Source organism: Ensifer sp. EB106-05-01-XG146, assembly GCF_058791875.1.
Genome location: NZ_JBYTDX010000003.1, coordinates 966,417 through 1,078,190, shown reverse-complemented (window position 1 = coordinate 1,078,190; position 111,774 = coordinate 966,417). Strand labels below are relative to the sequence as shown.

Sequence of the window (111,774 nt, the reverse complement as noted above, 5' to 3'; positions counted from 1 at the left end):
TCGAAATGCCGGTTGCATAGCCCTTGATAAAGCGTACGCCTGCATTGGCGAATATCTCTGACAGGGGCGCCTTCATTTGGGCCGCGTTCTTTTCGTAAAGGCGAGGGCGAACGTGGAGCTCGGGCTGCGGTGCAATCACGGCAACTTCGACGGATCCGTCCGCCTTTCCTTGCTGGTCCAGTAGCCGCATGGCGCCGAGTGCCGACCACATTCCGGCAAAGCCAGCGCCGATAATCAGAATTCGTTCACGCATTTCATTTCCTCAGACAAGGCTTCGCCGTCGACTGGAAAGGCCCAGTCCCAAGACGATTGCCATTTTGATGGTGTCTCCGATCAAGACGGTTTCCGCGACAATCGCAAATGTCATCGAATAACTACGACTAACTTAGTCGGAGTAAATGGGCAACGATAATTGCAGCCTCTTTCGTTGACGCAGTGTCAACAGGGCGAACACGCATCAATCCTTGCTGAAACGCGTGTTCGATGTTATCTCCGACTATATTTGTCGCTGTTTTGGTGTTCCATGGCTCACGTAAGCGCAGGCGTCGAATACGCTCTACACAGTCTCCTCCTGCTTATTGACGCGGAGGAGTTGGGCCAGCCGGCGAGTGCGCGCGATCTTGCCGAACTCCAGAAAATACCCGCCGAATACGTTGCGAAGCTTTTCACGAAACTCCAGAAGGCGGGCATAGTCATTGCACGCGAGGGAATTGGTGGCGGCTTTGCCCTTGCACGCCCCGCGTCCGACATCACTGCACTCGACGTCATTGAGGCAGTCGACGGGCGCAAAGCGCTGTTTGAATGCAAGGAAATCCGAGGACAATGTGCGCTTTTCGCAGACAGCACCCCAGCCTGGGCAAAGGACGGCGTCTGTTCCATTCATGCTGTGATGATCGAAGCGGAGAAGCGGGCACGAGAGGTCATGGCAAGCCACACACTAGCAGCGATTGCCGGACGTGCTGCCTCTAAAGCGCCCAAGGAGCATGCGGGCCAGGTAAAGGATTGGCTTGCGGCGCGCACGCCACAACGCCGGCGCCGCGGCGCCTCGGCAGGAGCCAAGTGACAGAGCGCCGCAAAAAGATACTCTCTCTTGTTGTCCGCGCGTTCTGAGCGCTTTGTCTCGCGGCGGAGGCCAAGAGACGCCGTAGCGCGCAATCAGCGTCAAGAGAGTTGGCGGGGGTATCATGGATCGCTTCGAAGCAATGAAAATGCTGCTCGCAGTCGTTGATGCCGGCAGCATCTCCGCAGGAAGCAGGAAATTGAATGCTCCGCTGCCAAGCGTCAGTCGCAAGGTTGCCGAACTCGAACGGTACCTGGGGGCGAGCCTCATCGTGCGCACCAGCCGCAACCTTCAACTCACCGATGCGGGCCGGGAATATGTCGAGGCGGCCCGAAAGATCATGGGCGATCTGGAGGAGGCGGAGCGGCGAGCCTCGGGCGAATACCAGACACCGCGCGGTACGCTGACGATTACCGTACCGGTCGAGTTCGGCGCCCGCTACATCATGCCGATCGCCCTTGGTTATTTGGAGAGGCACCCGGAGGTATCTCTGAACCTCATTTCGCTCGACAGAACGGTCCATCTTGTCGAAGAGCAGGTCGATATCGCCATTCGTCTCGGCGACCTCGCGGACAGTTCGCTCTATGCGGTCAAGGCCGGAGAGTTTCGCCTGCTGACCTGCGCCAGCCCGGCATATCTTGAGCGCCGGGGTGTGCCGACGCATCCGGGCGATCTTGAAGGCCATGACGGAATACTCTTTAACAAGCGGACGTTCTTCTGGACGTTCGATGTCGACGGCCGCCCGATGGAGGCCGTTCCCCGCAATCGTCTTGAGGTGAATACCGCGGGCAATTGCGTGGCCGCGGCGGTCGGCGGAGCCGGCATCGCCCGCTTGTTCGATTACCAGATCCCGGACGAGTTGGCGTCAGGCGCCCTCGTGCCGGTTCTGGAGGGTTTCGACGGCGCGTCGAGACCGATCCACATCGTCTATTCCGGTCAGGGCATGCTCACGTTGAAGGTGCGCTCCTTCATTGACTGGGCCCTGCCTCGCCTTCGCACTGTCTTCGGGCGGAGTGAGGCCTTGAAGGCCTAGTCGGCGAAGGCGCGGCGAACTTCGTCGACTGTTCGTGACGGATCCTGAAGGTGGGGGAAGTGGCCAACACCCTTTAGAACGGCGAATTTCGAACCGGTTCGATCGGCGAACTCCTTGCCCATCTCCGGTTTGATGTAGATGTCCTTTTCGCCCCAGATCACCTTGATCGGGGTCTTGAGCCTAGACAGATTGGCCTCAAGATAATCTTCATCCCGCGTGAAGTGGGCGTAATAGAATGCGAAGGCGTCGGCTGTCGTCACACCGTCGCGCATCCAGGATTCCTTCATGTCCGATTGCACCTCGGACGGCAAGTCGAACTGGTTTTCCGGTGCAAGGCCACGCCGATGTACGTTCTCCAAGATCTCGTCGCTTGTCTTGTTCATATAGGCGCGTGTCGGTGTTGCCGTCGGTTCGGCCTTCAGATTTTGAAGGCTCTCGTACATCCAATGCGGCCTGTTGAACGGCGCAAAGTCGCCGACGATGATCTTCTTCGCGACCGTCGGTTCTTCCAGCGCAAGAAGCAGAGCGGGAAGGCTGCCGATGTCCGAGGCGTAGATCACCAGATTCGATCGGTCGATGCCCGATCTGTCGATATAGGCTTTGAGAACCTTGGCGTAGTCTCTTGGTGAATAGGAGAACCGCTCCGGGGAAGGACGCGACGACTGGCCATAGCCAGGCCAATCGAACGCATGCACTTCGTACTGTGCGCCCATAGTTTCCGTGATCTTCGTCCAGACGCCCAGCGTCTCGGGAAAGCCGTGCAGGAAGAGAACCGTGCCGTTCGGATTGCCCTGACGGGAAACCATTCGTCGGAGCGTTATGTTCTCGTCGATCGTGATGAAGTCGATTTTCAGGGGCGTTGCGGAGCCGATTGGGCCCGCGTGTCCTGGTGCGGTCGATGCCATGATCGCAGAAGCTGTTGCGACGACGGTCTTGAGCGATGCCATGTCTTTAAGTCCTTCCGGTCTCTGAATGGTGAGTGTGACCAGAGCATCGGGCATCGAGCAGTCCGTCGGCAGATGCAGTTTTTGAGAGGCACCCTCTTGAACTCGGGCAAATTCGCTCTCGAGTGGACGCCAGTGCATTCAAGCGAGAGGATGGCTCTCAGATTTGCTCAGTACCGGGCAGCAGGTGCGATCCGTAGATTCCCGTCATTCATGGATCGCCGGGTTTAGCGACGATCCCGAACGAAGCAGCGAGACGAGACCGTCACTCGCGACGAAAGGACTGAGGAAAATGAACGACATCACGGCCTCCCCGCACAAGGAGATCGCGGAAAAGACAAGAGCGCTCGCCGGCCACTCTACCGTCGGCACGAACGACCTCGATGCCGCAGCGGCTTATTATGACAAGCTCCTTGCCGTCTTCGGCATCGGCCGCGTGCTCGTCCAGCCCGGACGCGCTGTCTATTACGGCCACCGTACCCTCGAATTCGGTGTGACGAAGCCCTTCAACGGAGAGACAGCGGTTGCCGGCAATGGCACCATGGTCGCCTTTGAAGCGCGCTCTCGAGCCCAGGTCGATCAGGCTCATGCCACGGCACTGGAAGCAGGAGGTTCCGACGAGGGTGCTCCCGGCCCGAGAGGCCCGGACGGCGGTGACCCCTATTGTGCCTATTTCCGAGATCCCGAAGGCAACAAGTTTCTCGTCTACCGCAAAGGCCCCGACGAGGTTTGATGATCAATGGAGTGCGGGGGCCGTCGCGCGGAGCGAGCCCCCCGCTCGACCTGTTTCTGCGTATCTTTTGAACAAGAGCTCTGCGCGGATCTCTCCAATGTGCCTTCTGGATTAGCGGACAGGAGTTTTTTGAAATGAACCTGGAAAACAAGGCTGGCGACGGGCCGCTCACGCGGCGCTCGTTTCTGTTTCGGGGCGCCGCGATCGGTGTAGCCGCCGCCGTGCTGCCCGGAACCGGCATCGCAGCCGACATCGTGAAAGCGACGGCGACGGGCGATGCCATCCAACCATTCAAGTCCGACATTCCCGAAAATGCCCTCATTGACCTCAGAAGGCGCCTGGTCGCAACCCGTTGGCCAGACAGCGCGACCGTCTCGGATCGGTCCCAGGGCGTCCAGCAGCGCAAGCTTCGTGAACTCGCGCAGTATTGGCAGTCCTCCTATGATTGGCGCCGGGCAGAGCGCAAGCTGAACGCGTTTCCCCAATTCCTGACGAAGATCGACGGGCTCGACATCCATTTCATCCACGTACGCTCCCGCCATGAGAATGCTCTTCCGCTGATTATGACCCACGGGTGGCCGGGTTCGATCTTTGAACTGCTTGACGTCATTGATCCGCTGACGGATCCGACTGCACATGGCGGCAAGGCCGAAGACGCCTTCCATCTCGTCATCCCTTCAATACCAGGCTTCGGCTTTTCGCAAAAACCAGACACGACCGGTTGGGAGGCGCAACGGATCGCACGTGCCTGGGACGCCCTCATGAAGCGACTCGGCTATAACAGCTATGTCTCGCAAGGCGGTGATTGGGGCGCAATCATCAGCGATGCCCTGGCGCGTCAGGCGCCAGCCGGACTGCTTGGCATCCACGTCAACAGGGTGGAGCGTTCGACGACGCTTCCAGCGGACGCTGCCAAGGCGTTGAAGAACGGCGGGCCGGCTCCCGAGACCATGTCTGCCGATGAAAAGAAGGTTTTCGACGAGGCTCGTGACTTCCTGAACAACGGTTTTGGTTACGCCTCGATCCTCAGTACGCGCCCGGAAACGATCGGCTACGGCCTTGCCGATTCACCGGTGGGGCTTGCAGCCTGGCTCTTGGACAAGATCGCCGACTGGGTGTTCACGCGTGGCGATGCGGAACAGGCGCTCGGCAAGGACGCCATCCTCGACAATATCACCTTGTATTGGCTGACCAACTCAGGGCCCTCGAGCGGACGTATCTATTGGGAGAACGTCAAGGCAGGCGCGAAGCTCACGCCAGCCAGGGTTCCTGTGGCCGTCACCGTCTTTCCGGGCGAGGTCTATCGGCCACCGAAGCAATGGCTGTCAAAGGCTTATCCAAAGCTCGTCTACTACAACCGCGCCTTAAAGGGTGGGCACTTCGCCGCCTGGGAGGAACCCGAAATCTTCGTCGAGGAGATCAGAGCAGGCTTCAAGTCTATGCGCTCTTAGACGATGGATCGCCATCCCAAGAGGCCAAGCAAGCTCCGCGCGGATTGCCGCGCGGTCAGCAAGGGAGCCGGTCTCAGCCGGCATCGGTATCGGCTTTGCGGCAGAATACTTAAGTCGAATAGTCAGTAGCCGACGTGCTTGATCCGATGCGATACCGGGATGTCGATGATGGCGAGGAATTTGACGACCGCGCCGAAAGCTTGCGTTAGCGCAACGAGGCCTGACGCCAAACATCTAGCAAGGAGCAGCCGGGTTTCGCGGATCGAGCACATTGGAGGGTTCAAATCATGGTCGAGATGGAACAGAGGGATCCAACGTTATGCGATTGCACGATTGAGGTTGCTGAACTGTTTGCCAGCATCCCGGCTGCTGGCATTGACGACTGCTTTTTGCTCGATCTTCTTAGCGTTCGCCTTGAGGCATCACGGGACCGTCTGGCGCGGCCTCATCCGCGCGCGAGGGACGACACGTCATCCAAAAGAAAAGCTCTATGCTGACACTGACAAACCGACGAGTTTTGCGCGTCGAGCGCGACGCCAGTGGCGATTTCTCCGTGCCGGCGGCGACCATGTCGTCGGCGCTGCGTCTGCCCCCGACTGAGCTTAGAAATCGCCTCGACCGGGGAGAAGTCAAGAGCCAGGTTGAGATCGGTCAAGGGGAGCACCTGGGCACATTCCGGTTGACGCTTCGATGCGGCGGGCGTCTCTGGAATGCAACCGTATCTTCCGATGGTACGGTGATCGATGAAGTCTTCACGTTCGAGCGCGAGCGCCTGGCGAACTGGCGCCGTCGCCACGGCACCAGCGGCAAGCGCCCTTAACGGTCATTCAGATCTTCAACGATTGCGATCCTTCCGGAATAAAGTTGCGTTTCGACAAAGAACGATCGGAAGAACTGCCCCAGCTTCTCCCTTGAACAACGATCATGGATCGCCCCGCTTTGAAATCGATTGCGGATCATGACCTTTTAGGCGCCAAGGAGAGCACATTGACCGAATACACATTGGACACAGCCGTCGGAGTGATTGCGTGCGAGCTTCCCGGTGCCGCGGAACTCTTCAGACAGCACGGGATCGGATTTTGCTGTGGTGGCGATGTACCGCTTGCGCAAGCGGCCGCGGATGCCGGCATAGAGGCCGCTGATCTGCTCGATCGGCTTCAGGCGTTGGAGCTTGCCGCAAGACGCGAGGCTCCGGATGCTACAGGCGAGCTTATCGCTCATATTCTGGAGCGTTATCACCAGACCCACCGCACCGATCTGGAATGGTTGATCCCGCTTGCCCAAAAGGTGGAGCACGTCCACGGTGCTCATCGCTCCGCGCCACTTGGTCTTGCCGACGCGCTGGCCGAGCTCAAGGACCACCTTCTTCCCCATATGGCGCGGGAAGAGCTTGCGCTCTTTCCGATGATGCGCCATGAGCCCGATCCAGACATCCGACATCTGATTGCCGGCATGCGGGACGATCATGCATGCGAGAGCCGGAGCCTCGCCGTGATCGAGCATTTGACGCATGGTTTTACGCTTCCGGACGGGGCCTGCAGGTCCTGGACGGCGCTCTATGTCGGAGTTCAAAAATTCTGCGACGATCTCGTTACACATATGCATCTGGAAAACAGCGTTCTGTTTCCGCGGTTCGCTGGCATTGATGCATTTGAGGGTTCCGCTCTCTCGCCAGCAGCGCGTTCCGCGGGGTGAAGCCCTGACAGGTCTTTCCGGCATCGCTTTGCCCAACGGGAGGAGGCGGAGCTTCACACATCTCTTTGCACGCAACCCTACCCGGCGCTTAGCGCCGGGCACACTTTCACTGTTTTGAGCTGGCGCCGACGTGCCCCCACGAGGCACCGCGGCCATCAATTTGCTCTTCGCGAGCCGAGCTCACAGGGCGGAATTTATTCGCACGACGCGCAGTAGTTGTGGGTGGCGGGCTGCCTGCCGTCCCCTGGCAGATATCGCGGGGAGGGCAGGCCACGGGCCGGGCGATCCGACTTCAAAGGTATTGTTCTTGCGCTGGTCGGCCGCCGGCTTGGCGCGAAGTCCTTTCCCCAGCTCCACCTGAGCATCAATCCGTGCACGACATGCGACAATCAAGGATTGCAATCAACGAAGCTGTCTTTGTTTGAGCTAGATCAAAGAATGTCCCGCGCCAAAGTTTCAATGCTCCGGCAACGATTTGCGGGAAAACACCCTGGAATGAAACTCTTCCGTCTTGTCCTTCTTCTCTGCCTCAGCCTGTGGGGCGCTGTATCCGCCAGCGCAGCATCGGTGCTTCAGGAGTTTTTGCCGACCACCAAAGCCTCCGATCTTGTGCCAGGAGCGGACGGTTTTGGCGCTGTGCGTGATGATGTGGCGGCGGCCCCGGTGCTGAAGGGCGGCCAGACGGTGGCGTGGGTTTTCGTGACCTCGGATTTCGTCGGAACGACCGGCTATTCCGGCAAACCCATCCATACGCTCGTGGCGGTGGACAAGGATGCGAAGATCGTCGGCGTCCGGCTGGTGAAACATTCGGAACCCATCGTCCTCATCGGCATTCCCGACGCCAAGGTGAAGGCGCTTGTTGCCGGCTACGCAGGCCTTGATCTCGTCGCCGAGGCGAAATCCGGCGGCACGACCCACGAAGTCGATATCATCTCGGGCGCGACGGTGACCGTCATGGTCATCGACGATTCGATCGTCCGGTCCGGGCTAAAGGTTGCGCGCGCGCTCGGGCTTGGCGGATTGACACCGGAAGCGGACAATGCCGGCCCGCGCTTCGAAATCGATCCCGCGGCTACCGCGCCGGCCGACTGGGTCGAGGCAGAAGGTGACGGCACGCTGCGCCGCCTGTCGCTCGACGTTGCGCAGGTCAATGCTGCTTTCGCCGCCCATCCCGATGAGCGCGCCCGCGAGCGCGCGATTGCGCAAGCGCCGGAAACGACATTCATCGAAATGCAGGCGGCACTGGTCTCGGTCCCTTCCATCGGCAAGGCCTTTCTCGGGGCAGCCGAAGAGAAAAACCTTCAGGCTTGGCTTGGCGAAGGCGAACACGCGATCGCCGTGGTCGGACGCGGGCTCTATTCCTTCAAGGGATCAGGCTATGTGCGCGGCGGCATCTTTGATCGCATCGTGCTGATCCAGGACGATGTTTCCGTTCGCTTTCGTGATCGCGACCACCGTCGCCTGGGCGCAATCTCGCTTGCCGGTGCGCCGGAATACAACGAGATGGACCTGTTCCGCATTAAAGCAGGCCTCGGCTTCGACCCGACAAAACCTTTCCGCATACAGCTCCTGGCCCAACGTGAGGTTGGACCGGTCGAAAAAGTCTTTCATACGTTCGATCTGGGTTACCAGCTTCCGCAGAAGTATCTGCGTGCTGTCGCGCCACCACCGGTGAAGGACGTTGCAGCCGTTGCTGATCGTGACGAGGGGACTGCACAGTCCGACCTGTGGAAACGCATCTGGGACGACTCGAAGCTGAAGATTGTCGTGCTCGGCGCCATGTTGGTCGTGCTGACGGGCGTGTTCTTCTTCCAGACCTATGCGGTCAGGAACGCGCGAGCGTTCTACATCTTTCGCATCATCTTCCTGACGGTAACGCTGGTCTTTCTTGGCTGGTATGCCAACGCGCAGCTTTCTGTCGTCAATCTGATGGCGCTCTTCGGCAGTCTCGTCAACGGGTTCAGCTGGCAGGCTTTCCTGCTCGATCCGCTCACCTTCATCCTGTGGTTTGCCGTTGCCGCGGCACTCCTGTTCTGGGGACGAGGAGCCTATTGCGGCTGGCTCTGCCCCTTCGGCGCACTGCAGGAGCTGACCAACCAGATAGCACGCAAGCTGCGTATCCCGCAATGGACATTGCCATGGGGCCTGCACGAGCGGCTCTGGCCGATCAAATACATGATCTTCCTCGGCCTTTTCGGGGTCTCCCTGATGAGCGTCGAGCAGGCAGAGCATCTGGCCGAGATCGAGCCATTCAAGACAGCGATCATCCTGAAGTTCATCCGCGCCTGGCCATTCGTGGCCTATGCAGTCGCACTTCTCGTCGCCGGGCTCTTCGTCGAGAGGTTCTATTGCCGCTACCTCTGCCCGCTCGGTGCGGCGCTTGCGATCCCTGCGCGCATACGCATGTTCGACTGGCTCAAGCGCTACCATGAATGCGGCAACCCCTGCCAGACCTGCGCCCACCAATGTCCGGTGCAGGCGATCCACCGGACCGGCGAGATCAATCCGAACGAGTGCATCAACTGCCTGCACTGCCAGGTGCTCTACCAGTCCGAAACCGTCTGCCCCGTCGTGATCAAGAAGATGAAGTCGCGGGCGAAGCTTGCGGCAAGCCCGGGCGGCGTGCCGACCCATCAACCCGCAGCCAAAGTTTAATCGAAGCCAAGGTTCAAGCAAAAAGGAACCAGATCATGGAATCAAAGGAACACAAGGGACTAAGCCGGCGAGCACTTTTCAGCGCGACTGCAGGCAGCGCCATTCTGGCGGGCACTGTAGGGCCGGCCGCACTCAGCCTCGGCGCTGCAGGATTGGCGACACCGGCGCGTGCGGCCACGGGCGCCGACGGCTCGGTCGCACCGGGCAAGCTCGACGATTACTACGGCTTCTGGTCCTCTGGTCAGACCGGCGAGATGCGCATTCTCGGCATTCCCTCGATGCGCGAACTGATGCGCGTGCCGGTGTTCAACCGTTGCTCGGCCACCGGTTGGGGGCAGACCAATGAATCGATCCAGATCCATCAGCGCACGATGACGGAAAAGACGAAGAAGCAGCTTGCCGCCAACGGCAAGAAAATCCACGACAACGGCGACCTGCATCACGTCCATATGTCCTTCACCGACGGTAAATATGACGGCCGCTACCTGTTCATGAACGACAAGGCTAATACGCGCGTGGCGCGCGTGCGCTGCGACGTGATGAAGACCGACGCCATCCTGGAGATCCCCAACGCCAAGGGCATCCACGGCATGCGTCCGCAGAAATGGCCGCGTTCAAACTATGTGTTCTGCAACGGCGAGGACGAGGCACCGCTCGTCAACGACGGCTCGACGATGACGGACGTGGCGACCTACGTGAACATCTTCACCGCCGTCGATGCCGACAAGTGGGAAGTGGCATGGCAGGTGAAGGTCTCGGGCAACCTCGACAATTGCGATGCCGACTACGAGGGCAAGTGGGCGTTCTCCACCAGCTACAACTCGGAAATGGGCATGACGCTGGAGGAGATGACCAAGTCCGAGATGGACCATATCGTCGTCTTCAACATCGCCGAAATCGAGAAGGCCATTAAGGCCGGCCAATATGAGGAGATCAACGGCGTCAAGGTGGTGGACGGGCGCAAGGAGGCCAAGTCGCTCTTCACGCGCTACATCCCGATCGCCAACAACCCGCACGGCTGCAACATGGCGCCGGACAGGAAGCATCTGTGCGTTGCCGGCAAGCTTTCGCCAACCGTCACCGTGCTGGACGTGACGAAGTTCGATGCCCTGTTCTACGACAATGCCGAGCCGCGCAGCGCGGTGGTTGCGGAACCGGAACTGGGCCTTGGCCCATTGCACACCGCCTTCGACGGGCGCGGCAACGCCTATACCTCGCTGTTCCTCGACAGCCAGGTGGTAAAGTGGAACATCGATGAGGCCATCCGCGCCTACGCCGGTGAGAAGATCAATCCGATCAAGGACAAGCTCGACGTTCAGTATCAACCCGGCCACTTGAAGACGGTGATGGGCGAAACGCTCGATGCCGCCAACGACTGGCTCGTTTGCTTGTGCAAATTCTCCAAGGACCGGTTCCTGAATGTCGGCCCGCTGAAGCCGGAAAACGATCAGTTGATCGACATTTCCGGTGACAAGATGGTGCTGGTCCATGACGGCCCGACCTTCGCCGAGCCGCATGACGCCATCGCCGTCTCCCCCTCGATCCTGCCGAACATCCGCTCGGTCTGGGATCGCAAGGATCCGCTGTGGGCCGAAACCCGCAAGCAGGCCGAGGCCGATGAGGTCGACATCGACGAATGGACCGAGGCCGTGATCCGCGACGGCAACAAGGTTCGCGTCTACATGACCTCGGTCGCACCCAGCTTCAGCCAGCCGAGCTTTACGGTGAAGGAGGGCGACGAAGTCACGGTCATCGTCACCAATCTCGATGAGATCGATGACCTTACCCATGGCTTCACCATGGGCAATCACGGCGTGGCGATGGAGGTCGGCCCACAACAGACGAGCTCCGTTACCTTCGTTGCGGCCAATCCTGGCGTCTACTGGTACTATTGCCAATGGTTCTGCCATGCCCTGCACATGGAAATGCGCGGCCGCATGTTCGTGGAACCGAAGGGCGCCTGATCGATGCGGCTGTCCGTTCTCCTGATCGGCTTTCTTCTCGCCTCTCCGCTCTTAGCGGCGGAGCGCGCAGTCGTGCCGGGTGCGGGCAGTCTTGCCGCTGCCATCGCCGGGGCTCAACCCGGCGATGTGCTGGTGTTGACCGACGGGGCCTATGACGGCCCCGTCACCATCGACCGACCACTGACCATCACCGGTCCGCGTGGAGCGGTGGTGAATGGGCTTAAGCAGGGTAGCGTGGTGACGATTGCCGCGTCGGACGTCACCTTGACGGGGTTCACCGTCACCGGTTCGGGTCGCATCAACCAGGATCTCGACGCCGGGGTCAAAATCGTTCAAGGCGCCGATCGCGCCCGTGTCGAAAAGCTGCTCGTCACCGACAACATGCACGGCATCGACGTCCATGGCGGCCGCGACACGATTGTCTCCGGAAACGAGATCACCGGCACGCGCAGCGCCCGCATGAACGAGCGCGGTAACGGCATCTATGTCTGGAACAGCCCCGGTACGCTGCTTCAAGACAACATTATCCGCTACGGTCGCGACGGCATCTTTTCGAACGCCAGCGCCGACAGCATCTATCGCCGCAACATCATGCGCGACCTGCGCTTTGCCGTGCACTTCATGTACACCCGCAACACCGAGGTTTCCGACAACATCTCGATCGGAAACCATCTGGGCTTTGCGATCATGTTCTCCAACCGCGCGAAGATCCTGAACAATCTCAGCCTCGGCGACCGCGAGCATGGGCTGATGCTGAACTATGCCAACAATGCCGACGTGTCAGGCAATCTGGTGCGCGGGGGCACGAAGAAATGCCTGTTCATCTACAACGCCCACAAGAACCTGGTCTGGGGAAATCGCTTCGAGAGCTGTGGCATTGGCATACATTTCACCGCCGGTTCGGAAAAGAATGTGCTGACAGGCAACGCCTTCATCGCCAACCGCGAGCAGGTCAAATACGTCGGCACCCGCAATATGGAATGGAGCCATGAAGGCCGGGGCAATTTCTGGTCCGATCATCCGGCCTTCGACCTCAACGGCGACGGCGTTGCCGACAGTTTCTACCGCCCCAACGACCTGATGGACCAGATCCTCTGGTCGCAGCCCGCGGCAAGCCTGCTCACCGGCTCGCCGGCCGTGCAGATCGTTCGCTGGAGCCAACGGGATTTTCCCGCCACGCTGCCTGGAGGCGTGCGCGACAGCGCGCCGCTGATGCGCCCCCTGACCATCCCTGTCCCGCTCGAAATCCTTGCCTATGAGGCGGAGGCCGCAGGGCGCTGGACTGAAGGAAATTACGATGACACCGACGTTGACAATCTCCAGGCTCACTAAGCGCTTCCAATCGGTGGAAGCGCTCAAGTCCGTTTCCCTTGCGCTGGAGCCGGGACGGCGCGCGGCACTGCTCGGCCATAACGGTGCGGGCAAGTCGACGATGATGAAGATCGTGCTTGGCCTCATCCCCTTCGACAGCGGCGAGGTTTCTGTTTGCGGCTCGGCGCCCGGTTCGCCCGCCGCGCGGACCCAGGTGGCGTATCTGCCGGAAAATGTCGCCTTTCACCCGGCTTTGACGGGAGAAGAACAGCTTCGCCACTATCTCGCACTGCGTGGCGAAAACCCGAAGCAGGCCACGGAGCTTCTTGCGAGGGTCGGACTTGGCCACGCGGCGCGGCGTCGGATCGGTACCTATTCCAAGGGCATGCGCCAGCGGGTGGGTCTGGCCCAGACGCTGATCGGCCGCCCCCGTCTCCTGGTGCTGGACGAACCGACCTCGGGCCTCGACCCGGTGTCGCGACGGGACTTCTATGACCTGCTCGACGGGTTGGCCGCAGAAGGAACCGCCATCCTGCTCTCCTCCCACGTGTTGACCGAGGTGGAGGCCCGCACCGACAGCATCCTCATCCTTTCCGGTGGGGAACTGGTGGCAGAAGGTACGCTTGCCGATCTTCGCACCCGTGCGGCACTTCCGGTCGCCTTTTCCGTTCGCCCCGCACCGGGCCATGCGCCGGCGCTGGCAGCGACCTTTCCCGAGGGGGTGGAAGGGGAGGACGGTCTCTTGCGCCTTCGCGGGTCGCAGTCGGAAAAACTGCCGCTCCTTGCCCGCATTGCGGCGCTTGGGAGCGCCATTGCCGATCTTGATGTCATCCCTCCCAGCCTCGAGGACATCTACAGCCACTTCAGCCGGAGGGACGGGCAATGAACCGCATCCTTGCCACCGCCGTCAGCGAATTCCGTATCGCTTTGCGCAATCGTTGGGTCTCTATCGCCACCGGCATGATGGTGCTGTTCGCCCTGGTGCTGGCCGCCGCCGGCTCTGCCCCGACGGGCGATGTCGGCGTCGACCGGCTCTCCGTAACGGTCGCCTCGCTCACTTCGCTTGCGGTCTATCTGGTTCCGCTTTTGGCATTGCTGATGAGTTTCGATGCGGTGGCTGGCGAAGTGGAACGCGGCACGCTGCCACTGCTTCTCACCTATCCCGTCTCACGCCTGCAGATTCTGCTCGGCAAACTGCTGGCGCATCTCGCAATCCTCGGTCTTGCCGTGACGCTTGGCTACGGCGCGGCGGCGCTTGCAGCCGTCTGGTTCGATCCTGGAGCAACCGCGGGGCTTGGCGCCCTATGGCGACTGATCTGGTCTTCGGTGCTGCTGGGTGCGACCTTTCTTGGCACCGGCTATGCGCTTTCGGCTTTGGCGCGACGGCCGTCGGGGGCGGCGGGCTTGGCCATCGCGCTCTGGCTGGTGGCGGTGGTGCTCTACGACCTCGCCCTGTTGGCGTTAATCGTGACGGATGGAGGCGGTGCCTTCACCACACACGCATTGCCCGTTGCGCTGCTTGCCAACCCTGCCGACGCCTTTCGCGTCTTTAACCTCTCGGCCGCACAGGCCGCTTCTGCCGCAGGCGGACTGGGTGGCGCCGCCGGCACGATCCCGCTCTGGCAATCGGCAACCTCCCTTCTCGCCTGGCCACTCGCCGCCATAGCCCTTGCCGCCGCAGCCTTCCGAAAGGTGACCCCATGAGGACCCGACTTCGCTTCGTGCTCGTTGCGGCCGCTCTGGCGCTGCTTTCCGCCTGCAAGGAGGACGTCGCCCAAAGCATCGTGCCGCAGGACATGACGCCCGAGACCCTCGGTCATTACTGCCAGATGAACCTTCTGGAGCACCCCGGCCCGAAGGCCCAGATCTTTCTGGAAGGAAGCCCCGCGCCGCTCTTCTTCAGTCAGGTGCGCGATGCGATCGCCTATGCGCGTGGGCCGGAGCAAATTGCGCCGATCCTCGTCATCTATGTCAACGACATGGGGGCTGCGGGAGCAACGTGGGACCAGCCCGGTGACGGCAACTGGATCGCCGCCGACAAGGCGTTCTACGTGGTCGGCTCTGCCCGGCGAGGCGGCATGGGTGCGCCCGAAGCCGTGCCGTTTTCAAGCCGCGACGAGGCTGCGGCCTTCGTTCTTGCCGAGGGCGGCCAGGTGCTTGCGCTCGCCGATATTACCGATGCCATGGTTTTGACGCCGGTGGAGACCGGCTCGGAACCGCGAGCGGACGACGAAGACTATCTCGGCCGTCTGCGCGCATTGCCCCATCCAGCCGGAGGTTGACCCCATGCTGCTGACCCGACGCCGCTTGATTGCAATTTCTGCAGTTCTCGCAACGGCGCCCGCCATCGCCCACGCCAACGCGGCAACCCGCTTCTGGACAGGTCAGGCTCTTGGCGCGCGTGCCTCGATCCGGATTGCGCACCCCGAGGCCGAGACGATCGTCTCCAGGGTCATGGCGGAGATCGACCGTCTGGAAAACATCCTTAGCCTCTACCGTGCCAACAGCGCGCTTTGCCGGCTGAACCGCGACGGTCATCTTCAAGACCCGCCATTCGAGCTTTTGGAATGTCTGTCACTGGCCAACGCAGTCCACCTGGCAAGCGGCGGGCGCTTCGATCCGACGGTACAGCCGCTCTGGACGCTCTGGGCTCAATCGGCTGCAAACGGCACGCGACCCGGCCCGGCGGACGTTGATCGCGTGCGTGGCAACGTCGGCTGGGGCAAGGTCAAGCTCGATGCAGCAGCGATCACGTTGCATCCGGGCATGGCGCTGACGTTGAACGGCATCGGCCAGGGGTATGTCGCCGACCGCGTAGCAGCAATGCTTGAAGCTGAGGGACTGACGGACATTCTGATCGATACCGGCGAGTTCCGTGCGCTCGGGGGACGACCGGGCGGCGGCGGATGGCCCGTCCGACTGGAATCAGGCCAGCGCCTGCCGCTGCGCCAGCGGGCGGTCGCCACCTCCGCCCCTCTCGGCACGACTTTCGATCAAGCAGCCAGAGACGGACATATTCTCGACCCCCTGACCGGAATGCCCGCGCCAGCAAACTGGCGCTCTGTCTCGGTGTCGGCACCATCCGCTGCCATCGCCGACGCGCTGGCGACGGCCGCATGCCTGATGCCGGATGCCGGATCGATCGTTGCGATGAACGCGCGTTTTGACGGCGTCCGCCTGGAAGCTGTCTCCGTTTAAGGTGGGCGACCAAGGAACGTCATCGGGGCTTGAGAAGGGTCGGATCCGTCTCGGCCCCGATCGGCGAAAGGTAGGCGGCTGCGACCGCAGCGACGATCGCCTGTGATGGTGTTGGTGATCTTCCTGAGCGCGCCGAACGGGCAGTCCTTGCGGACTACCTCGCCTCCACTGGTCCTGTTCCGCGCCCATCGAGAAGCCAGGCGATGTTGACCTGCAGGATGCCGGCCATCATGTCGAGGCGGTTGGCCCTCGGTTCTGCGCGGTCATTTTCCCAGCTGATCCAGGTCTCTTCGGTAACACCCGCGATTGCCGATATCTCTTCGATCGAAAGCTTGATGGCATCGCGGGCAAGCGAAATGCGGCCACCGATCGTGTCGTCAGTGGCGTCGGCCGTGGCGCGGGGTGCAAGCATGTCGTTCATGATGTCGATGATCCTTCTGTCGGGAGGTACGCCCGCAACGAGATCGCGGGCGTCGGTTGTGGACGCGAGCGGCAGAGCTTAGCCACCGTCCTTGGCGAGCCAGGCTTTGATCTGGTCGGGATGATCCGCGATGTACTGGTCGACAGCCTTTTCGTAGGAGGTCTGCTGGGCGTTAAACATCGCGGCTTCGAGATCGGCGATCGGCAGCTTCATGCGAGATAGCAGGCCTGAGACTTCGGGGTTGTCCTTTTCGATGTCCTTGCGTGCCAGCACGTCCACACGTTCGGCCTTGCCGAGCGCGTTCTTCGGATCCGCTACATAGCGAAGCTCGTACTTGCCGAACATCCAATGCGGGCTCCAGGCCGTGGCGACAAACCAATCCTTCTTGCGCATCGCCCGGTCAATGGTCGTCAGCATGCCGGCCTCACTGGAGATCTGCAGCTTGTATCCGTCGAGCGCGTAGTTCTTGACTGCCTGCTCGGACAGACGCGTAAGGCCCGCGCCGGGATCGATGCCCTCGATCCTGCCCTTGAGCTTCTCCTTCACATCGTCCTTCTTGAGGTCGTCGATCGAGGCGATGGCGTCTTCGGGAATGTATTTCGGCACCACCCAGCCGAGTCTGGCGCCGTCGTAAACGGTCCCGAGGGTCGTTACCTTGTCCTTCACCTTGGCGAAGTAGTCGGCGTGGGTTTCCGGCAGCCAAGCCATCATCATGGCATCGAGGTCGCCGCGGCTGACACCCTGGTAAAGCGGAGCGATATCCGTTTGGACCAGTTCGACCTCCTGGCCGAGCTCGTCCTTGATCAGTTTTGCGGCGAGCTTGGTGACGAACTCGGCGTCCGACCAGGCGGCCCAGCCGATCCTGACGGGTGGCTTTTCCTCTGCGGCAGCCGCGCCAAACGTACCGGCGGCAATGCTGGCCGCAAGGCTGATGGTCGCAAGGGTCTTGAACATGGATGTTCCTTTCTTGAACGTTTGCAAGCGGCAGCGCGAACGCTGCCAGATGGATGGGAAAGTCCGCAGCGTCAGGCAGTGACGGGAGAGGTCCGGGGTTGTTCCTGTCGCCGGCGGAACAGGACGCGCCACGGGCTGGCGCGCTCCTTGCCGAAGCTCTGGGTGATCCGGTCGAGAATGACGGCGAGAATGACGACGGCGAGACCGCCTTCGAAACCGGTTCCGACGTCGAGACGCTGGATGCCGGTCAGGACCGTGTTGCCGATGCCGCCCGCACCGATCATCGAGGCGATCACCACCATGGAGAGAGAAAGCATGATCGTCTGGTTGATGCCGGCCATGATCGAAGGCATGGCGTTCGGCAGTTGCACCTTCACGAGCAGCTGCCAGGCGGTGCAGCCGAAGGCGTTGCCGGCCTCGATGAACTCGACATGCACCTGACGGATGCCGAGATTGGTGAGCCGCACGACCGGCGGCATCGAGAAGATCACCGTTGCGATCGTCCCGGGCACGGCGCCAAGGCCGAAGAACATCGCCGCCGGGATGAGGTAGACGAAGGCCGGCATGGTTTGCATGAGGTCCAGCATGGGCCGCACGGATGCCGCGACGCGATCGCTGCGCGCCATGGCGATGCCAAGCGGCAGGCCGATGAGCATGGCAACGAGCGTCGATGCGATGACGAGCGACAGGGTTTCCATCATCGCGGACCAAAGGCCCATGTGTTCGACCAGCATCAGTGAAAGGGCGGTAAAGACCGCAAAGCCGAAGCCGACGCGCCATAGCGACAAAAGCACGAAGATCGCGAGCCCGAGGGCCAAGGGGGCGGCGAGAAGTGCCGCCTGGATGCTGTTGGTCACGGTGCCGATGGCGGCAGCGATCAGATCGAGCAGCGGTGCGAAATTGTCGAGGATGTAGTTGACGGCGCTGTCGACGCCGTCACCGATATCGAAAGTCATGAATTGTCTCCGAAGGACTGGATCAGGCGGTGCGATCGAGCGTTTCGAGTAGCGCGGATTTGCTGATCGAGCCGAGGTAGCGGTTGGCTTCGTCGATGACAGGCATTGGGAACGCGCTTGCAGCCACCTTCCCAAGCACGTTGGACAAGCTTTCCGACGCCGGGATCGGCTCGATATCCGGCAGGAAGGCGCGCCGATAGGGGTCGGCGGCGCCGTCGCGGGCGGTTGCGATCAACGAAGACCGGCTGATCATGCCGTGATAGGTCTTGTCGCGGCCGAGAATGATGGCGACCTCGCGATCGTAGTGTTCCATGCGCTCAAGTGCAGCTGCGGCCGAAACACCCTGTCGCTCGATGATCGTTACCTGCGTCTTGCGGGCGACGTCGCCGGCGCGGAAGACCTGAGAGACATCGACATTGCGGAAGAACGACCGCACATAGTCGTTGGCGGGCTTCAATACGATTTCGTCCGGGGTGCCCACCTGCACGACCTCACCATTTTGCATGATGCAGATGCGGTCGCCGATCCGCATGGCTTCGTCGAGATCATGGCTGACAAACACGATGGTCCGACTGTGTTCGGCCTGAAGGCGGACAAGTTCGTCCTGCATCTCGGTGCGGATCAGCGGGTCAAGAGCAGAGAAGGCTTCGTCCATGAGGAGCACGGAGGGCTCGGCGGCGAGCGCTCGCGCAAGGCCGACGCGCTGCTTCATGCCACCGGAGAGCTGGTCGGGGCGGCTGTCGTCGTATCCTTCCAGCCCGACAGCGTGCAGAGCCGTTCGGGCGCGGGCCTTGCGCTCGGCCTCGCCGACGCCAGCGACCTCGAGGCCGAAGGCCGCGTTGTCGATAACGCTGCGGTTCGGCAGCAGCGCGAAGGACTGAAAGACCATGCTTATGTCGCGGCGGCGCAAGGCGATCAGTTCGCTGCGCGGCAAGCGTGCTACGTCTTTGCCATCGATCTCGATGGAACCGGAGGTCGGTTCGATCAGGCGGTTGAGGAGGCGCAGCATCGTCGACTTGCCGGAACCCGAAAGCCCCATGATCACGAAGATCTCGCCGGCCCGAATGTCGAAGGTCGCGTTGTTGACGCCGATGGTGCAACCCGTCTCGGCGTGGATCTGCGCCTTCGTGCTGCCGGCTTTAAGAAGGCTCAGCGCCTCGTCCGGCCGCTCGCCAAAAACCTTGAAAACGTTCTTGATACTGATCTTGACCGGTTGCTCGTCGGCCGAGCGGTCGCTCTCAGTTTGAAATGCCATATGTTCTGGGCCCGGCTCCGGAAGCGGGGCACTCTCCTTTGTGTTTGAAAGGCTGATGAAACGATCAGCGAAACGGAGAAGCGCACGACCAGAAAGGCCTGCGCAAATACGACATCATGTCGCAATCCGATTGTCTTTTGGCACACTCGTGCAGAAATGTCCACATTGTGAGAATAGAAAACTAAGTCGTGGCGGTATTTGTCGCAGAAAATGGAATGCTTTCGCGCATTCTGAATGCGGTTATTCGGTGGCGGATGTGCAGGCGCCCGAAGACGAAAACGCGTTCGCCGGAGAAGCGAACGCGCGCGGCAGGGCCGGTCACTATTTCTTCAGCTTGCCGTAATCGAATTTTGGTGCCTTGGAGAGGTCATCCTTGTTGGTGTCGACATAGGCCTTCCAAGTGCCGTTGTCGTTGGCAAGTGCAATTGACGCCGGGTCGATGACGACATAGCTCTCGCCCACGCCGAGGAAACCGCCGACGCTTGCGACGATGCCGATGACGGACTTGCCGTCGCCGATGACGACGTCGGAAATCTCGCCGATCGTCTCGTTCTGCTTGTTGTAGATATCGACGCCGATGAGCTGTGAATTGACGATATCGGTGTCTTTGATTTCCACATATTTCAGCGGCATCGTTGCGGTGGTGCCCATCGTGATGCCAGGGCCGACCAGCATCGCATCTGCGCCGTTTGCTGCGGGTTCTTGCGCGAAGGCAGCGCTGGAAACGAGGGCAAGGGAAAGCGCGGCGGCGGTCACATAATTCATGCATATCTCCTGTTCAGTCTCGCCACCGACCGGGGCGGTCGTGGCGGCTTCTAAACGGAGCCTGCTCAAAAAAGTTCCACGGAATCATTGGTATAAGCAATCTTGCGAAGTCTTTGATCTTTTCGCCTTCGTCCCCAATGCCTGCACAATCTCTACCGGAGACCCGCGACCGGGCGGTCGATCGCAGCTATCCCGCCTGAGGCGCTGGCACCGGCTGTTCGCACAGGCGCGAGGACCCCGCGGTAGCAACCAAAAATTTTCACTTAAAGCAATTTCACCCAGGGTTACTTGTAAACGATTGCTGGATGCGAAACCGCTCTTTGCGAACTGTTACCCGCTCGCCAGTTCCTCGACGCTGAGCGCGATCGTTCCGGTCACAGTCTGGAGAGGCTGCAGGCGGACGAGGCCGCCGTCGCGTTGATCGCGGTGCGCGTTCGGCCGATGGCTCATCGGCTCGAAGCAAAAGAAGCTGCTTGTCGCCGACGGCGAGTAGAGAACGAAGAACCGAAAATGCCCATCGGCCTCGAGCGAAGCGGCAAGCCCCGTTTCCGGCCATTCGATGCGGGCTCGTCCATCCCAGCCGTCGAAGGCATTGTTCAGCCAGTTCGGGGGCAAGGGGGAACCGGATGCAAAGTTCATGCTCTGAGGGATGGGGCCGGGGCGGTCTGGCAGATGACCTTCCCGTTCGCTCCAGTATCGGTCGGCACGGGCGATGAGGCGCGTTTCAGTCGTGCGCGGAAAGTATGGATGGAAGCCCAGTCCGTAGGGCAGGGCCTGGTCGGCGCGGTTGGTGATGGAGAGCGAGAGGATCAGGCGCGGTCCGTCGATGGCGATCGTCTCTATCGCTTCATAGGCAAAGGGTGTGGCAACGCTTGCCTCCTGGTCCAAGCGCATGGCGAGCGATTGCCGGTCGCGCTGCAGGATTGACCAGCGTCCAAGCCAGCCGTCTCCATGCAAAACGAGCGGATCGGTGGTGTTTCTTTCCAGCCTGTAGTCGCGACCGTCAAATTGGAAGCCATTGGCCTCAATGCGGTTGCCAAAGGGCACCAGCGGAAAGCAGGCCTCGGCGCCGAACACTTGCGAGGCAAGCCCCGGTGCCGACGTCGGCGCCAGTAAAGGAATACCGCGCCAGCGGGCCGACAGGATCGCGCCGCCAGGCGGGCTCACCTCGACAGTGAGCCCTTCTTCGTTTTCGAGGAGGACGATGTCTTCCGTCATGCCCTAACTGCGACGACCGGCGGCTGCCGACCGCAGATTGTCGAGCAGCACTGCGAGCAGAAGGATCAGGCCGCGCACGACATACTGGTAGAAGGCCTGGATGTTGAGCAGGTTCATGACGTTTTCGGCAATGCCCATGATGAGAACACCGACGATCACGCCGGTCATCGCCGCCCTGCCGCCGGCAAGCGAGACGCCGCCGAGCACGCAGGCCGAAATGACCGAGAGTTCGAGACCTGTTGCCGCATTCGGCTGGCCTGACGTGATGCGCGAGGCGAGCAGCACGCCGGCAACAGCGCAGACGAGGCCCTGCAGTGCGAAGATCCATATGCGCATGTTGGAGACATTGACGCCGGCGAGGCGTGAGGCTTCCGGGTTGCCGCCGATCGCGAGCGTGTTCTTGCCGAAGACAGTGCGGTTCAGCACGAAACCGAAGACGAGGAAGAAGCAACCCATCACCCAGATTGGCGTAGGGATGCCCAGGAACTTCGACAGTGCCAACTGATAGAAGCTCGGGTCGTTGATACCGACGGCGCGACCGTCAGACGCAATCAGCGCGAAACCGCGCACGATCTGCATGGTGGCAAGCGTCGTGATCAGCGCGTTGATGCGGAAATGCGCAATCACCACGCCGTTGACGAGGCCGACGAAGCCGCCGCACAGGAGTGCCGCAATCAGGCCGACGAGGATCGAGCCGGAGGCGTTCGATGCCATGACGGCGGCCATGCCCGAGAAGGCGACGGTGGAGCCGACCGAGAGGTCGAAGTCACGCGAGGCCAGGCAGAACATCATCGTGCAGGCGACGATGCCGATAGTGACGACCGACTGCAGCAGGCCGAGCATGTTGCGCTCAGTCAGAAAGTTCGGAACCGTCAGCGCCACGATGGCGAAGGCGACGGCGAAGATGACGACCAGACCCTGTTCGCCGAGAAGAAGTTTTTTCAAGGAAGTCATGACGGCTGAACCTGCTCGGTTGGAACATCGGGAAGGGCGGCGGCGAGGATGCGTCTTTCGTCGAAATCGGTGCGCGCGAAATCGGCGGCGATCCGGCCCTGGCACATGACGAGGATACGGTCGGTAATGCCCATCACCTCGGGCAATTCGCTGGAGATGACGACGATCGCCATGCCCTGACCGGCGAGTTCGTAGAGGATTTCGTAGATCTCCGACTTGGCGCCGACATCGATGCCGCGCGTCGGCTCATCGATGATCAGCACCTTCACGCCCTGTTCGGAGAGCCAGCGGCCAAGGATGACCTTCTGCTGGTTGCCGCCGGAGAGATTGATGATGTCCTGCTTGCGGGACGGCGTGCGCACCCGAAGTTTGGCGATGAAGCGGTCCGCCAGTTCCGCTTCCTTCTTGCGGTTGAGGATGCCGAAGGGCGAAAAGTGCCGGCGCGACGAAATCGCCATGTTTTCTTCGATGCTGCGCCCCTGAACGATGCCGTCGAACTTACGGTCCTCTGGGCACAGGACCATGCCGGCGCGGATCGATTGTGGCGGGTTGTCGGCCGGCACGATCGCGCCGTCGATCGTCACGGTTCCCTGGTGGCGTCTGTCTGCGCCATAGACCAGCCGGGTCATCTCGCTGCGGCCAGCGCCGATCAGGCCGAAAAAGCCAAGGATCTCGCCGCGCCGGACCGAGAAGCTCAAGGGTGTCTTCAGCTTCGGACCGCAGATCGCGTCGACGCGCAGACGTTCCGCGCCGAGATCGCGGCCCCGCCAGCCCCAGATGTTGGAGATCTCGCGTCCGACCATCTCGGCGATGATCTGGTCGCGCGTGACCTTGGAAATGTCAGGATGATGGGCGGCAAGCTTGCCGTCGCGCAGCACCGTCAGGCTGTCGCAAAGCCGGAAGATCTCGTCGAGCCGGTGGGAGACATAGAGGATCACGGTGCCATTCGAGCGCAAGCGTTCGATCAGGGCAAAGAGGATTTCGCTTTCGCGGGACGACAGCGACGAGGTCGGCTCGTCGAGCGCGATGACGCGCGCATCAAGCATGACGGCCTTGGCGATCTCGACCATCTGGCGCTCGCCGATCGAGAGCGAGGCGATCTTGGCGGACGGATCGACGTCAATGCCGATTTCCGCAAGCTTCTCGCCGACGACGCGAAGCAACTGGCGCCGATCGATGACCCCGCCCTTGCCGGGGAAGTGGCCGAGCCAGAGGTTTTCGGCGACCGTCAGTTCCGGAACGAGCTGCAGTTCCTGGTGAATGACGATAACACCGGCGCGAAACGCATCGCGCACGGAGCGATAGCCTTGTGCTTCGCCTTCAATACGGATCTCGCCGTTATCGGCGGACTGGTCGCCCGAGAGCAGGCGGATAAGCGTCGACTTGCCCGCGCCGTTCTCACCCATGAGGCCATGGACGGCGCCCTTGCGCACAGAAAACGAGACATCCGACAGCGCCTGGACGCCGGGATAGCCCTTGGAGATCGATTGGAATTCGAGGAAGTCTTGCATATGCGGCTCCGATACGGAACGCCAGGCAGCCGAGCCGCCGGGCCGATAGAGCGGGATGAGGAAAGTGTGCGCGGTTTTCCGCCCGCATCCCGCTCTAAACTACCAGAATCGATCACGTTGATTGTTTGGGTCGGTCCGACCCAAACAATCGTGATCTCGTGTCGCAAGCAGCGATTACTCGATGCCGAGATCCTTGCGTACGGCCTCGTAGTTGTCGCGCAGCGCAAGCTGGCCGGCGGTCAGGGTCAGCTTTTCCGGTTCCTTGCCGTTGGCGATCCACTCATACATGTTGAGTGCGGTCTCGTAGCCGTGGCGCTTCGGCGAGATGATGACGGTGCCGAAGAAGCCGGTTGCTGAAGGCTTCTTGAACTCGTTGATCGCCGAGTCCGCGCCGCCAATGCCGACGCCGATCATGCTGTCGGGAGCAATGCCGACCGTCTCGGTTGCGCGCACGGCGCCGAGTACCGCTTCGTCATTGAGACCGATCGCAACCCACTTCTTGATGCCGGCGTTCTTATTGAGCACGATCGTCGAGGCGTTAAGTGCTGCCTCCGTATCGGTCTTGGCCTGCGGCGCGTCGAAGATGTTAGCTTCCGGGAAGCCGTTGGCCTTGAGAACTGAAAGTGCGCCCTCAACGCGGTCGACCGCCGTCGGGAGCTGGTCGTAGGAAACGCGGATCGCGCCGACGTCCTTCATGTCCCAGCCACGCTTCTTGATTTCGTCGACCAGGGCTTGACCAACAGCTTCGCCGATTTTCGTCGCCGAAATGCCCATGTGGGGCACGTCTTCGATCGGGCTGCCGTCGGCGTTGACCAAACGGTCGTCGACCGTCATCAACTTGAGGTCGTTGGCGGCCGCTTTCGCGACGATGCCGGGGCCGAGCTTGACGTCAGGGGTGCAGACGATGAAGCCCTGCGCGCCCTGGGCGCCGAGATTGTCGATTGCCGACTGAACCTTCTCGCCGTCTTCCGCACCGATCTTGACCAGCGTGAAGCCCTTTTCCTTAGCGGCGACGTCGGCGAACTTCCATTCGTCCTGGAACCACGGCTCTTCCGGCTGCTTGACGATGAAGCCGATTTTGACGTCGGCAGCGAACGCCGAGGTTGCCGCAAACACGGCGACGGTACCAGCCAGAATGGCTGCCTTGATAAAGCGCATGATGTCTCTCCCTGGTGAACTGCCTCCTGCAGTGAGCATTTGTGTATGATGAATCATCATATTCGTCAATTGCCTTTGTATGATGAATGAGATAGTGATGTATAACGATAATGTGCTTCGCTGCGTTGTCGCCTCCAAGCGTCTGCGCTATGGAGCGACAGGGAGACGGGAGCGGGAGGAAAATGGCGGTGGAAGAGCAGGACTACAGCAACGGCGCGCAGGAGCGCGGCCAGCGTCGCCCTCGCGTTCAAAAGAATGTGACGCGCGCCATCGCCTCGGACATCTGCGCCGACGTCTTTCCGGTCGGCTCCTTCCTGCCGCGCGAAAACGACCTTTGCGAACGTTATGGCGTCAGCCGGACCGTCATCCGCGAAACCTTGAAGGTGCTGGAATCGAAGGGCATGGTCCGCGGCCGTTCCCGGGTGGGCACGATCGTCTGCAACAAGGACGAGTGGAACATCCTCGATTCCCAGGTGCTCGAATGGATCGGCGAGCGCATCTTTGAATTCGATCTTTTGAACTGCGTTCTGGAGGCGCGCCGCGCAATCGAGCCGGCGGCCGCAGAGTTTGCGGCCGAACGCGCGACCGTCCAGGAAATTGCCGACCTCGAGCGCGCCTGGCAGGCGATGCGTGACGGCGAGCGCGATGTCGTCGGCTTCACCGATGCCGACGTCGCCTTTCATTCCTGCCTGCTCAAGGCCAGCCATAACCAGGTCTTCCTGCAACTCGTCGGCATCATCCAGGCGGCGCTGAAGTTCTCGCTGTATGCCTCCAATGAAGTTGCCGAACGTCGTGACGAAGCAATCGATATCCATGGCGAACTGGTCGAGGCACTGCGTCTGCGCGACAAGGCGAGGGCGCGCGACTGTTCCACGCGCATGCTGGATCTTGCCGCCCGCGACCTCAAGCTTGCCGTAGAACGTCACCGGCCCGCCCCGTCGGCGCGCTGAAACCCCTTCCCGGCGGCCGACGTCGTCGCCTTGTTTGACCCAGCGGATATCGCACCATGAAGATCACCAAGCTCACCACCTACATCGTTCCGCCGCGCTGGCTGTTTCTGAAGATCGAGACCGACGAGGGCATCGTCGGCTGGGGTGAGCCGGTTGTCGAAGGCCGCGCCCTGACCGTGGAAGCCGCCGTCAACGAGCTTGCGGACTATCTGATCGGCAAGGATCCGCTGCTGATTGAGGACCATTGGCAGGTGATGTATCGCGGCGGCTTCTACCGCGGCGGTGCGGTCCACATGTCGGCGATCGCTGGCATCGACCAGGCGCTCTGGGACATCAAGGGCAAGGCCTATGGCCAACCGGTGCATGCGCTGCTTGGCGGCCAGGTGCGCGACCGCATCAAGGTCTATTCCTGGATCGGCGGTGACCGTCCGTCCGATGTCGCCAAAAATGCCCGCGACGTCGTCGCTCGCGGCTTCAAGGCCATCAAGCTCAATGGCTGCGAGGAGATGCAGATCGTCGACACCTGGGAGAAGGTGGAAAAGGCGGTCGAAACCATTGCGACGATCCGCGAGGCGATCGGCCCGCATATCGGCATCGGCGTCGATTTCCACGGTCGCGTGCACCGGCCGATGGCGAAGGTCCTGGCGAAGGAACTTCAGCCCTTCAACCTGATGTTTATCGAAGAACCGGTGCTTTCGGAAAACCGCGAGGCGCTGAAGGAAATTGCCAACCATTGCTCGACGCCGATCGCGCTCGGTGAGCGGCTCTATTCGCGTTGGGACTTCAAGTCGGTGCTGGCCGACGGCTATGTCGATATCCTGCAGCCGGACCTGTCGCATGCCGGCGGCATCACCGAATGCCGCAAGATTGCTGCGATGGCGGAGGCCTACGACGTGGCGCTGGCACCGCATTGCCCGCTGGGACCGATTGCGCTTGCCGCCTGCCTTCAGGTCGATGCCGTCAGCTACAACGCCTTCATCCAGGAACAGAGCCTCGGCATCCACTACAACGAGGCCAACGACATTCTCGACTACATCTCCAACAAGGAGGTGTTCCACTACGCGGACGGCTTCGTGTCTATCCCGCAAGGCCCTGGCCTCGGCATCGAGGTGGATGAGCAATATGTCATCGAGCGCGCAAAGGAAGGCCATCGCTGGCGCAACCCGATCTGGCGCCACGCCGATGGCAGCGTAGCCGAGTGGTAGGGAGCGCGGATATGGCGGGTCGTCTTGAGGGAAAACGCGTCGTTGTCACCGGCGCAGCGCAAGGCATAGGCCTTGCCATCGCTGAAGCCTTCCTTGGCGAGGGGGCGGGCCTCTTCCTCATCGACCGTGATGGCGACCTCTTGGCGAGCGAAGCCGAGCGCCTGCGTATGTCGGGCGGGAAGGTCGGCTACGCCACGGCCGATATCACCGATGCCGATGCCATCGAGCAGGTCGTCGTTACCGCCGCCCGTCAGATCGGTCAGCCGAATGCGCTCGTCAACAATGCCGGCGTCAACGTCTTCTTCGAGCCGTTGAAACTCTCGGATGCCGATTGGCAGCGCTGCTTCGACATCAATCTCAAGGGTGCGTGGAATTGCAGCAAGGCTGTGCTGCCGGGCATGATCGAGGCGGGCGGCGGCGTCATCCTCAATATTGCCTCGACCCACGCCTTCACCATCATCCCGCACACCTTCCCCTATCCGGTCGCCAAACATGCGCTTCTCGGCATGACCAAGGCGCTGGGGCTCGAATATGCCGGGCAGGGCGTGCGCGTGAATGCGCTGGCGCCGGGTTATGTCCGCACGCAGAAGGCCGTGGAATACTGGAACAGTTTCCCCGATCCGGTCGCCGCCGAGGCCGATACTATGAAGCTCCATCCCGGTGGCCGCATCGCAACACCGGAGGAAATCGCCAAGGCTGCACTCTTCATGATCTCGGACGAATGCCCGTTCATGAACGCCACCTGCCTGACGGTCGATGGCGGTATGAGCGTGCTGCACCATCCCTGAAGGGCCACTTCGACAGCTCCCCTCCACTTTTTTCGACCTCCGGCCTCACCAGCCGGAGGTTTTTCTTTGCCTTCACGTCAGGCCGGTCATCGCTTGATTTGTTATAACTCCGATTATATGAGAAATGAAATGGGCGCGAGCGCTTGAGGTAATCGGGGAGGACACATGTCCAGGAAATTAAGATCGCAGCATTGGTTTGGCGGACTGGACAAGGACGCCTTCATTCATCGCAGCTGGATGAAGAACAACGGGTTGCCCGACGACGTCTTCGACGGGCGGCCGGTGATCGGCATCTGCAACACTTTCTCGGAGCTGACGCCCTGCAATGCGCATTTCCGCGGGCTGGTCGAACACATCAAGGCAGGCGTGCTCGAGGCCGGTGGCCTGCCGCTGGAGTTCCCGGTGTTTTCCTGCGGCGAGTCCAATCTGCGGCCGACTGCCATGCTCTTCCGCAACCTTGCCTCGATGGACGTAGAGGAGGCGATCCGTGGCAACCCTATCGACGGCGTCGTGCTCATGGCGGGCTGCGACAAGACCACGCCGTCGCTGGTGATGGGGGCCGCCTCCTGCGATCTTCCTTCGATTGTCATCTCCGGCGGGCCGATGTTGAACGGCCGCTTCAAGGGTCGCACGATCGGCTCAGGCACTGATGTCTGGAAGTTTTCCGAAGACGTGCGTGCCGGTGTCATGTCGCAACAGGATTTCATGGCGGCCGAAAGCGCCATGTCGCGCTCGCCAGGCCATTGCATGACGATGGGCACCGCCTCGACCATGGCGTCCATGGTTGAAGCGCTCGGGCTTGCGCTGCCCGGCAATGCCGCCTGTCCGGCGGTTGATGCGGGCCGCGCCCGGCTGGCGCGGCTAACCGGGCGGCGGATCGTCGAAATGGTTGCCGAGGACCTGCGCCTGTCGAAGATCCTGACCCGTGACGCCTTCGCCAATGCCATCCGCGTCAACGGTGCGATCGGCGGCTCCACCAACGCCGTTGTGCATCTCCTGGCAATCGCCGGGCGGATTGGCACGAAGCTCTCTCTCGACGACTGGGACCGGCTCGGCCGCGATATTCCGACCATCCTCAACCTCATGCCTTCGGGGCGCTATCTGATGGAGGATTTCCACTATGCCGGCGGGCTGCCCGCCGTCATGAAGGAGATTGCTGCGCTTCTGGAACTCAGTGCCCTGACGGTGACCGGCCAAAGCGTCGGCGCCAACATCGAGTCTGTCGAGAACTACAACGACGACGTCATCTTGCCGCTCGATCGGGCCCTGACCTCGAGTGGCGGCATCGCCGTGCTGCGCGGCAACCTTGCGCCTGACGGCGCGATCATCAAGCCTTCCGCGGCGACCCCGGCGCTGATGCAGCACCGCGGCCGCGCTGTCGTGTTCGAAACCATCGACCACTACAAGGCGCGGATCGATGACCCGGATCTTAACATCGACGAGACCTCGATCATGGTGCTGAAGAACTGCGGCCCGAAGGGCTATCCGGGCATGGCCGAGGTCGGCAACATGGCTCTCCCGCAGAAGCTCCTGAAAAAGGGCGTGCGCGACATGGTGAGGATCTCGGATGCCCGCATGTCGGGGACGGCCTTTGGCACCGTCGTCCTGCACACGGCACCCGAAGCTGCGGTTGGCGGCCCGCTGGCCCTGGTAAGGGATGGCGACTGGATTGAGCTCGACGTTGCCGGCCGCCGCCTCCACCTCGACGTGAGCGACGAGGAACTGGCGCGCCGAAAAACCGCCTGGACCGCGCCACCCCCGGAAATGGTGGGTGGTTATCAGGGCCTCTATGTCGAGCGCGTGATGCAGGCCGACACCGGCGCGGATCTCGATTTTCTTGTCGGCGGCCGCGGCCACGCAGTTCCGCGCGAAAGCCATTGAGGAGGCGACGGTGGACGACTTTCGTATCGAAAGCCTTCATGGCATCCACGCCATCCTCTACGCGCTTTTCGACAAGGACGAAAAGCTCGATCGTGCCGCCATGCGCCGCCAGACGGAGATCTGCCTGGCAAGCGGCGTGCACGGCATGGCAGGGCTTGGCCTTGCGACCGAGGCCTCCAAGCTCGACGAGGCCGAGCGCATGGCAATCATGGAGTGGCTGGTCGAGGATACGGCCGGGCAGGTGCCGGTCGCCCTGACGATCTTTGGCGCGTCGGTCGAGGAACAGGTGCGCCAGGCGCGCCATGCGGCACGGGCCGGCGCCGACTGGCTGATCCTCCAGCCGCCGATGGTCGGCCAGTTCTCGGCCGCCGAGTACATCCGCTTCTTCGGCCGCGTCGCCGATCAGACCGAGTTGCCGCTTGCCATTCAGAACGCCCCGGCCCTGATGGGACGAGGGCTGACGGCCGTCGATATTCGCGAGCTGGTGCGCCAGCACCCGAACATCCGGCTGGTCAAGGGCGAGGGGCCTGTCGTCGACATCGCCCATCTCATCGAGGTTACCGAGGGCCGGCTGCCGGTATTTAATGGTCGTGCGGGCCTCGAGCTGCTCGAGAACCTGCGCATCGGTTGCCACGGCCTGATCCTTGCGCCAGATTCGATCGACTATGCCGTGCGCGCCTACGAGTTCTTTTCAGACGGTTGGGACGAGCACGCGCAAGAGGCTTATCGGCGGATGCTGCCCGGCGTGGTCTTCACCATGCAGGGCATCGAGACGCTGCTTTGTTACGGGAAGCGCCTTTTCGGCGAACGGGCGGGCATAACCATCCACGACCGTGCGCCGGCCATGCGACCGACCGCGATTGGCATCGAGATGACCCGCCGCTACGCGGCCGCGATGGGTGGCTTTTCCTGATCGGGGCGACCGGCTATGAACGGGGCGGAGATGCAATGGAGAGAGTGGGCATGAAGGCAATCGCTCGGGAGGATCGCGGCCTGCCTGCTCGCATCGCAGGCGATATTGGCCGCCGCATCACGCTCGGCGAGCTGAAGGTGGGCGATACCCTGCCGAAGGAAGCCGACATGCTGACGACACTCGGTGTCAGCCGCACGACGCTGCGCGAAGCGCTGAAGATCCTGTCGACCAAGGGCTTCATTGAGGCAAAGCCCCGGCTCGGGACACGCGTGCGGGCGGCCGAACACTGGAACACCCTCGATCCCGTCGTGCTTTCGTGGCAAAGTGATGCGGAGGATCAGGCAACGCTTGCCGAAGAACTGTTCGAGCTCCGCCTGTCGATCGAACCGCTTGCTGCACGCCTTGCCGCCAGACGCGGATCTGCGGCCGAGCATGCAGAGATTCGGGCCGCTTTCGCACGAATGGCGGAAGGCGGCGCTCGTGTCGAAGACGCGATCGAGGCTGATATCGCCTTTCACCTCAACATCTTTCAATCCGCCCACAACCGCTTCCTCTTGCCGGTTGCTTCCGTCATTCGGGCAGCGCTCTCCATCAGCATCCCGAAGACGATGGCGGCTACAGGCGGTTTCGGCCAATCCCTGGCCCAGCATGAGGCGATCCTCGTCGCGATCGAAGATCGCGACGAGGACAAGGCATTCGAACGCGCTGCAGCGTTGATCGCGTCGACCTACAAGCGCAATTTCACCTCCTAGCCAGTTGTTCCGGAGATACCGCCCGCAACTTCGAGATCGTCACCGCGCCTCAGGCGGAGACCTGATCCAGGAAAATCAGGCGTAGCGGTTCTTCAAGGAGAGCATCGATTTCGGCCGCGAAGGCTTGAAAATGGGGTGTCGCGAAATGTGCGTCGAGCGCAAGCTGGTCGGCGAAAGCTTCGCGCATGTAAAAGGTACCGGGCTCATCGCGCAGCTCGAACAAGACATAGTCGAGGTTGCCGGGTTCTGCGCGCGTTGGAGCGATGAGACCAAGCAGGCCCTGCCGGAGGGCCTCGCGTTGGTGCGGTTTAGCCTTCAAAATCGCGATGGAGACTACCTTTTCTTTGGTCATGACGGTTCCTTTCGTCGGGCGCTGGTGCGAACGATCTCGGGGTGGTTCTGCGGGTTGGCGCGGTGTGAACGGGTTTGAAATGCCGTGGGCCATCGAGGTACATCCAGGGAGCCCTGATTGACCAAGAGTGACGATAGTGCCGAGCAGCCCGGTCCGATAATCCGTCACGGACAGAAATGTTATTTCGGAGTTGCCGAATAATCTGTGCTCGCGTTGCCGGGTACTCGGCCCCTGTTCCGGCGGCAGGCCGCTGCTGAGAGCAAATCCCCTAGCGTTCGACCGCCGACGTCACCCGCGTTTTCTATGATCGGATGGCGTCGAGGACGGTCTGTATCAGTCGGCCAGACGACACGTTGCGTGGCCTGAGCAAACCGATCTCACGGCTCGGCGCATTCGGTAGCGGTAGCCGGGCGACGCGCAGCTTGTCGAAGAGCGGCGAGCGCCAGTCGGGCATCAGCGACACGCCGAGCCCAGCCTCAACCATCATCGATATGGCTTCCAGTGAATCGAGCTCCAGCCACTCTCGAGGGAGAATTCGCTGGGTTTGAAGGTAGGTATCGGCCAGTCGGCCACCCCAGTTGCTTCTGTCGTATCGAATGAACGGTTGCTCGCGAAGCAGGCGGTCGACGGGGGTCTCTGAAAGGTCCGGGGGGGCCAGGAGTACGAACCGTTCCGACCGGATGAGGTCCCAGTTGAGCGTCTTTGGAATGGGGAAGGGCGGTTTGACAAGGATTGCCGCGTCGATCTTCTCTTCAGCGACACTGTTATAGAGTTCGGCCGACGTGCCCGGCAGCAGGAAGATGTCGATGCCCGGCGTCCTGTCGAAAACCCGCCGCAAGGCGTTCGGAAGCAGGCCGGTCAGAACCGTCGAGATGGCGCCCAGACGGAGCTCTCCGAATGCCTGGTCGTCGCGCGCCACGCCTTTCAGCTGCCTGACTTCGGCGAGAACGCGCCGGCTCTTTTCCAGGATGGCGACGCCCGCTTCGGTTGGCTTCACCCGCCGGCCTGATCGCGCAAGAAGAGGCAGTCCGATCTCGTCTTCCAACGCCTGGATCCGTTGCGCGACCGCCGCTGGCGTGACGCCCATGCGGCGTGATGCCTCGGCGAGCGAGCCATGCTGAACCACCGCCAGAAAGGTTTCGAGAAAGCGCGTTTCCATCGTTTATTTTTACTATCGTCTGAAGGGATAAAAAGGAAGGTGTTTCTTCCGTTTCCGCCTTGGCATAGTGCCGTCAAACAACAGGAGGAAGAGTTGGATCTTCAGTTGAACAACAAGACGGCGCTCGTATTCGGCGCCGGTGGTGGGCTTGGCGGCGCGATCGCCAGGTCGCTCGCGGCCGAAGGCGTTTCCGTCGTTGTCGCCGACATCCACGAGGAAAGCGCCACGGCGACTGCAGAGGCAATCAGCGGCGCAGGCGGCAAGGCCATTCCGCTCATTTGGGATATCGGCGACCTTTCCCTGATCGGTCAGAAGCTCGATGCCATAAAAGCTGCGTTCGGACCGGTCGACATCCTTGTCAACAACACCGGGGGGCCGCCCCCAACGCCCGCCGCCGGACAGTCGCCCGACGATTGGTCGAAATATTTCGACCTCATGGTTCGCTCGGTGATCGCGGTCACCGATGCCGTGCTTCCGGGTATGCGCGAGCGCCAATGGGGACGCATCATTACCTCGACGTCCTCCGGCGTCGTCGCGCCGATTGCAAATCTCGGGATATCGAACAGCCTGCGCCTGGCCTTGGTCGGCTGGTCGAAGACCCTGGCGCGTGAGGTTGGTCGCGACGGTATCACCGCAAACATCGTACTGCCGGGGCGTATTGCCACCGGTCGGATCGTCTTTCTGGACGAACAGAAGGCCAAGCGCGAGAACCGCCCCGTCGCCGATGTCACGGCTGAAAGCACCGGGTCGATCCCGGTCGGCCGCTACGGCGATCCGAAGGAATATGGCGACACCGTCAGCTTCCTTGCGAGCCCCCGCGCATCCTATATCACCGGCTCAGTCATCCGTGTCGATGGCGGGCTGATCAACAGCATCTGATGTGCGAGGTTTCTAATGACACTTGAGCCTCACGTCGTTGAAACCCTGAAGAGCGTCTCCACCGCGACGCTCACCACGGTTCTCCTGAAAAAAGGGCTTCGCAACACCTGGCTGCGCGGCACGAAACCACTGAAGCCCGGCCAGGGACGGGTTGTCGGCAAGGCCTTTACGCTGCGCTTCATTCCTGCCCGGGAAGACCTCGCCACGCCTGCGAGCTGGGCGTCGCCAATCTCCACGCGGGCGGCGATCGAAGCGATGCCAGAGGGCTGCGTCGCCGTCGCCGATGCAGTGGGCGTCAGTGATGCCGGCATCTTCGGCGACATCCTGTGTGCCCGCATGGCGAAACGCAAGGTTGCCGGCCTCGTTACCGACGGCGTGATGCGGGACGCCGAGGGGGTGCTGGCGAGCGGCATGAAGGTGTGGTGCAATGGTGTTGCGGCACCGCCTTCAGTCGCAGGCTTGACCTTCGTTGGATGGCAGGAGCCGATCAATTGCGGCGGCGTTGCTGTTCTGCCTGATGATATTGTCGTCGTCGACGACGACGGCGCAGTCCTGATCCCGGCCGCGCTTCTCGAAGAGGTGCTCGCTGAGGCACCCGAGCAGGAGCGTATGGAAGCCTGGATCATGACTGAAGTGGATCGGGGCGTGCCGCTTCCCGGTCTTTACCCGATGAACGCTGAAACGAAGGCCCGGTACGAGGCCTGGAAGGAAAGCCAGAAATGACGTTCAGCACGCAATCCAAGGGCGTCTACGCCATCGCGACGACACCGTTCTTCGAGGACGGCTCGATCGATTTCAATTCGATCGACAAGTTGACAGACTTTTATGAGGAGAGCGGTTGTACCGGCGTCACGATCCTTGGAATCATGGGCGAGGCCCCGAAGCTCGAACCGGAGGAAAGCAGAGCCATCGTCAAGCGGGTGGTCTCCCGGTCGAAGATTCCTGTCATCGTCGGGGTATCCGCTCCAGGTTTTGCCAGCATGCGCTCGCTGGCGCGTGACTCGATGGAGATGGGTGCTGCCGGCGTCATGATCGCTCCGCCACCTGCGCTGCGCACGGATGATCAGATCGTCAACTATTTCGCAGGTGCGGTGGAAGCGGTCGGCGAAGATGTGCCGTGGGTTTTGCAGGACTATCCGCTGACCCTCACGGTTGTCATGGCGCCTGGCGTCATCGCGAAGATCATCACCAACCATTCGTCCTGCCTGATGCTGAAGCACGAGGACTGGCCCGGTCTTGAGAAAATATCAAAGTTGCGCGCCATGCAGAAGGCGGGCGAACTTCGCGAATTTTCCATCCTGTGCGGCAATGGCGGCCTCTTCCTCGACTTCGAGCCGGAGCGCGGTGCCGATGGTGCCATGACCGGCTATGGCTTTCCGGACATGCTTACCGAACTGATGGAGCTTTCTGCGGCCGGGAAGAGGGATGAAGCGCACGATCTATTCGACGCGCACCTGCCGTTGATCCGTTACGAGCAGCAGCTCGGGATAGGCCTTGCCATTCGCAAGCACGTTCTGAAGCGTCGCGGCGTTATCGCCACCGACGCGCAACGCAAGCCAGCCCAGATGCTGACCCCGACAGCGCGGGCGGAAGTGGACTATCTGCTTGCCCGTCTCGCGAGATACGACAGGCGAGCTGCTTTCTAGGCCGCTTCTTCTCCCCGGGGCCCCCGTCCGTCTCTGATCTGAAGCGGCGGACGGGTTTTTAAAGGTCGTTCCCGTTCTGCGACTTGTCATTGCGGTCTGTGCTCGCGCTCGCGCGCCTGATACTCTGACCTTGCCGATTGTCGATACACCTGTTTCAGAACGAGGTTTGACGATGCAGGGCCAGGAAACTTTCCTTGAAAGAACGTTGCGTATCGGTGTGATCGTTGTGGTCGCGATCCTGCTTGCGGCGATCCAGTACGTGGTGTCTTCGCGAGGCCTCTATCCCGTTCTCTGAGAGAAAATCGCGACCTCCTGAGCTGGCGGCCTCGGCAATTATCCTTGCGGACTTGAGCTATCTATCGAAAAGCCCCGCCGCCCACGTCGACATGGATGCTGGACGCCGGGGCTTGCCTCACATTCAAGCGAGCGTGTAGGCCGTCTTGACGGTCGTGTAGAACTCGGCGGCGTAGCGCCCCTGCTCGCGCGAGCCATGGGACGAGCCCTTGCGGCCGCCGAAGGGCACGTGGAAATCGACGCCCGCCGTCGGCAGGTTGACCATCACCATGCCGGCTTCGGCATTGCGCTTGAAATGGGTCGCGTGCTTGAGGCTGGTGGTGGCAATCCCCGAGGACAGACCGAAGGGCGTGTCGTTGGCGACAGTGAGCGCCTCATCGTAGTCCTTGACGCGGATGACGGATGCGACCGGCCCGAAGATCTCTTCCCGAGAAATGCGCATGGCGTTCGTCGCTTCGGTAAACAGCGCCGGCTGCAGGTAGAAGCCGGGCGTGTCGCGCTTCAGAAGCTCGCCGCCGAAGGCAAGCTTTGCGCCTTCCTGTCGGCCGATGGCGATATAGTCGGTGTCCTGGTTGAGCTGGCTCTCATCGACCACCGGACCGATCTGGGTGCCGGCCTTCAAGGCGTCGTCGATCACAACCCCCTTCATCCGTTCGCCCATGGCCGCCACGAAGCGATCATGAATGCCCTCGGTGACGATGAGGCGCGAAGATGCGGTGCAGCGCTGGCCGGTGGAGAAGAAGGCGGAGTTGACCGCCGCCTCGACCGCGACCGCAAGATCGGCGTCGTCAAGCACGACGAACGGGTTCTTGCCGCCCATCTCCAGCTGGTATTTGCGATTGTGTTCGACCGAGGCCAGCGCCACGCGTTTGCCCGTGCCGGTCGAGCCGGTGAAGGTGATGGCGTGAATGTCGGGACTGTCGAGCATCGCCTGGCCGACGACCGAGCCCTTGCCCATCACGAGGTTCAAGACGCCCTTCGGCAGGCCGGCGCGGTTAAGAATGTCGACGATGGCCCAGGAACTGCCGGGCACCAGTTCGGCCGGCTTGAAGACGACGGTGTTGCCGTAGCAGAGTGCCGGCGCGATCTTCCAGGCGGGAATGGCGATCGGGAAGTTCCAGGGCGTGATGATGCCGACGACACCGACCGGCTCGCGGGTGATCTCGACGCCGATATTGGGTCTTGCCGACGGCAGCACCTCGCCCGCCAACCGCAGGCACTCGCCGGCGAAGAAGTCGAAGATCTGGCCGGCGCGCACCGTCTCGCCGATGCCTTCGGCCAAGGTCTTGCCTTCCTCACGCGACAAGAGCTTCCCGAGTTCGTCCTTGCGCGCAAGGATCTCGTCGGCGGTCTTCCTGATGATCGCGTGGCGCTCGAGAATACCCGAGCGCGACCAGGCCGGAAACGCCGCCTTGGCGGCAGCGATCGCTGCGCGCGCATCCTCGGCTGACGCGCGGGCGTATTCGCCGACCACGTCGTTGGTATCGGACGGGTTGATGTTGCGGAACGCTTCGCTACCGGCGATCCATTCCCCATCGATCAGGTTTTTCTGCACCATATCTATCCTCCGCGGCGCTCACACTTTGATCATGTCTCTGCTTATCGGATGCGATGGATCCGGCAGAAAGAACAATCTTTCGACCCCGCCATTGCCAAAACGGCAAACCCAAATCGCGACCCGAGCGTTGCCGTATCGGCAATACCAACCGCTAAAAATTGTGCTTTATGAGATGCCAAATTCCATCATCATCGCTCCCATAACAAGCAAGGGGAACGATATGTCTCGTTTTATGATGAACCGCCGAGGTTTCCTTTCGAATGCGGCCGCAATGGGCGCGATTGCCGCAACCCATAGCCTCATCAATGTTTCACCAGGCCTTGCGGCCGATTCCGCGACGATACGCATGCAGCTCGGTTGGCTGCCATCGAACGGGCTTCTCGGAGAGCTCGTGGCCCGCAAGAAGGGTTACTACGCCGAGAAGAGCATAGAGCTCGAAATCGTGCCCGGCGGACCGAATGTCGATGGTGTTGCGGGTGTTGCCGTTGGCCAGTCGACCATCGGTCAGATTTCCTCCAGCCCGTCAGTCATGCTGGCTCGTTCGGCCGGCGCACCGATCAAGGCATTCGCCGCCGGCTACCAAAAACATCCCTTCGCCTATTTCTCTCGCAAGGCAAATCCGATCGCCAAGCCTCAGGACATGATTGGCAAGACGATCGCCGCGATCCCGACCTCGGTCATTCTTCTGCGCGCGCTTCTCGCCAAGAACGGCATATCGGAAGACCAGGTCAAGATCGTCAACATGGGCTCGGACATGAACCAGCTCGTGACCGGCCAGGCCGATGCGGTCTGTGGCTGGCTGACGAACGTCAACGCCCTGAAGGTGCTTGGGGATGACCGGGTCGATCTGACGCTCTGGGATGGCGGTATCCGGCTTTATGCCAACGTCTACTATACCACCGACGACCAGTTGCAAAATCACGCGGACCAGCTCGCAGCCTTCGTATCCGGTTCGGCGCGCGGGTGGGGTTATGCCCGCGACCATCAGGAAGAGGCCGTCGACATCCTGCTTGAATCCTACCCCAACCTCGACAAGGCGAGCGAGCTGGAGGCCATCGGACCGCTGATGAAGTTCGTGTTCAACGAAACCACCGCGAGCGAGGGTTGGGGAGGCATGGACCAGGCAAACTGGGCGGAGCAAATCAAGACCTATGCGGACCTCGGCCAGTTCACAGGTCCGGTTCCCAACGTCGACGACGTCTACACAATGGCAATCCTGGATGCGACGGCCGATGTCCGCAAGAGCGTAGGATAAGGCGATGTTGGAAACGCTTATCAGACCCGGCCAGGCTTCGCTCGGCAACGCCGCGGTGTCGGTGAAGAACCTTCACATTCGCTTTGGCGCGGATGATTCAGGCTTCACCGCACTCTCCGATGTCTCGGTCGAGATACCGGCCGGCTCGCTCGTGACCATGCTCGGCCCATCCGGCTGCGGCAAGTCGACTTTGCTGCGTACCGTCGCGGATCTCGTGCACATCACCGACGGTTCGGTGTCCGTCCATGGCCAGACACCGCGCAAGGCGCGCGAGGGGCGCGATTTCGCCTTCGTCTTCCAGGAAGCGACGCTGCTGCCGTGGCGCAATGTGATCGACAATGTGCGTCTCCCGCTGCTGGTGGGAAAACGCGAACCGGGCGCGACCTATGCCGATCCGGAAGAGCTTCTCGCCCTCGTGGGCTTGAAGGGGCGCGAGAAGGCGATGCCGCACGAATTGTCGGGCGGCCAGCGCCAGCGCGTGGCGATCGCCCGGGCACTGGTGACCCGCCCGCGTATTCTCTTGATGGACGAGCCTTTCGGCGCGCTCGACGAGATCACGCGCGACAAGCTGAACGAAGAACTGCTGCGCCTCTGGCAGGAAACCGGCACGACGATCCTCTTCGTCACCCATTCGATCCCCGAGGCCGTCTTCCTCGGTCAACATGTGCTGATGCTCGCCGCCCATCCCGGCCGCGTCAAAGAGTTCATGAAAGTCGACTTGCCCTACCCGCGAACTCTCGCGATGCGCGACACGGTCGAGTTCATCCAGGTGACCGCCCACCTGCGCAAACTTTTGGGAGAATGCTGATGGCGAATGCCCTTCCTTCACAGGCGGAAGGCCGCGCTTTGACCGACGGCAACCGGTTCCGGATACTCGATGGTCTTGCCGCTGCGATCCTGCGACATCTTCCGGCGACACTCGCGATCCTTGGCTGCATCCTTTTGTGGCAACTCGTCGTCTGGGGTTTTTCGGTGCCGACCTTCATGGCGCCCGGACCGGTCGACGTCATCAAGGCCTTCGGCGAAAACGCCGGCGTGCTCTGGACGAACTTCTGGCCGACGCTCATGGAGGCCGTTCTCGGTTTTATCTTCGGCAATGTCATCGCCGTCCTTCTGGCGGTCTGGTTCGTCTATAGCCCGCTCGCGGAACGCGCCTTCTATCCGATCGCCGTCATCATCAAGTCGATCCCGATCATCGCGCTTGCCCCGATCCTGGTGCTGCTTGTCGGCAACGGCATCGCGCCGAAGATCATCATCGCCGGCCTGATCTGCTTCTTCCCGACGCTGGTCAACATGGTGCAGGGACTGAAGTCGGCGAGCCCCGCAATGCTAGACCTGATGCGCATCCTGTCTGCCAGCAATTCCGAAATCTTCTGGAAGGTTCGCCTGCCGGGCTCGCTGCCCTTTCTCTTCGCCGCGCTGAAGATTGCGGCAACCAGCAGCGTGATGGGCGCGATCGTCGCCGAATGGATCGGCTCCAGCTACGGTCTCGGTGCGCTGATCATCGAGGCGACCTACAATTTCCGCTCGCCGCTGCTTTACGCGACGGTGGTGATTGCGGCCTCGCTTGCCGTGGTTCTCTTCTTTGCCGTCTCCTACGCGGAATCGAAGATCGTCCGCTGGAAACCGACGACGGACCACTGACCCCCAAACCCTTTGCTGCCGGACCTGGATAACCGGGTCCGGTCCACCGACGAAGTCACTGGCTGTGAGCTCCTCACATTTCGCCGGACACGTCCCCTATGGAGGAAACGACCATGGAAACAATCAGAGAACCCCTGCGCAATGCCCGGATCGTCGACCGCTCGGACGTCGTCGTCGTCGGCGGTGGACCGGCTGGGATCTCCGCCGCGGTTTCGGCGGCACGCACCGGAGCCAGCGTCACGCTTATCGAACGCTATCCCTATGTCGGTGGCCTTGCCGCAGGCGGTATGGTTCTGGTGCTCGACGACATGGTCAACGGCGTCGAAATCACCGTGCGTGGCATCTGCATGGAAATGATCGAACGGATGAAGACGCTCGGCCTTTGCGTCACGCCGACGGATGGCGACCGCCAGCTCGATATTCGCGATACGCCGGAGGCCTGGCAAAGATGGGCGCGCTGGGGCCTGTTCGACTTCCACACGCCGTCTGCGCCGCACCCGATCTGCTATGCGGCCGCCTTCGATCCGGACGCCTTCAAGCGCGTCTCCTATGACATCCTGCGCGAATCCGGCGTGAAGCTCAGGACCCATAGCTGGTTCTCCTCGGCGATCGTCGAGAACGGCACGATCAAGGGTGTGGTTTGCCAGACGAAATCCGGCCGCGAGGCCATCATGGGCGACGTCGTCATCGACGCCTCGGGCGACCTCGACGTTGCGGCCGATGCCGGCGCCCAGCATACGGACGGCAATTTCATCCTGACGACGGTTTCCCGCTGGGGGGGCATCGACACTGAAGCCGCCGAGCGCTTCGAATTTGAGGAACCCGAAAAGTTTAAGGCAATCGACCACGAGGCCAAGCGTCTGATTGGCGGTTGCTGGTCGTTCTGGTGGCTGAAGACCCCGCTGCCGGGCGTCATCTGGCTCAACTGCCCGCACATGCCGAAGCTCTCTGGCCTCCGTGTCGAAGACTTAACCTATGCGGAACTCGAGGGCCGTGGCCGCATTGCCCGCCTGCTCGACTTCGCCCGCGCCAACCTGCCGGGCTTCGAAAATGCCCATGTGATCGACTTTGCGCCGCAGACGGGCGTGCGCCAGTCGCGACTGCTCCAGGGCGAATATGTCGTCACCAAGGGCGACGTGATGAACCGCCAGCACTTCACCGACACAGTGTGCCGTGGCCGCGACTACTACACGCCCTATAGGGCCATGCTGCCCAAAGAGGTCGATCAGTTGATCGTCGCAGGCCGGCATTATTCCGCGACCATTCAGGCGCAAAAATCGAGCCGCGAGATCCCGCCCTGCATGGCGATGGGCGAGGCGGCCGGTGTTGCCGCCACCGTCGCGCTCAATGCCGGCGTCAAGGTGCGAGACGCCGACGTCAAGGCGATCCAGAAGCAGCTGCGGGCGCAGGGTGCCGATCCCGGCGACGTACCATCCGAAAATGCAACCTATCTGGAGGCCGCAGAATGACGTCTCTTCCCCTCGACGGTATCCGCGTCGTCGACTTTACCCAGGTCATGCTTGGCCCGTGCTGCACGCAGATGCTGGCCGACTACGGCGCCGAGGTCATCAAGGTCGAAAAGGCCAAGATCGGCGACCTCTCGCGCTGGTCGCTGGGCTCCGACCCGGATGGCCTCAACAATCCGGTTTTCTCCTCGCTCAACCGCAACAAGAAGAGCCTTGCACTCGACCTCAAGCAGGACGAGGCGCGGGCAGCCGTCCGCGCGCTGATCGACACTGCCGACGTGGTCGTCAACAATTTCCGTCCTGACGTCATGGAGCGCATGGGTTTCGGCTATGAAGAGCTGAAGCGGACAAACCCACGGCTGATCTACGCCGTCGGCACGGGCTTCGGCCTTGAAGGCCCCTACCGGCACAAGGGCGGGCAGGACATCCTGGCGCAGGCGCTTTCGGGCGTCATGCGGCGCAAGTCCGACGCGAGCCATCCGCTGTCGATCTACGCGACGCCGCTTGCAGACTACTCGGCCGGCATGCACCTCGTGCAGGGCATTCTGCTTGCCTTGCTGCATCGCGAAAAGACCGGGCACGGCCAGCAAGTGGCGGTCAGCCTCTACAGTTCGATGCTCGCCATGCAGATGCAGGAAGGCACCACGCACATGATGCGGGAAAAGGACCTGAACTGGGGCGCCTTCCCGCTGACGGGCGTGTTCGAGACGACCGACGGCGCCATCGTCATGGTCGGTGCCTTCAAGCAGAATCCGCTGCGCGACATCTGCAATGCCCTTGAGATCGAGGACCTGTCCCTCCAGCCGCAATTTGTCGATTTCGACGCGCAGATGCAGCGCCGTCCGGATTTGCAGCAAATCTTCCGCGAGGCGTTCGCAAAAAACAGCAGCGCCCATTGGCTCGGCCGCTTGGAACAGGTGGACATTCTCTGCGCACCGGTACGCTCGCTTCCCGAAGCCCTTAACGACGAACAGACGACGATCAACGGCATGATCCTGGACGCGGGAGAGACGAAGGCCGGTCCGATCCGGCTGGTTGGTTCGCCGATCGACATGTCGGCGGCGACCGTGACGGTTCGCATCGCGCCGCCGACGCTCGGCGAGCACAATGACGAGATCCTTTCGGGACTTTCGGTTCGTCAGGGAGATGCGGCATGAGCGTCACTTTCGTGGTAGAGGATCGCGTCGCAAGCGTCACTCTCAACCGTCCCGAGCGGATGAACGCGGTGGATGCCGCAACCGAGCGCGAACTGGATGCGATCTGGGAGGAGATCGAAGCACGCGACGACATCAGCTGCGTCGTCTTGACGGGCGCCGGCGAACGGGCGTTCTGCGCCGGGGCGGATCTGAAGGGGGCTGAAAAGACCGGCCTTGATTACTGGACCGAAAACCGGCCGAACGGCTTTGGAGGACTGGCCTTTCGCCGCTCTCTGGATGTTCCCGTCATCGCGAGGGTCAATGGCTATGCGCTCGGTGGTGGATTCGAGATGGTTCTCGGCTGCGATATCGTCATAGCTTCGACGGAGGCGGCCTTCGGCCTGCCCGAGGCTCGCGTCGGGCGCCTGCCGCTCGATGGCGGCATGGTGCTTCTTCAGCGCAGGATCCCGCACAACCTTGCCATGGGTGTGCTGTTGACCGGTCGGCGGTTCTCGGCCGCCGAGATGCGCGCCTTTGGTATCGTCAACGAACTTGCCGAACCGGGCGAGCTCGACGCGGCCGTCTCCCGCTGGGTGAAGGAAATCGTCGCCTGTGCGCCGCTCTCGCTGCGCGCCATCAAGCAGACGGTCAATCGCACCGGACACCTGTCTCCGGCGGAAGCCCAGGGATTACGCACGCCCGCGCTTGTGAAGGCGCTGAACAGCGAGGATGCGCTGGAAGGTGTGCGCGCTTTTCAGGAGAAGCGCGCGCCCGTTTGGAGGGGACGGTGAGCGTGTTATAGGTCGGGGCCCAGGGGAGGAGGGGTCCAATCGAATGCACGCCAGCATCCTGAAATACTTCGTCTCGGTCGCGCGGTCCGGGTCCATTCGCAAGGCCTCCGAGGAGCTTCATGTCGCATCCTCGGCGGTCAGCCGGCAGATCAAGAAACTGGAGGACGAACTCGGGATCGCGCTCTTCGAGCGGCTTTCGAATGGCTTGAGGCTGACAGTTGCCGGGGAAAACGTGCTGCGCCACGCCCGGGTGACGCTGGAAAATTTCGAACTGCTGCGCAGCGACCTCGGCGCCCTGCAGGGGAAAAAGACCGGTCGGGTGCAGATGTCCTGCCTCGATAGCCTGGCGATCCAATTCCTGCCGGACATGGTCAACGCGTTCCACAGTATCCATCCCGGCGTGAGCTTTCACATCCACACCGCCGGCCACGGCAATATCAGCAGCCTGGTCGCCGAGGGCGATGTCGATATGGGCCTGACCTTCGATCTGGCCCGGCCTGACGATACCGAGATGCTCTTTCGCGTGCCGATGCCGCTGATGGCCTTCGTCGGACGGGAACATCCGCTGGCCAAACAGCGGCAGGTTTCGCTTGCCGAATGCGCCCAGTACGACCTTCTCCTGCAACTCGACACGCAACCGATCCGCTCGCTCATCGAAATCGAACTCTCGGTCTTCGAGCGGACCGGGCGGCCTTTTGTTCTCTCGAACAGCCAGATGATGCTCAAACCTTTCATCCTGTCCGGTCAGGGCGTGGCTTTCTTCACGCCGATCGGTTTCCTCGCCGAGATCAGATCGGGCGATCTCGTCGCCATACCGCTTTCCGGCTCGCGCCTTCAGAACCTGCATGTCGGGATTCTGGTGCAGCGACGCCGGCAGCGCACGCATGCGGCGGAAGCCGTCATCGAATTTGTCGGCGCGGAACTGCAGAGGTTCAGCGACCAGATCATGGAGGCGATCCATCCGTGAATACAGCATCCGTTCCCGGGCGACTTCTCTTGCGACCGGGCCACGAGGCCGCAGGGCGCACGCAAAATCTGTTGGATCATTTGCCTGAGGGCGCCTCATGGACGACGATCCCGGCCGGTGCTTTGCTTATGCCGCCGCCCGTCAACGCCCATGACCATGGTTATGGCATCCGCACGCTCGATTTTGGCAACGCGGACGATGCCCTGGAAGTGTGGATCCCGGGACTTCGGCTTCGACCGCGAACCGAGCCCTATCTGGAAGCGCTGGTGGCCTTCTCAAGGTTGGCGCAAACGGGCGTCGGCGCGACCATGCATTGCCATAATTCTTTGAACATCGACCGTCTCGTCGACGAGGCAGGCGCGGTCATGCGCGCGGCGTGCGACGCAGGCATTAGGCTTGCGCTTTCCTGCCCGCTTCTCGACAACGATCCGTGGGCCTATGACGGCGGGCCTCAGCGATTGCGGCCATATCTTGATCCGGCAGACTGGGACGATCTCAGCGGCTCGATCCCGAGCTATGCGTCGCCATCGGTGCAGATCTCGGCAGCCGACGCGGTCGCTGCGGCCAACACAAGTCCGTTGATCGATGTGCAGTATGGTCCGATCGGGCCGCAATGGTGTTCCAATACACTGCTCGAAGCGATCGCCGAGGCCTCTCACGCAACCGGCCGGCGCATTCACATGCATCTCCTTGAAAGCCCGAAGCAGAGGCAATGGCTGGATCGGCGCTTTCCGCAAGGGGTTGTCCGATACCTCGACGAGATCGGCTTCCTGTCGCCCCGCCTCGCCGTCGCCCACGGCGTCCAGCTGCGACCGGACGAGTTGGAGCTGCTGGCTGCGCGTGGCGTGCAGCTCGTTTCGAACCCGTCGGCGAATTTGCGCCTGCGTTCAGGCGTGGCGCCGGTCGCCACCATTCCGCCAAGCGGCCCCGCTTTCGCGTTCGGCCTCGACGGAACGGGCTTTGACGATGACCAGGATCTCTGGCGCGAATTGCGCCTTGCCCATCTGCTGCATGGCGGCCGCGACCTGACGCGAACCCTTACGGCGGGACGTGTCTTCGATGCCGCGATCCATGTCGGCGCCAAGGTGGTGAACGCCCCGGCGAACGAAGACCTGGTGCTCGTGGACTATGCTGCGCTGATTGCCGACAGCCTGATGGACGACCTGGATGAAGCGGAGGTGCTGCTTACCCGGATGACCGCCGCGCATGCAAAGGCGCTCTATGTCGGCGGACAGGAGATCCTGTGCGATGGACGGTTGACCCGGGTCGATTTCGAGGCTGCCCGGGCCGAACTCCTGCAGCAGGCGCGCGCTGACCTTCCGCGGCTGACCGCCGAGCGCGGACGCGTGACCAAACTGGCCGCGGCAACAAGGGCCTATTACGCCAGCTGGTGAGCGCGGCGACAAGGCGGTAGGCGTCACCCTCTGGTCTCCTATAGGGGGCGGACTTGCTAAGCGATCGCGGCTGCCTTCTCGAATGCGGCAACGAAAGGATGGTCCTGCGTCGTGGAGCACTCCTTGCTCCAGCCGCCGGGCGACCCCATCCCCGTGACATCGGACCCGAAGAACTCCTTGTTCACAGCGATGAAGTGGCGCTGGTTGTTTGGTATCTCCTGATCCCAGGCAATGGCATCGACGGGACAGATCGAAAGACAGAGCCCGCAATTTATGCATTCGTCGGGGTGGATGTAGAAGGTGCGGCCACCCTCGTAAATGCAGTCCACAGGGCAGGCGGCGGTGCAGTCGCCATCCTTCACGTCGATGCAGGGTTCGGTAATGACATAGGCCATCTTGCGGATCTCTGAAGAGTTGTTTGCACGGCCAATTATTCAGAGTTTCCCTTGCCGAAGAAGCACAGATATTCGCAAGGTCGATTGCCAAAAAGGCAACGTCCGGGGCCCGTTCTTTCGTGCTTGGGCCTGTCGCCATGGCGAAGTGCTGCACAAGCGCGAGCCGTGGAACGCGCGTGATCGCCCGAACGTAGAGAGAGCCGGCAATCCCGAATGCGAGCTCGGTTGAGAGGCGTCGGTGATCGCTGCGGCAGTTGTCGCGATCCGATCTCGTGGTGGCAACGGGACGAGAAGACAACAGGCCAACGATTCCCGGGCGCGTTGATTGCGGCTATCAAAACCGAGAGAAAAAACGGACGACCTACTTTGGATTTGCCGATTTTTGTCAATTTTCAATTGACATTTGCAGCTTTCATTAAAGTATCAGTGGCGATAACTTTACAGACGCGCTACAATGTCAAACATGAGTGGACAAAGCGAGACAAAGCTAAAGCAGCTTCTCCAAGCCGTGCCACCTGGATTCCTGGTGGACACTGCGTGGATGGCTCGTCACGCCATCTCGCGACAATCGGTTTCGGGCTACGTCAAACGCGGTTGGTTGGAACCAGCATTGACGGGCCTCTATCGACGTCCATTTTCGCCAGACACGAACCCGGATGCCGTTACGGGATGGAAGATCCCTTTGCTTTCGGCCGTATGGCTGATGCGGCACAAATTCCACGTTGGCGGGGCAAGTGCTCTCTCCCTGCGGGGCCACAGTCACTATCTCTCGCTCAGCGGCGAGTTCGTTCTTTGCCTCTACGGCTCCGACATTCCGTTGTGGCTGTCGAAACTGCATACCGATGCGCGGATCCTGACCAGAAGCGCCAATTTGTTTGGAGACGCGGCCCTCGGCGTTGAACATTCTGATTTCAATCTATCGGACGATGCCGACGGCGAGCTCGCCCTGAGCCCGTGGCGCTGGCCGATCCCGATGTCGTCTCCTGAACGCGCGATCATCGAAATGCTCGATGAGCTGCCAAAGAGCGAAAGCTTCCACACCGTCGACATGGCGTTCGAGAGCCTGGCCAATCTGCGCCCGAAGCTGCTGACAAGACTTCTGGCGGAGTGCCGAAGTGTAAAGACCAAGCGCCTCTTCTTCGTTTATGCAGACAAGCACGGGCACGCCTGGCGCAGGCACATCGACATGTCGGCGATCGATCTCGGCACGGGCGACCGAGCACTCACCCCAGGTGGTCGGCTTCACCCGGCTTACCGAATCACCATTCCAGACGAGCTGATGCCAAAGGAGACGCCCCGTGGCGCGTGAGCAATATATGCGGCAAGTGGAACTCCTGGTGAAGACCCTTCCTTTCATTGCACGTCAGGAAACCTTTGCCCTTAAAGGTGGCACGGCGATCAACCTCTTCTACCGCGACATGCCGCGACTATCAGTCGATATTGATCTGACCTATCTCCCGATCGAGGATCGCGAGACGACGCTGAAAGGTATCGACACCACACTCGAGCAAATCCGCGACGACCTACTGCGAAACCTCCGGGGTGTCACGGTGCAGAGGATAGCCGGCGGAGGCAACAACGACACGCGCGTCCTCGTCCGGCAAGGAGGCGCCGAAATCAAGATCGAGACCTCGCCGGTCGCCAGAGGGACGGTCCACCCGCCTGAACTACGACGCGTGAGCGAAGCGGTCGAAGACGAATTCGGCTTTGCGGAAATGCAGGTCGTTTCGTTCGAGGACCTTTTCGGCGGCAAGCTGCATGCAGCTGTCGACCGCCAGCATCCACGTGACTTGTTCGACGTGAAGCTGCTGTACGAGAATGAAGGTCTGACAGATGCGTTGTTTCACACGTTCCTCGTTTATGTCGCAAGCTCCGGCCGACCGCCGCACGAATTGGTGCGTCCCTCGCTCGTGAAGCTCGACGAGGCTTTCGTAAAAGAGTTCGAGGGCATGACATCGGAAGCAGTCAGCCTTAACGAGTTGGAAGGGGTGAGGAACCGATTGGCCGGCGATATTCTCGCAAGGCTGGATGAAAAGGCCATGCGGTTCCTTCTAACGCTCCATGACGGCGAGCCCGATTTCGACGCGATCGGCCTTCCACAGGCAGCGGAGCTTCCGGCTGTCCGCTGGAAGGTCCTCAACCTCGTAAAGCTGAAGGAACAGAACCCCGCGAAACACCTCGAACAGCGCCGTGAAATACAGGGCATTCTTTCTTAAATCTGGCTCAGCGGTTCTGGGTATCTCACATCGCCGACATGCCTCACATGCCCAAGCCCAGTCCCTTCTTCAGCCCGCACGTGAGTTCATAGGCCCGGCTCAACTCCGCCCAGTGTGTCCTATTGACAAGGCTGGCGACGTCCTTGATGCGGTCGACTACGGCCGGATCTTTCAACCCCAGACGATCGAGCTCCTTCTTGAAACTTCGCGGATCCGAACTGCCAAGACGTCGCTCAAGAGCGCGGGCCAGGGCCTTGGCCTCTTCCAGCACCTGGCGGCCTTCCGGCGTGCCGGAGAGCTCCGCGAGCAATGGTGGCGGCGGAGAGAGTTTTTTGCCGACACCACTTCATCCAGGATCAACAGGACGGACGTCTGCTCCGCCGATGGGGCTATCGAACCCCAGCATGCCCAATGCCGCCTCGCGCCTCTACTGAACGGCAATCCGGATCGGCTTGCGTCGCGGCTGGCGGCCGCTCAAGTGGATCGCCACGACCGACAGCCATCTTTGTGATCACGGCTGCTCGTACACCTGGCCGATACTCCTCATTTTTGCCTTTCCGTTTCCCGGGACCGGCCGCCCGACCCTGCAGTTGGCAGTTTCGCAATAGGGTCTGCTGGGCGGAACCGTTCGCTCGCTGCTGCGTTGGGACTAGCCTTTGACGGCCACAAAAGTCGGAGGCTCGGGTGATGGCCCCGCTTGTGCCGCGTCGTAAGGCGCGCCGTTCGTACAGCGCCAACGGGCGCTCGGGTCTCCCAGTAACAGGAGTGAAAATCATGTCGATGCCTTCCAAACTTTTCGCAACGGTGGCCCTTCCAGTCTTCGCCGCATCATTCGTGATACAGCCGGCGCTGGCCGAGAGCCTGAGGACGCCGTTCCAGGTCGCTCAGGAAGGCGTCGACCAGCAGTCACCCGAGGATTTGCTGCTGCTCAGGAAGCGCAAGAAGCAGCAGGACGCGGGGGAAGGGCAGGTAGAACAGCAGCAACCGCAGGCCGAGGAGCCGCAGCGCCAGGCAGAAGAGCCGTCTCGCAAGAAGCGCAAGCAACAGGCTGAAGAACAGCAGCCCGGTACCGAGGAAAGCGCGCCACGGAAGGCAGAAGAACAACAGGCGCCCGAACGCAAGAAGCGCAAGCAGCAGGCAGAAGAACAGCAACCCGCCATCGAGGAAGGCGCTCCGCGGCAGGCTGAAGAGCAACAGGCGCCTCAGCGCAAGAAGCGCAAGCAGCAGGCGGAAGAACAGCAACCCGCCATAGAAGAAGGCGCGCCGCGACAGGCTGAAGAGCAACAGGCGCCCGAGCGCAAGAAGCGCAAGCAGCAGGCAGAAGAACAGCAACCCGCCATAGAGGAAGGCGCTCCGCGGCAGGCTGAGGAACAACAAGCACCTGAACGCAAGAAGCGCAAAGAGCAGGCAGAAGGACAGCAACCCGCTATAGATGAGAGCACTCCGCAGAACGCTGGGGAAGCGCAGGTACCGGTGCCCAAGAAGCGCAAGCAGCAAGCTGAACGCCAGCAGCCGGAAGAGCAAAAGCCGGCGCCACAGACCGGTGAGAGTGAGCCGCAGCCCGTTCCAGGGTCTGAACAGCCCGCGACGGCCGAGCAGCGCCAGAGTGAGGAGCCTCTGGCCAAGCCTGCACCTGTTGTCGTCGACAAGCGCACGAAGGCAGACAAGCGAAAGATCGCCCAGGATCCGGCGGCGACCGACGAAACCGTTGTGCTTCCGGTCGATAACGGCGCGGCCGTGCTCGATAGTGACAAGGACGCCGACAAGTCCGGCGGCAACCAGGGGCGCGAGGCTCGGCGCAAGCAGCGCGAAGAATTGCGCGTCCAGGGGAAGAACATAGCGCCGCCGACAGATGACGCCGCGGCCCAGGCTGAAATCCCGGCCGACGTGCGGCAGGCGGCCCCGCAGAGGATCGAGGCCGGGATCAAGGAGGAAGGTCGACGCGTTGACGCGGCGCCAGCCTTCGCGGTTCCGGACACGACGAACATCGTCAACAAGACCGTCATCAACAATACGGTGATCAACAACAGGACTGTCAACAACACCACGAACAATGAGGTGACTGAGGTGCACGTGGTCGAGAGGCTCGACGATCGCGTCGTCCTTGGCGTCGGCGACCAGATCTTCGTGCGTGGTGATGATCGTCCGCGCCTGCGCCACGGCGCGCGGGAGGCGTACTACGACGAGCTTCCGCGCGGCCGCGTGCGTGAAACGATCGTGCGCCCGGGCGGCTACCGGATCGTCACCGTCTATAACCGTTACGGTGACGTCTTGCAGCGCTCGCGCGTCGACAGCGACGGCAACGAATATGTGTTGATGTACGCGCCGGACTATCAGGACGAAAGGCGCCCGGCGATCGTCGACGTCGGCTATGACCTGCCGCCGATGCGCCTGACGATCCCGGTCGATGACTACATCGTCGACTATTCGCAGGAGCCGGATCGAGATTACTACGCGTTTCTGTCCGAACCGCCGGTCGAGCGCGTGGAGCGTGTCTATTCCATCGATGAAGTCCGCAATTCGGCCCGTCTCCGTGACAAGGTCCGGCGCATCGATCTCGACACGATCCATTTCGAAACCGGCAGCGCCGAAGTGTCGATGTCACAGGCAAAGACGCTGCGAACGGTCGCCGACGCCATGCAGAAGGTGCTCGGCAAGGATCCCGGTGAAACCTTTTTCATCGAGGGGCACACGGACGCTGTCGGTTCCGACCGGTCGAACCTCGTCCTCTCCGACGAGCGTGCCGAGTCCGTCGCGGTCCTCCTGACGGAAGTCTACGGCATCCCGGCGGAGAACCTGGTGACGCAAGGCTACGGCGAGCGTTTCCTCAAGATCAGTACGCCCGAGCCGGAGGAAGAGAACCGCCGCGTGACCATCCGACGCGTGACGCCACTGGTACGCCCAGTCGCACAGCGATAACGCTCGCGGCGTCCAGCCACCATGCGTTCGCGACGGCGCCCGGGAAGCTCAGCGTTGTTCGGTCCTATGACGTGGCGCCCTTAGACGAGAGCGGCGAAAACCGTCGCAGTCCTCGTGATCGAGGCTTATGGCATCACGCCGGGAAACCTGCCGTTGCCAGGCTATGGCGAGCGCTTCCTGAAAATAGGCACACGGAAGCTCAAGGACGAGAACCGATGCCTAACATCGGCCGCGGCAGAGTGCGCCTAATTTGTAATTTCCTTCCAAAAAATGTTGACATTTCAATATAAAATGGACAATTGAAGATAACAACAAATCGTCTGGATTTTGAGATGCTCGTCATTGTCGCTGATGATCTGACCGGCGCTCTGGATGCCGCGGCGCCCTTTGCCGCGAGGGGCTTTTATGTCGAAGTCGCTTTGGCGCCCGAAGCGATCGATGATGTCCTGAAAACGGGGCCGGACGTGGTTTCGGTCAATCTCGGATCGCGAGAACACAGCCCCGCATCCGCCCGGCAACGAACAGTTGCCACGCTCGCTGCGCTGCCTTCGGGTTCGCGCATCTTCAAGAAGGTCGACTCCCGTCTTAAGGGCAACATCGTCGCCGAACTCGACGCAATGTCTTTCGGATCGGCGCTCGTGGCGCCCGCCATCCCGGCCTTCGGTCGGGTTGTCATGTCCGGCAGCGTGCAAGGCTTCGGAGTAGATGTGCCCATCTCCGTTGCCGAGAAGCTCGGCCGGCATGCGGCCAAGGCCATCATCCCGGACGTATCCACTGAAGCCGAGATGCGCGCCTTGCTTGAGAATGCGGAAAGAAGTGGTACGGATCTGCTGATTGGAGCGCGCGGTCTGGCCGAGGCGCTTGCCGAACGGATGAGTGGCGGTCAACAACCGCGGGCTGCCCAGGTGATTGCCGGTAGGGCTTTGTTCGTCATTGGGTCCCGAGACCCGATTACCCTTGCCCAGATCGACACGCTTCGCAACGACCTTGCCTTATCCTATTTGCCCGCGCCCAACGGGCGGCTTTCGGCCGCAGACGACACCGGCGGCGCAATCACGCTCGTTCAGGCGGTGCCGGGTGAAGGGGAGGTGACGCCGGAGGCCGTTTCCGAGGCGCTTGCCGAGAGCGTCTGTCCGGGCCTTGTCGAACGGGCAGGGACACTGCTTCTGTCTGGCGGTGCAACTGCAGAGGCAGTTTTGAGGAAAATGGGCATCCAGCGTTTTCGCCTGCTGGGCGAGTGCCTGCCCGGCCTGGGCTTGGCTGAGGTCGATGGACGTTGCATCATTGCCAAGTCCGGCGGATTCGGCGCGCCGGATACGCTTAAGGAAATCGCGGAGGCTGTCCTTCGCAAGATGGGATGACGGATGGGACTGGAGAACGGAACAGCACGCAAGAGCCTCGGCGATCTCGTCTTTGAGCGCATGCACCGTGCGATCAAGTCCGGCGCCTACAAGCCGGACGAGCGCTTGCCGACCGAGCACGAACTGGCAAGTGAATTCGAGGTTTCCCGTCCGATCATTCGAGAGGCGTTGCGCCGGCTGCGCGAGCAGGGTTTCATCTATTCACGCCGCGGCGCCGGCAGTTTCGTTCGTGCTGTCGGCATGCGTGAGCCGCTGGGCTTCGGACAACTGGAAAACGTCGCCGATCTTCTGAACTGCTACGAGTTCCGATTGACGGTCGAGCCGGCTGCCGCGCAGGCTGCTGCCGAGCGGCATGACGCGGCCAGCTTGTCCGCCATCCGCCAGGCGTTGGAACTGATGCGGGACGCCACCAACCGGCAATCGCACCGGGAGGATGCGGACTTCCAGTTTCATCTTGCGATCGCACGTGCGGCCCAGAACAGCTATTTTTTCACGGCAATGGAAGCGCTCAAGGATCACATCGCGGTCGGGATGCGGTTTCATGGCGCCTCGGTCAAACGGGAGACGACCGGGCTGACGCGCGTTTTCGGGGAGCACGAAGCGATCGCGGAAGCGATTGCCGCGCGTGAAGGCGTAAAGGCGAGACAACTCATGCATGACCACCTTTCCGGATCCCGCGAACGTCTGTTCCAAGCGACCAAGTAATCGACAAAGCAAAAACCCCGGCAGACGCCGGGGTTTTGTTTTTTGCATGGTCTATGGATCAAAAGGCTGCCTTGTAGACGGCAAGCACGTCCTCCACACTCATATCGCTCGGGTTGTTGTCCATGAGCCTTCGGTTGGCATGGGCCTCGCTTGCATAAAGCGGCAAGTCGTCGGCACTTGCGCCGTGAGCGGCAAGCGACATCTCGATGCCGAGATCACGGCAGAAGCCACGGGCAGCGCCCAGGAGTTCCTGGGAGGAGAGATTTTCGCCGAGACCAAGCGCCTTTGCGACTTCTGCCGTCTTGGCCGCGGCAACCGGTTGGTTGAAGGCGAGCACATGCGGAAAGATGATGGCGTTTGCCAATCCGTGGGGCAGGCGAAGCCGCGTTCCGAGCGGATAGGCGATGGCATGGCCAGCCGCGGTATTGACCGGCCCAAGGCAGATGCCGCCGTAGTAGGAAGCAAGCATCATCCCTTCTCGCGCCTCGGTATCGGCTCCATCCCTGACTGCGCGGGCGAGATGTTTGCCCACGAGCTTGAAGCCCATTCGGGCAAAGCCGTCGATCATCGGATGGGCGCGGCGATTGGTGAAGGCTTCCACGCAATGGGCCATGGCGTCGACGCCGGTGGCGGCGGTTACCGCCGGCGGCACGGAATAGGTGAGTTCCGGATCGAGAACAGCCAGGTCGGCAATCATGTGCGGGCTTTCGACCGCGATCTTGTTTCCCTTGACCGGGTCGGTGATGAGCGAGCGGATCCCGGCTTCCGAGCCGGTGCCGGCGGTCGTTGCGACCTGAGCCAGGCGCGTGTTGCGGCCGAGTACGCGGTTTGGCCCGGCGACATCGGCAAGCGTCTGCTCGGAGTTCCAAAGCACGGCGACAAGCTTGGCGACGTCGAGCACCGATCCGCCCCCAAGGCCGACGATGAGGTCCGGGCTGTTTTGGCGCGCGAAGTCGAGTGCGGCATCGAGCGTGTCGACATCGGGTTCGCCCGGGATGGCGTCGAACACCGCAACGCGGCCGGAAAGCTTCAGGCGGTCGACGAAGCCTGCGGTGATCGGCGTGGCGATGACGAGCACTGAACGGGCATCGGCCGCCCAGGCGCCGACCTCTGCGATTGTGCCGGCGCCGACGGCGAGGCGGCGCGGCTGATAAAGGGTGATGGGAGCGATGGTCATGGTGTCATCCTCGCTTGGCGTCGCCTGCCACCAACTTGCGGGCATAGGCGATGGCGGAGTTCATGTTGCCGTGGTTGGCGATCCCCTTGCCGGCGATGTCGAAGGCCGTGCCGTGATCGACCGAGGTTCGGTCGATCGGCAGGTCCACCGAGACGTTTACGGCGGTGTCGAAGGCGACGAGCTTCACGGGGATGTGCCCTTGGTCGTGATACTGCGCGACCACGAGGTCGAAGGCGCCCGAATAGGCGCGATGGAACACCGTATCTGCTGAAATCGGCCCGTAGGCATCGATGCCTTCCGCGCGTGCTTGCGCAACGGCCGGCACGATCTGGTCGTCATCCTCGGTGCCGAACAGGCCATTTTCGCCACAGTGGGGATTGATGCCGGCGACCGCGATTTTGGGCGCTACGTAGCCGATACGCTTCAAGTGAGCGTCGCCGGCGCGGATCGTGGCGAGCACCCGTTCGGTCGTCGAGCGTCGGATCGCCTCCTGCAGCGCCACGTGGGTGGAAACGTGGATGACCTTGAGGCGCTCGGAGGCAAGCAGCATGTAGGCGGCCTTGGAGCCCGTGAGGCTGCGCAGCATTCCGGTGTGGCCGTCATAGTGGTGACCAGCAAGGTTCAGCGCTTCCTTGTTGATGGGCGCCGTGACGATGCAACCGATCACACCGGCTTCTGCGTCGCGCACTGCCTTTTCGATGAAGCGAAAGGCCGCGTCGCCGGCGACAGGGCTCAGCTGTCCCCAGGCAAGCGGCGCACCTTCAATCGGCAGATCGACGACATGTCCGGTGAGATCAACCTCAAGGCCGAGAGCGGCGCGGGCCGCTTCGAGCGTCGCGAGATTGCCGTAGATCCGGACCGTATCGCGTTCTTGCGGCGACATGTCGGCCAGCGCGCGCACCGAAATCTCGGGGCCGACGCCGCACGGGTCGCCCATGGTTATGCCGATGATATTGCTCATGAAGGTCTCCGTTGGTCAGCGTGGTCCCAGCCAGGGGCCAGGCGGACATATTTGATGGTGCGCCGGTGGTAGGTGTAGGCAAGGTGCATGGCGCCGTCCGGCCCCTCCAGCAGCCAGGGATAGGACATCTCCTTGTTGCGGCCGTCGGTCGAGTCATTGGAAAGGCATGTCCCGGGGCCGTCCTCGATCAGCAGGCGCACGGGAAATGTCTTGCCGCCATCTTGAGAGAGGCAAAGAGAGACTGGCGCGCGCCGGACACCCCAGATCGGAACGCAACCGCCCGTGGGGTCGGCGTCCGGGCGGTTGTCGTCCTCGCCGAGCTCGTCATAAAGCGACGTGCGTCGTTCGGCGGTGTCGGCCGCGCTTACGGGGTTGCAGATCATCGCGATCCGGCCGTCTTTCAGACTGAGAGCGGCGATCGAGGAATTGTTGTTCGGGATGTCACTGGCCTCGGGCCTGGACCAGGAGCGGCCATCATCGAGGCTCTCGGTCCTGTAGACCCAGTCGGCCTGCCGCCGGCGGAAAAAGGCAGCAAGACGGCCTTCGCCAAGCGACACCGGCGACATGTGCACGCAGCCAATGGACTGATCCAGTTCTTCCAGTTGCCAGGTCTCGCCCTGATTAAGCGAAATGCCGACGGCTGCCGTATCATGGCTGCCGTTCCACTTCTGCCCGGGGCGCTGAACGCAGCGAAAGATCGGCAGCAGCCACGCGCCGTCACCGCGCACCACGAGCGGCGCGCGGATGAAGCAGCCACGGGGAAGGTCCAGGTAACGGCCTTCGCCGGTCGCTAGTACCAGCGGATCGGAAGCATCGCGGCGGACCTCAGCCATCCGGATCCGGCACTCGTCCTGATTGCCTGAGGGTTGGGAGGTGTGAAAGAGCCACAACCTGCCATCGGGCGCAGTGAAGAGCACCGGGTTTTGCTCCGAATGCGCGGCATCGAAGCTCAGGCGCTGCGGCGGTCCCCATTGCGTCGCCCCCTTGGGCAGCACCGAAGCAAAGATGGAAATGTCCGATTTGCCCTCGAGCGTGCCGCCGAACCAGGCACAGGCGAGCGCGCCGTCTGAAAGCAGATGCAGGAAGGCTGCATGGTTCTGGATCATCGGCGACGGCAACAGCGCTTCCATACGCTCGGGCGACACGGTTTGAAGCAGGCCATTCATGCTGCGGGCGATTTCTTCAGGGTCCATGAGTTCCTCCTGTGTGCTTCGAAAATCACCCAATTTTCAAAGTTGTCAAGTTTGATAAAGTTACAAATAGACATGTGCCCGTTTATTTGGACGTATAACGCACTGATTTTACTGAAATATTTATTGTGATTATTTCCATAAAAAACTTACATCGCGAATTAATTTGACAAACTTTGGTGAAAGGTGGATGGTCTGAACAAGCCGGCAAGAGGATGCCGGGAGGAGGTCTGATGCTGGAAGCTAGCCCGAAGGGGGCTAAGATGGCGGTCATGTTCGCGGTTGGTGCAGCGATCCTTGCTGCCGCCGACGCGGTGATCGTGCGGGCGCTGAACGGCGCCGTGCATCCTTTCGTCATCGGCTTCTTCCGCGCTTTCTTCGGCGCGCTCATCCTTCTGCCTTTTGTTGCCCTGCGCCCATCGGTGCTCAAGTCGAGCCACCCCTTGCGTCAGCATGCGGTCCGTGCCGGCTTCAAGCTGCTCGCCATGGTCGCCTTCTTCGCTGCCTTCAGCTGGGGGCCGCTTGCTGACGTGACGGCCATCGCTTTCATGTCGCCGATCTTCCTTTTGCTCGGTGCCGCACTGGCGCTGGGCGAAAGGCCTGGCCCGGCTATGATCGGTGCGGTGGTGCTCGGTTTTGGCGGCGCGATGCTGATCATCGGCCCCTCGGGAACCGGCTTCAGTCTCGCCATCCTTCTCGCCCTCACTGGCGCGATGCTCCAGTCGACCATTCAGTTGATCCTGAAGTCCATGTCGAAGGGCGATAAGACCTCAACGCTGGTCGTCTGGAATCTCCTTTTGACCGTTCCGATCGCGCTTCTTTTCGCCTTGCCGTTCTGGACCATGCCTGGGGCGAGGGAGATGACGCTTCTGGCGCTGCAGGGTGTCGTGGGAACTGCCTGCATGGGTATGATGACCCATGCTTTTTCACTCGCGCCCGCCACGATCGTCGCGCCGGTCGATTTTTTGCGCTTGCCGCTCGTGGCGCTCGGCGGCTTCGTGCTTTTTGGCGAACAGATCGCCCTCACCACCCTTTGCGGCGGCGGGCTCATCGGTTGCGCGGCGCTAATTGCCGCGCGATCCGGAAAAGCAACATCCAGCTGAACGAATTTCACTAGGGAGGAAATGCCGTGAAGAAATTATTTGTCTTGAGTGCACTCATGTTGAGTTCGGCCCTGTCGCCCGCATTCGCCGGGTCCGGCCCCATTAAGATCGTGCTGGCCGAGGAGGCCGACCTGCTGGAGCCCTGCATGGCCACGCGCTCGAACATCGGCCGCGTCATCATGCAGAACGTCAGCGAAACGCTGACCGAACTCGACGTTCGCAGTGACAAGGGCGTCATGCCGCGCCTGGCCGAAAAATGGGAGCAGAACGAAGACAGCAGCTGGCGCTTCCACCTGCGCAAGGGCGTCAAGTTCTCCGACGGCACGACCTTTGACGCCAAGGACGTCAAGCACAGCTTCGATCGCATCATGAGCGACAAGAACACCTGTGAATCGCGCCGCTACTTCGGCGGCATCACGGTGACCCCGACGGTCGTCGACGACTACACCATCGATTTCAAGGCCGACCCGGTTCAGCCGATCCTGCCGCTGCTGATGTCTCTCGTCACGATCGTGCCGGAGGAAACGCCGCTTGAGTTCGTGCGCGAACCGGTCGGCACCGGTCCGTACAAGCTGACCAACTGGACGCCGGGCCAGCAGATCGTGCTGACCAGCCGTGACGACTATTGGGGCGCAAAGCCCGAAGTGACGGAAGCCACCTATCTGTTCCGCGCCGACCCGTCGGTGCGCGCAGCCATGGTGCAGACCGGCGAAGCCGACCTTTCGCCGTCGATCTCGCAGCTCGATGCCACGAACCCGGCAACGGACTTTTCCTACCTCGACAGCGAAACCGTCTACCTGCGCATCGATCACAACATCGAACCGCTGAACGACGTTCGTGTCCGCCGCGCGCTCAACGTCGCCATCGACCGCCAGGCCTTCCTCGGTACCCTGGTTCCCGAAAGCGCATTGCTCGCCACCGCGATCGTGCCGCCACCGACGCTTGGCTGGAACCCCGACGTAAAGGTCTTCCCCTACGATCCGGAAGGCGCAAAGAAGCTGCTTGAGGAAGCCAAGGCCGATGGCGTCAAAGTCGACACGCCCATCACCATCATTGCCCGTTCTGCAAACTTTCCGAACGTGACCGAGATCATGGAAGCCATTCAGGCGCAGCTTGAGGAAGTCGGCTTCAAGGTCGAGCTGAAATTCGTCGAGGTCGCCGAGCACGAGCAGTACTATTCCAAGCCCTTCAAGGAAGGTCGCGGCCCGCAGATCGTTGCCGCCATGCACGACAATTCCAAGGGCGATCCGTCGTTCTCGATGTTCTTCAAATACGCAACCGAAGGCACCCAGTCCGGCTTCTCCGATCCGAAGGTCGACGACCTGATCAAGCGCGCGTCGGCTGCCGTCGGCGACGAGCGTGCCAAGCTCTGGTCGGAACTGATCGCCTATGTGCATGACGATGTCGTTGCCGACGTCCTGCTCTTCCACATGGTAGGCTTCTCCCGCGTTTCCGAGCGGCTCGAATTCAAGCCGACGATGGCGACCAACGGGACGCTGCAGCTCTCGGAGATCAAGATCAAGTAATCTGCCCTGGCGAACGACAGGTTCGCCAGTCACAACAGCAATCAAGGCGGTGGGTTGATCCCGCCGCCGGATTTCTTCGAGGGCGCCATGCTGAAATTCGTTCGAAAACGCGCCGTGGCCAGTCTGATCTCGCTCGTCGGGCTGCTCGTCATGGTCTTCTTCCTGTCGCGGTTGACAGGTGATCCGGCCGCCTTGTTCCTGCCGGTCGAAGCCTCCGCAGAGATGAAGGCGCAATTCCGCGAGCTGCATGGCTTGAACGATCCAATGCTGGTGCAGTTCGGACGCTATGTCAGCGACGTCGTCACCGGCGATTTTGGCGAATCCCTGCGCAAGGCGCGTCCTGCTCTGGACGTGGTGCTTGAGGCCTTCACCTGGACGCTCTGGCTCACAGTCATCACCATGACGCTGGTCGCTGGTGCTGCGATCGTCGTCGGTTCGCTTGCCGCCTTCCGCGCTGGAGGCTTCTTCGATCGGCTCTCCTCGCTGATCTCGCTGGTCGGCGCTTCCGTTCCCGATTTCTGGATCGCCATCGTCGCGATCGTCGTCTTTTCGGTAAACCTCGCCTGGCTACCGACTTCGGGCACGGGGTCGCTGCTTCATTGGATCCTGCCGATCTCGGTTCTGTTCATCCGGCCTTTCGGCATCATCGTCCAGGTGGTGCGCGGCTCGATGATCGGGGCGCTTTCTTCGGCCTATGTGAAGACGGCGCGCGCCAAGGGCGTCAAATCCGGGCCGATCATCTTCGTGCATGCGCTGCGCAACGCCATGCTGCCGGTCATCACCGTCATTGGCGACCAGGCCGCGAGCCTTTTGAACGGCGCGGTAATCGTCGAGACGATCTTCGGGTTTCCGGGCGTCGGCAAGCTGATGATCGATTCCATCTTGCAGCGCGATTTCAACGTCGTGCTCGCCGCCATCCTCGTCACGGCGCTGGCGATCTTCCTCATGAACCTGCTGATCGATCTGGCCTACGCGCTGCTCGATCCGCGCATCCGGCACTGAGGAGGGGACCATGACCCTGCAGACCGCCGATACCGTTGTTACCGAAGAACCGCGCTTTGCCACCCGCATGTTTCGCATGCTGCTTGCCGACAAATTCGCGCTTTGCGCCGCGATCTTCCTGCTTTTCGTTCTCATCATCGCAATCATCGGGCCGACCTGGCTCGGCGATCTCGCGACCAAACAGAACCTTAGAGGCCGCAACGCCGTGCCTTTCGACTGGGAGCGCGGCTGGGTCTGGTGGATGGGGGCCGATGCCCTCGGGCGGCCGCTGCTTGCCCGCATCATCGTTGCCACCCAGAACACGCTGATGGTGGCCGCCGGTGCCGTCGCGCTTTCAGCAACCGTCGGCACCTTCCTCGGCCTTGTCGCCGGCTTTTCCTCGCCGCGCGTCAATCAGATCATCATGCGGCTCGCGGACGTGATCATGTCCTTTCCGTCGCTGCTGATCGCAGTCATCGTTCTCTATATTCTCGGCTCGTCGATCCTGAACCTCATGCTGGTGCTGGCGATCACACGCATCCCGGTTTACCTGCGAACCACACGCGCCGAAGTGCTGGAAATCCGTGAACGCATGTTCGTGCAGGCCGCGCGCGTGATGGGCGCATCAAGCAAGCGCATCCTGTTCCGCCACATTCTGCCTGTCGTGCTGCCGACGCTGACGACGCTTGCGACGCTCGACTTCGCCTATGTGATGCTGGCCGAAAGCGCGCTTTCGTTCCTCGGTATCGGCATCCAGCCGCCGGAAATCACCTGGGGCCTGATGATCTCGCAGGGACGTCAGTACCTCACCAACGCATGGTGGCTTTCGTTCTGGCCCGGCCTTGCGATCATCCTTACCACACTGTCGCTAAACCTCTTATCGAACTGGCTGCGCATCGCGCTCGACCCAGTGCAGCGCTGGCGTCTTGAAATGAAAGGTCGCAAGAATGGCTGACCATCTCCTGGAAGTTCGCGACCTGTCGGTCGAATTCCACACCGCAGTCGGCGTCGTGAAAGCGGTCCGCAATATCTCCTACCATCTCGACCGTGGCGAGACGCTCGCAATCCTTGGCGAGAGCGGATCCGGCAAGTCGGTCTCCTCCTCGGCGATCATGAACCTGATCGACATGCCGCCGGGACGCATCAGCTCGGGCGAGATCCTGCTCGACGGCGTCGACCTGCTGACAATGCCGGCGCAGGAAAGGCGAAAGGTCAACGGGCGCCGTATCGCCATGATCTTCCAGGACCCGCTGAGCCATCTCAACCCGGTCTATACCGTGGGCTGGCAGATCCGCGAGGCGCTCACCACCCACGGGACCGACGCCGCGAAAGCCGCTTCCGAGGCGTTGCGGCTGTTGACCCGGGTCGGCATCCCCGACCCGGAGCGCTCGCTCGACAAATATCCGCACGAATTCTCCGGCGGCCAGCGCCAGCGCGTCATGATTGCGATGGCATTGGCACTCAGGCCAGATCTCCTGATCGCCGATGAGCCGACGACGGCGCTCGACGTCACCGTGCAGGCCGAAGTGCTCGCGCTGCTTGAGGAATTGCAGCGAGAGACCGGCATGGCGGTCCTCATCATCACCCACGACCTCGGCGTGGTCGCGGAGATCGCCGATCGCGTGGCGGTGATGGAAAAAGGCGTCCTGGTCGAAGCCGGCACGGTGCGCGAGGTCTACAAGAACCCGCAGCATCCCTATACCAAGAAGCTGATTGCCGCCGCCCCAGGCAAGGGCGAGATGCATGTGCCAGCCGCTCGCGCCGAACCCGTTCTTTCAGTTCGCGACGTGCGCAAACGCTATGGCTCCTTCGAGGCGCTGAAGGGCCTGTCCTTTGACCTCATGCCCGGCGAGACCATGGCCGTCGTCGGCGAGAGCGGGTCAGGCAAGTCGACGCTGGCGCGCATCCTGCTTCGCCTCGACGAACCGGATAGTGGCAGCGCCTTGTGGAAGGGCCGCGACCTCTTCACGATGTCGCCCACGGAACTCTACAAGCTGCGCCGCGACCTGCAGATGGTCTTCCAGGACCCGACGCAGTCGCTCAATCCGCGTATGACCGTTTACCAGCTCATTTCCGAGGCCTGGGTCATTCATTCGGATATCTTGCCCAAGGCGAAATGGCGCGAGCGGGTGGCTGATCTTCTTGTGCAGGTCGGTCTCGGCCCGGAGCACATGGGCCGCTACCCACATCAGTTTTCCGGCGGCCAGCGCCAACGCATCGCAATTGCCCGCGCACTCGCACTCGAGCCGCAGCTGATCATCTGCGACGAGGCGGTCTCGGCGCTTGACGTTTCGGTGCAGGCGCAGGTGATCGCGCTGCTCGACCGGCTGCGCAAGGAAATGGGTATCGCCTTTATCTTCATCGCCCACGATCTGCCGGTGGTGCGCGACTTTGCCGACCACGTCATGGTCATGCAGAAGGGCAACATCGTCGAGCTTGGCACGGTGCGCGAGGTGTTCGACGCGCCGCAGCAAGACTATACGCGTGCGCTGCTTGCAGCCGGCCTCGACCCCGATCCCGACGTCCAGGCCGCTCATCGCGCCGCCCGTCTTCAGCGCGCGTCCTGAGGCGCCGTCCATTGAGAGGAAAATCCGCATGACCAAGCAAGCCTTCGTCGCCCTCGTGACCTGCTTCAACGACGACGAGACCATTAACTACCAGGCGACGCGCGCCCAGGTCCGCCGACAGGTCGCAGCCGGCAACAACGTCATGTGCGCCGGAACCAACGGTGACTTCACCGCGCTGACATACGAGGAAAAGGTGCGCCTGACGGAGGAGGTGGTCGACGAGGTCGGCGGCCGCGTCAAGGTGATCGTCAATGCCGGCATGCCGGCCACCTTCGAGACGGTAAAGCTCGCCCGAGAATTCGACCGGATCGGCGTCGACGGGATCGCAGTGATCACGCCGTTCTTCATTGCCTGCACCCAGGATGGCCTTGTCCGTCATTTCTCGACCGTCGCCGATGCCGTGAAGACGCCAGTCTACCTCTATGACATACCCGCCCGCACGCAGAACCATATCGAGCCCGACACGGCGCGCGCCCTTGCCGGCCACGGCAACATTGCCGGCATCAAGGATTCCGGCGGCGCGAAAGAAACTTTGGAAGCCTATCTGCAGATTGCCAACGAGGTCGATGGTTTCGAAGTCTACTCCGGCCCCGATCATCTCGTGCTCTGGGCACTGCAGAATGGTGCGGCTGGCTGCATCTCGGGCCTCGGCAACGCCATGCCGGATGTGCTTGCAGGTATCTTGAAGGCCTTCAATGCCGGCGACATTGTCGAAGCGCAGAAGCAGCAGGCAACCTTTGCTGCCTTTCGGACCGACCTCTATGCACTCGGCTTTGCTCCGGCGATGGTCAAGCGCGCCCTCTACCTGCAGGATGCATCTGTCGGCGCAAGCCGACAGCCAGCACTTCTGCCAAACAAGGCACAGGACGAACAGATCGCTGAAATCCTTGAACGCTACCGCCTTCTCCAGCGGCTCTAAGACACGCAGGCGAATTTGGCCGGCACCGATCACTCAGGTCGCCAGCCCGATCAAGGCCGCCACTTGGCGATATCGGGCGATGACGTCGGGTGTGAAGTGGAAGGCGTCGAGGAAATTGTCCGTCCGGTAATCCGGCTTCTGCAGGCGGATGCGGGCCGCGTAGCTGCGAGCCTCACTGAGGCGTCCGGCGAGCGCAAGGCAATGGGCTGCGATCGCGAGGATGTGCACATGCGCGTTCGGACGGGCTGCCGCCTTGATCGCCCAGTCTGCAGCCTCCTCGAAGGCGTCCAGCCGGATGAGGGCAATCGCGCGGGTGCCGAGCATGCCGAACAGCAGCGGGTCGTAGGGGCTTAAAAGCCGCGAGTAATCAGATGCGGTGATCGCCGCTGCGGGGTCGCCGGACTGCGCGTGCACGAAGGAGAGCGCATAGTGCCCGAGGGCGAAATTGGGGCTGAGAAGGACCGAGTGCTCCAGTGCGCGCACCGCCTGGTCGTGGTCTCCGGTCAGCCAGAGGGCACGCCCCATCGACCAGTGCGCGGCGGGGTTCTGATCGTCAACCAAGAGGCTCTGCCCGGCGGCCTTGAGCGCGTCCCGGGTCTCGCCGTCGCGGTCGCCCCAGCGCTGGAATGCCCTTTGCCAGTGGGTGAAGGACAGCCCTGCATGGGCGCGTGAGAAGGTTGGATCGAGGCGTGTCGAAAGGCGGAAGAACTCGGCGGCGCGCTCGTTTTCCTCGGCGGTGAAGCGAAACATGTGCCAGAGGCCGCGATGATAGGCCTCCCAGGCGTCGAGCGAATCCGGAGGCTTCAGGATCGCGCGGTTGCGCTCTTCGTTCTCGATTTCAGCGGCGATCGACGACACGATGCTGTTGCTGATCTCGTCGACGACGGCAAAGTGCTCGGCCGCGCGCGCCTCGAACCTCTCAGTCCAGACGATATGGGCGGTGGCCGCCTCTGCGACCTCCACGTTCACGGCGATCCCGAGTTCGTGCTGTTCCAGGAAGCCGGTGGCGACATAGTCGACGCCGAGCCGGCGGCCGATTTCCGGCAGTTCGAGCCCTTCGCCAGCGATGGCAAAAACAGAGCCTCGGGCAATAACGAAGAGACTGCGCAGGCGCGCCAGCTTGCTGATGACGTCATGCGCGACCGCGCTGCCGAGATCGTTCCGGCCCGCCCCGCCCGCGACAAGTTCGCGGAACGGCATGACGGCAATCGAGGCGCGGCGCGCGACCGTCACGTGGATGGGCTCGGAAGGTCTGCCAACACCGTCAGAAACGACGACGACCGCCGGTTGTCGGGGCAGGGGCCTGAGGCGTTCCCATGCCTCTCGGATCGGCGCGAAGTCCTCGCCCTCATCGGCAAAGAGGCGCGCTGCCGCATCGAGATGCCGGTTGCAGGCGTCGCCCATCCGCCTGCGGGACAGTTCCGCCAGGAAGCGGAGATTTGCGTCTGCGTCGAGCGGCGCGAGGTCGAGCCATTGCCGGGCTGCCGGCAAGCCGTCCTCACCGCCGACGGGTGTTTTCTTGCCGATTTCTGCCGCGATCTCCAGCGCGTATAGGCGAAACTCGCTCCTCACCGATGTCAGCCAGTGCTCGAAGGCAGGGCTGTTGTCGATCTCGACCCCTTCGAGCAGATCGCCTCCGCATCGTCCAGCAATCGGCCGCAACGCCTCCAGATCGAGGTTTCCGATACCGTGCCGCCTTGCTTCCTGGATGTGGCGTGCGTCGATGTCACAGTCTGCGAGATCGAGTGAAATCCGGTCGTTAGCCGTGATCACGCGCTTGCGGCCATCCGTGTCCATGAGCAAGCGGATTTTGCTCAGGCTCCAGCGCAATTCACCGCGCGGATCGCTCGGCACTTGCCAGAGCAGATGGCAGAGCCGTTCCCGAGGAACCGAACCTGGCGTCAGGGCCAGATAAGCGAGCAGCGCGCGCACCTTGCGCGACGGCGGTAACGGCACGGCCACCCCGCGGCGCATGAGTTTCATCGGCCCGAGCAGCCGCAGTTCCAGCTCCTTTGCCGAAAAAACCACGTCCGGGCCATCCGTTTCCATGCGCACTCCCACGCCGGCTCCCACGCAAGCACTTTAGCATCCCTCGCCGAACCTAGCATCCGGAAGAGTGAGAGGACCCATGCCAAACAATTCTGGACTGAGAACCACGAGCGGCCGCGGGCGGCTTTTCGACAGCGTGCTGGAGACGATCGGCGACACGCCGGCGATCCGCGTCAACAATCTCGGCGTCGGCAACGCGACCATCTATGTCAAGGCGGAGTTCTTCAATCCGGCTTCGTCGGTGAAGGACAGGCTGGCGATTGCGATCATCGAGGAGGCCGAGCGCACAGGCAAGCTGAAGCCCGGACAGACCGTGGTCGAGGCCACCAGCGGTAACACCGGCATCGGACTGGCGATGGTCTGTGCGCAAAAAGGCTATCCGCTGGTTGTCACCATGGCCGATAGCTTCTCCGTCGAGCGCCGCCGGCTGATGCGCATGCTGGGCGCCAAGGTCGTGCTGACGCCGCGCGCCGAGAAGGGCCTGGGCATGTATCGCAAGGCGATCGAACTCGCAGAGAAGAACGGATGGTTCCTCGCCCGGCAGTTCGAGACCACAGCCAACGCCGCGATCCACGAGGCGACGACCGGCCGGGAAATCGTCAACGACTTTGCCGGCTCCCGTCTTGATTACTTCGTCACAGGCTACGGCACCGGCGGCACGGTGGTTGGCGTCTCCCGGGTTTTGCGGCGTGAGCGTCCGGAGACGAAGATCGTGCTTGCCGAGCCCGCCAACGCGCAGTTGCTCGGCAGCGGTCATGCGCAACAGCGCGGAACGGGCGGTGCGCCGGCCGCCAGCCATCCCGCCTTCGAGCCGCATCCGATCCAGGGCTGGACACCGGACTTCATACCCGACGTCCTGCAGGAGGCGATTGACAACCGCTACTATGACGAACTCGTCCCCATTGCCGGTCCGAAGGCGATGGAATGGGCCAAGGCGCTCGCACAGAAAGAGGGCATCTTCACTGGCGTTTCGGGCGGCGCGACCTTCGGCGTTGCGCGCCAGATCGCGGAGCACGCGCCGGCCGGCTCGGTGATCCTGTGCATGCTGCCTGACACAGGGGAGCGCTATCTGTCGACGCCGCTGTTCGAAACGATCCCGGCGGACATGGATGACGAGGAGATGGAGCTGTCGCGATCCACGCCCGGCTTCCAGCTCGCCGCCGAATAGGGAGAGGAACGATGGGAGCGCGATCACCGAGGCAAAGCGTGGGAGCCTTCACGCAACCGGAACTCCTGGCTACGCTCGAGACCCTCGACCCACCCGATTGGTCGTCCGTCTCGGCGCTCGCCCACCGGATCATCGACGATGCCGTCGGCCATCTCGGCCGCGTGCGCGAGCGTCCGGTCTGGCAACCGCTGCCGGAGGAGATCGAAGCGCTGTACCAGGCGCCGGTCCCGGATCGGCCGACGCCCCTCGAGGACGTGTACCGACAGGTGAAGGACACGGTGCTCGCCTATCCAATGGGCAACATCCATCCACGGTTCTGGTCCTGGTACATGGGCTCCGGCAACTTCACCGGGGCGCTCGGCGATTTTCTCGCAGCGATCCAGGGTTCCAATCTCGGGGGCGGACGCCATGCCGCTGCCCTCGTCGACCAGCAGGTCGTCGGATGGCTGCGCGACATGATCGGCTTTCCCGAGGCAGCGAGCGGCACGCTGGTCAGCGGCGGTTCGGTGGCCAACCTCGTCGGGCTGACTGTTGCCCGCAACGCCACGGCGGGCATCGATCTGCGCGAAGAGGGCGTTGCGGCCCTCACGGAACCCATGCGCTTCTACGCCTCGGATCAGGTTCATTCCTGCCATCGCAAGGCGGTCGAGACGCTCGGCCTCGGCAACAAGGCACTTAGACGGATCCCGACCGATTCCCGTTACCGCATTGACCTTGAGGCGCTTCGCGCGGCGATCGCCGAGGATCGCGCGCGGGGCTTCAGGCCTGCCTGCGTCATTGGTACTGCCGGTACGGTCAATTCCGGTGCAGTAGACGATCTCACCGCCTTGGCCGGGATCGCCGCGGAGGAGAACCTGTGGTTCCACGTAGACGGGTGTATCGGAGCGCTGCTTTCGATCGCGCCCGAGAACGCCTGGCGCGTCAAGGGCATCGAGCGGGCGGATTCCGTCGCGCTCGACCCGCACAAATGGCTGCATGCCCCCTTTGAGGTCGGTTGCGCGCTTGTCCGGGACCGGGCAAAGCACCGGGAAACCTTTGCGGTGTCGCCGGAGTTTCTGCAGGGCATGCCGCGTGGCATCGCCTCCGGTCAGTGGCTTCACGAATTCGGCTTTCAGACCAGCCGCGGCTTTGCGGCGCTGAAGGTCTGGATGGCGCTGATGGAGCACGGCATCGCCAAGTTCGGCCGGCTGATCGACCAGAACGTCGCGCAGGCCGCCTTCCTCGCCGATCTCGTCCGTTCGAATCCGCCTCTGGAACTCATCGTTGAACCGGAGATCAACATCGTCTGCTTCCGCTATGCGCCCGAAGGTCTAAATGAGGAGCGACTGAAGGAGACCAACCTCGAGATCATGCTGCGCCTGCAGGAAACCGGCGTGGCGGCGCTTTCCGACACGACGATCCGGGGCAAGCATTGCCTGCGCGCGGCGATCTGCAATCATCGCACCCGCCCGGACGACCTGAACCTTTTAATCTCGGAGGTCCTGCGGATTGGCAGGGAGATTGCGCAGTCGTGAGCCTGGTCGTTTTTGCGCATGAACACAGTCACTGACTGCGTAGGGTTTGCCTCGACCCTAAGGTTTCGTCGCGCGAATGGCGTAGCGATGCTGCGACTGTCGCGCCAAGCCCTTGAAAAGGTTCCAATTCGCGGCCTGGGTGCGATGGATTTCGCGAAGGTCCCTGTCGATCGTAATCTCGGTGAAGCCGGCCTCGCGCAACAGCGCGACGACGGCCTCGGCGCGGGCGCCTTGTGCGAAATGCACGCGGGAGAGGATGCTGCGGTGCGTCGCCGTCATCTGCGGGGAACCGGTTGGCGTCTCAGCCTTGAACAGGCCGAGGCGCTGTCCCCATGTGCTGAGCTTGGAGAACAGCCGCTCGAGCGCGGTTGTATTGACGAAGTCGCCATCGACGATCAGCAACATGCCGCCGGGCTTCAGGACCCGTAGCCATTCGCCAAAGGCTGCGGCCGGGTCCACGAGCGTCCAGACCAGATGCCGGTTGACGATTACATCGTAGTGGTTGTCGGGCTCCATGGTATTTTCGGCGTCGCCGAGGGCGAAGCGGATCGCTCGCCCGCGCTTGCGCGCCTTATCCCTGGCGCGTTCGAGCATCGGCTCGGCCCAGTCGAGGCCCTGCACCTTGAAGTCGAGTTCATCGAGAAGATGCGAGATGACGCCGGTGCCGCTCGCAAGATCGAGCGCGGCACGCCCTGCGCCCGGCCCAAGGTGACGGAGAAACAGTTGATGCCAGGCCGCGCGTTCTTCCTCCGAGAAGATCTCGTGGCCCGGGGACAGATCGAAGGTTGCCGCGCGGTCCGACCAGTAGGCCTTGATTTCATCGCGCAGGTTGTAGTTCTGCCGCTCCGTCACATCGCTCATGTCGATACCGCTCGTTCCTGTTTGGAGGCGTTCTAAAAGATAAATGTTGACTAATAAAGTCATGAAACATTAGATCGCCTGAATTTTCCAGCGGAGCTAAAACAATGCGGTTTTTCAACAGGGTGGCTGCGGCCGCCGCAAGCCTTTGCGTGCTTTTTTCTACGGCAGCCTTCGCTGATGTCGTGACGTTGAAGGATGTCACGGGCCGAGATGTCGAGGTCAACGTACCCGTCGAGCACGTGATTCTCGGCGAAGGGCGCCAGATCTACTTCCTCGGCGCGCTCGACCGCGACGAGCCGTTCAAGCGCGTCGTCGGCTGGCGCGACGATCTGGCAAAGGCAGACCCTGAAAGCTATGCCGCCTATCTCGCGAAGTACCCTGGCATTGCCAAGTTGCCGACCTTTGGCGGCATGAAGGATGGTACCTTCGACATCGAGCAGGCGGTTGCCTTGAAACCCGATGTCGTTCTGATGAACGTCGACGCCAAGACGGCGACGGAGGAGGCTGGCTACATCGAGAAGCTCGCCAAGGTCGGTATCCCGCTCGTCTACGTCGATTTCCGCGAAAAGCCGATGGAAAACACCGAGCCGAGCATGCGCGTGATGGGCAAGCTTTTGGGAAAGGAAGAGAAGGCCGAGGAGTTCATCAAGTTTCGCGCCGAGAGCATCGCCAAGGTGACAAACGTTTTGGCGAAGGCCAATCCGAAGAAGCCGCTCGTTTTTGTCGAACGCGCCGGTGGTTACTCCGACGATTGCTGCATGTCTTTCGGTAACGAGAACTTCGGCAAGATGGTCGAGTTCGCCGGCGGCGTAAACATGGCAAAGGACATCATTCCCGGCACCTTCGGCGTGGTCAATCCGGAGCAGATCATCGCTGCCAATCCCGATCAGATCATCATCACCGGCGGCAACTGGCAGGGTTATGTGCCGGGTGGTGCCTGGGTTGGCGTCGGCTATGGCGCCGATGAGAAGGAAGCGGCCCGCAAGCTCGAAAACCTGACCAAGCGCCCGGCTTTCACCGGCGTTGAAGCCGTGAAAGACGGCCAGGTTCACGCCATCTGGCACCAGTTCTACAACAATCCCTACCAGTTCGTGGCCATCCAGCAGATCGCCAAGTGGCTGCACCCGGATCTCTTCGCGGACCTAGACCCGGAGGCGACGTTCAAGGAGTTGCATGAGCGCTTCCTGCCGCTTCCCTACAAGAGCGGCTACTTCGTCTCGCTGACGTCAGCCAAGTAAGCGGTTCGATAGCTGGAGGAGGGGAGGACTCCGGCGTCGCAACTAAAAAGGAATGAGAATGTCGATCTTCGGGAAAATCGCGTCGGCGATGGTCGCAGCCTTGGTATTGGCGGCTTTGCCCGCCAGTGCGGCTGAAATCGTCGACGTCACCGGCCGTCGGGTCGAAATTGCGCTTCCGGCCAAGCGCGTCCTGTTGGGCGAGGCGCGGCAGATCCACGTGGCCGCAGCGCTGAAGGGCGAGCATGTCTTCGACACGATCGTCGGTTGGCGCGATGATCTTTTGAAGAAGGATCCGGACTCCTACGCTGCCTATGTGGAGCGCTTCCCCGAAATCGAGAAACTGCCGCGGTTCGGCTATATCCCTTCGGGCGATTTCAGCCTCGAGGCAGCGATTGCGCTCAAGCCTAACGTTCTGACGCTCAATCTCGAAGCGCAGCAGGCGGTCGAAGAATCGGGCTTCATCGAAAAGGCCGCTGCCGCCGGCATTGCCGTCGTCTATCTCGATTTCCGCGTGGATCCTGCCGCCAATAGCGAAAAATCGGTCGAAATCCTCGGCCAGCTCTTCGGTGCCGAAGCGAAGGCCCGCGAATTCATCGACTATCGCAATGCTCAAATCGCGCTGGTGACGGACCGCCTCAAGAAGGCGGGGGAATTTGCGCGGCCGAAAGTCTTCATCGAGCGCTCTCCCGGCATCACCGGCGACGTTGTCTGCTGCCGCACCTTCGGTCCGGCCAACTTCGGCAAAATGGTGGAAGAGGCCGGCGGCCACAATATCGGTTCTGACGTCATCAAGGGGACCTTCGGCGACCTCAATCCTGAGCAGCTGATCGTCAGCGATCCGGATCATGTCATTATCACCGGCAGTAACTGGTCGGCGGAATCCGATCTCAACCAGTTCGTTAGCGTCGGACGCGGCGCCGATGCGGCGGCGGCAGAAGATCGCCTGCGCGGCCTTATGCAGCGCCCGGGCTTTCCCGGCCTGAAGGCGGTGAAGGAGGGCAATGTGCATGCCGTCTGGCACCAGTTCTACGGCGCCCCTTACGAGTTCATTCCGATCCAGCAGTTTGCCAAGTGGTTCCATCCGGAGCTCTTTGCCGACATAGACCCGGACCGTACTTTCCGCGAGTTCCATGAGAAGTTTCTGCCGGTGACCTACCGCGCGGGTTACTTCGCCTCGCTTCCAAAGAGTGGTGAATGATGGTTGCCATGACCGAACAAGTATCCGGCGTTGAAGGGCGAGGGCGCTACCGCTCTCTCGTTTTGCGCCGCTTGGTGTTGATCTTCTGCCTCATCGTCGCGCTCTTTGCGTCGGTTGCAGTCGACATGGCTCTCGGGCCTGCAAACTATCCGCTCGCGGATGTGCTGACCGCGCTCTTTCGACCGGAAACTGTAAGCGACCAGCTCCGGGTGGTGATCTGGGACATTCGCATGCCGATCGCCCTGATGGCCGTGACGGTGGGTGCCTCATTGTCGGTCGCGGGCGCACAGATGCAGACGATCCTTGCCAATCCACTGGCAAGTCCATTCACGCTCGGCATTTCCGCCGCTGCCGGCTTCGGTGCGGCCCTCGGTCTCGTTGCCGGCGTGGCGGTTTTTCCCGTCGCCGTCCAATACATGGTGCCGATCAATGCCTTCCTGATGGCGATGTTGGCGGCGCTCTTCATCCATTTCGCCTCCACCATGCGCGGCGTTACGGTCGAAACGATTGTCCTGCTCGGCATTGCGCTCGTCTTCACCTTCAATGCCGCGCTGTCGCTGCTCGAATATCTCGCCTCCGAACAGGCGCTGGCCGCCGTCGTCTTCTGGACGATGGGCAGTCTCACCAAGGCAACCTGGCCAAAGGTCTGGATCACCGGCGCCGTGCTGCTGTTCGCCTTGCCGCTGTTTGCACGCCACGCCTGGGCGCTGACCGCGCTTCGGCTTGGTGACGATAAGGCTGCGAGCTTCGGTATCAATGTTCGAAGGCTCCGGCTCGAAGCAATGATGACGGTCAGCCTGCTTGCGGCGATCCCGGTCTCTTTCGTTGGCACGATCGGCTTTGTTGGTCTCGTCGCTCCGCACATCGCGCGCATGCTGGTCGGCGAGGATCAGCGCTTCTTCCTGCCAGCTTCTGTGCTGTGCGGCGCGCTCCTTCTTTCGGTCACTTCGGTCGTGAGCAAGATGATCATTCCGGGCGCCGTCCTGCCAATTGGAGTCATCACCGCGCTCGTTGGCGTGCCCTTCTTCTTCGTGCTGATTTTCACCAACAGGAGGCGCGCATGGTAAGCCTGTCGCTGGAAAAGGTCGGCGCGAATTATGGCCGGCGCACGGTGCTCTTAGATGTCAACACCGGTGTCTTGCGCGGCGGTGGCCTGACGGCGGTGATTGGTCCTAATGCGGCCGGCAAGTCGACGCTGTTCAAGCGCATAGCAAACCTGACCTCCGGTCCCGGCACTGTCCACCTGTCCGATACGGCCAAGGGGTCCGAAGGCATCTGCTACATGCCGCAGGATACCGGCGCCAATGCCGTGCTGACCGTCTACGAGTCGGTGCTGTTGTCGGCCAAGCAAGGCTCAGGCTGGAAGGTGAAGGACGCCGAACTCGCCGAGATCGACCGAGTGCTGGGCGAACTCCGGATCGCCGATCTCGCCTTTCGTGGCCTTGGTGAGCTCTCAGGCGGCCAGCGCCAGCTCGTCTCCATCGCGCAAGCTCTCGTGCGTAAGCCCGAAGTGCTGTTGATGGACGAACCGACCTCGGCGCTCGATCTCTTTCGCCAGATCGAGGTCCTTGGCTTCATGAAGCGTTTGTCGGCGCAGTCGGGTATGGCGGTGTTGATCGCGCTGCACGACCTGAACCATGCGCTGCGCTATTGCAACGACACGATCGTCATCAGTGGCGGGTCGGTGCTGGCGAGCGGCCCCACCCACGACGTCATCACCGCGGATATGCTGCGCTCGGTTTATCGCGTCGAGGCGCGGGTGGAGGCCTGCTCCCTGGGGCGACCGGTCGTCATTGTCGACGAATCCCTTTGAGGGCGTGGACGCGCGGGTCGTTCACGTTCGAGCTCGTCACCCCTGCAAATCTGAGCAGCTACGAAAGCCGCAACTAGAACGTCCTCCCAAGGGGCCGCACGGCGCGGCACGCGGCGAGACCGCGTCGCCGTGCCGTGCCGAGGGCATTGAAATAAAAACTTCCGAAGGAGGGCTTGCAGCAGCGGCCCCGTAGCGTCTCGACGCCAGGCGCCGGATTGTCAGTCGCGGCTCGGCATGATCGTTTCATGAAACGCGCGCAGGTTCGGGACCTCTCTCTGGTGAAACGTCGCTTCACATACGCAATCGGCGGCCTCCTGGAGCCGATGCAGCACCCTCTTCATGGGGGCGTCGCCGTCCCCTTTTTGTTGGCCATTGATGGCCGAGCGGCCCGTCGGCTGGAGTGCTTGGCCGATAAAAACGATTAGTGAAAACTAAAAAGCGACAAGAATGGACGGATTCGCGGCAAAGCGTACTGGACAGTACTCTCAAGGTTTGCTTGTTCTGCTGTCGCATTGTTGAGGGACAAGGCATTGCCTAGTCGGCAGAAGAGGACAGACAAGCATGGCGATTAAAATTGGCGCGCCGCGGGAGGTAACCGCAAGCGAGGCGCGCGTGGCGCTGACACCTGACAGCGCGGTGCAACTTGCGAAACTTGGCTATAGCAGCATCATTGAGACGGGCGCGGGCGTTGCGGCCGGTTTTTCCGATGATGCCTATCGGGCCGTGGGCGTCGAGGTGGCCCCGTCGGCAGAGGCGCTGTGGGCTTCGGCAAATGTGGTCGCCAAGGTACGGCCGCCCGAGGCGAGCGAGGTCGCTTATCTGTCTGCGGACAAGACGCTGATCTCGTTCTTCTATCCGGGCCAGAATGCCGAACTTCTGGAGCTCGCCAGGGAAAAGGGCGCCAACGTCATCGCCATGGACATGGTCCCGCGCATTTCGCGCGCCCAGAAGATGGATGCGCTGTCGTCGATGGCCAATATCGCCGGCTATCGCGCGGTGATCGAGGCCGGCAACAATTTCGGTCGCTTCTTCACCGGCCAGGTGACGGCCGCCGGCAAGGTGCCGCCGGCCAAGGTCCTGGTGATCGGTGCGGGCGTCGCCGGTCTTGCGGCGATCGGGGTCGCCACTTCGCTTGGTGCTCAGACCTATGCCTTTGACGTGCGGCCGGAAGTCGCCGAGCAGATCGAGAGCATGGGAGCCGAGTTCGTCTATCTCGATTTTGCCGATGGTGAGGGGGGCGCTCAACAGGATGGCGCTGCCACCGGCGGTTATGCGGCTCCCTCTTCGCCGGAGTTCCGCGAGAAGCAGCTTGCCAAGTTCCGCGAGCTTGCGCCTCAGATCGATATCGTCATCACCACGGCGCTGATCCCCGGCCGTGATGCACCGAAACTCTGGCTTGCCGACATGGTCGCCGCGATGAAGCCGGGATCGGTGGTGGTCGATCTTGCGGCCGAGCGTGGCGGCAACTGCGACCTGACCGTTGCCGATCAGCGGATCGTCTCCGACAACGGCGTCGTCATCATCGGCTATACCGATTTCCCGAGCCGCATGGCCGCGCAGGCGTCCACGCTCTATGCCACCAATATCCGCCATATGCTGACCGACCTGACGCCGGGCAAGGATGGCAAGCTCGTCCACAACATGGAGGACGACGTCATCCGTGGCGCGACCGTCACCTTCCAGGGTGCGATCACCTATCCGCCGCCACCGCCGAAGATCGCCGCGATCGCGGCGCAGAAACCAAAGGAGAAGGTGAAGGAGCCGACGCCGGAGGAAAAGCGTGCGACCGAGACCGCAGCCTTCAAGGCCCAGACGAAGAGCCAGCTGACGCTTCTCGCCGTCGGCACGGCGCTGCTGCTTTTGGTCGGCGCCTTTGCTCCGCCGGCCTTCATGAGCCACTTCGTCGTCTTCGTGCTCGCCTGCTTCGTCGGCTTCCAGGTCATCTGGAACGTCTCGCATTCGCTGCACACCCCGCTCATGGCCGTCACCAACGCGGTCTCCGGCATCGTCATTCTCGGCGCTCTGCTGCAGATCGGGTCTGGCAACTGGTTGGTGGTGCTGCTTGCGGCGCTGTCGGTGCTGATCGCCACGATCAACATCGTCGGCGGCTTCCTCGTCACGCGGCGCATGCTCGCCATGTTCCAGAAATCCTGATCGGGCAGGGGTAAACATTATGATGATCGGTATCGTATCGGCCGCCTATATTGCGGCAGCCGTCCTCTTCATCCTCTCGCTCGGCGGGCTTTCGGGCCAGGAAAGCGCCAAGCGCGCCGTCTGGTACGGCATGACGGGCATGGGGCTTGCCATTGTCGCCACGGTCTTCGGACCTGATGTCGGCAACTGGTTCATCATCGCGCTGATGATCGCGGGCGGCGCCGTGCTCGGCCACTTCGTCGCCTCCCGCGTCCAGATGACCGAGATGCCGCAACTCGTTGCAGCACTCCATTCCTTCGTCGGTCTTGCCGCAGTCTTTATCGGCTTCAACGCCCATATCGAGGCGGCTGATGTCGCCGGCCTCGATGCGGCAGCCCGCTCTGCATTGACCGGCTTTGCCGCGATCCTTGCCCACAAGGAACCGGTGGAACTGTCGATCATGAAGGTCGAGGTCTTCCTCGGCGTCTTCATCGGCGCCGTCACCTTCACCGGCTCCGTCATCGCCTTTGGCAAGCTTGCCGGCAAGGTCGACGGCAAGGCCAAGAAGCTGCCGGGCGGTCACCTGCTCAATGCCGGTGCTGCCCTTCTCTCGCTCGTGCTGCTGGTGCTCTACGTGAATGGCGCCGGCACCTGGACACTGCTTGTCATGACGCTCGCCGCCTTCTTCATCGGCTATCACCTGATCATGGGCATCGGCGGCGCCGACATGCCGGTGGTGGTGTCGATGCTGAACAGCTATTCCGGCTGGGCGGCCGCTGCCATCGGCTTCACGCTCGGCAACGACCTGTTGATCGTCACCGGCGCGCTGGTCGGCTCCTCGGGCGCGATCCTCTCCTACATCATGTGCAAGGCGATGAACCGCTCGTTCCTGTCGGTCATCCTCGGCGGCTTCGGCGCGACCACGGGTCCGGCAATGGAAATCACCGGCGAGCAGATCGCCATTGATGCCGATGGCGTGGCCGCAGCCCTTAACGACGCCGACAGCGTCATCATCGTGCCGGGCTACGGCATGGCGGTGGCGCAGGCGCAGCAATCGGTCTCCGAGCTCACCCGCAAGCTGCGGGCGGCCGGCAAGAACGTGCGCTTTGCCATTCATCCGGTCGCCGGACGTTTGCCGGGCCACATGAACGTGCTCCTTGCCGAAGCGAAGGTTCCCTACGACATCGTGCTCGAGATGGACGAGATCAACGAAGACTTCCACGAAACCGATGTCGTCATCGTCATCGGCTCGAACGACATCGTCAATCCGGCCGCCCAGGAGGATCCGAACTCACCGATCGCCGGCATGCCGGTGCTCGAAGTCTGGAAGGCCAAACAGGTGTTCGTCTCCAAGCGTGGCCAGGGAACCGGTTACTCCGGCATCGAGAACCCGCTGTTCTACAAGGACAACACCCGCATGTTCTACGGCGACGCCAAGAAGAGCATCGACCAGCTGCTGCCCGCGCTGGCGTGATGACGCCCTGAAAAGAGAACTCATCGCTCCGCACATAGGGGCGGTGAGTTCAACGCCGTTGATGAGCGACCGATGCGTCCGATGGCGTCGCCCTAGGCGCCGAGTAGGTCTGGTTTGACGACCATCAGCGCTATTATCAGAGCAAAAAGCGAGATCGATGCCAGGCGGCCGCCCAAAGCGCGCTTGTTTCTAAGAAGCGTTCGGACTTCCAATTTGTCGATCGTGCCTTCAAGGGCTGGATGCACCTGTGCCTCCCATGGCCGCACGACCCTGCTTTCGACAATCATCAAGGCGGCGATCAGGGTGAATGACATCAGTAGCCAGGGTGTCGATAGCGGCCACCCACCCAAAACGATGAGGCCAATGCCTCCGGCAATCCCTATGCCGGTGAGCAGGCCTGCAATCCTGTTTGCGGTCAGGGCCAACTTTGCAGCCCCGATTTGCCCTCGCCGGGCAGAAATGAAAAGGAGCTCCCTTGCTGCAAACAGCAGAAATACCGTGCCCATGGCCGCGGCATGAATCATCACGACGTGTGCGTACATCTCTTGTTACCTTGGTATGGAGCTTCGAGAAGCGGTCGCTCGACCGCTCGTGCTGCATTTGATTTCGACACGAGGTTGGCTGTCGGACTGGCCGCGTGCAGCCCTAATTGTGAGCGATCACTCGCAAAAATCTACTCGCGTTCGAGAAGCTGTCTCTGCGAGCGCTCCCGGTTCATATTCCCCCGGTAGTTCGCGCAGTTGGACGCCGGCGTTCACGGAGCGACATCAAGTCGCCAACACCCAGCTCGCATCTTGGATGTCTGCTACCCGAAGGCCGTTGCTTCAGGTAGCGCGTGATCAGCGTCGTCACTTCGTTGATGAAGGCGTCGACGTTCCCATCGTTTAGCTTCTCTGGACTGTCGACCACCGCGCCGTGCGTCAGCGCCTCCGTGCAGCTGACGCAAATGTAAGCGGCCAGATCCAGATCCATCGGCCGCAGTTCTTCCTTGTGCAATTCGAGATAAGCCCTGATCAACCCGTAGAACTCTCTGTCAAAACCGTCGATCGTACCGATCCGCCCTGCACGTGGCGTTTCCTCGACCAACACCCGATGAAGGTCCGGGTTCACACGATGAGCATCGATCATCGTCTTGACCAGTTCGCGCACGGCACTGTCGAGCGGCAGCGTCGCCACTTTGGCCAGCGTACCCCGCAAGACATCCACCATCTCGCTCTTGTGGCGTTCGATGACGGCAACGACGAGCGCTTCCTTGCCCGGAAAATACTGATAGAGAGAGCCGATGCTGACGCCGGCCTCTTCGGCAATCCGGTTTGTGTTGGCGCGTTCAAATCCTTCTTTGATCAATGCACGCGCAGTCGCTTCGACCAAGGCCTCGATCATCGCTCGCGAGCGTTGCTGCGAAGCGACCTTTCGTGGCGTCAGGAGAGCTTTCTTGTCCATTCGGCTTTGATCCGGTCGCGGCGGCCCACTTTCAGTTGGCGATCGATAGCGACTGACGCGGCGTTTCCATTGGCGAAAACCCGAAGCGCTTCTTGTAACAGGTGGCAAAGTATTGGCTCGATGAGAAGCCGCAATCAAAGGCGATGTTGGTGACCGATTGCGCGCCGCTTTCAAGAAGCAGCCGTGCGGCGTTGAGTCGGAGCGTCTGGAGGTAGCGGACAGGCGTCATGTTGGTCAGCACCTGGCAATGCTGCGAAAATTGCGTGCGGGAAAGATTGCACTCCGCCGCCATGTTCTCGAGCGTCCAGTCCTCGTCGAGCGCATGACGCAGCCGCTTCAGGAAGATCTCGACCGTGCGCTTCGAGCTTGCAAGAGCAAGATCGAGAACCGGTGCCTGGCTTTCCAGCATCTGGCGGAATTGCAGCAGCATCATCGAAATCAAGAGGCGCAGGTGCGCCTCTCCACCGTCGATATCGCCGCCTGCCACCACCTCGTGGATGTCGAGGAAGGTGCGGGTAACTTCGCGGGAGGCGTTGTAGGAAATCTGTTCGTTCTTCGACAGAAGTTCGCTCAGGCGCTTTCGGTCGCGCTCGGGCCAGCCGATCCAGTCGGGCCACAGCCAGGTTTCGTGTGGTCGGCGCACACCCATATCCATGAGCACCCAGATGATGTGGCTGGCACCGACATTGGGATCGCCGAGCGCGTGCAACTGCCAGGGCCGCACGACGAACATCTGGCCTTCATTGATCGTCGTCCTGCGGCCATCCATGGTGATCGTCAATGAGCCGCGCGCCAGATAGGCGATCTTGACCCCCTCGTTGCAATGTTCGCGCAGGCCCCAGTCCTGCGGGGTCGTCGCATCCCATCCGCCGACGGAACAGACCTGCGGCAGCGCCGCGCCGAGGTCGATGCCGGGATAGCCGCGTCGCGTCCAGGCATTGAGCGACACCTGGCCGGCAAGCGAGGCCTTCATCAGGTCCTGGCAATTGCCGGCATAGAGCAGGGCGCCCGGCTCGCGGAAGACCGCGGGCCGATTGACCGCTCGTTCGTTGCTGCTCTTCGTCATCCCGCTCCCCCGCAGATGTATAAAATTTACCAGTCGTCTATTTCGAACGCAGGCAGCGATTTATTGCGCAATGCTTGGACATCATCAAGCTCCATTTTGGAGACGCTGATGATTTGCCATTGAAACTCAATGGCATGGGGGAAATTGGGAGGATTTTGCCGGTGCGGATAGGCTTCCACACGGACGCGTTCAACTCGGCCTACTGGTCGTTTGAAAAATGCCTGGAATGGGCAAGCGACAACGATTTGCACTTCATCGAGTGTGGTCTGATCGACGGCGTGAGCTGGATCCACGGACTGGGCTATCAACCGCATGTCGCGCTCTACGAGGACCCGGTCCTCTTGCGTCGCAAGATGGAGCGTTACGGCGTGCGCTTTTCCCAGGTCGATGCGGCCTATCCGCTGTCTGGTGAGGACGGACCGCTCAGAGGTGTGCCCTATGTGCTGAAGTCGATTGCCTGGGCCGCGCAGGCCGGCAGTCCCTGCGTCGACACGACCGACGGGCTCCACATGCCGCCCGGACTTACCGAAGAAGACTCGATGGCGCTGATGAAGCGCAGCTACGAAAAGATCGTCGAAGTCGCCGAAGCGCACGAGATCGTCGTCAACATCGAGCCTCATGGTCATTTCACGACGCGTCCGGAATTCATGGAGCGCATGCTCGCCTTCGCAGACAGCAAGTGGCTGCGCATGAACATGGACACCGGCAACACCTTCATCGCCGGCCAGGAACCGCCGCAGTTTCTGTCGCGGTTCATCGACAGGGTGTCTCATGTCCATCTTAAGGACGTGTCACCGTCGCTGGCAGCGGCTGCCCGTGGCGGACAGACCGGGATCGCGGTCAGCCATTGTGCGCTCGGCGATGGCGTCAATGCCGAGAATATCAAGACCTGTCTCGCCATGCTTCGCGACCACGGCTACGACGGCGTACTCAGCCTCGAATGCGAAGGCGCCGCCGGCCCGATGATCGAAACGTCACTGGCCTGGATCCGCGCGACGTGTCGCGATCTCGGCATTTCGCTGAAGTGAGCGCGTCATGAAGCTTGGTATCAATCTCCTTTGCCTGACCGATTTCGTCGAGGAGAGGCATCTCGACAATATCGGCCGGTTGCGCGATCTCGGCTATGATGGCGTCGAAGTGCCGGTTCTGTCGGGCAAGGTCAGTCACTACGAACGCCTGGGCCGCGAACTGGACGGGCTCGGCCTTGGCCGATCCACCACATCGATCGTCCCGACGCCTGAGGCAAACCCCGTCAGTTGCGATGCCGAAGTGCGGGCGCGCGGGCTTTCCCATCTCGACTGGGCGCTGGATTGCGCAATAGCGCTTGGTGCTGAAAGCATGGGCGGGCCGTTTCATGCCCCGATCGGCTTCTTTACCGGCAGGGGCGCCAGCGAAGACGAGTTGAAGTATGGGGCAGACGCGCACCATGCGCTGGCGGAGCGGGCGGCGGCCAACGGCATGCATTTGAGCCTCGAGCCGCTCAATCGCTTCGAGACTTATTTTCTCAACACGATGGAGCAGGCGCGTGCCTATGTGGATCGCGTGGCGCATCCTGCCTTCAAGATCATGTACGACACGTTCCATGCCAATGTGGAGGAGCGTCGGCCGGAGGCGGCGATCCGCCTGATTGGCCAGGATATCGGGGTCTTCCATGTCTCCGAGAACGATCGTGGCATTCCCGGGCGGGGGCATATCGAATTTGGCGCGATGTTCACGGTGTTGAAGGAGATCGGCTATGACGGTTGGCTGACGCTTGAGGCATTCGGCGCCGGGCTGCCGGCGATCGCGACGGCGACCCGCGTCTGGCGGCCGCTGTTTCCCGACTTCGATACGCTCTTTTCCGAGAGCGCGACATTCATCCGCAAGACATGGGCTGCTGCATGAACACGAAACACCCCGCTATCGAGATGCGCGGCATCGCCAAGAGTTTCCCCGGTGTCAAGGCGTTGAAAAACGTCAGCTTCTCCGCGCATTGCGGTGAGGTCCATGCGCTGGCGGGAGAAAACGGTGCCGGCAAGTCGACGCTGATGAAGATCCTCTCCGGCATCTATCGGCCGGACGCAGGTGCGGTTGTCGTAAACGGTGAGGAACGGCATTTCACGCATCCGCTTGCGGCGATCCGCGCGGGCATTGCCGTCATCTATCAGGAATTCTCCCTACTGCCCGAGCGAACCGTCGCACAGAACATCTTCCTCGGCCGCGAGCCGACGCGCCGCGGTCTAATCGACCACAGGGCGATGAACGACGAAGCGCGGCGCGTGCTTGCGCTCTTCGGCTCGGCGCACCGGATCGAGCCGAGCACCGTTGTCGCTGACCTCGACGTCGCCAGCCAGCAACTGGTGGAGATCGCCAAGGCGGTGTCGCTAGAGGCAAAGGTGATCGTGATGGACGAGCCGACGGCAGCGCTGAACGAGGCCGAATGCGAGGTGCTCTACGGTCTCGTCGACACCTTGAAGAAAAGCGGTGTGGCGATCGTCTACATCACCCACCGCATGCCCGAAATCACGCGGCTGGCCGATCGTGTTACCGTGCTCAAGGATGGCGAGGTGGCGGTTCGCTTCGACCATGTGCCTGAGCCCGAGGCGATCGTACGAGCCATGGTGGGCCGCGACCTTGGCGATTTCTATGCGGAACCGGCAGCACCGCAGGAGATCGGCGGCGTCGTGCTCTCAGTCCGCAGCGCCGGCAACGAACGGCTGAAAAATGTGTCCTTCGAACTGCGCGCAGGCGAGATCGTCGGTTTTTCGGGCTTGCAAGGGGCAGGGCGCGTCGCGCTCGCGCAGGCGATATTCGGCCTTTCTCCCTTCACCAAGGGTGAGATCACCCTTTCCGGCAAGCCGGCGCGGTTCACCAGTCCGCGCGAGGCGATCCGCGCCGGGGTCGGGTTGCTGCCGGGCGATCGCAAGGCCGAAGCGCTGGTGTTGATGCAATCGGTCGTCGACAACGGCATGCTTACGTCTCGCGCACTCTCCGGCCTTTCCGGCAATGCCAATGCGACGCCTTTCGTTTCGGCGGAAGCGATGGAAAAGCTGCTCCGCGAACTCGACGTGCGCGCCGGCAGCTTTGCCCAGGACATCAAGGCGCTGTCGGGCGGCAACCAGCAGAAAGCCATCGTTGCGCGCTGGCTGGCGCTGGCGCCTCGGCTGTTGATCTTCATCGAGCCGACACGCGGCATCGACGTCAATGCCAAGGCCGGGATCTACCACCTGATGCGCGATCTCGCGCGCAAGGGCACGGCCATCATGATGGTCTCGTCCGATCTCCCGGAGGTTCTCGGCGTATCCGACCGCATCCTTGTGATGCGGAACGGCGAACTCGTCGCGGCGTTTTCGCGCGGGGCCTCTGAAGCCGATGTGATGTTGGCGGCAACCGGCGAGGAGGCGGTGGCAGCATGAACAAGGCAACTCTCATCCGGCGTCCGGCCTGGCGCATGGAACACTACGCGCCGGCGCTTCTGCTCGGTCTGGCCGTCCTGATCTATGCGGCGATTGCGCTCAGCCTCGGCCTGACACGCTTCCTGACACCGGAGGCGACCGTCTCCATCCTTAACCGGTCCATCGCGCTCGGCATCACCGCCGTTGGACAGACCTTCACCATCCTCGTCGGCTCGATCGACCTGTCGGTGGCCCATCTCATCTCGGCCTCGGCCGTGGTGTCCTCTGCGATCATGAACGGCGACCCGGCGATGATGGTGCCGGCCGTTGCTGCGGTGCTCGTGATGGGGACGGTGGTCGGAACCCTCAACGGGCTCCTGATCACCCGCCTCGATGTCAACCCGCTTATCGCGACGCTCGGCATGGCGCTGATCATTCAGGGCTGTCTTGCCTCCTTTCATGGCCGGTTCGGCGGCTCGGTACCGGATGCGTTCCAGTATTTCGCCTATGGCGAGGTGCTCGGGCTGCCGGTCAGCCTGGTCGTTCTGGCGCTGCTGGTCCTTGGCGCATGGATCGTCCTGCGCTTCACGCGCTTTGGCTCCAACATCTACTCGGTTGGAGGCAACCGCGACACGGCGCGCGCGGCCGGCATCAACACGACGCGGGTCGTCATGGCGAGCCATATCATCTGCAGCCTTTGCGCGGCGCTCGCCGGCCTCTATTTGGCCAGCCGCCTGAAATCCGGTTCGCCCTGGATCGGCACGGAGGGCGCCTATGATCTGGAATCGATCGCCGTCGTCGTCATCGGCGGCACAATGCTCTCCGGCGGCAAGGGTGGGATCTGGGGCACTGTTGCCGGCGTGATCATTTTCTCGCTGATCGATTCCATCTTCAATCTCGCCGGCATTGACGCCTTCGCCAAGCAGGTAATGCGCGGCATCATCATCGTCGCCGCCGTCGCCTTTTACGCAGTCCGTTCAAAGAGGATAGTGGCATGATCCAGGAAACCGTCGGCTCCGCAAAGACGCGCGGCGTGGCAAGCATTGGGCGGCTGCCGAAGATCAATCCCGTCTTCTTCGTGCTGGCAGCCCTTCTCGTCGCCATCACGTTTTCGAACCCGAACTTCATCGAGCCCACGGGCTACATGAATTTCCTGAAGCGAGCCGCTCCTCTTGCAATCCTTGCGGCCGGCCAAATCTACGTCATCGTCTCCGGCGGCTTTGACCTTTCGGCTGGCTCGCTCATCACGCTGACGGTCGTCGGCTCGTCGATGCTGCTCGACAACAGTGCCGATGCGACCTGGTGGGTGATTGCGGTCATGTATGCGGTGGGGTTCGCCGTCGGCGTGGTGAACGGCCTGGTCGTTTCCTATCTGCGGGTGCCGTCATTGATCGCCACGCTCGGCATGATGATCACGCTCAATGGTGCTGCCTTCATGTGGTCGAGCGGATCACCGCGCGGCTACCTGCCGGAGACGTTCCGCTTCTTCGGGCGCGCCAGCCTTCAGGGCATTCCATTGATCCAGTTCCTGCCGGTGGCATTGCTGGTGCTGTTGGTCGTCGGCTTCATCTTGTTCTGGCTCATGCATCGCACCAATCTCGGGCGCATGCTGCATGCGCTCGGCGACAATCCGCGCGCGGCGCAGATGTCGGGTGTGCCGATCGAGAGGGTGCGCATCATCGCCTTTGTCGCCTCGTCGCTGAGCGCGGTGACGGCTGGCATCCTGCTCGGTGGATTTGCGGGCGTATCAACCGATGTCGGCGTCGGCTACGAGCTGCAGGCGATCACCGCCTGCGTGATCGGCGGAGCGCAGCTTCTCGGCGGCCGCGGCTCCGTGCCCGCCTCGATTGCAGGCGCGCTGACGCTGACCGCCATCTTCACGCTGCTCAACTTCATCGGACTGCCGAAGCCGACGCGCGATGTCGTCCAGGGCTTGATCCTGATCGCCGCAGTCGTGCTTGCAACCTACCGGCGCAACCGCGCCGGCGGGACCTGATTTCGAGGGTCAGAGCGGGTTGCGGGCGCTTTCCGCATTCCGCTCCAGGCCATCGGGAGGAACTGAAAAATCATGATCAATGGGAGTGAGACATGAAAAAATTGCTGACCGCCGCACTTTCGGCTGCGCTCGTCGCCGGCACGGCGCATAGCCAACAGCTGAACTTCGACGATACTGCCGAGTTCGACAGACAGCGGACGCTGCTGACGGCCAAGGCCAATGGTCCGGAAGGGGAGCCTTGGGAGCAGTACTACGGCGACCAGATGGCCGACACCGCAAAGCACAAGAAGCCAGGTCCCTACACGATCTGCTTTTCGAACGCCGGCGTGAACAATGCCTGGCGGGTAACCGGCTGGACGAACATGCAGGCCGAAGTAAAGCTCCATCCGGAAATCAAGGAGCTCATTCACGTCGATGCCGAAGGGTCCGACGACAAGCAGATCGCCGACATCGACGACCTCATCAACGGCGGCAAATGTTCGGCCCTGATTGTCTCGCCGAATACGACGGCAGCCCTGACGCCTGCAGTCGAGAAGGCTTGTGCCAAGCTGCCGGTGATCGTCTTTGACCGCGGCGTCAACACCAAATGCCCGGTCACCTTCATCCATCCGGTGGGTGGTTACGGCTTCGGTATCCAGGCAGGCGAGTTCGTGGCGGCGACGGCACCCGCGGGCGCCGACGTCCTGATGCTGCGCATCGTACCGGGTGTCGATGTGCTCGAGACCCGCGCGTCCGCGGCCAAGCGCATTTTCAAGGAGACAGGGCTGAACGTCATCGGCGAGGAATTCACCGAGGGCGACAATGCCAAGACCAAGTCGATCGTCGAAGACTACCTGCAACGCGGCAAAATCGACGCGATCTGGATGGACGCTGGTGCCACAGCAGTTGCAGCCCTCGAAGCCTTCGAGGATGCGGGCCTGCCGCCCCCGATCATTACCGGCGAGGACCAGCAGGACTTCCTGGTCAAGTGGAAGTCGGAAGGCTTTAAGGCGATAGCCCCGACCTATCCGACCTACCAATGGCGCACGCCAATCATCGCGGCAGTGAAGGTGCTGCAGGGCGAGGCGGTGCCGGGTCCGGAATGGGTAATGCCGCAGCCGGCGATCACGGCAGAAACGCTCGATCAATATGTCGACGCCAAGATGCCCCCGCTGCATCACGCCATGTGCGGCTGCGAGAAGCTGCCGGACTATCCCGCCGCCTGGGGTGGAAAATAAGCTTGAAGACCGAGCCGCTTGCGGCTCGGTCTCAGTCCCATCAGCTGAGTAGCAAGCCCAGCTTTCTCATCGTCTTGAGCGGCCTTCGGCTGACGGCACGAAGCGTGCAGCCGCTACGGCCGTGTCAACAGCATCGAGATGCCCTGTCCGACGCCGATGCACATGGTGGCGATCGCACGCTTGGCACCCTGCGCTTCGAGCTCCAACGCGGCGGTCAACGCCAGGCGTGCACCGGACATGCCGAGCGGATGGCCGAGCGCGATGGCGCCGCCGTTCGGATTGACACGGGGCGCATCGTCGGCAAGCCCCAGTTGCCGCATGCAGGCGAGCGCCTGCGCTGCAAAGGCCTCGTTCAACTCGACGACATCGATGTCGCCGATGCCGAGACCAAAACGTTCCAGGAGCTTGTGCGTGGAAAAGACCGGTCCGATGCCCATGATGCGTGGGGCAACACCGGCCGTTGCCATGCCGTCGACGCGGGCCAAGGGCTGAAGTCCGTAGCGCTCGACCGCGCCGGCTGAGGCGAGAATGAGCGCGGCCGCGCCGTCGTTGACGCCCGATGCGTTGCCCGCGGTTACCGTGCCATTGGCGCGGAACGGCGTCGGCAGGCTCGCAAGCTTTTCGAGCGTCGTCTCGCGCGGATGTTCGTCGTGTTCGACGTGGGTCGTCTCGCCCTTGCGTCCCTTGATCGCGTAGGCGGCGATCTCGCGGGCGAGACGCCCGCTCTTTTGCGCAACTGCCGCGCGCGCTTGGCTGCGCAGTGCAAAGGCGTCCTGATCTTTGCGGGAGATGGAAAATTCGGCGGCGACGTTTTCGGCGGTCTCCGGCATCGAGTCGATGCCGTATCGGTCTTTCATGGCCGTGTTGATGAAGCGCCAGCCGATCGTCGTGTCGTGGATCTCGGTGCTGCGCTGGAACGGGCTTTCGGCCTTCGGCATGACGAAGGGCGCACGCGACATGCTTTCGACGCCGCCGGCGACCACGATTTCGGCCTCTCCCAGCCGGATCGCGCGAGCGGCATAACCGACCGCGTCCAGACCGGAACCGCACAGCCGGTTGATCGTCGTTCCGGCGACCGTCTCCGGTAGCCCGGCGAGCAAGGCGGCCATGCGGGCGACGTTGCGATTGTCCTCACCCGCCTGGTTGGCGCAGCCAAGTACGACCTCGTCGATCGCTTCGGCCGGAATGGACGAAACACGCGCCAGCGCCTCGCGGATCACATGGGCCGCAAGATCGTCCGGGCGGGCGCTCGAGAGTGCCCCGCCGTAGCGGCCGATGGGGGTGCGCACGCCGCCGACGATGTAGGCTTCAGCCATGAGATTTATCCTTTGCTTTGCCCGGCTGCAAACATCGGCCCTCCCTTGTGCGCGGGAAATCCGTAGCCGTTGATCATCACGAGATCGATGTCGCCGGGACGTGCGGCGATGCCTTCGGCGAGCAGCGCCTTGCCTTCGTCGCACATGGCGTTCAGAAGCCGGTTCATGATCTCATCGGATTTAAAGGCGCGCGGCGTGATGCCCTTGGCTGCCCGCGCCGTTTCGATCGTCGCCGTGACGTCGGGATCAACGGTGCGCTCACCATCGGGATAGGCGTACCAGCCGCGGCCACTCTTGCGGCCGAGACGGCCGGCCTCGCAGAGCCTGTCGGCGATTTCGACATAGCGTGCGGCAGGATCGCGTGTTGCCGCCTGTCGCTTGCGTCGTGCCCAGGCAATCTCCAGTCCGGCCATGTCGTTGACGGCGAAGATGCCCATCGGAAAGCCATAGGCCTCGAGCGCGGCGTCGATCTCCTGCGGCAGTGCCCCATCTTCCAGCATGAACTCCGCCTCGCGGCGATAGGCCGAGAAAATGCGGTTGCCGATGAAGCCTTCGGTGACCCCGGTTACGACCGGCAGCTTGCCGAGGCGTTTGACGAAGGCAAGCGCCGTCGCCAGGACGTCCGGCGCGGTCTTGGCGCAATCAACGACTTCGACGAGCCGCATCACGTTGGCGGGCGAAAAGAAATGCAGGCCCACCACCCGTGATGGATCGACCGTCGCCGCCGCGATCGCATCGGGGTCGAGATAACTGGTGTTGGTCGCGAGGATGGCGCCCGGTGCGACGATGCCGTCGAGCTTCTGAAACAACTCCGTCTTGACCTGGAGGTCGTCGAACACCGCTTCGATGACGAGGTCAGCTTTCGCGAGCTCAACGGCTTCTGCGGTGGTCTGCAGCCGCGCGAGGGATTCGTCGCGTCCGTCAGCAGTCAATCGTCCAGCCCGCACGGTCTTGTCGAGCGTCTCGGCAATGCGTGCCCGTCCGCCGGCTGCGGCTTCTTCCGTCTGCTCCAAGGCGACCACGCGGTAGCCGGAGATCAAGGCGGAGACCGCGATGCCGGACCCCATCAGCCCGGTGCCGACGACACCGACGATCGCGATCGGCCGAGGCGAAACCTTGTCGAGCCCTTCGACCTTGCCGGCGGCGCGCTCTGCAAAAAACACATGCCTGAGGGCCGCTGACTCGACCGAATCCCGCAGGCGCAGGAATGTCGCGCGTTCCTCAGCCAGTCCTTGCTTCAGGTCGAGTTCACCGGCTGCCTTAACGAGGCGGAATGCCTCGGCGGGCGCAGCCTGGCCGCGGGCCTTTGCCAGAACCTTCGCTTCCACCGCGCCGACGGCTTTGGCGTCCGCAGGCGGGACGGCGATCATGCCGGTCCGACGGAGCGGCTTGCCAGCTTGCTCTTGAACGAAAGCCAGAGCGACAGCGACAGGATCGGCGGCAATGCTGTCGGCAAGCCCAAGCGCCACAGCTTCGGCGGCCTTCACGGCACGACCGGTTCCGATGAGATCGATCGCCATGACCGTGCCGATCAGGCGTGGCAAGCGCTGCGTACCGCCAGCACCCGGGACGAGCCCGAGCTTTACCTCGGGCAGGCCGAACGACACCTTCTCGCCGGCAATCCGGCCGTGGCAGGCAAGCGCCACCTCGCAGCCGCCGCCAAGGGCGGCGCCGTTGACGGCTGCGGCAACCGGCTTGTCGAAGGTCTCGATGCGCTCGATCACTTCGGGAAGCAGCGGGTCGACCGGCGGCTTGCCAAACTCCCTGATATCCGCGCCGCCGATGAAGGTATTGCCGGCGCCGGTGATGACGAGACCCGCAATCGTCGACCGTTCGGCAACATGGTCAAGCGACGCCATCAGGCCGGAACGGACATGCGCGGAGAGCGCGTTGACGGGCGCGTTGTCGATGGTAACGAGGAGAACGCCACCTTCAAGTCGGGCGGAAACGCTTTCGGAAAATCGGATCTCGGCCATGCTGCCAAACCTCAATCGGGGACGACGGCCGTTGCCTGGATCTCGATCTTGGCGCGGTCTTCGACGAGCGAGACGACCTGCATCGCAGCCATGGCCGGGAAATGCCGGCCGATGATGTCGCGATAGGCCTGACCGATGCCGCGCAGATTGCCGACATATTCCTGCTTGTCGGTGAAGTACCAGGTCATGGTGGTGATGTGCTGCGGCTCGGCGCCGCCGGCCGCAAGCACTGCGACCACGTTCTTCAGCGTCTGGCGCACCTGCTCGACGAAATCGTCGGTCTCGAACTCGGACTGCGCGTTCCAGCCGATTTGGCCGCCGATGAAGACGGTGCGGCCTTTGGCCGAGACGCCGTTGGCATAGCCGATGGGCTTAGCCCAGCCTTCAGGTTGCAGGATGGTGTGCATCGGTCGTCTCCAGATGTTGTGTCAGCGCGGCGCGGATATCGTCCGGCCAGGCACAAGAAGCGTGATTGTCGAGCGAGGTGGCAACGACCCGCTGTTTTGCTGTCCAGAGCACGGTGCCTCTCGCCGAGACCGTGTGCTCCATGTCGAGCGACGAGCGGCCAATGCCGCGCACCGCCAGCGCGAAATCCAGATCGTCGCCCTGGAAGCCCGGTCGAGAGAAGGTGAGATCGAGGCGCACCGTCGGCACGCCCGTCCGCCGCTCGTCGTTCATGGCGTTCCAGGGAAAGCCGAGCGAGGCGAAGAAGTCCTCCGTCACCCCGACAAGAATATTGAGATAGGACGGGAAGTAGGCGATCCCCGAGGGGTCGCAGTCTCCGAACCGCAGTGGTCTCGTGGTCCTGAACATCGATGCCGACCTCAGTTCGCAAAGGCGGCAATGCCGGTGATGGCACGGCCGAGGATCAGCGCATGGATGTCGTGGGTACCCTCATAGGTGTTGACCACTTCCAGATTGACGAGGTGGCGGGCCACCGGAAATTCGTCCGAAATGCCGTTGCCGCCGAGCATGTCGCGCGCAGTTCTGGCGATTTCCAACGCTTTTCCGCAGGAGTTGCGCTTGAGGATCGAGGTCAGTTCGACCGGCGGATTGCCTTCATCCTTCATGCGCCCGAGGCGCAGGCAGCCCTGCAGGCCAAGGGCGATTTCGGTTGCCATGTCCGCAAGCTTCTTCTGGATCAGCTGGTTGGCGGCAAGCGGCCGGCCGAACTGCTTGCGGTCGATCACGTATTGCCGCGCCGTGTCATAGCAGGACTCGGCTGCACCAAGGGCGCCCCAGGCGATGCCGAAGCGCGCGGAGTTGAGGCAGGTGAAGGGGCCCTTCAGTCCTGTCACCTCGGGCAGCATGTTTTCGTCCGGCACGAAGACCCCGTCCATGACGATCTGGCCGGTGATCGATGCCCTTAAGCCCACCTTGCCGTGGATCGCCGGCGCGCTGAGACCCTTCCACCCCTTTTCGAGGATGAAGCCGCGGATGGCGCCATCTGATGTCTTTGCCCAGACGACGAACACGTCGGCGATCGGCGCATTGGAGATCCATGTCTTTGAACCGGACAGCAGATAGCCGCCATCGACCTTGGCGGCCTTGGTGATCATCGATCCGGGATCAGAACCGTGGTCTGGCTCGGTCAGGCCAAAGCAGCCGATCTTGGTGCCGGCAATCAGTCCTGGCAGGTATTTGCGCTTCTGCGCTTCACTGCCGAAGGTATGGATCGGCACGATGACGAGCGAAGACTGCACGCTCATCATCGAGCGGTAGCCGCTGTCGATGCGTTCGACCTCACGGGCGATCAGGCCGTAGGAAACGTAGTTGAGGCCGGCGCCCCCGTATTCCTCCGACACCATCGGACCGAGCAGGCCGAGTTCGCCCATCTCGGCAAAGATCGACGGATCGGTTTTCTCGTGGCGGAATGCCTCCTGGACGCGCGGAGCCAGACGGTCTTCGGCATAGCGCGCAGCGGTCTGGCGCACCATGCGTTCTTCTTCGCTCAACTGCTGATCCAGGTTGAACGGGTCCTGCCAGTCGAATGACGCCTTCGAACCATGCATGTTCGACACCCCTTGTTATCGTCCCGTGCCCTTCATCAGCTCGCGGCCGATGATGAGCTTTTGAACCTCGGTCGCGCCCTCGTAGATTCTGAGCGCGCGGATCTCGCGATAGAGCCGCTCGGTGATCTCGCCGACGCGCACGCCGCGGCCGCCAAAGAGCTGCAGCGCCTGGTCGATGACCCATTGCGCGTTCTCGGTCGCGGTCATCTTGGCCATCGCCGCTTCGCGCGTCGTTGGTCGTTTCTGCACGTCGCGTTGCCACGCCGTGCGGCCGGTCAGGAGTGCTGCCGCGTCGATAGCGGTCGCCATCTCGCCAAGCGTGCTTTGCGCCGTCGGCAGATCGCCAAGGGTCGCGCCGAACATCCTGCGGCTCTTCGCGTGGGCCACCGCCTCGTCAAGCGCGCGCCGGGCAAATCCGATCGCGGCGGCTGCCACGGACGGGCGGAAAATGTCGAGGGTGCGCATGGCGATCTTGAAGCCTTCGCCAGACGCGCCCAGAAGTTGCGACGCCGGGATGCGGCAATTGTCGAAACGAAGGCGGGCGAGCGGATGCGGCGCAATCGTCTCGATGCGCTCGGGGATGGTAAAGCCCGGCGTATCGGCGAAGACCACGAAGGCGGAAATGCCGCGCGTACCCGGCGCCTCGCCTGTGCGGGCAAAGACGGTATAGACGTCGGCGATGCCGCCGTTCGAGATCCAGGTCTTTTCACCGTCGAGTACGAAATGATCGCCATCCCGGCGCGCAGCGCACGCCATCGCCGCGACATCCGAGCCGGCCTCGGGTTCGGAAAGCGCAAAGGCGGAGATCCATTCGCCGCGGGCGACCTTGGACAGGACGGCGTGTTTCAACGCCTCGGAGCCGGACAGGCTGATCGCACCCGTCCCGAGGCCCTGCATGGCGAAGGCAAAGTCGGCAAGCCCGTCTGTGCAGGCGAGCGTTTCGCGGATGAGGCAGAGCGACCGGCTGTCGATCTCGTCGCTAGCACCGCCGAACGCCTTTGGCACGCAATGGCGAAGCACGCCTGCAGTACCGAGTGCCGCGACCAGCTGCTTGCAGGCGGCATCGACATCAGCGTGATCGATCTCGCCGAGGCCGCCACGAGCCACGAAGGCGTCGAGTTCCGCAGCGAGCGCACGGTGACTGTCATCGTAGAACGGCCAGTCGAGATGATCGCGGGAAGGTGGGCGCAAGGTCGTGCCATGGGAACTCATGCTCAGTTCCCCTTGAATTCAGGCTTCGCCTTGGCGGCAAAGGCCTCGAAGGCGCGGCGGAAGTCGCCGGTCGCCATGCAGATCGCTTGCGCCTGGGCTTCCGATTCGATCAGTTGGTCGATACCCATCGCCCATTCCTGGTCGAGCATCTTCTTGGTCATCGCATGGGCAAACCAGGGGCCGTCGGCGATACTGCGTGCGAATTTCTGGGCTTCGGCAAGCAGCGACGGACGCTCGTGCAGAGCATTGTAGAAGCCCCAGGCGTGGCCTTCCGTCGCGGTCATGACGCGGCCGGTGAAGAGCAGGTCGGCGGCGCGGCCCTGGCCGATGATGCGGGGAAGAATGCCGCAGGCGCCCATGTCGGCGCCGGCCAGCCCGACGCGGGTAAAGAGAAAGGCCGTCTTCGCCTCGGGCGTTGCCACACGGAAGTCCGAGGCCATGGCCAGAATGGCGCCGGCGCCGGCGCAGATGCCGTCGACGGCTGCTATGACCGGCTGCGGGCAGGCGCGGATCTGGCGGACCAGTTCGCCGGTCATGCGGGTAAAATCCAGCAGATCGGGCATCGCCATACGCGTCAGCGGCTCGATGATCTCGAACACGTCGCCACCGGATGAAAAGTTGTCACCGGCGCCGGCCAGCACGACCGCGCGCACGTCGCTGGCGCGGGCAAGCGAGCGGAAAAGATCGCAAAGTTCCTCGTAGCTTTCGAAGGTCAGCGGGTTCTTCTTTTCCGGACGGTTGAGGGTGATCGTGGCGACGCGTCCGTCAGCATCCGTTTCGAACAGGAAGTGCTTGGCCTTGTGGTCTTTGAAGGCGCGCTTCTTGGCCTGCATTGGGTTTGTCATCTCTATCCTCCAAGAACTTCGCCGCCGGCGACAGCGATCGCCTGACCAGTGATTGCCGTCGCCTTTTCCGAGACGAGCCACGAGACCGTGTGGGCGACTTCTTCCGGCGTCACCAGGCGTCCCTGCGGGTTGGAGCGAGCAAGGCTGGCGCGCGCTTCCTCGCGCGAACGGCCGGTCTTTTCGCTGATCGTATCGAGCGCGCCGTCGATCAGCGGCGTGTCGGTGAAGCCGGGGCAGACGACATTGACGGTGACGTCGGTGCGCGCAAGCTCAAGCGCCAGTGCCCTCGTCAAGCCGATGACGCCGTGCTTCGACGCGCAATAGGCCGAAACATAAGCATAGCCGGTCAGGCCCGCGGTGCTCGCAACGTTGACGATCCGGCCGTTGCCGGCCCGCCGCACGGAGACAAGCGCTGCCTGCGTCACCAGATAGACGCCGGTGAGGTTGATGGAAAGCACCCGCTGCCAAAGCGCGAAGTCGGTCTTTTCGAACGGCGCCGAGGGCGCTTCGCCGGCGCAGTTGACGAGAACGGCAATCTCTCCGGCTTCAGCGATCGCAGCCGTGATACCTTGCTCGACGGCCTGCGGGTTGGTCACATCGAAGCCGTCACGGACAAAGGCCTGTCCGCCGGCAGCAAGGATGTCGCCCCGTACCGCTTCAAGCGGCGCTGCGCGCCGACCGGCGAGGCTGACGATGTGGCCGTCGGCGGCGAGCCTAAGGGCAATCGCCTTGCCGATACCGCTGCCGGCGCCTGTGACGAGGGCGTGCCTTGTCATGGCTTGCCTGCCGTCGTTGCGGCGCGCGCCAGGTTGTTCACGTACTGGGCCCGAGCCGAATGGTACTGTTTCGGCCAGGGCTCGCCGTCATAGCCAATCTTTGCCGCCTCGTGCATCACGAAGGACGGATCGGCCAGATGCGGGCGGGCAATCGCGCAGAGATCGGCTCGACCGGCTGCGATGATCGAATTGGCGTGGTCGGCCTCGGAAATCGCCCCGACCGCAATGGTCGGAACCTGGATCTCGTTGCGGATCTTATCGGAAAATGGCGTCTGGAACAGGCGGCCATAGATCGGTTTTTCTTCTTTCACCACCTGGCCGGACGAGCAGTCGATCATGTCGGCGCCCGCCTCCTTGAACAGGCGGGCGAAAATTGCCGCGTCCTCGGGCGTGTTGCCGCCCTCGTGCCAGTCATGGGTTGACAGGCGAACCGACATCGGCCGGTCCTCGGGCCAGACTTTACGCACTGCGTGGAACACTTCGAGCGGGAAGCGGGCGCGGGCGGCGTGATCGCCGCCATAGTCGTCGGTGCGCAGATTGGTAAGCGGCGACAGGAAGCTCGACAGCAGGTAGCCGTGCGCGACGTGCAGTTCGAGGATATCGAAACCGAGGTCACGGGCCCGTTCGGTGGCCCGCACGAAATCGGTGACGACCCGGTCCATATCCTCCCGCGTCATTTCGCGCGGCATGTCCGAATGCTTGAGGTAGGGCAGGGCGGACGCGGAAATGAGTGGCCAGCCGCCTTCGGCCAAGGGCTGATCGATCCCCTCCCAGGCGACCTTTGTCGCGCCCTTGCGGCCGGCATGGCCGAGCTGGATGCCGATCTTGGCGGGGGTCTGCTGGTGTACGAAGTCGACGATGCGCTTGAAGGCCTGGGCCTGCTCGTCGCTCCAGAGCCCCAGACATCCGGGCGTGATGCGGGCATCGGCCGACACACAGGTCATTTCCGGGAAGACGAGCGCCGCACCGCCCATGGCGCGCGCGCCGAGATGAACGAGATGAAAATCGTTCGGCACGCCGTCGGCTGCCGAATACATCGCCATCGGCGAAACCACGATGCGGTTCTTCAGCGTCAGGCCGCGGAGCTTGAACGGCGTAAACATCGGCGGCGGAACCGCCCCGTTCGCCGCCGGCGCCACACCGGCGCGTTCGGCAAACCAGCGCTCGAAGCCTTCGAGCCAGTCCTTGTCGCGCAGGCGAAGGTTCTCGTGGCTGATGCGCTGCGAGCGGGTCAGCATCGAATACATGAACTGTTCGGGCTCCAGCGTGTCGGCATAGCGCGTGCCGACCACTTCGAACCATTCCATCGCATTGCGGGCCGCATTCTGGATGCGGGCGACATCGACGCGGCGCACCTCTTCGTAAGCCGACAGCACGGCGGGAATGGTTGCCTTGTCGTGGCCCAGAATATCGAACTGGCGGGTGAGTTCGATCGCGTCATCGATCGCAAGCTTGGTGCCCGAGCCGATGGCGAAATGGGCCGTGTGGGCACTGTCGCCCATCAACACGACATGGCTGTGGCCGTTGAAATGGCTCCACTTTTCGCAGATCAGCCGGCCGAAGTTCAGCCAGGCGGAGCCGCGCAAGTGCCGCGCATTGGTCATCAGCTTGTGGCCGTCGAGCGTGCCTTCAAAGAGCTTTTCGCAGAACGCGATCGACTGGTCCTGGTCCATCTGGTCGAGGCCATGGGCGCGGAAGACGTCGTCGGTGGTCTCAACGATGAAGGTCGAGGTGTTCTCGTCGAAGCGGTAGATATGCGCCTGGAACCAGCCATGCTCGGTGCGCTGGAAGTCGAAGGTGAAGGCGTCGAACTTCTTGTCCGTGCCGAGCCAGACATAGCGGTTCGGCCGGATCACCATGTCCGGCTTGAAGATGTCGGCGTATTTGTTGCGGATCCTTGAGTTGACGCCGTCGGAGGCGATGATCAGATCGGCGTCGGCGAACTGCTCGTCGCTTTCCACGTCCTGCTCGAACAGCAGTTCGACGCCGAGTTCGAGGCAGCGTTCCTGGAGGATGTTGAGCATCTTCTTGCGGCCGATGCCAACGAAGCCGTGGCCGGTCGTGCGGATCTTGCGGCCCTTGAAGACCAGCTCGATGTCGTCCCAATGGTTGAAGGAAACCTCGATCGCCTCGGCGGTCTCCGGGTCCCATTGCCGCATCGACTGCATGGTCGCGTCCGAAAAGACGACGCCCCAGCCGAATGTGTCAAAGGGGCGGTTCCGTTCGACGACGGTGACGTGATGCTCCGGATGCTGCCGCTTCATCAGCAGCGCAAAATAAAGGCCGGCAGGCCCGCCACCGATACAGACGATCCGCATGTCGTTCTCCTCCCGAGTTCCGGCTGCGCGTCACCGTCGAGCTGGCACAAGTGGCCATGCTGGACTGTTGCAAGCAGGGTGGACTCGTTCAGGAGAAATTTCAAGCTTAAAATTGTTTTGGGCAGATGGGAAGCCGACGCCGGGCGCTCGCAGCGCCGCCGAACGGCGTCGCATCGCTTCGGGGCCGGTGCGGCAGAAAGTAAGGCAGTTGTAGGCAGAAGCGCCGTGAACTCAGGAATTTCGCGCGAGCGAGGCGATGATCGACCGCTTGAGTGTGGCAAGCTCATCCATCAGCACGCCGCCTTCCTTGGCCGGAAGGCCGGCAAACAGATCCGAGATCCAGTCGGCATGGCTTGCTGCCATCTTCTCGAATTCGGCGCGGCCGAAGGGGGTAAGCGCGATGATCTGGACACGCCGGTCGGTCGGAAGCGTCGTGCGGCTGATGTGGCCGCTCTCGGTCAGCCGTTCCACCAGCACCGTGATGTTGCCGGGGGAGACCATCATGCGCTTGGAGACTTCGCCAAGCACCATGCCGTCAGGCGCACGCTCGAGCTGGGCCATCAGGTCGAAACGCGGCAAGGTCGAATCGAATTCTTCCCGCAACCGCCGACGGATTTCGCTTTCGACAAGTGTCGAACAGGTCAAGAGACGCAGCCATAGCCTGAGCTCTGCACGGTGATCGCCCGGAGCCTCGAGCGCCTTGGTCTCGCCATCGACCCATTCCGGCGAGGTGTCGAACTTGTCTTCACCCATCATTCCCAACGTCCGCTTCCAACCCTTGGCCGCAAATCAGCGGCTCTTTCGTTTTTCTGCTTTTAGAGAGGTAAGCAGGTCTTGGACAGGTTGTCACGGGCCGTCATTTGGACGCAAGCCCAGGTACCGACTGGGCGAGCAGCGGCGACGCGCGACCGCCATCCTCGGACTGGACATAGACGTTGACGGTAAAGCCGATGTGCTCGGCCATCAGGGTGCGGGCACGCTCGATATCGCGATCGAGTGCTGCCTCCATCAGCTCGGTATGGTGCTCGATCGCCATCGCGTCCTCAAGCGCCGAAACGGCCTCCTCGTAGCCTGCGCTCATACCGGCGGCGGCCCTAATCGTCGGCGCCAGACTTAGGAAGCGGTGGTGACGGCGAAGCTGGTCGGAGATCGTCGCCTGAAAGCGCGTGAGCCAGCGCGACCTCGCAGCACTGATCAAAGCCGTATGAAACCCGGCATGCTTCTCGTCCCACTCGTCGACTTCGCTCTCGGAGAAACGCTCGACGGAAACCTTGCAGCGCGACAGCCGGTAGTGTGCCGTGACGACGGCGGATTCCCAGGCGCTGTCGCCGTTCTCGATCGACTCGATGAGCAGCGGCATTTCGACGGCAAGGCGGGCGCGGGTGAGGTCGTCGAGTTCCTCGCGTGACACCGGAGCAACAGCAAAGCCGCGATTACTGATGGCGGTCACCAGCCCTTCCGCCTCCAGCCGCGACAGAGCCTCGCGTAGCGGCGTCCAGCCGATCCCGTAGCTTTCGCGCAGCGTGCTCAGCTTCATCGGCGCGCCCGGCTTCAGCCGCGTCGAAAGAATGTCGCGGCGTAGCAACCGGTATGCCGATTCCGTTTTGGTCGACTGTTCGTGGTCTTGCATCAGGTTCCCTTAGCGCCCACACCGGGTCGATACAAATATATATAGTTCTGCGCCTCATGTGAAAATATATATATTAATTTGACAAGAGGCCGGAGCGGTTCCATGATCCGCGCAAGCCGCCGAGGAGGGCGGTAACGCTCGTCAAATTCTGGGAGGGATGTATGAGCAGGCTTAAGAGCACGTGGCTTTCGGGATTGGTTGTCGCCGGTGCAATGGCATGGGGACTGGGAGCAGCGGCCGCTGATCCGATCCGCATCGGCATCGCCAATTTTGGCGAGCATCCGCAATTGAACGCATCGATCGCCGGCTTCAAGAAGGCGCTGGCCGAAAACGGCTTCGTCGAAGGCAAGGACGTCGTCTACACCGAGAGCCACACCAATTTCGACGCCTCGCTGGTGCCGCAGATGATCGCCAAGCTGCAGGCCGAACAGCCGAAACTGGTCTACACGATCACCACGCCCGTCTCGCAGATCGCCAAGAAGGCGCTCGCCGGCTCCGGCATTCCGGTCGTCTTCTCCGCCGTTACCGATCCGGTGGCCGCCAAGCTCGTTCCGTCTTGGGAGGCCGGTGACGACGGCATGACCGGTGCGACCGACCTTCAGGACGTGGCCGCCGTCATGGCCTTCACCCACAAGCTGCTGCCGAACGCGAAGCGCTTTGGCGTGCCCTATAATCCGGGTGAGGCGAACGACCAGGCCCTGCTCGACAAGATCAAGGAATCAGCGCCTGACGCAGGCTTCGAGGTCGTGGAGGTCGGCGTCGACAATGTCAACGACATCCAGCAGCGCATCGCCTCCTTCGCCGGCAAGGCCGACGTGATCTATACGCCCGCATCGAACCTGCTGCAGCCGGCGATCGGTGCTGTGTCGGCAGCCGCGCGCCAGGCGCAGATCCCGATCGTAAACTCCGACGACGGTGCAGTGCGTGACGGCGTCGTACCGGCAAGCTTTGCGGTCAACTATGAGCAGGTCGGCGTCAATGCCGGCAAGATCGCTGCTCAGATCCTCAAAGGTGCAGACCCGAAGACGATCGCGCCGTCGCGCCCGGCCTATGAGGATCACGCGCCGCTGATCTCGAAGAAGGCTGCCGCTGCCTTCGGCATCGAAGTGCCGGCAGCGCTCGCGACCGAATGCAACTGCGTGGTCGATTGATCTCCGTCTTGTCTCTTCAGTGACGGCGCCCCGAGCGCCGTCATCTCATAAGTTAAGGGGGAGCCAATGCTGGAAATCAGATCGGCCCGCAAAGTTTTCTACAAGGGGCAGGCGGACGAAAAAGTCGCGCTCGACGGCCTCAATCTCAGCCTTGCCACGGGCGAATTTGGCGTCGTCATCGGTTCCAACGGCGCCGGCAAGAGCAGCATGCTCAACGCCATTTCGGGTGCATTGGTGCTCGATAGCGGCCAGATCGTCATCAATGGCGACGACGTGACCGCAACGCCCGTACACAAGCGCGCGATGCGGCTTGCCCGCGTGTTCCAGGACCCGATGCGCGGCACCGCTGCCTCTATGACGGTGGCCGAAAACATGCTGCTTGCCGAATTGCGCAGCAACAAACGCACCCTGCGGCGCGGCCTGAACGCGACGCGGCTCGCCACCTACAGGGAACGCCTGTCGCTGCTCGGGCTCGGCCTTGAAAACCGCCTCGACACACGGGTGGAGCTGCTTTCCGGCGGCCAGCGGCAATCGCTGTCCTTGATCATGGCGGTCGGCGGCGAGCCGGAACTGCTGCTGCTCGACGAACACACCGCAGCGCTTGATCCGCGCACCGCCGATATCGTCATGCAGGCGACGATCCGCGCGGTCGAAGCCCTGAAGCTGACAACGCTGATGGTGACGCACAACATGCAGCACGCGGTGGATTTCGGTCACAAGGTCATCATGCTCGACGCCGGGCGCGTCCGTCTCGAAATCGACGGCAAGGAAAAGGCGCAGACGACCGTGCCGGATCTGATCGGCCACTTCTCCGTCAAAACCGACCGCATGTTCCTGGCGAGCTGACGATCATGGATATTCTTCAAAATACCTTCGCGAGCTTCGTCTCGCTCGTTCCCGTCACGCTCGCGCAGAGCCTGATCCTCGCCTTCGTCGTGCTCGGGATCATGATCCCGTTCCGCATGTTGAGCTTCCCGGATCTGACCAGCGAGGGTGCGTTTCCGCTCGGCGGCTGCGTCTGCGGCGTGCTGATGGCGGCGGGCATGTCGCCGCTCGCCGCGATCGCCATCGCACTTCTCGCCGGATTCGTTGCCGGCTGCTGCACGGCCTTCATCCATCTGCGGTTCCGGATCCACACGCTGCTCGCCGGCATCCTCATGATGACGATGCTTTATTCGATCAACCTCAGGATCATGGGGCGCTCGAACCTCTCGGTCTTCGGTGCGCCAACGGTGTTCGACTGGGCGCCGGGGCTGCAGCCGGGCTTCCCCGCAAGCAAGATCGTCGTCGCGGGCCTGATCGCACTCATCGTCTTCGTCCTGCTCTACCACTTCTTCCGCACGGAAAAAGGCACGGCCGTTCGCGCCGTCGGCGCCAATCCCGATATGGCTGAAGCTCAAGGGATCAATGTCTGGATGGCGACGATCGGTGGCGTCGGGCTTGCGGGTGCGTTTTCGGCGGCAGGCGGCGCGCTGATGGTGCAGTCACAGGGCTTTGCTGACGTCAACATGGGCCTCGGCATCCTGATCAACGGCCTTGCGGCGCTGATGATCGGCGAGGCGATCGTTGGCAAGCAGAGCGTGGCGCGCCAGCTCGCTGCGCCGTTCGTAGGTGCGATCGTCTACTACCAGCTCGTCTCCTTCTGCCTGGCCGCCGGCATGCCACCGCCGGACCTGAAACTTGCGACCGGCCTCTTCGTTCTGGCCATGCTGGCTCTTCCGAGCCTCAAGCGAAGCCGCGGCCCTGCGCCCGCCCGCGAAACCGTTCGCGAATAAATGAGGACCACCTTCATGAATGCAGTTCCTGATCTTGCCGCGATAAAGGCCATGGATGTGGCCGATGTGCTCCGCCCGATGCGCGAGCGTTTCATCCTGCCGCCGGGTCTCATCTATCTCGACGGCAACTCGCTCGGCGTTGCCTCGACCGCCGCCTTCGACGAGCTTCGCAAGGCCGCCACCGAGGAATGGGGGCAGGACCTCATCCGCAGCTGGAATACGGCCGGCTGGTTCGAGATGCCGCTGACGCTCGGCGACCGGGTCGGGCGGCTGATCGGGGCGGCCGCCGGCCAGACCGTCGTCTGCGACACCACGTCGATCAACATCTACAAGGCCCTCCATGCGGCCATGGCCTTGCGGCCCGATCGGTCGGTGATCGTCAGCGAAAGCGGCAGTTTTCCGACCGATCTCTACATGGCCGAAGGCGTGGTCTCGACGCGTCCGGGCGCCTCGCTCAGGCTCGAAGGGGTCGATGCGCCCGAGATCGAGGATCTGATCGATGGCAGCGTCGCCGTCGTTCTCGTCAACCACGTCAACTACAAGTCCGGCGAGCTGCGCGATATGGCGGCCCTGACCCGCAAGGCGCACGAACATGGCGCACTGGTCATCTGGGACCTCTGCCATACGGCCGGCGCGTTGCCAGTCGATCTTGACGGCGCCAATGTCGATTTCGCGGTCGGCTGCACCTACAAGTACCTGAACGGTGGCCCCGGAGCCCCCGCCTTCATCTATGCAGCCACCCGTCACCACGGCGATATCCGCCAGCCGCTCACCGGCTGGTGGGGACACGCCCGTCCCTTCGCCTTCGAGAAGCACTATGCTGCCGGCGAGGGCATCCGCCGTTTCCTCTGCGGAACACAGCCGATCCTGTCGCTGCGGGCGCTAAAGGGCGCGCTCGACGTCTGGGACGAGGTCGACATGAAAGCGCTGCGCGAAAAGAGCATCCAGCTCACGGATCTCTTCATCGCGCTCGTTGAGGCGAAATGCGGTGCCCACGGTCTGGCGCTCGAAAGCCCGCGCGACGGAACCAAGCGCGGAAGCCAGGTATCGTTCAAACACCCGCACGCTTACGAAATCATGCAGGCGCTGATTGCCCGTGGCGTTATCGGTGATTTCCGCGCGCCGACGACGATGCGCTTCGGCTTCACGCCGCTCTATGTGAGCTACGCCGACGTCTGGCAGGCCGTCGAAATCCTGGAGGACATCCTCAAGACCGGTGCATGGCAGGATGCGCGCTTCGCGGTCCGTGCGGCCGTAACCTGATTGATGGCACCGAAGAGCAGCGGGCGGTATTTCGCCCGTTGCCTCTTGTTCAGACACATACCGAGGCTGCCGCCCCGCAGCGGATTCGTTCAGAGCCATTGTGCCTGGAGGCGAGAGGACGGCTAACGGGGGACTTAAGCAATGATCGCGCCACACCGCCCGACCCCGGAGGAAATCGCCGATGCTCGTAAACGCATCGCGCCGCATTTCGCGCGCACACCGCTCGTCAGGCTCGATCTTGGGTTTCCGGACCGTCAGATATTCCTGAAACTGGAGACGCTGTCGCCAATTGGCGCGTTCAAGCTCCGTCCCGCCTTGAACGCTGTGTTGTCGCGCGATCCGGCCGAACTCGAAAGCGGCGTCGCAGTCACCAGTTCCGGCAATATGGCCTATGGCATGGCCTGGGCGGCACGCCTCATCGGTGTGCCGATGGTTGCCTACATGTATCGCGGCGCACCCCAGACCAAGATCGACGGTGTGCGTGCGCTCGGCGGAGAAGTACGGTTCGTCAGTGCCGAGACCTGGTGGGACTACATCACTGGCGCCGATCATCCGGATGCGCTGGAACTGCTGATCAATCCGGTGACCGATCAGGCGGTGCTGGCCGGGAACGGCTCCATCGGTGTGGAGATCATCGAGGATCTGCCCGATGTCGACGTCGTGCTTACCCCGTATGGCGGTGGCAGCATGACCACCGGGGTGGCCAGCGCTATCAAGGCCGCTTCCGACCGCTGCCGTGTCTTTGCGGTTGAAGATGACAGCGCCGCCCCTGTTTCGGCGGCCCTGGTCGCTGGCCAAATCGTGACGATCGAAACCCGCCCCTCCTTTATCAAGAGCATCGGCGCGCCGTCGCTGGTGCCTCAGATCTGGCCGGTGGTCGGTGACCTGATCGATGGGGCGATTGCGGTCAGCCCGGGGCAGGTGACCGAAGCGATGCGGATTCTCTTCAAGAAGGCGAAGATCGTTGCCGAAGGCGCGGGTGCTGCCTCGCTTGCCGCCGCAATCGCGCGACCGGATCTCAAGGGAAACATCGTCTGCGTGGTCTCGGGCGGAAACATCGACGCGGCTGCCTATTCCACAGTGCTCGGCGGTGGCATTCCCTCGGCCTGAGCGACCGATCAAACGCCGAGATAGCGATCCTGGAGTTCTGGCGTCAGCGCAAGCGGCGCTCCCTCGAACACGGTCGCGCCCTTTTCCAGGACGAAGCAGCGGTCGGCAACGGGCAGGAGTTCCGAAAGCGTCTTGTCGACGACGAGGATCGACTGCCCTGCCGCCTTCAGAGTGCGGATCGCCGACCAGATATCCTGGCGAATGACCGGCGCCAGCCCTTCCGTTGCCTCGTCGAGAATGAGCAGGCTGGGATTGGTCATCAAGGCCCGGCCGATCGCAAGCATCTGCTGCTCCCCGCCCGAAAGCGTGTTGGCATACTGATCGCGCCGCTCGCCGAGGCGAGGGAAGAGCGCGGTCACTTTCTCGAAGGTCCATTCGTTTCCGCGAGCCGTGGCGACGAGGTTCTCCATGACGGTGAGATTGGGAAAGCAGCGCCGTCCTTCAGGAACGAGACCGAGGCCGAGCCTTGCAATCCGGTGCGGGCGCAGGCCGGAGATGGTCTTGCCGGCAAAGGAGATGGCGCCTGAACGCGGGCGCACGAGCCCGAGGATCGAGTTGATCGTCGTCGTCTTGCCCATGCCGTTGCGGCCCATGAGCGCGACGACCTCGCCCTCGCGCACATCGAGGTTGACGCCAAAGAGCGCTTGGGATGCGCCGTAGAAGGTTTCGAGACGTTTGAGTTCGAGCAGGCTCACGCGGCTTCTCCCAGATAGGCCCGGCGCACATCCGGATCGCTGCGGATTTCATCGACTGTGCCTGACGCGATGATGCGGCCGTAGACCAGCACGGAGATGCGATCCGCCAGCGCAAAGACCGCATCCATGTCGTGCTCCACCAAGAGCATTGGCGCTTCGTGGCGCAGCCCATCAAGGAACGAAGTCAGCCGCTTGGAGCCCTCCGGTCCCATGCCGGCCATGGGCTCGTCGAACAGAAAGACTTTCGGCGACAGCGCCAGCGCGATGGCGATTTCGAGTTGCCGGCGTTCGCCGTGCGAGAGTTCGGCCGCCGGCACGTGGGCACGCGCAGCAAGATCGACGCGCTCCAGCATCGCCATCGCCGGTTCGGTCAGTTCCTTGTCGTTGCTGACCTGGCGAAAGAAGTGGAAGCTGCTGCCGTGGCGCGCCTGCACCGCCAGCATGACGTTGCGAAGAGCCGAGAATTCCTGCGCCAGCGAGGAGATCTGGAAGCTACGGGCAAGGCCGAGCCTTGCGCGGGCGGCCATATCGAGGCCGCCGATATCCTGGCCGAGAAATCGGATCGTGCCGCTGTCGGCCCTGAGCGATCCGGCAATCTGGTGGATCAGCGTGCTCTTGCCGGCGCCGTTCGGGCCGATCAGCGCATGGATCTGCCCCGGGTGAAGCTCGAGGCTGACGCCATCAGTCGCTTTAAGGGCGCCGAAGGATTTTCTGAGGTCGCGGATTTCGAGAACGGGCTCAGACATGGCGCGGCTTTCCGGAGAGGAGACCCAGCAGACCGCCGCGGGCAAACAGCACGATGCCGAGCAGGATGAGGCCGAGGAAGAACTGCCAGCGCTCGGTGATGCCGCCGAGCACATATTCGAAGAAGACGAAGATCATCGCGCCGGCAACCGGGCCGAACAGTCGGCCTTTGCCGCCGAGGATGATCAGCACGATCAGTTCACCCGACATGTGCCAGGAGAGCATAGAGGGACCGACGAAGCGATTGAGGTCGGCATAGAGCGCGCCGGCAAACCCGGTGATCATCGCCGAGACGGCGAAGGCGACGAGGCGGATGTTGAAAGGTGCGATGCCGACTGCGGCAAGGCGGGTACCGTTCTGTCTCGCCGCCTGCAGGGCGCTGCCGAAGCGTGAACCCTCGACCACGCGAAACAGAAGCAGCGCCGCCATCAGTGCCGCGTAGCAGATCAGGAAATAGGGCAGGGGCTTGGCCGTGTTGACGCCGGGAAAGGCGTTGCGCATCGACAGCGACAGGCCGTCCTCGCCGCCATAGGCCGGCCAGGAGATCGCGAAGTAGTAGATCATCTGCGCGAAGGCGAGCGTGATCATGATGAAATAGACGCCTGAGGTGCGCAGGCTGATCGCACCGATCGGCAACGCGATGAGCCCGGCGACCGCGACGGCGACGACCCAGATCAGCGGCATGGATGTCGTCGCCGGAATGCCGGCAAAGAGCGGTTCGGCATTGAAGGCGTGCGTGGCGAGGATGCCGGCGACATAACCGCCGAGGCCGAAAAAGGCCGCATGCCCGAAAGAGAGCAGCCCACCAAGCCCGAGCGCCATATTGAGGCCGACGGCGGCAAGCGCCAGCACGACGATGCGGGTTGCGAGCGTCACGTAGAAGGGTTCGCCCAAGCTTGCAGCCAGTATCGGCGCACCGAGAAGCAGCAGGGCGAGAAGCAGGTTGATTGTGGTTTCGCGGGTCATCTTGGCCTCATGACTGTGCCGAAAACAGGCCACTCGGCCTGAAGGCGAGGATAAGGGCCATGACGACGTAGATCAGCATCGAGGCGAGCGCCGCACCGATCGTGGTCGCCTGTGATGCGGGCATGGTGAGTGCCAGAAGCGATGGGAGCAGGAAACGGCCCATCGTGTCGACGACACCGACGATGACAGCGCCGACCAGTGCCCCCTTGATCGAGCCGATACCGCCAATGACGATGACGACGAAGGCGAGGATGAGGACCGGTTCGCCCATGCCGACCTGCACCGATTGCAATGCACCCACCAATGCGCCGGCAAGCCCGGCAAGCGCTGCACCGAGTGCGAAGACGACCGTATAGAGCGTGCCGATGTCGACACCGAGCGCTCCGATCATCTCTCGATCGGACTCGCCCGCCCGGATGCGCATGCCGAGCCGGGTTCTGGAGATCAACAGATAGAGGCCGATCGCAACGGCAATGCCGACGCCGATGATCGCCAGGCGGTAGAGCTGGTACTGGCCGCCGCCCGGCAGCGGTACGGCACCCTGGAGCAAGGGGGGAATGTCGAGATAGAGCGGGAAGGAGCCGAAGAGCCAGCGGGCGCCTTCCGACAGGATCAGGATCAGGGCGAAGGTCGCAAGGACCTGATCGAGATGATCGCGGTCGTAGAGCCTGCGGATGACGGCGACCTCGATGATCGCGCCGACACCAGCTGCAGCTGCAAGGCTGGCGATGAGGCCGATCCAGAAGGAGCCGGTGGCGGCTGCGACCGTGGCGCAGGCAAACGCGCCGATCATATACAGTGAGCCGTGCGCCAGGTTGATGAGGCCCATGACCCCGAAAATCAGGGTCAGGCCGGCGGCCATCAGAAACAGCATCACACCGAGCTGGAGCCCGTTGAGCAGTTGTTCGATCAGAAGTGCGGTGAACAAGAGACCGGTCCAAGCTTGATGTCAGGAGGACATGGATCATCGACCGGATGGCGGCATCAAGGCCGCGCACCCGGGCAACGACAGGTGCAGGGCACTACATGCTGCACTTCTCGGCGTAGGCGTCCTTGTGGTCTTCGAAGGCGGTGGCGATAATCTTGTTGGTGAGCACGCCGTCGGCTTCCTTCACCACCTCGCGGACGTAGATGTTCTGGATCGGGTGGTTGTTGTTGTTGAAGACGAATTTGCCGCGCACCGACTGGAAGTCTGCTGCCTTAAGTGCTGCGCGGAAGGCGTCCTTGTCTTTGACGCTTGCCTTGGACAGCGCGGCGAGGATCAGGTTTGCGGTATCCCAGCTCTGCGCCGCGTAGATCGAGGGCAGGCGCTTGTACTCGGCCTTGAAGGCTTCGACGAACTTCTTGTTGGCCTCGTTGTCGAGGTCCTTCGACCAGGTCGCCGAGTTCTTGACGCCAAGCGCCGCGTCGCCGATCGCCGGCAGGACGTCCTGGCTAAAGGAGAAGCCCGGGCCCATGACGGGGATGTTCACACCCGACTGGGCATATTGCTTCATGAAGGCGATGCCCATGCCGCCGGGCAGGAAGAAGTAGACGGTGTCGGCACCCGAGGCGCGGATCTGGGCGATTTCGGCAGCGTAGTCCGTCTGCCCGACCTGCGTGTAGATCTCGCCGGCAAGCGCGCCCTTGTAATAGCGCTTGAAGCCGGTCAGCGCGTCCTTGCCGGCCGGATAGTTGGGGGCGAGGATGAAGGCGTTCTTGTAATCCTTGTTGGCGTATTGGCCCATCGCCTCATGGAAATTGTCGTTCTGGTAGGCGACGTTGAAATAGTTCGCATTGCAGTTCGCACCGGCAAGTGCCGAGGGACCGGCGTTCGGCGACAGATAGATCACGTCCTGTGCCACCGTGTTCGGCACGACGGCCATCGCAAGGTTCGACCAGATGATGCCCGTCATCAGGTCGACCTTGTCGCCCTGGATCATCTTCTCGGCGATCTGCACCGCAAGTTCCGGCTTCTGGGCATCGTCCTCGATCACCAGTTCCACGTCCTTGTTGCCCGACTGCTTGATCGCCAGCGTGAAGGCGTCGCGCATATCGATGCCGAGGCCGGCGCCGCCGCCCGACAGCGTGGTGATGACGCCGATTTTCACCGGCTCGGCATGGGCAAGGCTTGACGTTGCAAGTGAAAGGCCAAGAAGGCCTGCTGCCAGAATGCGGTTCATGCTGTTCTCCTCTTTGTTGGTTCCCTTTTGGGTTGTGTTCTATCAGAGACCCGTGCGCACGTGCCAGAGCTCGGGGAAAAGTTCCACTTCGAGCATCTTTTTCAGATAGGACGCGCCGGATGTGCCCCCGGTTCCGCGTTTCATGCCGATGATGCGCTCGACGGTCGTGACGTGGTTGAAGCGCCAGCGACGGAAGTAGTCCTCGAAATCGACCAGTTTCTCGGCGAGCTCGTAGAGCATCCAATAGCGCTCGGGATCGCGGTAGACGATCTGCCAGGCGGCGAAGACCTTTTCGCTTTCCGTGCGCGTCTCGCGCCAATCGCTCTTGTCCGCTTCCGCGCCGACATCGAAACCGTTGCGCGAAAGAAGCCGGATCGCCTCGTCGTAGAGCGACGGCGCTGCCAGGATCGCTTCCAGCTTTTCCATGATGTCGGGGCGGTGCGCATGCGGCCCGAGCATCGCGACATTGCGGTTGCCGGCGAGGAACTCGATCGCCCGGTACTGCCAGGACTGGAAGCCGGAGGATTGGCCGAGCGATTCACGGAACGTGGTGTATTCGCTGGGGGTCATCGTTCGCAGCACATCCCAGGCGCTGTTCAGCTGCTCGAAGATGCGGGCGACGCGCGTCAGCATCTTGAATGCGGGCTCCAGCCGGTCGTCGCGGATCGAGCGGACCGCCGCGTTGATCTCGTGCAGCGCGAGCTTCATCCAGAGCTCGGACGTCTGATGCTGGATGATGAACAGCATCTCGTCATGGGCTTTGGAAAGCGGCTCCTGCGCATCCAGTACCTTTTCCAGCATCAGGTAGTCGCTATAGGACATGCGTCCCTCGAACGACATCTGGGCGCCTTCTTTCGAAGGGTCGTATGATTTGCTCATGTTTTCAGTTCTCCGACCGCAATCGGAACCGCTGGATCTTGCCCGTGGCTGTTTTCGGCAGGTTGTCCAGGAACTTTACCGATCGCGGATATTTGTAAGGCGCGATCGTCGCCTTCACATGATCCTGCAGACGCTTGATCGTTGCGTCGTCTGCCGACACGCCAGATATCAGAACGACATAGGCTTCGACAATCTGGCCGCGTTCCTGATCGGGCGCACCGACGACGGCGCATTCTGCGACCTCCGGGTGGGAAATCAGGGCGGCTTCGACCTCGGGGCCGGCGATGTTGTAGCCGGCGGTGATGATCATGTCGTCCGAACGGGCGGCGAAATGGAAGAAGCCGTCCTCGTCCTGATAGAAGGCGTCGCCGGTCAGGTTCCAGCCGTCGCGCACATAGTCGCGCTGTCGGCTGTCGGCCATGTAGCGGCAGCCGGTCGGGCCACGCACCGCAAGCCTGCCGATCGTGCCGCGGGGGACTTCCTGCATGTCGTCATTGACGATCCGCGCTTCGTAGCCGCCGACCGGCTTTCCGGTCGAGGCAGGCTTGCGGTCCTCGAAGCGGTTGGAAATGAAGATATGCAGCATCTCGGTCGCGCCGATCCCGTCGAGGATCGGCTTGCCGGTCTTGGCCGTCCACTCCTCGAAGACCGGACCGGGCAGGGTCTCGCCCGCCGAGATCGCGACGCGCAGTGATGAAAGATCGGCGCCGTTATCCATCGCCTTCATCATCGCCCGATAGGCGGTGGGCGCGGTAAACGAGATCGTCGCTTTGTACTTCTCGATGATCTCCACCATGTTGGCCGGCGTCGCATGCTCGAGCAGTGTCGCTGCGGCTCCAAAGCGCAAGGGGAAGATCGCAAGGCCGCCAAGGCCAAAGGTGAATGCGAGCGGCGGCGAGCCGACGAAGATATCGTCGGGCGTGACCCCGAGCACTTCGCGGGCATAGCCGTCGGCGATCGCCAGGAGATCGCGGTGAAAGTGCATGGTCGCCTTCGGAATCCCCGTCGTGCCAGAGGTGAAACCGAGCAACGCCACATCGTCGCGACCGGTATGCACCGCCTCGAAGACCACTGATTTGTCGAGCGCAATGCGGTCGAGTTCGGCGTCGTGGTTCGCGGTCCCGTCGAAACTCACGACCTGCTTCAGGAAGCGGCTGTCCTTGGCGCAGACGATCATTTCTTCCATCAGCCGCGTGTCGCAAAGTGCCAGGCTGACTTCGGCCTTGTCGACGATCTTGGCGAGTTCCCCGGCCCGGAGCATCGGCATGGTGTTGACGACGACGGCGCCGGCCTTGGTGGCCGCCAGCCAGCAGGCGACCATGGCCGGATTGTTGGCGGAGCGGATGAGCACGCGGTGCCCGGGCTTCACACCGTAATTTTCAACCAGCGCGTGGGCGAGACGGTTGGTCCAATCGGACAGTTCCTTGTAAGTCCGGCGGCGGCCATTGCCGATCAACGCGGTATGATCGCCGAAACCCTTGGCAACCATGGCGTCCGTCAATTCGACGGCGGCGTTGAGGTGATCCGGGTAGTCAAAACCTTCGAGAAGAAACTCCGGCCATTCTTCCTGTGGCGGAAGATGGTCGCGGGTGAACGTATCGACGTGCGAAGTCGGTCCAAGCATGTGGCGGCTGTTCCCTAATTTCGTTCGTGCCTGTTGCCCAGGCATTGTTCAAAGCCGGCTGAAAGTCTTGCGGTGGTTCAAAGCCCTGGTCTGCGGACAAGCGGCAAGCGTCGCGGCACTATTCAAAGTGACACGGGCCGTCGGCGACGCGACTCCAGTTATGGCGATAGGCACAGCGAGACCTCCACTTCTCGGCTGAACATGGGGCAGCATCGCACCAGTCCAAAATTATTTCAAGCCTAAAGTTTTTTTCGATTGCCGGCATTGCCTTTCCCGGTGGGGCAGGCGATTGCTATCTGTGAGGAGACATCAAAGGGAGGATGAAATCGATGCTGGAACACCGCATTTCCGACTGGGACGACGCCTATGCGAACGGCTCGAACATCGCGCGCGGCGATCGCTGGCCGGAAGCCTGGGTCAAACCGGCCGAGGCGTTCCGCAACGCCCTCTTGAGCGCCGGACGCGCCAAACTCGACCTTGCCTATGGCGA

At 62.2% G+C, this 111,774-nt stretch carries 104 protein-coding genes (2 of these 104 running past the window's edge); 62 read left to right on the top strand and 42 right to left on the bottom strand.

Annotation, left to right across the window (positions count from 1 at the left end; all coding sequences use genetic code 11):
* Positions 1-253, bottom strand: partial view of an NAD(P)/FAD-dependent oxidoreductase gene (locus AC3WVQ_RS33655; protein ID WP_404526723.1) — the 5' end (the start) only. It extends 956 nt beyond the left edge of the window; 253 of the gene's 1,209 nt are visible here — the first part of the coding sequence; the start codon lies at positions 251-253; its stop codon lies beyond the left edge, outside the window.
* A 270-nt stretch (positions 254-523) separates the two neighbouring features.
* Here AC3WVQ_RS33655 and AC3WVQ_RS33650 point away from each other — a divergent pair, with 270 nt between their 5' ends.
* A complete protein-coding gene (locus tag AC3WVQ_RS33650; RefSeq protein ID WP_060603510.1) occupies positions 524-1,063 on the top strand; it encodes an RrF2 family transcriptional regulator in 540 nt (179 codons plus the stop codon).
* A gap of 121 nt (positions 1,064-1,184) precedes the next feature.
* Positions 1,185-2,093: a LysR substrate-binding domain-containing protein gene (locus tag AC3WVQ_RS33645; protein WP_192445010.1), complete on the top strand. Its 909-nt coding sequence runs from the start codon at positions 1,185-1,187 to the stop codon at positions 2,091-2,093.
* On the opposite strand, the gene AC3WVQ_RS33640 is transcribed toward AC3WVQ_RS33645, so the two are convergent.
* Positions 2,090-3,040: an alpha/beta fold hydrolase gene (locus AC3WVQ_RS33640; RefSeq protein WP_060603403.1), complete on the bottom strand. Its 951-nt coding sequence runs from the start codon at positions 3,038-3,040 to the stop codon at positions 2,090-2,092. The genes AC3WVQ_RS33645 and AC3WVQ_RS33640 overlap by 4 nt on opposite strands.
* Positions 3,041-3,329: 289 nt before the next feature.
* On the opposite strand from AC3WVQ_RS33640, the gene AC3WVQ_RS33635 reads away from it, so the two are divergent.
* The 11 genes from AC3WVQ_RS33635 (at position 3,330) to AC3WVQ_RS33585 (ending at position 16,044) form a co-directional block, all read left to right on the top strand.
* The gene (locus AC3WVQ_RS33635; protein ID WP_029742721.1) at positions 3,330-3,770 is read left to right on the top strand and encodes a VOC family protein; all 441 of its coding nucleotides are present in this window, start codon (positions 3,330-3,332) and stop codon (positions 3,768-3,770) included.
* A 134-nt stretch (positions 3,771-3,904) separates the two neighbouring features.
* Entirely contained in the window at positions 3,905-5,221 is a 1,317-nt protein-coding gene (locus AC3WVQ_RS33630; RefSeq protein WP_192445006.1) for an epoxide hydrolase family protein, read from the top strand.
* 490 nt (positions 5,222-5,711) lie between these two features.
* Complete coding sequence (locus AC3WVQ_RS33625) at positions 5,712-6,041, top strand: DUF6522 family protein (protein WP_492383492.1); 330 nt, start codon at positions 5,712-5,714, stop codon at positions 6,039-6,041.
* A 167-nt stretch (positions 6,042-6,208) separates the two neighbouring features.
* Positions 6,209-6,916 (top strand): iron-sulfur cluster repair di-iron protein, encoded by a 708-nt coding sequence (gene ric, locus AC3WVQ_RS33620; RefSeq protein ID WP_060520879.1) that lies wholly within the window; start codon positions 6,209-6,211, stop codon positions 6,914-6,916.
* Positions 6,917-7,411: 495 nt separating this feature from the next.
* The gene (locus tag AC3WVQ_RS33615) at positions 7,412-9,571 is read left to right on the top strand and encodes a NosR/NirI family protein (RefSeq protein ID WP_192445004.1); all 2,160 of its coding nucleotides are present in this window, start codon (positions 7,412-7,414) and stop codon (positions 9,569-9,571) included.
* A gap of 35 nt (positions 9,572-9,606) precedes the next feature.
* Positions 9,607-11,535, top strand: a complete 1,929-nt coding sequence (gene nosZ / locus AC3WVQ_RS33610) for a TAT-dependent nitrous-oxide reductase (protein ID WP_060580812.1) — start codon at positions 9,607-9,609, stop codon at positions 11,533-11,535.
* Positions 11,536-11,538: 3 nt separating this feature from the next.
* Entirely contained in the window at positions 11,539-12,867 is a 1,329-nt protein-coding gene (locus AC3WVQ_RS33605) for a nitrous oxide reductase family maturation protein NosD (protein ID WP_192445002.1), read from the top strand.
* A complete protein-coding gene (locus AC3WVQ_RS33600) occupies positions 12,833-13,732 on the top strand; it encodes an ABC transporter ATP-binding protein (protein WP_060530200.1) in 900 nt (299 codons plus the stop codon). Before AC3WVQ_RS33605 ends, AC3WVQ_RS33600 begins: the two co-directional genes overlap by 35 nt.
* Positions 13,729-14,550 carry an ABC transporter permease gene (locus tag AC3WVQ_RS33595; RefSeq protein WP_192445000.1) on the top strand — a complete coding sequence of 274 codons (822 nt, stop codon included), beginning with the start codon at positions 13,729-13,731 and terminating at the stop codon, positions 14,548-14,550. The genes AC3WVQ_RS33600 and AC3WVQ_RS33595 overlap by 4 nt, the downstream gene beginning before the upstream one ends.
* Positions 14,547-15,128, top strand: a complete 582-nt coding sequence (locus tag AC3WVQ_RS33590; RefSeq protein WP_029742711.1) for a nitrous oxide reductase accessory protein NosL — start codon at positions 14,547-14,549, stop codon at positions 15,126-15,128. Before AC3WVQ_RS33595 ends, AC3WVQ_RS33590 begins: the two co-directional genes overlap by 4 nt.
* Before the next feature lie 4 nt (positions 15,129-15,132).
* The gene (locus AC3WVQ_RS33585; protein ID WP_192444996.1) at positions 15,133-16,044 is read left to right on the top strand and encodes an FAD:protein FMN transferase; all 912 of its coding nucleotides are present in this window, start codon (positions 15,133-15,135) and stop codon (positions 16,042-16,044) included.
* A 154-nt stretch (positions 16,045-16,198) separates the two neighbouring features.
* Here the strand turns inward: AC3WVQ_RS33585 and AC3WVQ_RS33580 are convergent, their stop codons facing one another.
* The 9 genes from AC3WVQ_RS33580 to AC3WVQ_RS33540 all read right to left on the bottom strand — a co-directional run bounded on the left by AC3WVQ_RS33580 (position 16,199) and on the right by AC3WVQ_RS33540 (position 25,236).
* On the bottom strand, positions 16,199-16,465 hold the full coding sequence (locus AC3WVQ_RS33580) for a helix-turn-helix domain-containing protein (RefSeq protein ID WP_226020894.1): 267 nt from the start codon (positions 16,463-16,465) through the stop codon (positions 16,199-16,201).
* A 78-nt stretch (positions 16,466-16,543) separates the two neighbouring features.
* Positions 16,544-17,419: a glycine betaine ABC transporter substrate-binding protein gene (locus AC3WVQ_RS33575; RefSeq protein ID WP_134887095.1), complete on the bottom strand. Its 876-nt coding sequence runs from the start codon at positions 17,417-17,419 to the stop codon at positions 16,544-16,546.
* Between the two features lie 71 nt (positions 17,420-17,490).
* Positions 17,491-18,375, bottom strand: coding sequence for an ABC transporter permease (locus tag AC3WVQ_RS33570; protein WP_029742707.1), 885 nt, complete (start codon positions 18,373-18,375; stop codon positions 17,491-17,493).
* A gap of 22 nt (positions 18,376-18,397) precedes the next feature.
* Positions 18,398-19,630: a glycine betaine/L-proline ABC transporter ATP-binding protein ProV gene (proV, locus tag AC3WVQ_RS33565; RefSeq protein WP_060520864.1), complete on the bottom strand. Its 1,233-nt coding sequence runs from the start codon at positions 19,628-19,630 to the stop codon at positions 18,398-18,400.
* Between the two features lie 321 nt (positions 19,631-19,951).
* Positions 19,952-20,395 carry a PRC-barrel domain-containing protein gene (locus tag AC3WVQ_RS33560; protein WP_210333416.1) on the bottom strand — a complete coding sequence of 148 codons (444 nt, stop codon included), beginning with the start codon at positions 20,393-20,395 and terminating at the stop codon, positions 19,952-19,954.
* Positions 20,396-20,725: 330 nt separating this feature from the next.
* Positions 20,726-21,613, bottom strand: a complete 888-nt coding sequence (locus AC3WVQ_RS33555; protein ID WP_029742704.1) for an aldose 1-epimerase — start codon at positions 21,611-21,613, stop codon at positions 20,726-20,728.
* Positions 21,614-21,616: 3 nt separating this feature from the next.
* Complete coding sequence (gene araH, locus AC3WVQ_RS33550; RefSeq protein WP_029742703.1) at positions 21,617-22,567, bottom strand: L-arabinose ABC transporter permease AraH; 951 nt, start codon at positions 22,565-22,567, stop codon at positions 21,617-21,619.
* Positions 22,564-24,078, bottom strand: a complete 1,515-nt coding sequence (gene araG, locus AC3WVQ_RS33545; RefSeq protein ID WP_134887096.1) for an L-arabinose ABC transporter ATP-binding protein AraG — start codon at positions 24,076-24,078, stop codon at positions 22,564-22,566. The genes araH and araG overlap by 4 nt, the downstream gene beginning before the upstream one ends.
* Positions 24,079-24,252: 174 nt before the next feature.
* Complete coding sequence (locus tag AC3WVQ_RS33540) at positions 24,253-25,236, bottom strand: arabinose ABC transporter substrate-binding protein (RefSeq protein WP_192444992.1); 984 nt, start codon at positions 25,234-25,236, stop codon at positions 24,253-24,255.
* A 182-nt stretch (positions 25,237-25,418) separates the two neighbouring features.
* Here AC3WVQ_RS33540 and AC3WVQ_RS33535 point away from each other — a divergent pair, with 182 nt between their 5' ends.
* The 6 genes from AC3WVQ_RS33535 (at position 25,419) to AC3WVQ_RS33510 (ending at position 31,725) form a co-directional block, all read left to right on the top strand.
* Positions 25,419-26,186, top strand: coding sequence for a FadR/GntR family transcriptional regulator (locus tag AC3WVQ_RS33535; RefSeq protein ID WP_192444990.1), 768 nt, complete (start codon positions 25,419-25,421; stop codon positions 26,184-26,186).
* A 56-nt stretch (positions 26,187-26,242) separates the two neighbouring features.
* A complete protein-coding gene (gene dgoD, locus AC3WVQ_RS33530; RefSeq protein WP_060530195.1) occupies positions 26,243-27,391 on the top strand; it encodes a galactonate dehydratase in 1,149 nt (382 codons plus the stop codon).
* Positions 27,392-27,402: 11 nt separating this feature from the next.
* On the top strand, positions 27,403-28,179 hold the full coding sequence (locus AC3WVQ_RS33525; RefSeq protein WP_192444988.1) for an SDR family oxidoreductase: 777 nt from the start codon (positions 27,403-27,405) through the stop codon (positions 28,177-28,179).
* Between the two features lie 165 nt (positions 28,180-28,344).
* A complete protein-coding gene (araD, locus tag AC3WVQ_RS33520) occupies positions 28,345-30,060 on the top strand; it encodes an L-arabinonate dehydratase (RefSeq protein ID WP_110819279.1) in 1,716 nt (571 codons plus the stop codon).
* A gap of 10 nt (positions 30,061-30,070) precedes the next feature.
* Entirely contained in the window at positions 30,071-30,973 is a 903-nt protein-coding gene (locus AC3WVQ_RS33515; RefSeq protein ID WP_060603514.1) for a dihydrodipicolinate synthase family protein, read from the top strand.
* Positions 30,974-31,023: 50 nt separating this feature from the next.
* The gene (locus AC3WVQ_RS33510) at positions 31,024-31,725 is read left to right on the top strand and encodes a FadR/GntR family transcriptional regulator (RefSeq protein WP_492383491.1); all 702 of its coding nucleotides are present in this window, start codon (positions 31,024-31,026) and stop codon (positions 31,723-31,725) included.
* 49 nt (positions 31,726-31,774) lie between these two features.
* Here AC3WVQ_RS33510 and AC3WVQ_RS33505 read toward each other — a convergent pair whose 3' ends face one another.
* The gene (locus tag AC3WVQ_RS33505) at positions 31,775-32,077 is read right to left on the bottom strand and encodes a putative quinol monooxygenase (RefSeq protein WP_192444986.1); all 303 of its coding nucleotides are present in this window, start codon (positions 32,075-32,077) and stop codon (positions 31,775-31,777) included.
* 301 nt (positions 32,078-32,378) lie between these two features.
* On the bottom strand, positions 32,379-33,236 hold the full coding sequence (locus AC3WVQ_RS33500; RefSeq protein ID WP_192444984.1) for a LysR family transcriptional regulator: 858 nt from the start codon (positions 33,234-33,236) through the stop codon (positions 32,379-32,381).
* Between the two features lie 93 nt (positions 33,237-33,329).
* On the opposite strand from AC3WVQ_RS33500, the gene AC3WVQ_RS33495 reads away from it, so the two are divergent.
* The 4 genes from AC3WVQ_RS33495 (at position 33,330) to AC3WVQ_RS33480 (ending at position 36,056) form a co-directional block, all read left to right on the top strand.
* Positions 33,330-34,115, top strand: coding sequence for an SDR family oxidoreductase (locus AC3WVQ_RS33495; protein WP_113294934.1), 786 nt, complete (start codon positions 33,330-33,332; stop codon positions 34,113-34,115).
* A gap of 15 nt (positions 34,116-34,130) precedes the next feature.
* Positions 34,131-34,838: a ribonuclease activity regulator RraA gene (locus tag AC3WVQ_RS33490; protein WP_060603431.1), complete on the top strand. Its 708-nt coding sequence runs from the start codon at positions 34,131-34,133 to the stop codon at positions 34,836-34,838.
* Entirely contained in the window at positions 34,835-35,761 is a 927-nt protein-coding gene (locus AC3WVQ_RS33485; RefSeq protein WP_112984499.1) for a dihydrodipicolinate synthase family protein, read from the top strand. Before AC3WVQ_RS33490 ends, AC3WVQ_RS33485 begins: the two co-directional genes overlap by 4 nt.
* 172 nt (positions 35,762-35,933) lie before the next feature.
* Positions 35,934-36,056: a hypothetical protein gene (locus AC3WVQ_RS33480; protein ID WP_255381371.1), complete on the top strand. Its 123-nt coding sequence runs from the start codon at positions 35,934-35,936 to the stop codon at positions 36,054-36,056.
* Positions 36,057-36,179: 123 nt separating this feature from the next.
* Here AC3WVQ_RS33480 and AC3WVQ_RS33475 read toward each other — a convergent pair whose 3' ends face one another.
* Complete coding sequence (locus tag AC3WVQ_RS33475; protein ID WP_492383490.1) at positions 36,180-37,613, bottom strand: aldehyde dehydrogenase family protein; 1,434 nt, start codon at positions 37,611-37,613, stop codon at positions 36,180-36,182.
* A 220-nt stretch (positions 37,614-37,833) separates the two neighbouring features.
* Here AC3WVQ_RS33475 and AC3WVQ_RS33470 point away from each other — a divergent pair, with 220 nt between their 5' ends.
* From AC3WVQ_RS33470 to AC3WVQ_RS33435, 8 genes are all read left to right on the top strand, one after another.
* On the top strand, positions 37,834-38,868 hold the full coding sequence (locus AC3WVQ_RS33470; protein WP_034796052.1) for an ABC transporter substrate-binding protein: 1,035 nt from the start codon (positions 37,834-37,836) through the stop codon (positions 38,866-38,868).
* Between the two features lie 4 nt (positions 38,869-38,872).
* Positions 38,873-39,676 (top strand): ABC transporter ATP-binding protein, encoded by an 804-nt coding sequence (locus AC3WVQ_RS33465; protein ID WP_034796056.1) that lies wholly within the window; start codon positions 38,873-38,875, stop codon positions 39,674-39,676.
* Positions 39,676-40,512 (top strand): ABC transporter permease, encoded by an 837-nt coding sequence (locus AC3WVQ_RS33460; RefSeq protein WP_034796058.1) that lies wholly within the window; start codon positions 39,676-39,678, stop codon positions 40,510-40,512. The genes AC3WVQ_RS33465 and AC3WVQ_RS33460 overlap by 1 nt, the downstream gene beginning before the upstream one ends.
* 113 nt (positions 40,513-40,625) lie before the next feature.
* Positions 40,626-41,981 (top strand): FAD-dependent oxidoreductase, encoded by a 1,356-nt coding sequence (locus AC3WVQ_RS33455; protein WP_404526704.1) that lies wholly within the window; start codon positions 40,626-40,628, stop codon positions 41,979-41,981.
* Positions 41,978-43,135, top strand: a complete 1,158-nt coding sequence (locus tag AC3WVQ_RS33450; RefSeq protein WP_060518083.1) for a CaiB/BaiF CoA transferase family protein — start codon at positions 41,978-41,980, stop codon at positions 43,133-43,135. Before AC3WVQ_RS33455 ends, AC3WVQ_RS33450 begins: the two co-directional genes overlap by 4 nt.
* Positions 43,132-43,905: an enoyl-CoA hydratase-related protein gene (locus tag AC3WVQ_RS33445; RefSeq protein WP_192444978.1), complete on the top strand. Its 774-nt coding sequence runs from the start codon at positions 43,132-43,134 to the stop codon at positions 43,903-43,905. The genes AC3WVQ_RS33450 and AC3WVQ_RS33445 overlap by 4 nt, the downstream gene beginning before the upstream one ends.
* A 43-nt stretch (positions 43,906-43,948) precedes the next feature.
* Positions 43,949-44,872, top strand: coding sequence for a LysR family transcriptional regulator (locus AC3WVQ_RS33440; RefSeq protein ID WP_034796085.1), 924 nt, complete (start codon positions 43,949-43,951; stop codon positions 44,870-44,872).
* Positions 44,873-45,000: 128 nt separating this feature from the next.
* Positions 45,001-46,266 carry an amidohydrolase family protein gene (locus AC3WVQ_RS33435; RefSeq protein ID WP_192439354.1) on the top strand — a complete coding sequence of 422 codons (1,266 nt, stop codon included), beginning with the start codon at positions 45,001-45,003 and terminating at the stop codon, positions 46,264-46,266.
* 56 nt (positions 46,267-46,322) lie between these two features.
* Here the strand turns inward: AC3WVQ_RS33435 and fdxA are convergent, their stop codons facing one another.
* Positions 46,323-46,661: a ferredoxin gene (gene fdxA, locus AC3WVQ_RS33430; protein WP_034796100.1), complete on the bottom strand. Its 339-nt coding sequence runs from the start codon at positions 46,659-46,661 to the stop codon at positions 46,323-46,325.
* Positions 46,662-47,115: 454 nt separating this feature from the next.
* On the opposite strand from fdxA, the gene AC3WVQ_RS33425 reads away from it, so the two are divergent.
* Together AC3WVQ_RS33425 and AC3WVQ_RS33420 are read left to right on the top strand one after the other, a co-directional pair.
* A complete protein-coding gene (locus AC3WVQ_RS33425; protein ID WP_371273321.1) occupies positions 47,116-47,970 on the top strand; it encodes a type IV toxin-antitoxin system AbiEi family antitoxin domain-containing protein in 855 nt (284 codons plus the stop codon).
* Positions 47,960-48,877 (top strand): nucleotidyl transferase AbiEii/AbiGii toxin family protein, encoded by a 918-nt coding sequence (locus AC3WVQ_RS33420; RefSeq protein WP_090426905.1) that lies wholly within the window; start codon positions 47,960-47,962, stop codon positions 48,875-48,877. The genes AC3WVQ_RS33425 and AC3WVQ_RS33420 overlap by 11 nt, the downstream gene beginning before the upstream one ends.
* Before the next feature lie 43 nt (positions 48,878-48,920).
* Here the strand turns inward: AC3WVQ_RS33420 and AC3WVQ_RS33415 are convergent, their stop codons facing one another.
* Positions 48,921-49,187 (bottom strand): hypothetical protein, encoded by a 267-nt coding sequence (locus AC3WVQ_RS33415; RefSeq protein WP_246802698.1) that lies wholly within the window; start codon positions 49,185-49,187, stop codon positions 48,921-48,923.
* A 464-nt stretch (positions 49,188-49,651) separates the two neighbouring features.
* Between AC3WVQ_RS33415 and AC3WVQ_RS33410 the strand changes: the two genes are divergently transcribed.
* The 3 genes from AC3WVQ_RS33410 to AC3WVQ_RS33400 all read left to right on the top strand — a co-directional run bounded on the left by AC3WVQ_RS33410 (position 49,652) and on the right by AC3WVQ_RS33400 (position 53,862).
* Entirely contained in the window at positions 49,652-51,796 is a 2,145-nt protein-coding gene (locus AC3WVQ_RS33410; RefSeq protein ID WP_192444976.1) for an OmpA family protein, read from the top strand.
* A 332-nt stretch (positions 51,797-52,128) separates the two neighbouring features.
* Complete coding sequence (locus AC3WVQ_RS33405; RefSeq protein WP_090426900.1) at positions 52,129-53,157, top strand: four-carbon acid sugar kinase family protein; 1,029 nt, start codon at positions 52,129-52,131, stop codon at positions 53,155-53,157.
* Between the two features lie 3 nt (positions 53,158-53,160).
* On the top strand, positions 53,161-53,862 hold the full coding sequence (locus AC3WVQ_RS33400) for a FadR/GntR family transcriptional regulator (protein ID WP_034796126.1): 702 nt from the start codon (positions 53,161-53,163) through the stop codon (positions 53,860-53,862).
* A 58-nt stretch (positions 53,863-53,920) separates the two neighbouring features.
* Here AC3WVQ_RS33400 and AC3WVQ_RS33395 read toward each other — a convergent pair whose 3' ends face one another.
* Genes AC3WVQ_RS33395 through AC3WVQ_RS33385 form a run of 3 tightly spaced genes read right to left on the bottom strand, consistent with a single transcriptional unit; the run spans position 53,921 to position 57,193 of the window.
* Complete coding sequence (locus AC3WVQ_RS33395) at positions 53,921-55,039, bottom strand: iron-containing alcohol dehydrogenase (protein ID WP_192444974.1); 1,119 nt, start codon at positions 55,037-55,039, stop codon at positions 53,921-53,923.
* A gap of 4 nt (positions 55,040-55,043) precedes the next feature.
* Complete coding sequence (gene pdxA / locus AC3WVQ_RS33390; protein ID WP_060580796.1) at positions 55,044-56,000, bottom strand: 4-hydroxythreonine-4-phosphate dehydrogenase PdxA; 957 nt, start codon at positions 55,998-56,000, stop codon at positions 55,044-55,046.
* Positions 55,997-57,193: a sialidase family protein gene (locus AC3WVQ_RS33385; protein WP_192444972.1), complete on the bottom strand. Its 1,197-nt coding sequence runs from the start codon at positions 57,191-57,193 to the stop codon at positions 55,997-55,999. Before AC3WVQ_RS33385 ends, pdxA begins: the two co-directional genes overlap by 4 nt.
* Positions 57,194-57,423: 230 nt before the next feature.
* Here AC3WVQ_RS33385 and AC3WVQ_RS33380 point away from each other — a divergent pair, with 230 nt between their 5' ends.
* The 6 genes from AC3WVQ_RS33380 to AC3WVQ_RS33355 all read left to right on the top strand — a co-directional run bounded on the left by AC3WVQ_RS33380 (position 57,424) and on the right by AC3WVQ_RS33355 (position 64,286).
* The gene (locus tag AC3WVQ_RS33380) at positions 57,424-58,293 is read left to right on the top strand and encodes a DMT family transporter (RefSeq protein ID WP_492383489.1); all 870 of its coding nucleotides are present in this window, start codon (positions 57,424-57,426) and stop codon (positions 58,291-58,293) included.
* A gap of 56 nt (positions 58,294-58,349) precedes the next feature.
* Positions 58,350-59,819 carry an ABC transporter substrate-binding protein gene (locus AC3WVQ_RS33375; RefSeq protein ID WP_210333340.1) on the top strand — a complete coding sequence of 490 codons (1,470 nt, stop codon included), beginning with the start codon at positions 58,350-58,352 and terminating at the stop codon, positions 59,817-59,819.
* A gap of 87 nt (positions 59,820-59,906) precedes the next feature.
* Positions 59,907-60,821 carry an ABC transporter permease gene (locus AC3WVQ_RS33370; RefSeq protein ID WP_492383488.1) on the top strand — a complete coding sequence of 305 codons (915 nt, stop codon included), beginning with the start codon at positions 59,907-59,909 and terminating at the stop codon, positions 60,819-60,821.
* Positions 60,822-60,831: 10 nt separating this feature from the next.
* Complete coding sequence (locus tag AC3WVQ_RS33365; RefSeq protein ID WP_192444970.1) at positions 60,832-61,755, top strand: ABC transporter permease; 924 nt, start codon at positions 60,832-60,834, stop codon at positions 61,753-61,755.
* Entirely contained in the window at positions 61,748-63,367 is a 1,620-nt protein-coding gene (locus AC3WVQ_RS33360; protein ID WP_492383487.1) for an ABC transporter ATP-binding protein, read from the top strand. Before AC3WVQ_RS33365 ends, AC3WVQ_RS33360 begins: the two co-directional genes overlap by 8 nt.
* A gap of 28 nt (positions 63,368-63,395) precedes the next feature.
* Entirely contained in the window at positions 63,396-64,286 is an 891-nt protein-coding gene (locus tag AC3WVQ_RS33355) for a dihydrodipicolinate synthase family protein (RefSeq protein WP_192444969.1), read from the top strand.
* 33 nt (positions 64,287-64,319) lie between these two features.
* Here the strand turns inward: AC3WVQ_RS33355 and AC3WVQ_RS33350 are convergent, their stop codons facing one another.
* Positions 64,320-66,335, bottom strand: a complete 2,016-nt coding sequence (locus tag AC3WVQ_RS33350; protein WP_492383486.1) for a transcriptional regulator — start codon at positions 66,333-66,335, stop codon at positions 64,320-64,322.
* Between the two features lie 79 nt (positions 66,336-66,414).
* Between AC3WVQ_RS33350 and AC3WVQ_RS33345 the strand changes: the two genes are divergently transcribed.
* Positions 66,415-67,503 carry a PLP-dependent cysteine synthase family protein gene (locus AC3WVQ_RS33345; protein ID WP_060518054.1) on the top strand — a complete coding sequence of 363 codons (1,089 nt, stop codon included), beginning with the start codon at positions 66,415-66,417 and terminating at the stop codon, positions 67,501-67,503.
* Positions 67,504-67,514: 11 nt separating this feature from the next.
* A complete protein-coding gene (locus AC3WVQ_RS33340) occupies positions 67,515-69,017 on the top strand; it encodes a pyridoxal phosphate-dependent decarboxylase family protein (protein ID WP_113080506.1) in 1,503 nt (500 codons plus the stop codon).
* 57 nt (positions 69,018-69,074) lie between these two features.
* On the opposite strand, the gene AC3WVQ_RS33335 is transcribed toward AC3WVQ_RS33340, so the two are convergent.
* Positions 69,075-69,878 (bottom strand): class I SAM-dependent methyltransferase, encoded by an 804-nt coding sequence (locus tag AC3WVQ_RS33335; RefSeq protein WP_034796179.1) that lies wholly within the window; start codon positions 69,876-69,878, stop codon positions 69,075-69,077.
* A 104-nt stretch (positions 69,879-69,982) separates the two neighbouring features.
* Between AC3WVQ_RS33335 and AC3WVQ_RS33330 the strand changes: the two genes are divergently transcribed.
* The 6 genes from AC3WVQ_RS33330 to AC3WVQ_RS33305 all read left to right on the top strand — a co-directional run bounded on the left by AC3WVQ_RS33330 (position 69,983) and on the right by AC3WVQ_RS33305 (position 77,734).
* Entirely contained in the window at positions 69,983-71,116 is a 1,134-nt protein-coding gene (locus AC3WVQ_RS33330; RefSeq protein ID WP_090426889.1) for an ABC transporter substrate-binding protein, read from the top strand.
* A 58-nt stretch (positions 71,117-71,174) separates the two neighbouring features.
* On the top strand, positions 71,175-72,314 hold the full coding sequence (locus AC3WVQ_RS33325; protein WP_492383485.1) for an ABC transporter substrate-binding protein: 1,140 nt from the start codon (positions 71,175-71,177) through the stop codon (positions 72,312-72,314).
* Positions 72,314-73,381 (top strand): FecCD family ABC transporter permease, encoded by a 1,068-nt coding sequence (locus tag AC3WVQ_RS33320; protein ID WP_226020927.1) that lies wholly within the window; start codon positions 72,314-72,316, stop codon positions 73,379-73,381. The genes AC3WVQ_RS33325 and AC3WVQ_RS33320 overlap by 1 nt, the downstream gene beginning before the upstream one ends.
* Positions 73,375-74,127: an ABC transporter ATP-binding protein gene (locus AC3WVQ_RS33315; protein WP_060518046.1), complete on the top strand. Its 753-nt coding sequence runs from the start codon at positions 73,375-73,377 to the stop codon at positions 74,125-74,127. Before AC3WVQ_RS33320 ends, AC3WVQ_RS33315 begins: the two co-directional genes overlap by 7 nt.
* A 567-nt stretch (positions 74,128-74,694) precedes the next feature.
* On the top strand, positions 74,695-76,281 hold the full coding sequence (locus tag AC3WVQ_RS33310) for a Re/Si-specific NAD(P)(+) transhydrogenase subunit alpha (protein WP_492383573.1): 1,587 nt from the start codon (positions 74,695-74,697) through the stop codon (positions 76,279-76,281).
* Between the two features lie 19 nt (positions 76,282-76,300).
* Positions 76,301-77,734 (top strand): NAD(P)(+) transhydrogenase (Re/Si-specific) subunit beta, encoded by a 1,434-nt coding sequence (locus AC3WVQ_RS33305; protein WP_492383484.1) that lies wholly within the window; start codon positions 76,301-76,303, stop codon positions 77,732-77,734.
* Positions 77,735-77,826: 92 nt separating this feature from the next.
* On the opposite strand, the gene AC3WVQ_RS33300 is transcribed toward AC3WVQ_RS33305, so the two are convergent.
* The 3 genes from AC3WVQ_RS33300 to AC3WVQ_RS33290 all read right to left on the bottom strand — a co-directional run bounded on the left by AC3WVQ_RS33300 (position 77,827) and on the right by AC3WVQ_RS33290 (position 80,243).
* Positions 77,827-78,276, bottom strand: coding sequence for a DUF2269 family protein (locus tag AC3WVQ_RS33300; RefSeq protein WP_192357732.1), 450 nt, complete (start codon positions 78,274-78,276; stop codon positions 77,827-77,829).
* Between the two features lie 172 nt (positions 78,277-78,448).
* Positions 78,449-79,177, bottom strand: coding sequence for a TetR/AcrR family transcriptional regulator (locus tag AC3WVQ_RS33295; protein WP_492383483.1), 729 nt, complete (start codon positions 79,175-79,177; stop codon positions 78,449-78,451).
* Between the two features lie 31 nt (positions 79,178-79,208).
* Positions 79,209-80,243, bottom strand: a complete 1,035-nt coding sequence (locus AC3WVQ_RS33290) for an AraC family transcriptional regulator (protein WP_060518040.1) — start codon at positions 80,241-80,243, stop codon at positions 79,209-79,211.
* A 161-nt stretch (positions 80,244-80,404) separates the two neighbouring features.
* Between AC3WVQ_RS33290 and AC3WVQ_RS33285 the strand changes: the two genes are divergently transcribed.
* The 6 genes from AC3WVQ_RS33285 to AC3WVQ_RS33260 all read left to right on the top strand — a co-directional run bounded on the left by AC3WVQ_RS33285 (position 80,405) and on the right by AC3WVQ_RS33260 (position 86,830).
* Complete coding sequence (locus tag AC3WVQ_RS33285) at positions 80,405-81,271, top strand: sugar phosphate isomerase/epimerase family protein (RefSeq protein WP_060518038.1); 867 nt, start codon at positions 80,405-80,407, stop codon at positions 81,269-81,271.
* A 7-nt stretch (positions 81,272-81,278) separates the two neighbouring features.
* Positions 81,279-82,127, top strand: a complete 849-nt coding sequence (locus tag AC3WVQ_RS33280; RefSeq protein ID WP_060518036.1) for a sugar phosphate isomerase/epimerase family protein — start codon at positions 81,279-81,281, stop codon at positions 82,125-82,127.
* The gene (locus tag AC3WVQ_RS33275) at positions 82,124-83,638 is read left to right on the top strand and encodes a sugar ABC transporter ATP-binding protein (protein ID WP_492383482.1); all 1,515 of its coding nucleotides are present in this window, start codon (positions 82,124-82,126) and stop codon (positions 83,636-83,638) included. The genes AC3WVQ_RS33280 and AC3WVQ_RS33275 overlap by 4 nt, the downstream gene beginning before the upstream one ends.
* Complete coding sequence (locus AC3WVQ_RS33270; RefSeq protein WP_404526694.1) at positions 83,635-84,615, top strand: ABC transporter permease; 981 nt, start codon at positions 83,635-83,637, stop codon at positions 84,613-84,615. Before AC3WVQ_RS33275 ends, AC3WVQ_RS33270 begins: the two co-directional genes overlap by 4 nt.
* On the top strand, positions 84,612-85,613 hold the full coding sequence (locus AC3WVQ_RS33265) for an ABC transporter permease (RefSeq protein WP_060603467.1): 1,002 nt from the start codon (positions 84,612-84,614) through the stop codon (positions 85,611-85,613). The genes AC3WVQ_RS33270 and AC3WVQ_RS33265 overlap by 4 nt, the downstream gene beginning before the upstream one ends.
* Before the next feature lie 92 nt (positions 85,614-85,705).
* Complete coding sequence (locus tag AC3WVQ_RS33260) at positions 85,706-86,830, top strand: substrate-binding domain-containing protein (RefSeq protein ID WP_090298713.1); 1,125 nt, start codon at positions 85,706-85,708, stop codon at positions 86,828-86,830.
* Positions 86,831-86,943: 113 nt separating this feature from the next.
* Here AC3WVQ_RS33260 and pcaF read toward each other — a convergent pair whose 3' ends face one another.
* The 11 genes from pcaF to AC3WVQ_RS33205 all read right to left on the bottom strand — a co-directional run bounded on the left by pcaF (position 86,944) and on the right by AC3WVQ_RS33205 (position 98,915).
* A complete protein-coding gene (gene pcaF, locus AC3WVQ_RS33255; RefSeq protein WP_089045138.1) occupies positions 86,944-88,146 on the bottom strand; it encodes a 3-oxoadipyl-CoA thiolase in 1,203 nt (400 codons plus the stop codon).
* Positions 88,147-88,151: 5 nt separating this feature from the next.
* A complete protein-coding gene (locus AC3WVQ_RS33250) occupies positions 88,152-90,122 on the bottom strand; it encodes a 3-hydroxyacyl-CoA dehydrogenase NAD-binding domain-containing protein (protein ID WP_192444955.1) in 1,971 nt (656 codons plus the stop codon).
* An 11-nt stretch (positions 90,123-90,133) separates the two neighbouring features.
* A complete protein-coding gene (locus AC3WVQ_RS33245; RefSeq protein ID WP_034796252.1) occupies positions 90,134-90,529 on the bottom strand; it encodes a RidA family protein in 396 nt (131 codons plus the stop codon).
* Positions 90,507-90,935 carry an acyl-CoA thioesterase gene (locus AC3WVQ_RS33240; RefSeq protein WP_192444953.1) on the bottom strand — a complete coding sequence of 143 codons (429 nt, stop codon included), beginning with the start codon at positions 90,933-90,935 and terminating at the stop codon, positions 90,507-90,509. The genes AC3WVQ_RS33245 and AC3WVQ_RS33240 overlap by 23 nt, the downstream gene beginning before the upstream one ends.
* Positions 90,936-90,946: 11 nt before the next feature.
* Positions 90,947-92,134, bottom strand: coding sequence for an acyl-CoA dehydrogenase (locus AC3WVQ_RS33235; protein ID WP_192444951.1), 1,188 nt, complete (start codon positions 92,132-92,134; stop codon positions 90,947-90,949).
* Positions 92,135-92,149: 15 nt separating this feature from the next.
* Complete coding sequence (locus tag AC3WVQ_RS33230; protein WP_192444949.1) at positions 92,150-93,346, bottom strand: acyl-CoA dehydrogenase family protein; 1,197 nt, start codon at positions 93,344-93,346, stop codon at positions 92,150-92,152.
* A 2-nt stretch (positions 93,347-93,348) separates the two neighbouring features.
* Positions 93,349-94,191, bottom strand: coding sequence for an enoyl-CoA hydratase family protein (locus AC3WVQ_RS33225; RefSeq protein ID WP_192444947.1), 843 nt, complete (start codon positions 94,189-94,191; stop codon positions 93,349-93,351).
* A 2-nt stretch (positions 94,192-94,193) separates the two neighbouring features.
* Positions 94,194-94,967 (bottom strand): SDR family oxidoreductase, encoded by a 774-nt coding sequence (locus AC3WVQ_RS33220; RefSeq protein WP_192444945.1) that lies wholly within the window; start codon positions 94,965-94,967, stop codon positions 94,194-94,196.
* Positions 94,964-97,285 (bottom strand): bifunctional salicylyl-CoA 5-hydroxylase/oxidoreductase, encoded by a 2,322-nt coding sequence (locus tag AC3WVQ_RS33215; RefSeq protein ID WP_192444943.1) that lies wholly within the window; start codon positions 97,283-97,285, stop codon positions 94,964-94,966. Before AC3WVQ_RS33215 ends, AC3WVQ_RS33220 begins: the two co-directional genes overlap by 4 nt.
* 231 nt (positions 97,286-97,516) lie before the next feature.
* Entirely contained in the window at positions 97,517-98,041 is a 525-nt protein-coding gene (locus tag AC3WVQ_RS33210) for a MarR family winged helix-turn-helix transcriptional regulator (RefSeq protein ID WP_226020898.1), read from the bottom strand.
* Between the two features lie 100 nt (positions 98,042-98,141).
* A complete protein-coding gene (locus AC3WVQ_RS33205) occupies positions 98,142-98,915 on the bottom strand; it encodes a GntR family transcriptional regulator (protein ID WP_060580771.1) in 774 nt (257 codons plus the stop codon).
* Between the two features lie 161 nt (positions 98,916-99,076).
* Here AC3WVQ_RS33205 and AC3WVQ_RS33200 point away from each other — a divergent pair, with 161 nt between their 5' ends.
* The 5 genes from AC3WVQ_RS33200 (at position 99,077) to AC3WVQ_RS33180 (ending at position 104,214) form a co-directional block, all read left to right on the top strand.
* Positions 99,077-100,066 (top strand): ABC transporter substrate-binding protein, encoded by a 990-nt coding sequence (locus AC3WVQ_RS33200; RefSeq protein ID WP_492383481.1) that lies wholly within the window; start codon positions 99,077-99,079, stop codon positions 100,064-100,066.
* A gap of 66 nt (positions 100,067-100,132) precedes the next feature.
* Positions 100,133-100,912: an ABC transporter ATP-binding protein gene (locus AC3WVQ_RS33195; protein WP_034796269.1), complete on the top strand. Its 780-nt coding sequence runs from the start codon at positions 100,133-100,135 to the stop codon at positions 100,910-100,912.
* 5 nt (positions 100,913-100,917) lie between these two features.
* Positions 100,918-101,841: an ABC transporter permease gene (locus AC3WVQ_RS33190; RefSeq protein ID WP_034796270.1), complete on the top strand. Its 924-nt coding sequence runs from the start codon at positions 100,918-100,920 to the stop codon at positions 101,839-101,841.
* A 15-nt stretch (positions 101,842-101,856) separates the two neighbouring features.
* The gene (gene kynU / locus AC3WVQ_RS33185; RefSeq protein WP_192444941.1) at positions 101,857-103,104 is read left to right on the top strand and encodes a kynureninase; all 1,248 of its coding nucleotides are present in this window, start codon (positions 101,857-101,859) and stop codon (positions 103,102-103,104) included.
* 141 nt (positions 103,105-103,245) lie between these two features.
* On the top strand, positions 103,246-104,214 hold the full coding sequence (locus tag AC3WVQ_RS33180; protein WP_034796273.1) for a threonine ammonia-lyase: 969 nt from the start codon (positions 103,246-103,248) through the stop codon (positions 104,212-104,214).
* An 8-nt stretch (positions 104,215-104,222) separates the two neighbouring features.
* Here the strand turns inward: AC3WVQ_RS33180 and AC3WVQ_RS33175 are convergent, their stop codons facing one another.
* The 7 genes from AC3WVQ_RS33175 to AC3WVQ_RS33145 form a co-directional block, all read right to left on the bottom strand.
* Complete coding sequence (locus tag AC3WVQ_RS33175; protein WP_060580770.1) at positions 104,223-104,909, bottom strand: ABC transporter ATP-binding protein; 687 nt, start codon at positions 104,907-104,909, stop codon at positions 104,223-104,225.
* Positions 104,906-105,655 carry an ABC transporter ATP-binding protein gene (locus AC3WVQ_RS33170; RefSeq protein WP_034796279.1) on the bottom strand — a complete coding sequence of 250 codons (750 nt, stop codon included), beginning with the start codon at positions 105,653-105,655 and terminating at the stop codon, positions 104,906-104,908. Before AC3WVQ_RS33170 ends, AC3WVQ_RS33175 begins: the two co-directional genes overlap by 4 nt.
* The gene (locus AC3WVQ_RS33165; RefSeq protein WP_034796282.1) at positions 105,648-106,619 is read right to left on the bottom strand and encodes a branched-chain amino acid ABC transporter permease; all 972 of its coding nucleotides are present in this window, start codon (positions 106,617-106,619) and stop codon (positions 105,648-105,650) included. The genes AC3WVQ_RS33170 and AC3WVQ_RS33165 overlap by 8 nt, the downstream gene beginning before the upstream one ends.
* 7 nt (positions 106,620-106,626) lie before the next feature.
* On the bottom strand, positions 106,627-107,547 hold the full coding sequence (locus tag AC3WVQ_RS33160) for a branched-chain amino acid ABC transporter permease (protein ID WP_034796285.1): 921 nt from the start codon (positions 107,545-107,547) through the stop codon (positions 106,627-106,629).
* A gap of 94 nt (positions 107,548-107,641) precedes the next feature.
* Entirely contained in the window at positions 107,642-108,781 is a 1,140-nt protein-coding gene (locus tag AC3WVQ_RS33155) for an ABC transporter substrate-binding protein (protein ID WP_060518003.1), read from the bottom strand.
* Positions 108,782-108,823: 42 nt separating this feature from the next.
* Entirely contained in the window at positions 108,824-109,660 is an 837-nt protein-coding gene (kynA, locus tag AC3WVQ_RS33150) for a tryptophan 2,3-dioxygenase (protein WP_060518000.1), read from the bottom strand.
* A 4-nt stretch (positions 109,661-109,664) separates the two neighbouring features.
* Positions 109,665-111,284, bottom strand: coding sequence for a benzoate-CoA ligase family protein (locus AC3WVQ_RS33145; protein WP_034796293.1), 1,620 nt, complete (start codon positions 111,282-111,284; stop codon positions 109,665-109,667).
* A gap of 329 nt (positions 111,285-111,613) precedes the next feature.
* Here AC3WVQ_RS33145 and AC3WVQ_RS33140 point away from each other — a divergent pair, with 329 nt between their 5' ends.
* Positions 111,614-111,774, top strand: the start of a protein-coding gene (locus AC3WVQ_RS33140) for a hormone-sensitive lipase (RefSeq protein WP_060530164.1). Its footprint extends 673 nt past the window's final position; only the first 161 of its 834 coding nucleotides appear in the window; its start codon is at positions 111,614-111,616; its stop codon lies beyond the right edge, outside the window.

Excerpts from the sequence above, each read along its gene's own strand:
- AC3WVQ_RS33315 (WP_060518046.1), top strand. The coding sequence starts at position 73,375 with ATGGTAAGCCTGTCGCTGGAAAAGGTCGGCGCGAATTATGGCCGGCGC.
- AC3WVQ_RS33225 (WP_192444947.1), bottom strand. The coding sequence starts at position 94,191 with ATGACAAACCCAATGCAGGCCAAGAAGCGCGCCTTCAAAGACCACAAG.
- AC3WVQ_RS33330 (WP_090426889.1), top strand. The coding sequence starts at position 69,983 with ATGCGGTTTTTCAACAGGGTGGCTGCGGCCGCCGCAAGCCTTTGCGTG.
- araD (WP_110819279.1), top strand. The coding sequence starts at position 28,345 with ATGTCCAGGAAATTAAGATCGCAGCATTGGTTTGGCGGACTGGACAAG.
- AC3WVQ_RS33295 (WP_492383483.1), bottom strand. The coding sequence starts at position 79,177 with ATGGACAAGAAAGCTCTCCTGACGCCACGAAAGGTCGCTTCGCAGCAA.
- AC3WVQ_RS33395 (WP_192444974.1), bottom strand. The coding sequence starts at position 55,039 with ATGACCATCGCTCCCATCACCCTTTATCAGCCGCGCCGCCTCGCCGTC.
- AC3WVQ_RS33215 (WP_192444943.1), bottom strand. The coding sequence starts at position 97,285 with ATGCGGATCGTCTGTATCGGTGGCGGGCCTGCCGGCCTTTATTTTGCG.
- AC3WVQ_RS33205 (WP_060580771.1), bottom strand. The coding sequence starts at position 98,915 with ATGCAAGACCACGAACAGTCGACCAAAACGGAATCGGCATACCGGTTG.
- AC3WVQ_RS33630 (WP_192445006.1), top strand. The coding sequence starts at position 3,905 with ATGAACCTGGAAAACAAGGCTGGCGACGGGCCGCTCACGCGGCGCTCG.
- AC3WVQ_RS33280 (WP_060518036.1), top strand. The coding sequence starts at position 81,279 with ATGAAGCTTGGTATCAATCTCCTTTGCCTGACCGATTTCGTCGAGGAG.
- AC3WVQ_RS33615 (WP_192445004.1), top strand. The coding sequence starts at position 7,412 with ATGAAACTCTTCCGTCTTGTCCTTCTTCTCTGCCTCAGCCTGTGGGGC.
- AC3WVQ_RS33385 (WP_192444972.1), bottom strand. The coding sequence starts at position 57,193 with ATGGACCCTGAAGAAATCGCCCGCAGCATGAATGGCCTGCTTCAAACC.
- AC3WVQ_RS33580 (WP_226020894.1), bottom strand. The coding sequence starts at position 16,465 with ATGAACGACATGCTTGCACCCCGCGCCACGGCCGACGCCACTGACGAC.
- AC3WVQ_RS33145 (WP_034796293.1), bottom strand. The coding sequence starts at position 111,284 with ATGCTTGGACCGACTTCGCACGTCGATACGTTCACCCGCGACCATCTT.
- AC3WVQ_RS33165 (WP_034796282.1), bottom strand. The coding sequence starts at position 106,619 with ATGACCCGCGAAACCACAATCAACCTGCTTCTCGCCCTGCTGCTTCTC.
- AC3WVQ_RS33640 (WP_060603403.1), bottom strand. The coding sequence starts at position 3,040 with ATGGCATCGCTCAAGACCGTCGTCGCAACAGCTTCTGCGATCATGGCA.
- AC3WVQ_RS33470 (WP_034796052.1), top strand. The coding sequence starts at position 37,834 with ATGTCTCGTTTTATGATGAACCGCCGAGGTTTCCTTTCGAATGCGGCC.
- AC3WVQ_RS33195 (WP_034796269.1), top strand. The coding sequence starts at position 100,133 with ATGCTGGAAATCAGATCGGCCCGCAAAGTTTTCTACAAGGGGCAGGCG.
- AC3WVQ_RS33605 (WP_192445002.1), top strand. The coding sequence starts at position 11,539 with ATGCGGCTGTCCGTTCTCCTGATCGGCTTTCTTCTCGCCTCTCCGCTC.
- AC3WVQ_RS33265 (WP_060603467.1), top strand. The coding sequence starts at position 84,612 with ATGATCCAGGAAACCGTCGGCTCCGCAAAGACGCGCGGCGTGGCAAGC.
- AC3WVQ_RS33375 (WP_210333340.1), top strand. The coding sequence starts at position 58,350 with ATGTTGAGTTCGGCCCTGTCGCCCGCATTCGCCGGGTCCGGCCCCATT.
- AC3WVQ_RS33425 (WP_371273321.1), top strand. The coding sequence starts at position 47,116 with ATGTCAAACATGAGTGGACAAAGCGAGACAAAGCTAAAGCAGCTTCTC.
- AC3WVQ_RS33340 (WP_113080506.1), top strand. The coding sequence starts at position 67,515 with ATGGGAGCGCGATCACCGAGGCAAAGCGTGGGAGCCTTCACGCAACCG.
- AC3WVQ_RS33155 (WP_060518003.1), bottom strand. The coding sequence starts at position 108,781 with ATGAACCGCATTCTGGCAGCAGGCCTTCTTGGCCTTTCACTTGCAACG.
- AC3WVQ_RS33250 (WP_192444955.1), bottom strand. The coding sequence starts at position 90,122 with ATGGCCGAGATCCGATTTTCCGAAAGCGTTTCCGCCCGACTTGAAGGT.
- AC3WVQ_RS33525 (WP_192444988.1), top strand. The coding sequence starts at position 27,403 with ATGGCGGGTCGTCTTGAGGGAAAACGCGTCGTTGTCACCGGCGCAGCG.
- AC3WVQ_RS33555 (WP_029742704.1), bottom strand. The coding sequence starts at position 21,613 with ATGACGGAAGACATCGTCCTCCTCGAAAACGAAGAAGGGCTCACTGTC.
- AC3WVQ_RS33245 (WP_034796252.1), bottom strand. The coding sequence starts at position 90,529 with ATGCACACCATCCTGCAACCTGAAGGCTGGGCTAAGCCCATCGGCTAT.
- AC3WVQ_RS33595 (WP_192445000.1), top strand. The coding sequence starts at position 13,729 with ATGAACCGCATCCTTGCCACCGCCGTCAGCGAATTCCGTATCGCTTTG.
- AC3WVQ_RS33270 (WP_404526694.1), top strand. The coding sequence starts at position 83,635 with ATGAACAAGGCAACTCTCATCCGGCGTCCGGCCTGGCGCATGGAACAC.
- AC3WVQ_RS33235 (WP_192444951.1), bottom strand. The coding sequence starts at position 92,134 with ATGCATGGTTCGAAGGCGTCATTCGACTGGCAGGACCCGTTCAACCTG.
- pdxA (WP_060580796.1), bottom strand. The coding sequence starts at position 56,000 with ATGAGCAATATCATCGGCATAACCATGGGCGACCCGTGCGGCGTCGGC.
- AC3WVQ_RS33440 (WP_034796085.1), top strand. The coding sequence starts at position 43,949 with ATGCACGCCAGCATCCTGAAATACTTCGTCTCGGTCGCGCGGTCCGGG.
- AC3WVQ_RS33240 (WP_192444953.1), bottom strand. The coding sequence starts at position 90,935 with ATGTTCAGGACCACGAGACCACTGCGGTTCGGAGACTGCGACCCCTCG.
- AC3WVQ_RS33540 (WP_192444992.1), bottom strand. The coding sequence starts at position 25,236 with ATGCGCTTTATCAAGGCAGCCATTCTGGCTGGTACCGTCGCCGTGTTT.
- araG (WP_134887096.1), bottom strand. The coding sequence starts at position 24,078 with ATGCAAGACTTCCTCGAATTCCAATCGATCTCCAAGGGCTATCCCGGC.
- AC3WVQ_RS33190 (WP_034796270.1), top strand. The coding sequence starts at position 100,918 with ATGGATATTCTTCAAAATACCTTCGCGAGCTTCGTCTCGCTCGTTCCC.
- AC3WVQ_RS33200 (WP_492383481.1), top strand. The coding sequence starts at position 99,077 with ATGAGCAGGCTTAAGAGCACGTGGCTTTCGGGATTGGTTGTCGCCGGT.
- AC3WVQ_RS33220 (WP_192444945.1), bottom strand. The coding sequence starts at position 94,967 with ATGACAAGGCACGCCCTCGTCACAGGCGCCGGCAGCGGTATCGGCAAG.
- AC3WVQ_RS33650 (WP_060603510.1), top strand. The coding sequence starts at position 524 with ATGGCTCACGTAAGCGCAGGCGTCGAATACGCTCTACACAGTCTCCTC.
- AC3WVQ_RS33405 (WP_090426900.1), top strand. The coding sequence starts at position 52,129 with ATGCTCGTCATTGTCGCTGATGATCTGACCGGCGCTCTGGATGCCGCG.
- AC3WVQ_RS33460 (WP_034796058.1), top strand. The coding sequence starts at position 39,676 with ATGGCGAATGCCCTTCCTTCACAGGCGGAAGGCCGCGCTTTGACCGAC.
- AC3WVQ_RS33475 (WP_492383490.1), bottom strand. The coding sequence starts at position 37,613 with ATGGTGCAGAAAAACCTGATCGATGGGGAATGGATCGCCGGTAGCGAA.
- AC3WVQ_RS33635 (WP_029742721.1), top strand. The coding sequence starts at position 3,330 with ATGAACGACATCACGGCCTCCCCGCACAAGGAGATCGCGGAAAAGACA.
- AC3WVQ_RS33485 (WP_112984499.1), top strand. The coding sequence starts at position 34,835 with ATGACGTTCAGCACGCAATCCAAGGGCGTCTACGCCATCGCGACGACA.
- AC3WVQ_RS33355 (WP_192444969.1), top strand. The coding sequence starts at position 63,396 with ATGACCAAGCAAGCCTTCGTCGCCCTCGTGACCTGCTTCAACGACGAC.
- AC3WVQ_RS33410 (WP_192444976.1), top strand. The coding sequence starts at position 49,652 with ATGTCGATGCCTTCCAAACTTTTCGCAACGGTGGCCCTTCCAGTCTTC.
- AC3WVQ_RS33170 (WP_034796279.1), bottom strand. The coding sequence starts at position 105,655 with ATGTCTGAGCCCGTTCTCGAAATCCGCGACCTCAGAAAATCCTTCGGC.
- AC3WVQ_RS33320 (WP_226020927.1), top strand. The coding sequence starts at position 72,314 with ATGGTTGCCATGACCGAACAAGTATCCGGCGTTGAAGGGCGAGGGCGC.
- AC3WVQ_RS33230 (WP_192444949.1), bottom strand. The coding sequence starts at position 93,346 with ATGAGTTCCCATGGCACGACCTTGCGCCCACCTTCCCGCGATCATCTC.
- AC3WVQ_RS33510 (WP_492383491.1), top strand. The coding sequence starts at position 31,024 with ATGAAGGCAATCGCTCGGGAGGATCGCGGCCTGCCTGCTCGCATCGCA.
- AC3WVQ_RS33590 (WP_029742711.1), top strand. The coding sequence starts at position 14,547 with ATGAGGACCCGACTTCGCTTCGTGCTCGTTGCGGCCGCTCTGGCGCTG.
- AC3WVQ_RS33305 (WP_492383484.1), top strand. The coding sequence starts at position 76,301 with ATGATGATCGGTATCGTATCGGCCGCCTATATTGCGGCAGCCGTCCTC.
- AC3WVQ_RS33625 (WP_492383492.1), top strand. The coding sequence starts at position 5,712 with ATGCTGACACTGACAAACCGACGAGTTTTGCGCGTCGAGCGCGACGCC.
- pcaF (WP_089045138.1), bottom strand. The coding sequence starts at position 88,146 with ATGGCTGAAGCCTACATCGTCGGCGGCGTGCGCACCCCCATCGGCCGC.
- AC3WVQ_RS33490 (WP_060603431.1), top strand. The coding sequence starts at position 34,131 with ATGACACTTGAGCCTCACGTCGTTGAAACCCTGAAGAGCGTCTCCACC.
- AC3WVQ_RS33500 (WP_192444984.1), bottom strand. The coding sequence starts at position 33,236 with ATGGAAACGCGCTTTCTCGAAACCTTTCTGGCGGTGGTTCAGCATGGC.
- dgoD (WP_060530195.1), top strand. The coding sequence starts at position 26,243 with ATGAAGATCACCAAGCTCACCACCTACATCGTTCCGCCGCGCTGGCTG.
- AC3WVQ_RS33325 (WP_492383485.1), top strand. The coding sequence starts at position 71,175 with ATGTCGATCTTCGGGAAAATCGCGTCGGCGATGGTCGCAGCCTTGGTA.
- AC3WVQ_RS33575 (WP_134887095.1), bottom strand. The coding sequence starts at position 17,419 with ATGTTCAAGACCCTTGCGACCATCAGCCTTGCGGCCAGCATTGCCGCC.
- AC3WVQ_RS33560 (WP_210333416.1), bottom strand. The coding sequence starts at position 20,395 with ATGAATTATGTGACCGCCGCCGCGCTTTCCCTTGCCCTCGTTTCCAGC.
- AC3WVQ_RS33350 (WP_492383486.1), bottom strand. The coding sequence starts at position 66,335 with ATGGAAACGGATGGCCCGGACGTGGTTTTTTCGGCAAAGGAGCTGGAA.
- AC3WVQ_RS33275 (WP_492383482.1), top strand. The coding sequence starts at position 82,124 with ATGAACACGAAACACCCCGCTATCGAGATGCGCGGCATCGCCAAGAGT.
- AC3WVQ_RS33645 (WP_192445010.1), top strand. The coding sequence starts at position 1,185 with ATGGATCGCTTCGAAGCAATGAAAATGCTGCTCGCAGTCGTTGATGCC.
- AC3WVQ_RS33370 (WP_492383488.1), top strand. The coding sequence starts at position 59,907 with ATGCTGAAATTCGTTCGAAAACGCGCCGTGGCCAGTCTGATCTCGCTC.
- AC3WVQ_RS33435 (WP_192439354.1), top strand. The coding sequence starts at position 45,001 with ATGCCGCCGCCCGTCAACGCCCATGACCATGGTTATGGCATCCGCACG.
- AC3WVQ_RS33465 (WP_034796056.1), top strand. The coding sequence starts at position 38,873 with ATGTTGGAAACGCTTATCAGACCCGGCCAGGCTTCGCTCGGCAACGCC.
- AC3WVQ_RS33345 (WP_060518054.1), top strand. The coding sequence starts at position 66,415 with ATGCCAAACAATTCTGGACTGAGAACCACGAGCGGCCGCGGGCGGCTT.
- AC3WVQ_RS33400 (WP_034796126.1), top strand. The coding sequence starts at position 53,161 with ATGGGACTGGAGAACGGAACAGCACGCAAGAGCCTCGGCGATCTCGTC.
- AC3WVQ_RS33600 (WP_060530200.1), top strand. The coding sequence starts at position 12,833 with ATGACACCGACGTTGACAATCTCCAGGCTCACTAAGCGCTTCCAATCG.
- AC3WVQ_RS33210 (WP_226020898.1), bottom strand. The coding sequence starts at position 98,041 with ATGATGGGTGAAGACAAGTTCGACACCTCGCCGGAATGGGTCGATGGC.
- AC3WVQ_RS33505 (WP_192444986.1), bottom strand. The coding sequence starts at position 32,077 with ATGACCAAAGAAAAGGTAGTCTCCATCGCGATTTTGAAGGCTAAACCG.
- AC3WVQ_RS33360 (WP_492383487.1), top strand. The coding sequence starts at position 61,748 with ATGGCTGACCATCTCCTGGAAGTTCGCGACCTGTCGGTCGAATTCCAC.
- nosZ (WP_060580812.1), top strand. The coding sequence starts at position 9,607 with ATGGAATCAAAGGAACACAAGGGACTAAGCCGGCGAGCACTTTTCAGC.
- AC3WVQ_RS33535 (WP_192444990.1), top strand. The coding sequence starts at position 25,419 with ATGGCGGTGGAAGAGCAGGACTACAGCAACGGCGCGCAGGAGCGCGGC.
- kynU (WP_192444941.1), top strand. The coding sequence starts at position 101,857 with ATGAATGCAGTTCCTGATCTTGCCGCGATAAAGGCCATGGATGTGGCC.
- fdxA (WP_034796100.1), bottom strand. The coding sequence starts at position 46,661 with ATGGCCTATGTCATTACCGAACCCTGCATCGACGTGAAGGATGGCGAC.
- AC3WVQ_RS33450 (WP_060518083.1), top strand. The coding sequence starts at position 41,978 with ATGACGTCTCTTCCCCTCGACGGTATCCGCGTCGTCGACTTTACCCAG.
- AC3WVQ_RS33290 (WP_060518040.1), bottom strand. The coding sequence starts at position 80,243 with ATGACGAAGAGCAGCAACGAACGAGCGGTCAATCGGCCCGCGGTCTTC.
- AC3WVQ_RS33455 (WP_404526704.1), top strand. The coding sequence starts at position 40,626 with ATGGAAACAATCAGAGAACCCCTGCGCAATGCCCGGATCGTCGACCGC.
- AC3WVQ_RS33570 (WP_029742707.1), bottom strand. The coding sequence starts at position 18,375 with ATGACTTTCGATATCGGTGACGGCGTCGACAGCGCCGTCAACTACATC.
- AC3WVQ_RS33445 (WP_192444978.1), top strand. The coding sequence starts at position 43,132 with ATGAGCGTCACTTTCGTGGTAGAGGATCGCGTCGCAAGCGTCACTCTC.
- AC3WVQ_RS33260 (WP_090298713.1), top strand. The coding sequence starts at position 85,706 with ATGAAAAAATTGCTGACCGCCGCACTTTCGGCTGCGCTCGTCGCCGGC.
- kynA (WP_060518000.1), bottom strand. The coding sequence starts at position 109,660 with ATGAGCAAATCATACGACCCTTCGAAAGAAGGCGCCCAGATGTCGTTC.
- AC3WVQ_RS33480 (WP_255381371.1), top strand. The coding sequence starts at position 35,934 with ATGCAGGGCCAGGAAACTTTCCTTGAAAGAACGTTGCGTATCGGTGTG.
- AC3WVQ_RS33380 (WP_492383489.1), top strand. The coding sequence starts at position 57,424 with ATGCTGGAAGCTAGCCCGAAGGGGGCTAAGATGGCGGTCATGTTCGCG.
- AC3WVQ_RS33585 (WP_192444996.1), top strand. The coding sequence starts at position 15,133 with ATGCTGCTGACCCGACGCCGCTTGATTGCAATTTCTGCAGTTCTCGCA.
- araH (WP_029742703.1), bottom strand. The coding sequence starts at position 22,567 with ATGACTTCCTTGAAAAAACTTCTTCTCGGCGAACAGGGTCTGGTCGTC.
- proV (WP_060520864.1), bottom strand. The coding sequence starts at position 19,630 with ATGGCATTTCAAACTGAGAGCGACCGCTCGGCCGACGAGCAACCGGTC.
- AC3WVQ_RS33335 (WP_034796179.1), bottom strand. The coding sequence starts at position 69,878 with ATGAGCGATGTGACGGAGCGGCAGAACTACAACCTGCGCGATGAAATC.
- AC3WVQ_RS33365 (WP_192444970.1), top strand. The coding sequence starts at position 60,832 with ATGACCCTGCAGACCGCCGATACCGTTGTTACCGAAGAACCGCGCTTT.
- AC3WVQ_RS33180 (WP_034796273.1), top strand. The coding sequence starts at position 103,246 with ATGATCGCGCCACACCGCCCGACCCCGGAGGAAATCGCCGATGCTCGT.
- AC3WVQ_RS33300 (WP_192357732.1), bottom strand. The coding sequence starts at position 78,276 with ATGTACGCACACGTCGTGATGATTCATGCCGCGGCCATGGGCACGGTA.